Here is a 113,517-nt window from a genome sequence, read left to right as displayed (position 1 = left end):
CCGCGTCGAAGACGGCCCGTGCCTCGCCCGGCCGTCCTTCGGCGAGCAGCAGTTCGGCCTCGAGCAGCCGGAACCGGCCGCGGCGGCGGACGGCGGGCAGCAGCCGGTTCCAGACGGTGCGGGCGTCCGCCGTCCGCCGCACCCGCAGCAGCGCCTGCAGTGTTTCCCGGCCGAGCGCGGCGACGGCGGCCGTCCATGCCTCGCCGTCGTCTCGCCGCTCACGGCACAGGTCGTCGAAGGCGTCGGCGTAGCGTTCGGCGGCCCGCTCGTGGTGGCCGGACTCCTGGTCGGCGACGGCCAGACAGCGCAGCAACGGCCACAGGGACGGGGCGAGCGGGAGGGCGCGTTCCCAGCTGCGGACGGCCTGGGCGCGGTCGCCGGCGTGCCACTGGGCGACCCCGAGGTGGTACTCGGTGTGCGGGGTGGCGGGCGCGGCCTCCAGCATGTCCCGCCAGTGCGGGGCGACGAGGGTCCCGCCGGGCGGCCGTACCCGGCGCGGCTCGGGCAGCCGGCCGGTGCGCAGCAGTTCCCGCCAGGGCGCCTGGTCCTCGCCGAGGGTGGACTCGGGGAACGGGGTACCGGCCAGTTTCCAGTCGGCGCGCAGGACTTCGAGGGCGCCCCAGCCGGATCCGCGGGCGAGCGTCTCGCCGGGTTCGGTGTCGGCGTACGGCTTCCAGGCCGCGTAGGCCTGGTCGACGCGGGCCCGGGGCAGAACCGACTCCAGCCGCTCCTCGGCCCGTTGGACGACCTGTGTCCACTCGCCGTCGGGGGAGGCGTCGAGCGGGCCGTACGCCTCCAGCCAGGAAATCTCGCTCTCGGCCTCCAGCCGGACGTGCTCCAGCTGGGTGCGGGCGAGGCCGGCCTGGATCTCGCAGTAGCCGCCGGTGCCGGGTTCGGTCAGCCACTCCTGCCAGCGCCGGCCGCCGGGCCGGTTGCCCCACACGAAGAGCTTGCGGCCGCGCAGCACGTCGGTGGAGGTCTGGACGATCCCGTGCCCCTCGGCGTCCGGCGCGGCGATCCAGCGGCGGCGGCCGTCGGGCACCTCGTAGAAGTAGTCGGCGGCGTAGGGGCTGTTGAGGGGGCGGGTGCGGTCGATGCCGTCGTGCACCGGGACGGGGACCCTGCGCAGGCGGCGCTCGTAGCCGAAGTGGAAGGCCTCGTCGGCGGGGGCGAGGACCCGGACCTCCTCCGGCACCGCGATGTTGGACCACCAGTAGGCCGGCACCGGCCGCTCGTGGGGGTTGCGGATGCGGACGCCGGCGTAGAGGAAGTCGGATCCGTCGGGCAGCCACAGGTCGACCTGGAAGGGGAGGTCGCGCAGCCGCTCCCACTCCCACAGGCGCAGCATCTCTCCCCCGTCGGGGGCGGGGACGCGGGCGGCGTGCAGGGGGGCGCAGGAGAGGGTGGTGTGCCCGGTGGCGCCGATGTTCCATTCGATGCCGCCGGAGTACCAGGCGCCGTTGAGCGCGAAGCCGGCGGGCTGGAACACCGGGTTGCGGTAGAGGAGTTCACGGCCGGTCGGCAGGTGCAGCAGGGAGACGATGCGGCCGCCCAGGCCGGGCAGGACGGTGGCGCGCAGCCGGTCGTTCTCGATCACCAGGGCATCGAGGGCGCGGGGCTCGCGGGCTCTGTCGTAGCCGTCGCGGACGCGGACCGGGAGCAGGCTGCGCAGCGGCTCCCGGCCCAGCTGACGGGCCGTGTCCCCGGGCATGCCGTCCCGGTCGCGGTCGTCGATGCGGTGGACCTCGTCGAGGGGGCGCAGCGGGGGCAGGGGGTTGTCCGGGCCCAACTGCGCGGCGGGCAGCGTCAGTACCTCACGTCGGATCCTCGTCACGATGACCATGGAACCCGGGGGCGCGGCACTCGACCAGGGGACCTGCTGGTCAGGATTGCGCAAAGGCGCCCGCGGCGCTCAGCGGGCGGGCCGCATCTCGGCGGTGAGCGCCCAGCGTTCGTGGTCGCGCCAGGCGCCGTCGATGTAGATCATGTTCGGTGAGAAACCCTCCTTGCGGAACCCGGCACCCCGGGCGAGCGCGATCGAGGCGGTGTTCTCGGGCTGCGCGTTGATCTCCAGCCGGTGCAGCCCCAGCGGGCCGAAGGCGTACCCGATGACCAGGTCGAGGCCCTCGCGCATCAGGCCGCGCCCGGCGGCGTGTGCGAAGGCCCCGTAGCCGAGGGCGCCGCACTGGAAGCCGCCGCGCACGATGTTGTTGATGTTGATGTACCCGGCCATGTCCCCGCTGTCCCTCTCGCACACCAGGAAGCCGGCCTTGCTCGGGTCGTCGAGCAGCCGGCCGGCGTAGGCGGCGTAGGCCTCGTCGGTGTCCGGCGGGAACAGCCAGGGCCGGTGCAGGTCCTTGCTCTCCCGGGTCCGTGCGGTGAACTCGGGCCCGTCCTCGGGGGTGAAGTGACGGATGGCCACGCGGGGACCCTCGGCCAGGTAGTGGGGTGCGGTGTGCGGCATCCGGCCAGCGTACGGCGTCCCGGCCCGCACGTGCACCGGAACTGCCGCCGGGGCGACTCAGCCGCCGACGACCGGCAGCCGCAGCACCCCGGTGTCCCCGGGCGCGCTGACCACGGTCACCGGCTTGATCCCCCGGTAGCCGAAGTAGGCGTCGTCGCTCGCCGCGATGACGAACCGCAGCCGGTGGCCGGGCGCGTAGCGGTGCACGATGCCCGGCAGGGTGACGGTGAAGCTCTTGGTCACGTCGGGGACCCGGACCGGTGCGACCAGCCGGTGGACCAGCGTCTGGGTGCCGTCGGGCGCGACGTCGTAGAGCTTGGCGAACAGCACCAGCCGGTCGGCGGCGTCGCCGGAGTTCTGGGTGCGTTCGGCTGTCGGGGAGACGACCCGGAGGGTGGCCTGCGGGGCGCCGGCGAGATCGAGGTTCCTGGTGAGGGGAGCGCCGGTCCAGGCGAGGTAGGTGCCCTGGGTGTCGTACGGTGCCGGGTCGGGCAGGCCGACGGATCCGGTCAGGGAGCTTTCCGAATGGCTCGTGGGGACGACCGAGTTGGTGTAGCTGCGGCTTCCGCGGGCGACCTCGGCGCGGTCGTCGACGAGTGTGCCGTCCCCGGAGAGGTAGAGGGTTCGGCTGGGGGCGGGGACCTGGTCGGCGGTGGCGTAGGTGTGGGCCGGGTCGGTGATCCAGTCCCGGTAGTAGGCGAAGGCGGGGCCGGTGGCGGTGGTCCGGTCCTGCTTCAGGTAGTGGTCGAACCAGGCGAGGATGCGCCGGCCGACGTAGCTGGCCTCCAGGGTGCCCTGGGCCATGTTGAGTTCGCCGGGCGCGGGGTCGGTCATGCCGCCGCTGTGGCCCCAGGACTGCCAGATCAGCGCGGCCGGGGTGCCCTGGGCCCTGAGCGTGCGGTAGCTGGCCGTCGCCTCGTTGAGGTTGAACAGGCTGTCGGCCTGGCCCTGGACGAGCAGGGTGGGGGCGTGGACGCGGGGGAGGTAGGTGGTCGGCGAGACGCTGCGGGCGTAGGCGAGCAGCCGGGCGGTGCGGTCGGCCGGGTAGCTGCCGGAGTTGAGGGTGCGGACGGTGTCGCACACGTCGGAGACGAAGTGCAGGCAGGCCAGCGAGTTGATCCGGGACGGATCGAGGTTCGGGACGGTCAGCGGCTGGCTCTCGCCGGCCAGGTAGAAGCCGTTGGTCCACTGCCACTTGAAGGCGCCGGGCACCTGGGGGGCGCCGACGGCGTTGTTCGGGTCCAGGGAGTAGACGAGGTCGTTCCAGGTGATGAGCGGGACGAGGGCGTCGACGCGGTGGTCGACGGAGGCGGTGGCCAGCTGGATCGCGCCGCCGTAGGAGCCGCCGATCATGCCGACGCGGGGGTCGCCGGGGGCGTCGAGGGTGACGAAGTCGGCGCGGGTGCCGTTGTCGGCGGTGCGCCTGCCGCTGAGGAAGTCGACCAGCTGGGAGGCGGCCCTGCCGTCGATGCGGGGGTCGTCGAGGGAGATCAGGCAGCCGGTGTGGCCGAAGCCGAGGCCGGAGTAGACGAGGGCGACGTAACCGCGCTCGGCGAAGTCCTTGCCGATGGCGTCGGTGGAGCCGTCCGACTTGCTGCCGCCGAAGCCGTTGGTGCCGAGGACGGCGGGCGCGGGGTGGGCGTGGTCGGCGCCGGCGGGCCGGTACAGGTCCGCGTCGACCGTACAACTGCGGTCGCCGGCCCGGACGGTGAAGGTCAGCGGGGTGACGGTGTACCGGCCGCTCGCGCGGGCCGGGCCACCGGTGAGCGCGAGGGACGCGGTGAGGGCCGCGCCGAGGAACGCGGCCAGGGCCCTGCGTCCGGATCCGGCCGGCTGCGGGCGGCGGGTCCTGCCGGCCGCGTCGAGCGGGATCCGGTGCGTGCGGCCGCCGGGCGGAGGAGGGAGTCGATGCGACGGGGGTGCCCCCGCGCGGCTGAAGCCGGGCCCGGGCGAGTCGCCGGGTGACGACGACGCGGCGGAGGCGCGTGCCAGGGCCCGCGGCACCGGCACGATCCGGAAGAGGGGTCCAAGGGCGGCACGGGAGCGGGACGCGCGGCGGCGCGCAGGTCGGGGCACACGTCGGGGCACGGGGTCCTCCACACTGAGGCACACGGATACCGACCAGTAGGTCTGGCCGAGGAGCATGCTGTGACACGTGTCAGGCGCGGGTCAATCCGCGCGCAGGGGGTTTCTTGACGGAGATTCAGTGGACGCGGTCAGCGCAGTGCGGGCTCGTCGAGCGTCAACGTGGCTGCCTCCGCGTCGAGTTCGGCCGCGACGCCGAAGGGTATCGTCAGCGCGCCCGCGCAGTGGCCGAAGCCGAACTCCTCCACCACCGGTACGCCGAGCGCGCCCAGCCGGTCGGCCAGCAGCGGCCGTATCCCGGCGTACCCGGAGCAGGCCTCCCAGGAGCCGAGCAGCACCCCGCGCACCTCTTCCAGCCAGCCCGCGCGCAGGAGCTGGGTGAGATACCGGTCCAGCCGGTACGTCTCCTCCCCCACGTCCTCCAGGCACAGCAGCCCGCCCGCCGCCGAGGCCCGCGCGTGCGGCGTGCCGAGTTCCGCGGCGAGCAGGCACAGACAGCCACCGAGGGTGACCCCGCGGGCCCGGCCGGGCACCAGGGCCGTACCGCCGGAGGCGATGGTACGGACGGTCTCGGGGGCGAACAGCGTGGCCCGCAGGTGCTCCTGCGCCCGGGCGTTCTTGACGAAGTCGACGCCGGCCGCCATCGGGCCGTGGAGCGTGGCGAGTCCGAGGCGGGTGGCGAAGGCCTCGTGCAGGACGGTGACGTCGCTGAAGCCGACGAAGACCTTCGGCCCGGCGGCCCGCAGGGCGTCCCAGTCCAGCAGGTCGATCATGCGCTGCGCCCCGTACCCGCCGCGGGCGCACAGCACCGCGTCCACCGCCGGGTCGCACCAGGCGTTCTGCAGGTCGGCGGCGCGGTCGGCGTCGGTGCCGGCCAGATAGCCGAACTCGGGGTGCCGGTCGAGGACATGGGGTGCGACCACCGGGTCGAGATCCCAGCCGCGCAGCACGTCGAGCCCTGCCTGGAGCCGCTCTTCGGGCACCGGCCCGCTGGTGGCGACGACGGCCACCCGGGCGCCCGGGGCCAGTCGTCTCGGCCGCGTCAGTTCCTTCACGTGTGCAGCTCCAGTCTCGGGACACCGGGCACGTCCAGCCCGAACACCTGGGCGTACAGGGAGATTTCGGCCTCCAGGGCGCGGATCATCGTATCGGCCCGCCGGAACCCGTGTCCTTCCCCCTCGAAGGTGATATAGGCGTGCGGCAGGCCACGGCCCGCGATCCGGGCGAGGAAGCGTTCACACTGGACGGGCGGGCAGATCACGTCGTCCAGGCCCTGGAGCAGCAGGAACGGCACGGTGATCCGGTCGGCGTGCGCGGTCGGCGAGCGCTCGGCGTACCGGGCCGGCACCTCGGCGAGCGGGCCGACCAGCGACTCCAGGTAGCGGGACTCGAAGTCGTGGGTCTCCCCCGGGCCCCAGGTGGAGAGGTCGAGGACCGGGTAGACGATGGTGCCGCAGGCGTAGATGTCGGTCGTGGCCAGGGAGGCGGCCGAGGTCCAGCCTCCCGCGCTGCCGCCGCGGATCGCGAGCCGGTCCGGGTCGGCGGTGCCCTCCGCGGCGAGGGCGCGGGCGACGGCCGCGCAGTCCTCGACGTCGACCACACCCCACTGCTCGCGCAGCCGCTCGCGGTAGGCCCGGCCGTATCCGGTGGAACCGCCGTAGTTCACCTCCGCGACGCCGATGCCCCGGGAGGTGAAGTAGGCGATGGTGAGGTCCAGGACGAGCGGCACCCTGCTGGTCGGTCCGCCGTGCGCCCAGATGACGTACGGCGGCGCCGCGCCGTCGGGGGCGGTCCGGCCGGGGTGGTGCGGCGGGTGGACGTGGGCGTGCACCTCGCGGCCGTCCGGGCCGGTGAAGGTGCGGATCCGCGGCTCGGGGTAGTAGGCGGGGTCGACGGCGTCCCGGTGCCGGGCGCCGATGGCGCGGGCCCGGCCGGTCGCGGTGTCCAGCTCGACCACTTCGTAGGCGGTGCGCGGGCTGGCGCCGACGCCGACGACACGACCGCCGTGGACGGCGAGGGTGGCGCCGAACTCGGTCCACGGTCCGGCGGCGTCGACGATCTCCCCGGATTCCGGATCCAGTATCCCGAGTACGGTCGACCCCCGACCGTGGACGACCGCGACCAGCCCGGTGTCCAGCGGCGCGAACCAGCGCAGGCCCGGCTTCCACAGCGGGCCGGCGAACTCCTCCTCGCGCGGGCACAGCGGGATGCCGTCCCGGTACAGGTTCCACCAGCCGCTGCGGTCGCTCGCATACAGAAGACGGTTGTCCGCCGACCATTCGGCCTGCGCGATCGCCTCCTGCGGCCCACCCGCGACCGTGTCGACCGCATACAGTGTGCCGTCGGCGCGGATCTCGGCGACGAGCAGTTCTGTTCCCTCCCACGGCATGCGCGGATGGTCCCAGGCGAGCCAGGCCGCCCGGCGGCCGTCGGGCGAGACGCGCGGGCCGGTGACGAACCGGTGCCGGCCGTCGGTGAGTTCACGCACGGCGGACCGGTCCCCGGCGGCGGAACCGTCCAGGGGTACGGCCGCCAGGACCCGCCGTACGTCCGAGGGGCCGTCCCCGGTGAACTCCTCCAGCACGCACCACACCTCGCCGCGCGCGAGGTCCAGGTGGGGGTCCGCCCAGCGCAGTCCCGCGCCGACCGGGGAGAGCGGGGTCAGCGGGCGCGGTTCGCCGCCGGGCTCGTACCGGTACAGCCGCTGGTCGGCGAAGTGCGTGAACACGACGAGCGGTCCGTCGCCGCCCGCCGCCCCGGTCCAGGGCCGGCCGCCGTACTCGACCACCCGGTTGCGCACGTTCCACGGGGCGGGCAGCACGGTCTCCTCCGTGCCCTCGGCCGTGCGCCGCACCAGCGCCCTGCGGCCGCCCTCGGCCGGCCGGGGCTCGGTCCACCACACCTCGTCCCCGGCGAAGCCCACCCATTCCGGCTGCCCGTCGTGCGCGGCGGCCAGCGCCGCGTCGACGGGCGACGGCCACGATCCGTACGGCGAGGTCCGCACCGTCTCCCCCATCCCCTAGGCGGTCCGCAGGAAGCGGTCGAGCACCCGGACGCCGAACTGCAGCGCCTCGACGGGCACCCGCTCGTCCACGCCGTGGAACAGCGCCTGGTAGTCGAGGTCCTCGGGCAGCTTCAGCGGGGTGAAACCGTAGCCGGTGATCCCGAGGCGGGAGAACTGCTTGGCGTCCGTGCCGCCCGAGATGCAGTACGGCACCACGTGCCCGTCCGGCGCGAACTCCGCAACGGCGGCCCGCATCCCGGCGAAGGTCGGCGAGTCCACCGGCGCCTGCAGGGCCACCTCCCGGTGTGCGAACTCCCAGTGGACGTCCGGCCCGGTCAGGCGGTCGAGGGTGGCGGTGAACTCCTCCTCCGTGCCGGCCAGATAGCGTCCGTCGACGTAGGCCACCGCCTCGCCCGGGATGACGTTCAGCTTGTAACCGGCGTTCAGCATGGTGGGGTTGGCGCTGTTGCGGACGGTCGCCGCCACCAGCTCGGCGGACGGGCCCAGCTTCTCCAGCAGCCGGTCCACGTCCGTGAAGTCGGGCTCGATGCCGTTCAGGGCGGCGAGTGAGGCGAGCGCGGCCCGCACGGTCGGGGTCAGCCTCAGCGGCCACTCGTACTCACCGATCCGGGTGACGGCGGCGGCGAGCCGGGTGACCGCGTTGTCCTTGTTCACCTTCGAGCCGTGCCCGGCCCGGCCGCGCGCGGTGAGCTTCAGCCAGCCGGTGCCCCGCTCCCCCGCCGCGATCGGGTAGATCTGCCGGCCGGCGCCGTCGTGGAAAGTGAACGCTCCCGACTCGCTGATGCCCTCGGTGCAGCCCTCGAACAGCTCGGGATGCTCGTCGGCGAGGAAGCCGGATCCGTCCTCGGCGCTGGCCTCCTCGTCGGCGGTGAACGCGACGACGATGTCCCGGCGGGGCCGCACGCCCTGCCGGGCCCAGCCGCGGACGACCGCGAGGATCATCGCGTCCATGTTCTTCATGTCGACGGCGCCCCGCCCCCACACCACCCCGTCGCGGATCTCGCCGGAGAACGGGTGCACGCTCCAGTCGGCGGCCTCGGCGGGCACCACGTCGAGGTGACCGTGGAGCAGCAGCGCGTCGGCGGACGGGTCGGTGCCCTCGATCCGGGCGACGACGTTGGTACGGCCCGGCGTCCGCTCCAGCAGCAGCGGCTCCACGCCCGCACCGGCCAGCCGCTCGGCCGCGTACTCGGCGGCGGGCCGCTCCCGGCAGTCCCCGCCGCCCCGGTTGGCGGTGTCGATGCGGATCAGGCCGGAGGTGAACTCCACCACCTCGTCCAGGGCCTGCCGGTCGGCCTGCTGGTCACCCATACTGCTCCTCCACGGCGGCAGAGACGATCGTGGTGACCGCCTTGAACGTCCTGATGCCCTCGTACATCGTGGCGCTGGTGTACGCCACCTTCCGCTCCCCGATCCGGGCGACCCCGGGCACGACGGTGGCGGCCATCGCCAGGTGCTCGGCGTCGAACTCCACGGCGACCGTGAACGGCCCGTCCTGTGCGGGTGCGTGACGGACCGCCAGCTGCGCGGCCTCCTTGGCGGCGGCCCGGATGTCGGCGGCGGTCCGCGCCGGGGTGCGGCACACCGCCGCGTACCGCGACACATGGTCCTTGACGGCGACCTTCAGCGCCTCGGGCGCGTAGCCGAGCGCGTCCTCGCAGGCCACGTCGTCACCGGTGACGAGGACGACGGGGACGCCGTACTCGGCGACGACGTGCGCGTTGAGCAGGCCCTCGCTGGCGCGGACGTCGTTCAGCCACACACCGGTGATCTGGTTCGCGAGGTAGGTGTGGGCGAGGACGCCCTCCATCCCCGCGCCCGCGTGGTAGCCGACGAACGCGACGCCGTCCACGTCGCCGTGCTGCACGCCCTCCACCATGGACAGCGCCTTGTGCCGTCCGGTGAGCATCTCGACCCGCTCGTCGAGCCGCTCGAGGAGCAGATTGCGCATGCTCCAGTGGGCCTCGTTGACGAGCACCTGGCCGGCGCCGCCGTCGAAGAAGCCCTCCACGGCGGCGTTCACGTCCGAGGTGAACATCGACCGGCACCGCTCCCACTGCGGCGTCCCCGGCAGCACGTCGGCCGGCCAGGTGACGCCCGTGGCCCCCTCCATGTCGGCACTGATGAGGATCTTCATGCTGCGTCACGTTACGCGTCGAGGCGCGGCCAGGCTACGACCCCGGCGAACCCGTTCCGGGCAGCGCAGCGGGGTGTGCGGGCGGCGGGCCGCACATCCCGCGGGGCCTACGCCCGAGCCAGGACGAACCAGCGGGCCGGCAGGTCGATGCGGGTGCCGTCGGACAGGTTCTCGGTCTGCGGCAGGACCGTCTCGCCGTCGGCGAGGACCTTCAGGCCGGCCTCGCCGAGCAGCCGCGGGATCTCCTCGTCGTCGGCGTCGGCGGGCTTGAGCCCGTGGTGGAAGACCCGCCGGAGCTTGGGCCCCGGGCCGTCCGGTCCGGACGCCGCGCGCTTGAGGACGTGCCGGGAGCCGGAGGTGAGTTCGGCGACGAACGCGCGGCCCTCGCTGCCGAGGAGCTCGGCGACGGCGGCCGCGACCGCGGGCCGCGCCTCGGGTTCGCTCTGGTGGATGACGGCCCGCATGTAGACGTTGACGTCGCCAAGCCGCTCGTGCAGGGCGCGCACGGCATCGCCGTCGGTGAGGTCGAGCTGCTGGAACTCCACGGAGTCGCCCGGTGTGGCGCGGCGGGCGTGCTCGACGGCGGCGTGCGAGAGGTCGACGCCGACGGCTTGCGCGAACCGGGTGGCGAGGTACCGGGTCTGGGTGCCGTTGCCGCAGCCGAGGTCGACGATGGTGCGCGCCGGGTCCGCGTGGGGCAGCAGCAGCGCGCTGTGCGGTTCGGCGGACAGGGCGGGATCGCAGTCCCAGATCGCCTCGCCCGCCTCGTCGGAGGTCTCGCTCCAGTAACTCTCCCAGTTGCTGCGGTACTTGTCCGAGACGTTCATGCGATCTCCCACGGTTCGGTTCCGTGATCGGGATATCGCGGGGACCCACGGCGGGGCAAGGGGCGCGCGGCCACCTTCACCGGATGTACGGACGCCGGACCACGCCGGGGGCGCACAGCGGTAAGCTGCACGCCCCTTCTGGTCATCTTCCGGTGATGGTCTGTTCGAACCACACGGTCTTACGGTGCCCGGTGGCGCTGGCGCCCCACTCCCGGGCCAGCCGGCTCACCACGCGCAGGCCGCGGCCCGACTCGTCGCCGGGGCCGGCGCTCACCATGGCGGGCAGGCCCGGTTCGTCGTCGGTGACCTCGAACAGCAACGCGTCGGTGCGGACCACGCGCAGCCCGACCGGCTCGCTCTGGGCATGCCGGACGGCGTTGGTGACGACCTCGCTGACCAGCAGCTCAGCGGTCTCCACAGCGTGCGGCAGCCCCCAGGCGAGGAGCTGTCCGCGGACCTCGCGGCGGGCCCGGGAGACCTCGCGCGGGTCGGCGTCGAGCCGCCATTCGGCGACGTGGTCGTGGGGGATGCCGTTGAGGCGGGCCATGAGGAGGGCGACGTCGTCCTTGCGGCCGCCGCGGGTGTTCAGGGCGCGGATGATGGTGTCGCAGGCGTCGTCCATGGAGGCGGCGGGGTGCGCGGCGGACTCGCAGAGCGCGGCGAGGCCCTCGCCGATGTCGGAGCCCCGCACCTCGACCAGTCCGTCGGTGCACAGCACCAGCCGGTCGCCGGGCCTGACCGTGATCCGGGTGGCCTCGAAGGGGACGCCGCCGACGCCGATGGGGGCGCCGGTGGGCAGCTCGAGGAGTGCACTGCTGCCGTCCTCGGCGTGGACCAGCACGGGTGGGATGTGGCCGGCGTTGGCGAGGTGCAGTTCGCCGCGGATCGGGTCGTACACGGCGTACAGACACGTGGCGAGGTAGTTGTCGCCGAGCCTGCGGGCCAGGTCGTCGAGGTTGCGCAGCAGCTGGGCGGGCGGCGTCTCCATGGTGGCCATGGTCTGCACGGCCGTGCGCAACTGTCCCATCATCGCGGCCGAGTTGAGCCCGTGCCCCATCACGTCGCCGACGACGAGGGCGGTGCGCGAGCCGGGCAGTTTGATGGTGTCGAACCAGTCGCCGCCGATCCGGCCGAGCCGGGTGCCGGGCAGATAGCGGGTGGCGACGTCACAGCCGGCCATCCGGGGGCTGACCTGCGGGAGCATGCTGTCCTGCAGGGTGTCGGCGACGTTCTCCTGGTAGGTGTACATGCGGGCGTTGTCGAGCACGAGGCCCGCCCGGGCGGCGAGTTCGGCACCGGTGGTGCGGTCGATGTCGTCGAAGGCCTGGCGGTCCGGGCGGCGCATCAGCACCATGAAGCCGAGGACGACGTTACGGGCCTTGAGCGGGACGATCAGCAGGGAGCGCCCGCCGATGAGCGGCCTGAGGTCCCGCTTCTCGAACTCCCCGGAGATGCGCTCGCTCAGCTCCTCGGTGACGCGTGGGATGAGCACCGGTTCGCCGGTGACCATGCACTTGTAGAACGGGGTGTGTTCGGGGAAGGCGAAGGCCTCGCCCACGGGCACGGTGTCGTCCCAGCGGCCCGGTTCGTCGTTGTGCTCGACCCACACGCGGAACATCACCGTGTGCGCGTCCGGCGGACCGTCCGGGAAGCCCTCGCCGGCAAGGACGGCCGCGCGCAGATGGGTGCCCGCGAAGTCCGCGAACCGGGGTACGGCGGCGCTGGTGACCTCGCGGATGGTCGCGCCGAGGTCCAGGGAGGAACCGATCGCGGAGCTGACCTCGTTGAGGAACTCCAGCCGCTCGCGCACGGCGGTGTACTCCAGGTCCTGTTCGGCGCCGTGCGGGACCACGGTGACCGCCGTGCGCCGCTGCTGCTGCGGTACGGCGGGCTCGGTGCGGGTGCGTCCGGGGCGGCGGGGCACGCCCCAGTACGGCGTGACGGGCACCCGGTCGAACTGGCTGAACTCCAGGACGGGATAACCCAGTTCGAGCACCTGGGAGACGATGCGGCCGCTCGGTCCCGGACCCATGTTGGGCAGGATCTCGGGCAGCCGCCGCTCCAGTTCCTCGAAGGCGGGCAGCTCGGTGTGGCGGGCGAAGCCGGGCGAGATGCGTTCGGCGGTCTCGTCGTCGTATCCGCGCTCGTCGCGCAGCCGGGTGGCGTCGGCGGCGAGCACGAGCAGCCGGGACGGTCCGGGGCCGATCAGCGGGTAGGCCCACCACAGCACGTCGAGCCGCTCGCCGGACGGTTCGTGCGGGTGCGGGAAGAGACGGGCGCGGCCGGCGGTGGCGTAGGCGGTCTGCCCGTCGAGGGATGCCTCCAGGTCGGGGCCGACCGCGCCGTACTCCTCGTACGCGTCCGGCATCGCGTCGCCGCGCAGGTCCTCGGGGAGGGCGCCGGAGACGGGCAGCAGGTCGGCCGCGGCACGCCCGACGGCGTCCTCCCTGTCCACGCCGAACAGGCGCCGCGCGCCGCTGCTCCAGTGGGACACCAGGCCCTCGCGGTCGACGACGACCACGGCCAACGGAATCCGGCCCGCCGCGCTGCCGACGCCGCGCCCGGGAGGTGTGTCCCGCTCGCTGCCACGGTCCATGGCCCAGGCCCTCTCTCCCCACGGCTGTACGCAAACGATCTGTGCCGCCCGCCACTACGGTACGGCGGCGTCCGGTCGCGATGTGTGGCAATCCCGGAATTGGTTTCACCGGATCGCACCGGCGCGCAGCTCAGCGCCCTGCGCGCGCCCCCGCTCAGTCCTCGTGGCCCAGTTGGAGGTCCCGTTCGGTACGGCCCCCGCCCGCGACCTGGAGCACGGTGGCGACCGGCGGGTAACCGGCGGCGATGACGGTGTACTCGCCGGACGAGAGGTCGACGAACCGGAATGTTCCGTCCGCTGGGGTGGTGAGGGTGTCGACGACGTTCCCGGCGGCGTCGAGCAGCGTCACGCGCGCGTCCTGCACGGGCCGTCCGCCGCTCGCCCGGACGGTGCCCTTCAGCACGGCGCCGCCCGCGAGTTCGACGTCCTGCCGGGTCTCCCGGGATGCCTGCACGGTGACCGGGAGGGCGGCCGGGCGGAAGGCGGGGGCGCTGGCGGCGAGCGTGTACTCGCCGGCGACCAGCTCGGTGATGACGTAACCGCCCTCACGGCCGCTGCGGGTCGTGGCGACGACCTCGCCGTGCACGTTGGTGAGGGTGACGGTGGCGTCGCGCACCGGGCTGCCGTCGGCGGTGAGCACGCTGCCGGCGAGGCGCCCGGCGCCGCCGAGGACGACGTCGAGTTCGACGGGCCGTTCGCCGACGGTGACGGAGACGGCCTGCGGCTGGTGGCCGCCGGCGGCGGCGATGAGCACGTACGACCCCGAGCCGGGCGTGCTGAGCGCGTACCGCCCGTCCTCGCCGCTCGCACCCCGGCCGATCTGCGCTCCGGCGACGTCGATGAGGGTGAGCGCCGCGCGGGGCACCACGGTGCCGTCGGGGTGCTGCACTGTGCCGCAGACGGGGATGCCGGCGGCGTGCGGGGAACGCGCCTGGGGGATCGGCGTGTTGGGGGGCGCTGTGCCGGGCTCGGTTTCGGTGGTGTGGTGGGACACCAGTGGTTTCTCCTTGAGGAAGAAGGCGATGAGCGTGCCGAGGACGAGCACCGGGACGAGGTAGAGGAAGATCCGGGGCATCGCGTCGGCGTAGGCGCGGACGTAGGCGTCGCGCAGGGCCGGCGGCAGCGCGTGGACGAGCTGCGGGGTGATGGACTCGGCGTCGGGCAGCCGGGAGCCGGTGCGCGGCGGCAGTTGTCTGCGCAGGGCGCCGGTGAGCCGGTTCGCGAAGAGGGTGCCGAAGACCGCGGCGCCGACACTGCCGCCGATCTGCCGGAAGTAGTTGTTGGCGCTGGTGGCGGTGCCGAGGTCGGCGGGCCGCACGGAGTTCTGCACGGCGAGGACGAGGACCGGCATCACCATGCCGATGCCGGCGCCGAGGACGGCCATCCAGATGCTGTAGTGCAGCCGGGGCGTGTCCACTTCGAGGCGGGACAGCAGCCACATGCCCGCGGCGGAGACGGCGCCGCCGAGCACCGGGTAGATCTTGTAGCGGCCGGTGTGGCTGATGAGCTGCCCGCCGATGACGGAGGCGCCGACGATCCCGGCCATCATGGGCAGCATCAGGAGCCCGGACTCGGTGGCGCTGGCCCCGTCGACCATCTGCAGGAAGGTCGGCAGGTAGCTGGCGGCGCCGAACAGGGCGACGCCGATCACGAGGCCCACCAGGCCGGAGACGGTGAAGACGGAGTCGCGGAACAGCCGCAGCGGGATGAGCGGTTCGGCGGCGAAGCGCTCGGCGGCGAGGAAGAGGACGACGGCGGCGAACGCGCCGGCGCCGAGCCCGGTGATCTGCCGGGAGCCCCAGGCGTACTCGGTGCCGCCCCAACTGGTCAGCAGGACCAGGCAGGTGGAGGCGACGGCCAGCAGCAGCGCGCCGAGGACGTCGAGGCGGCCACGGCTGAGCGGCTTGGGGAGCTTCAGGACGAGGGTGACGACGGCCAGGGTGACCAGGCCGAAGGGGACGTTGACGTAGAAGCACCAGCGCCAGGAGAGGTGATCGGTGAAGTAGCCGCCGAGCAGGGGTCCGGCGACGGAGGCGAGACCGAAGGCGGCGCCGATCAGGCCCATGTAGCGGCCGCGCTGCCGGGGCGGCACGATGTCGGCGATGATCGCCTGCACGCCGATCATGAGTCCGCCCGCGCCGACCCCTTGGAGTGCGCGGAAGGCGACCAGCTGGTCCATGGTCTGCGCCCGGCCGGCGAGTGCGGAGCCGACGACGAAGACCGCGATGGCGAACTGGAAGACGCCCTTGCGCCCGAACAGGTCGCCGAGCTTGCCGTACAGGGGCAGGCCGATGGTGGAGGTGAGCAGATAGGCGGTGATCGCCCAGGACATCCGGTCCAGGCCGTGCAGTTCGCCGACGATCTTCGGCAGCGCGGTCGCGACGATCATCTGGTCGAGCGCCGCGAGCAGCAGGGCGAGCATCAGCCCGAAGAACACCAACCGCACGCGGGGCGCACCGAGTTCTCCGGCCCCGGCCGGTGGGTCCGCGGGTGCGCCCGGCGGCGCCGTGAGCGGCTCGTCCCGCATCAGAGTCGTCCCGCTCACGTACCGCTCCCCTCGCCGCACCTGTCACATTTCCCGCGTAAGGCGACAACTGCGAACAACTTCGGCGAGTTACGGCACGGTTCGGGACGAGCGGGAGGTCCACTCGAACCGGTGAAGGGGGCGCGCCCGGGGCTCAACCCCCCTTCACGGTCCCGGGGTTCGGGTCTACTTCTCGACCTCGGCGGCCAGCCTGGCGAGCACGGCGTCGTAGATGCGGCCGAGGCCCTTGGGGGCGAAGGTCTTCTCGAAGAAGCCGCCGATGCCGCCGGCACCCTTCCAGGTGGTGGTGACGACGACCCGGGACTTCCCCTCCCCGGCGGGGGTGACGCGCCAGGTGGTGACCATGGAGGAGTTGCGGTCCTTCTCGACCAGCTCACCGTCGGTGGGCTCGCTGACCTCCAGGAGGCAGTCGCGCACGCGCTTGCTGGTGGCCTGGAGCTTCCAGTGGACGAGGGTGCCCTCGCCGTCGCCGCCTTCGCGGACCTCGTACTCGCTGAAGTGCTCGGGCAGCAGCTTCTGCCGTGTGCCGCGGTAGTCGGCGAGGGCGTCGAACACCTTCTCCGCGTCCGCCGCGACGACCCGCTCCGTAGTGGCCTCGACCTGCGCCATTGCGTTCCTCCAGGACCTGGTTTCTCGGGGTTGGGGCAAGCCAACCACCCCGGTGCCCGGCCACCCAAATCGGGGGGCGCGTCAGGGGCCGACGGCCCAGGTCGCACGATCATGGGAACAGATGTTCTATTGTGTGGCGCAGTGCTACCGAGGAGGCGTCATGCGCTGGGAGAACCTCACAGGGGAGAGCGAACACGGCCGGGCCGGGACCGCACTGTTCGGCGCGGACGCCGTCGTCAGCCGCACCTTCGACACGCCCGAGTTCCGCGGGATCACCTTCCACGAGGTCCGGGCGCGCTCGGTGCTGAACCGGGTGCCGGGCGCCTCGCGCATGCCGTTCGAGTGGACCGTCAATCCCTACCGGGGCTGCACGCACGCGTGCGTCTACTGCTTCGCCAGGAAGACGCACAGCTATCTGGACCTCGACACCGGCATCGGCTTCGACACCCAGATCGTGGTCAAGGTGAACGCGCCCGAGGTGCTGCGCCGCCAGCTCGCCTCCCGCCGCTGGCAGGGCGACCACGTGGCGATGGGCACGAACGTCGACTGCTACCAGCGCGCCGAGGGCCGCTACCGGCTGATGCCGGGCATCATCGGCGCCCTGACCGAGCACGCCAACCCGTTCTCGATCCTCACCAAGGGCACCCTGATCCTGCGCGACCTGGACCTGCTGGTGCGGGCGGCCGAGGTGACGGACGTGGGCATCTCGGTCTCCGTCGGCTTCCTCGACACGGAGCTGTGGCGCACGGTGGAGCCGGGCACCCCCGCACCGGAACGGCGGCTGGACGTCGTGCGCACCCTGGGCGAGCACGGCATCGGCTGCGGGGTGCTGATGGCGCCGGTGATCCCGTTCCTGAGCGACCATCCGGCCCAACTGCGCGCCACGGTGCAGGCGATAGCGGCGGCCGGGGCCACCTCGGTGACCCCGCTGACGCTGCACCTGCGCCCCGGCGCGCGGGAGTGGTTCATGGCCTGGCTCGGCAGGCACCATCCGCACCTGGTGCGCCGCTACGAGCGGCTGTACGCGGAGGGCGCCTACGCGCCCAAGTGGTACCAGCGCCGGATCACCCGTCAGGTGCACGAGCTGGCGCAGGAGTACGGCATCGGACCCACGCGCGCGGCTCTGGCCCGCCGGATCCGCCCGGCGGAACCCGCCGACGCGTCGGAGCCGACCCAGCTCACACTCCTGTAACCGATCCCGGCCGACGCTCCCGCAGACACATGGACCGTCCCCGGAGTGCGGGCGTTCGAGGGCTTCGGGCAACCCAAACGGGTCAACTATGCCTATAAGGCGTTCTTCAGAGTCCTGATACCGGGACGATGCGGCGAGAGGGGTGACCCTCGCGGTCCGCCGACACCTCCGTCCCGGGAGGACGCATGAGAACACGCGCAGCCGTGCTGTGCGCAGCCGCCGCCGTGCTGGCGGGCTCGGTCACGGGTCTGCCGGCGCAAGCCGCCCCGGCCGCCCCCGGCGCGCGGCTCACCTGGCAGAAGTGCGGCACCGACGACTATCCGACCCTCCAGTGCGCCTCCCTGAGAGTGCCGCTGGACCACGCGGACCCGTCGGGCCGGCAGATCACGCTCGCGCTCTCCCGCGTCCCGCACACCGCGCAGACCTCCCAGGGCCCGTTGCTGGTCAACCCCGGCGGACCCGGCGGCAGCGGCCTGGACCTCGCCGGACTCGTCGCCTCGTCACTCCCCCGGGACGTCGCGGCGCAGTACGACGTCATCGGCTTCGACCCGCGCGGGGTCGGCGCGAGCAGCCCGGCCCTCGACTGCGCGCCCGGGCACTTCAAGGCGGTGCGCCCGGACACCGTGCCCGCCACGGCCGCGCTGGAGCGGACGAACCTCGACCGCGCGCGGTCCTTCGCCGCCGCCTGCGGCCGCAAGTACGCCGACGTGCTGCCGTACATCGACACGGTCAGCACCGTGCGCGACATGGACCTGATCCGCACGGCGCTCGGCGCGCCACGGATCAGCTACTTCGGCTACTCCTACGGCACCTACCTCGGCGCGGTGTACGCGAAGCTGTACCCGGAGCGGGTCCGCCGCCTGGTGCTGGACTCGATCGTCGACCCGACCGGTGTCTGGTACCAGGACAACCTCGGCCAGGACCACGCCTTCGACGACCGCCACCGTGCGCTGATGGCCTGGATCGCCCGGTACGACTCGGCGTACCACCTCGGCAAGGACCCCCAGAAGGTCGAGGCCGCGTGGTACGCGATGCGGGCGGCGCTGGCGAAGCAGCCGGCCGGCGGCAAGGTGGGCGCCTCGGAACTGGAGGACACCTTCATCCCGGGCGGCTACTACGACGGCTACTGGCCCGACCTCGCCGAGGCGTTCGCGGCGTACGCGCGCGACAAGAGGACCGGGCCGCTGGTGGAGGCGTACGAGAACCTCGGTGCCGTGCACGGCTCGGGCGACAACGGCTACAGCGTCTACTCGGCGGTGCAGTGCCGGGACACCTCCTGGCCCGGGGACTGGCAGCAGTGGCGCGCGGACGCCTGGGCGGTGTACACCAAGGCGCCCTTCATGGCCTGGAACAACCTCTGGTACAACGCGCCGTGCGCGTTCTGGCCGACCGCGAAACGCAAGCCGGTGGACATCACCAACGCCAAGCTGCCGCCGGTGCTGCTGTTCCAGGCGACGAACGACGCGGCCACGCCGTACACCGGCGGTGTCACCGTCCACCGGCTGCTCGCCGGCTCCAGCCTGGTGGTCGAGGAGGGCGGCGGCAACCACGGCGTCACGCTGAGCGGCAACGCCTGCCTGGACCGTTATCTGGCCGCCTATCTGACGGACGGCCGGGTCCCGCGGGGCACGGGGATCACCGACGCGGTCTGCGCGAAGGCCCCCGACCCGAAGCCCCCGGCCACGGCGAAGGTGACGTCGGCCGCTGCGCGGGGCGCGGCCCTGCACCGCTTGCTGGGTTTCCGCCGCTAGGGCCTCCGGGCCGCACCGGAGCCCGGCCGCGGCCCGCGCGCTCCGTCACTTCGCCTTCTCCTTCTGCTCCGGGATCCGTGCCAGCGCGTGCACCGCCGCCTCGGCCAGGGCCGGGTGGGCCAGGGCCTCGGTCAGGACCCGGCGGGCGCGGGGGTCGCCCAGGGTGCCGAGGCCCTCCACGCAGGCGAGGGCGACCCGGCGGTACGGGTCGTGCGGGCGCAGCCGGCGTTCCAGGGTGGTGATCAGGGCGGGCACGGACTCGGGGGCGTGCAGCTCGGTCAGCAGGCGGACCGGGTGCAGGGCGTAGGCGACGCGGAGTTCGTTGGTGGCGAGGGCGGCGGCCGCGCGGGCCGTGCGGGGGTCGCCCAGGCGGGCGAGGGCGTAGGCAGCGGAGGCGCAGCGCGGGGGGTCGCGGTGATTGAGGAGGAGCACCAGGGACTCGAAGGCGCGCCGGTCGCCCGCGAGGCCGAGCCGGAACGCGGCCAGTTCCCTGGCCCACAGCGGCTGTCCGGGCGCGGTGAGCACCTCCGCGAGTTCGTCGTGGTCCTCGGTCGCCAGCAGCCGGTCGTACGCCGCCGAGCCGCGCGACTCCTGCCGTGAGCGCTCCGTGAGTGATCGCAACTCTTCGTCCACGAACTCCAGCGTAGGGGCGTCGCGGGGGACGAGGGAGCCACATCACAAAGTCCGGCCGGACTCAGGGCTGGCGCGCTCGTTACTGGCCGGTTAAGCTCAGACGAGCGAGTTACCCACTCGCACTTCCGCTGGCGACGGTTTGGTGACGCAGCCGTCGTGAGCGTTGTCGGTTCGGTACGTCGTGTACCGCAGTACGACCCGGCTCCGGGACAGGGCCGGTCGGATTCCCTGCCGTTTGCCGCTCGTGGGCGTGTGCATCGCCCGTGGCACCGGCAGCACCGGGCGTGTGCGCTCGTAGCCCGGCAACACCCGCACTCCTTTCCGCTCCGCGGTGCGCCCCTCAGGTGCACCCGGCGCGCTCCTCGTCGTCACCCTCATTCCTGGAGTCCCGCGATGGCCACTCCCCTGTCCCCCCAGTCCACGCTCAAGACGATCGCCGTCGTCGGCCTCGGCACCATGGGCACCGGCATCACCGAGGTCCTCGTGAAGGCCGGCCGCGAGGTGATCGGCATCGACATCAGCGAGGCCCAGGCCGCGAAGTCGCTCGCCGCCCTGGAGGCCTCCACCGCCCGCTGTGTCGAGCGCGGCCGGCTCACCGAGCAGGAGCGCACCGCGGCGCTGGCCCGGGTCCGCACCGCAACCGACCTCACCGCGGCGGCCGACGCCGACCTCGTCATCGAGGTGGCCCCGGAGTCGTACGAGATCAAGCACCAGATCTTCCGCGAACTGGACCGTGTCGTCCGCCCCGAGACGATCCTGGCCACCGGCACCAACGCCCTGTCGGTCACCCGCCTCGCCGCCGACTCCGCCCGCCCCGAACGGGTGCTGGGCCTGCACTTCTTCAACCCGGCGCCGGCGATGAAGCTGGTCGAGGTGGTCTCCTCGGTGCTGACCGCGCCGCAGGCCGTCGCCGCCGTCACGGACCTCGCGATCGAGCTGGGCAAGGAGCCGGTCGCGGTCGGCGACCGCCCGGGCTTCGTCGCGGACGGTCTGCTCTTCGGTTACCTCAACCAGGCCGCCGCGATGTACGAGGCGCGCTACGCCTCCCGCGAGGACATCGACGCGGCGATGCGGCTCGGCTGCGGTCTGCCGATGGGCCCGCTGGCGCTGCTGGACCTGATCGGCATCGACACGGCTCGTACGGTCCTCGAGGCCATGTACGCCGAGTCCCGCGACCGGCTGCACGCCCCGGCCCCGATCCTGAAGCAGCTCAGCGAGGCGGGCCTGACCGGACGCAAGTCCGGGCGCGGCTTCTACACCTACGCGGCGCCGGGCAGTGCCACGGTGGTGCCGGACGCGCTCACCCCGGACGCGAACGGAGCGACGGCTCAGGGCCGCGAAGTCCACTCGGTGGGCGTCGCCGGCTCGGGCACCATGGCGTCCGGCATCGCCGAGGTGTTCGCCAAGGCGGGCTACGACGTCGTGCTGGCCGCCCGCAGCGCGGAGAAGGCCCAGACCGCCAAGGCCCGTATCGGCAAGTCGCTTTCACGCTCTGTCGACAAGGGCCGGCTGACCGCCGAGGCCGCCGCACAGATCCTGGACCGGATCACGCCGGCGGGCTCGTACGACGCCTTCGCCGAGGTCGACCTGGCCGTCGAGGCGATCGCCGAGGACCTGGAGATCAAGCGGCAGCTGTTCGCCACGCTGGACAAGGTCTGCAAGCCCGGCGCGGTCCTCGCCACCACCACCTCCTCGCTGCCCGTCGTCGCCTGCGCCCGCGCCACCTCGCGGCCGCAGGACGTGATCGGCATGCACTTCTTCAACCCGGCGCCGGCGATGAAGCTGGTCGAGGTCGTGCGGACGGTGCTGACAGCGGACGAGGTCCACGCGACCGTCCGCGAGGTCTGCGGGAAGATCAAGAAGCACGCGGTGGACTGCGGCGACCGGGCCGGCTTCATCGTGAACGCGCTGCTGTTCCCGTACCTCAACAACGCGATCAAGATGGTCCAGGAGCACTACGCGTCCCTGGACGACATCGACGCGGCGATGAAGCTCGGCGGCGGCTACCCGATGGGCCCCTTCGAGCTGCTGGACGTGGTCGGCCTGGACGTCTCGCTGGCCATCGAGAAGGTCCTGCACCGGGAGTTCCGCGACCCCGGCCTCGCCCCGGCGCCGCTGCTGGAGCACCTGGTGGCCGCGGGCTGCCTCGGCCGCAAGACCGGCCGTGGCTTCCGCGAGTATGCCCGCCGCTGACGGCGCCGGCGACTGGTCCCACGCGGAGACGGACTGGGGCGGACTGCTCGGCCCCTCGGACGCTCCCCCGCCCTGCTGGGGCGGGGGCGGCTCCGGGGGCGGGGGAAACCCCTCACCCGCGCACCGAACTGCGCACATGCAGTACGTTCGGGTCATGTCCCAGCCCGCCAAGTCCTCACGTACACCAGCTACGCCCGACGCGCCGGAAAGTGCCGCAGGCAGTCGCGCCGCCGCCCAGCGGCTCAAGATGCGCCGAGAACTGGCGGCCGCAGCCATGGAGCTGTTCGCGACCAAGGGGTACGAGGCGACCACCGTCGACGAGATCGCGGCCGCCGCCGGGGTCGCCCGCCGCACCTTCTTCCGCCACTTCCGCTCCAAGGAAGAGGCGATCTTCCCCGACCACGACGACACGCTGATCCGCGCCGAGGCGGTCCTCAACGCCGCCCCCGCGCACGAGCACCCGCTCGACACCGTGTGCCGCGGCATCAAGGAAGTCATGAAGATGTACGCGGCGCGCCCGGAGATCTCCGTCGCCCGCTACAAGCTCACCCGCGAGGTGCCGACCCTGCGGGAGGCCGAGATCGCCTCGGTGGCCCGCTACGAGCGCCTGTTCACCCGCTATCTGCTCGGCCACTTCGACGAGCACGCCCACGCCGACGACGCCAACGACGACCCGTTGCTGGCCGAAGTGGCCGCCTCCGCCGTCGTCACCGCCCACAACCACGTGCTGCGGCGCTGGCTGCGGGCGGGCGGCCAGGGCGATGTGGAGGCGCAGCTCGACCACGCCTTCGCGATCGTGCGGAAGACGTTCGGCACCGGCATCGGCGCGGGACGGAGTTCGGCCCCCAGGCCGGCCGCCACCGCCCCGGCGACGGCCTCGGCGCACGGTGAGGTGCTCGTCACGGTCGCCCGCACCGACGCTCCGCTGGACGAGGTCATGCGGACCATCGAGGAGGCACTGAAGGAGCGCTGAGGCGCACCCGTTCGTTGTGATCACGGCCACCCTTCGGGGTGGCCGTTTTGCCATGTCAGGGCCCGTTTTCGAGCGGATTTCAGGCCCCGTTCGATCGATCATCGCTCATTTGTTACGTAAAGATTTCATCTGAGGCCAAGTTCTGGCACTCAGTGCCTTGTCACCTGACACGCGGTGTCATACGTTGAAGGTGTCCGGGCGGCCGGCGAGCAGAGACCGTTCGCTCGCCGGCTGTCCCCGCAAGCCGATGCGCTTGCGCGCCCGGACGCCTGCGTCACAGGCAACCTCCCGCGCCACAAAGCGCTGCCGAAGCACCACAGAGCCGAACCGACGGCATCCCCGAAAACCCTCAGCAGCACTCTCAGCAGCAGCACCGACGATCCCCCAGCGCCCCTCCCTCAGGGCGCTCACCGCCGGAGGCAACACCGTGACCGTGAAGGACATCCTGGACGCGATCCAGTCGAAGGACGCCACGTCCGCCGACTTCGCCGCCCTGCCGCTCCCCGACTCGTACCGCGCGATCACCGTGCACAAGGACGAGACGGAGATGTTCGCGGGCCTCGAGACCCGCGACAAGGACCCGCGCAAGTCGATCCACCTCGACGAGGTGCCCGTGCCGGAACTCGGCCCGGGCGAGGCCCTGGTGGCCGTCATGGCCTCCTCGGTCAACTACAACTCGGTGTGGACCTCGATCTTCGAGCCGCTGTCCACGTTCGGGTTCCTTGAGCGCTACGGCAAGGTCAGCGAGCTCACCAAGCGGCACGACCTGCCGTACCACATCATCGGATCCGACCTCGCGGGCGTCGTCCTGCGCACCGGCCCGGGTGTCAACGCCTGGAAGCCCGGTGACGAGGTCGTCGCGCACTGCCTGTCCGTCGAGCTGGAGTCGAGCGACGGCCACAACGACACGATGCTCGACCCCGAGCAGCGCATCTGGGGCTTCGAGACCAACTTCGGCGGCCTCGCCGAGATCGCGCTCGTCAAGTCCAACCAGCTGATGCCGAAGCCGGCCCACCTCAGCTGGGAGGAGGCCGCCGCCCCCGGCCTGGTGAACTCCACCGCCTACCGCCAGCTGGTCTCCCGCAACGGCGCGGCGATGAAGCAGGGCGACAACGTGCTGATCTGGGGCGCGAGCGGCGGCCTCGGCTCGTACGCCACGCAGTTCGCGCTGGCCGGCGGCGCCAACCCGATCTGCGTCGTCTCCAGCGACCAGAAGGCGGACATCTGCCGGTCCATGGGCGCCGAGGCGATCATCGACCGCAACGCCGAGGGCTACAAGTTCTGGAAGGACGAGCAGACCCAGGACCCCAAGGAGTGGAAGCGCTTCGGCAAGCGCATCCGCGAGCTCACCGGCGGCGAGGACATCGACATCGTCTTCGAGCACCCCGGCCGCGAGACCTTCGGCGCCTCGGTCTTCGTCACCCGCAAGGGCGGCACCATCACCACCTGCGCCTCGACCTCGGGCTACATGCACGAGTACGACAACCGCTACCTGTGGATGTCCCTGAAGCGGATCATCGGCTCGCACTTCGCCAACTACCGCGAGGCCTGGGAGGCCAACCGCCTCATCGCCAAGGGCAAGATCCACCCGACCCTGTCGAAGACGTACGCCCTCGAGGACACCGGCCAGGCCGCCTACGACGTCCACCGCAACCTGCACCAGGGCAAGGTCGGCGTGCTCTGCCTCGCGCCCGAGGAAGGCCTCGGCGTGCGCGACGAGGAGATGCGCGCCAAGCACATCGACGCCATCAACCGCTTCCGGAACGTCTGAGAGCCATAGATGACAGAGCGTCAGAAGGACCGTCCGTGGCTCATGCGGACGTACGCCGGCCACTCGACGGCCGAGGCGTCCAACGAGCTGTACCGGCGCAACCTCGCCAAGGGCCAGACCGGCCTGTCGGTGGCGTTCGACCTGCCGACGCAGACCGGCTACGACCCCGACCACATCCTCGCCCGCGGCGAGGTCGGCCGGGTCGGCGTGCCCGTCTCGCACCTCGGTGACATGCGCCGGCTGTTCCAGGACATCCCCCTGGAGCAGATGAACACCTCGATGACGATCAACGCCACCGCCATGTGGCTGCTGGCGCTCTACCAGGTCGTCGCCGAGGAGCAGGGCGCGGACATCACCAAGCTCCAGGGCACGACGCAGAACGACATCGTCAAGGAGTACCTGTCCCGCGGAACCCATGTGTTCCCGCCGGGGCCGTCGCTCCGCCTGACGACGGACATGATCGCGTACACGGTCTCCCACATCCCGAAGTGGAACCCGATCAACATCTGCAGCTACCACCTGCAGGAGGCCGGGGCCACGCCGGTGCAGGAGATCGCGTACGCGATGTCCACCGCCATCGCCGTGCTCGACGCGGTGCGCGACTCCGGCCAGGTGCCGCAGGAGCGCATGGGTGACGTGGTCGCCCGTATCTCCTTCTTCGTGAACGCGGGCGTCCGCTTCGTCGAGGAGATGTGCAAGATGCGGGCGTTCGGCCGCATCTGGGACAAGGTCACGCGGGAGCGGTACGGCATCGAGAACCCCAAGCAGCGCCGCTTCCGCTACGGCGTCCAGGTCAACTCGCTCGGCCTGACCGAGGCGCAGCCGGAGAACAACGTCCAGCGGATCGTGCTGGAGATGCTGGCGGTCACCCTCTCCAAGGACGCACGCGCGCGTGCCGTACAGCTGCCGGCCTGGAACGAGGCCCTGGGCCTGCCCCGCCCCTGGGACCAGCAGTGGTCGCTGCGCATCCAGCAGGTACTCGCCTACGAGAGCGACCTGCTGGAGTACGAGGACATCTTCGAGGGCTCGAAGGTGATCGAGGCGAAGGTGGAGCAGCTGGTCGCCGACGCCCTCGCGGAGATCGACCGGATCCAGGAGATGGGCGGCGCGATGGCCGCCGTGGAGTCCGGCTACCTGAAGTCCCAGCTGGTCTCCTCGCACGCCGAGCGCCGGGCCCGGATCGAGTCCGGCGAGGAGAAGATCATCGGGGTCAACGCGTTCGAGGGCACCGAGCCGAACCCCCTGACGGCCGACCTGGACACGGCGATCCAGACGGTCGACCCGGCGGTCGAGGCCCGGGTCATCGCCTCGCTGCAGCACTGGCGCGACACCCGCTACCAGCCGCCCTTCAACCACCCGCGCCCCTGCAAGGCGCTGGAGCGGCTGAAGGAGGCCGCCAAGGGCACGGACAACCTGATGGAGGCCACGCTGGAGTGCGCCCGCGCCGGGGTCACGACCGGCGAGTGGGCGGCGGCCCTGCGCGAGGTGTTCGGCGAGTTCCGGGCGCCCACCGGGGTGTCCTCCGCGCCGGTCGCGGTCGCCGCCGAGCCGGGCTCGGCGCTCGCCGGGGTCCGGGCCAAGGTGGACGCCACCGCCCGCGACCTCGGCGTCGGCAAGCTGCGCTTCCTGGTCGGCAAGCCCGGCCTGGACGGGCACTCCAACGGCGCCGAGCAGATCGCCGTCCGCGCGCGCGACGCCGGCTTCGAGGTGGTCTACCAGGGCATTCGCCTGACGCCCGAGCAGATCGTGGACGCCGCCCTCGCCGAGGACGTGCACGCGGTCGGCCTGTCGATCCTGTCCGGCTCGCACGCCCAGCTGGTGCCGGACGTGCTCCAGCGGCTGCGTGTGGCCGGTGCCACAGATATACCGGTGATCGCAGGTGGCATCATCCCGAACGGTGACGCCGAGCAGCTCAGGGCCGCCGGAGTGGCCGCCGTCTTCACCCCGAAGGACTTCGACATCACCGGAATCATCGGCGCGATCGTCGACGAGATCCGGAAAGCGAACAAGCTCGACCCCCTGGAGGTCCCCGCATGACCACCCCCGTCAACCGCCTTCGCCCGCGGCGCTCCTGCCTGGCCGTACCGGGCAGCAACCCGCGCTTCCTGGAGAAGGCGCAGGGTCTCCCGGCGGACCAGGTCTTCCTGGACCTGGAGGACGCGTGCGCGCCGCTCGCCAAGCCCGAGGCGCGGCACACCATCGTCAAGTTCCTCAACGAGGGCGACTGGACCGGCAAGACGCGGGTCGTGCGGGTCAACGACTGGACGACCGAGTGGACGTACCGCGACGTCGTCACGGTCGTCGAGGGCGCCGGCCAGAACCTCGACTGCATCATGCTGCCGAAGGTGCAGACGGCCGAGCAGGTCGTCGCGCTCGACCTCCTGCTCACCCAGATCGAGAAGACCATGGGCTTCGAGGTCGGCAAGATCGGCATCGAGGCCCAGATCGAGAACGCGCAGGGCCTGAACAACGTCAACGCGATCGCGCAGGCCTCCCCGCGCGTCGAGACCATCATCTTCGGCCCGGCCGACTTCATGGCGTCCATCAACATGAAGTCCCTGGTCGTGGGCGAGCAGCCGCCCGGCTACCCGGCGGACGCCTACCACTACATCCTGATGAAGATCCTGATGGCCGCCCGCGCCAACAACCTCCAGGCGATCGACGGGCCCTACCTGCAGATCCGCAACATCGACGGCTACCGCGAGGTCGCCCGGCGCGCCGCGGCCCTCGGTTTCGACGGCAAGTGGGTGCTGCACCCGGGCCAGGTCGAGGCGTCCAACGAGATCTTCTCGCCCTCCCAGGAGGACTACGACCACGCCGAGCTGATCCTGGACGCGTACGACTACTACACGTCCGAGGCGGGCGGCAAGAAGGGCTCCGCGATGCTCGGCGACGAGATGATCGACGAGGCCAGCCGCAAGATGGCCCTGGTCATCTCCGGCAAGGGCCGCGCCGCCGGCATGCAGCGCACGTCGAAGTTCGAGATCCCCGCCAGCTGAGGAGCCCTGAGCACGATGCAGTTCGGACGCACCTACGAGGAGTTCGAGGTCGGGGCGACGTACAAGCACTGGCCGGGCAAGACGGTCACGGAGTACGACGACCACCTGTTCTGTCTCCTCACCATGAACCACCACCCGCTCCACATGGACACGAACTATGCGGAGAAGACGACGGACTTCGGCAAGAACGTCGTCGTCGGGAACTACATCTACTCGCTGCTGCTCGGCATGTCCGTCCCGGACATCTCCGGCAAGGCGATCGCCAACCTGGAGATCGAGTCGCTCAAGCACGTGGCGCCGACCTTCCACGGCGACACCATCTACGGCGAGACGACCGTGCTCGACAAGTGGCCGTCGAAGTCGAAGAACGACCGCGGCATCGTCTACGTCGAGACCAAGGGCTACAAGCAGGACGGCACGCTCGTGTGCGTCTTCCGCCGCAAGGTCATGGTGCCGACCGAGACGTACATCAAGGAGCGCGGCGGCGAGCAGCCCGGTCGCCCGGAACTCAAGCAGCAGGAGAAGTAGGCCATGGCCCGTCTCGCCCAGACCGCCGGTCTGACCGACGTCCAGCAGGAGATCCTCTCGACGGTCCGTGACTTTGTCGACAAGGAGATCATCCCGGTCGCGACCGGGCTGGAGCACCGCGACGAGTACCCGCAGCAGATCGTCGACGGGCTCAAGGAGCTCGGCCTGTTCGGTCTGATGATCCCCGAGGAGTACGGGGGCCTGGGCGAGTCGCTGCTCACCTACGCACTGTGCGTGGAGGAGATCGCCCGGGGCTGGATGTCGGTGTCCGGCATCATCAACACCCACTTCATCGTCGCGTACATGCTCAAGCAGCACGGCACGCAGGAGCAGAAGGACCACTTCCTGCCCCGCATGGCGGCCGGCGACATCCGGGGCGCCTTCTCGATGTCGGAGCCGGGCCTGGGCTCCGATGTGTCGGCGATCACCTCGAAGGCGGTCAAGGACGGCGACGAGTACGTCCTGAACGGCCAGAAGATGTGGCTGACCAACGGTGGCACCTCCTCGCTCGTGGCCGTCCTCGTGCGCAGTGACGAAGGCCACCCCGAGGGCACGGCGCCCCACAAGTCCATGACGACCTTCCTGATCGAGAAGGAGCCGGGCTTCGGCGAGGTCCGCCCGGGCCTCACCATCCCCGGCAAGATCGAGAAGATGGGCTACAAGGGCGTCGACACCACCGAGCTGATCATGGACGGCCTGCGCCTTCCGGCCGATCGGGTGCTGGGCGGGGTCACGGGCCGAGGTTTTTACCAAATGATGGACGGCGTCGAGGTCGGCCGGGTCAACGTGGCCGCGCGCGGCTGCGGCGTCGCCCAGCGCGCCTTCGAGCTCGGCGTCCAGTACGCCCAGCAGCGGCACACCTTCGGCAAGCCGATCGCCCAGCACCAGGCCATCCAGTTCAAGCTGGCGGAGATGGCGACCAAGGTCGAGGCCGCGCATGCGATGATGGTCAACGCGGCACGCAAGAAGGACTCCGGCGAGCGGAACGACCTCGAGGCCGGGATGGCGAAGTACCTCGCCTCCGAGTACTGCAAGGAGGTCGTGGAGGACGCCTTCCGGATCCACGGCGGCTACGGCTTCTCGAAGGAGTACGAGATCGAGCGCCTCTACCGCGAGGCCCCGATGCTGCTCATCGGTGAAGGTACCGCCGAGATCCAGAAAATGATCATCGGTCGCAGGCTGCTCGAAGAGTATCGCTTCCAGGGTTGATTGTCCGGATACGGGGTGTTTTCTTCGAGAAGAAGATCACACCCCGTAGGTACTCTTCAGCCGTCGACTCGGCAGGCTGGCTTGCCCAGTTGCAGCCCCCGACCGGTACGATCCCCGGAAAGCCGCCGTCCCCCGTCTTGCGCGGCATCATCCGCTACGAAGGTCATCCATGCCCCACAGCCAAACCTCTGCACCTCGCGACAGCCGAGCCGGCGTACGCCTCGCGCGCGGAGCATCGCCGTGGCTTCTCCCGACCGTCGCCACCGCAGCCCTCAGCCTGGCCCGCGCCCGCCGCTCCGGTGCGGCCCGGGCCGTGGCCGTGCCCGCCACCGCGCTCGCGGCGGGCATGCTGTGGTTCTTCCGCGACCCCGAGCGTGAGATCGCCCAGGGCCGGGTCATCTCGCCCGCCGACGGTGTGGTGCAGAGCATCATGCCGTGGAAGGACGGACGCACCCGCGTCGCGATCTTCATGAGCCCGCTGAACGTCCACGTCAACCGCGCGCCCCTTTCGGGCACGGTGACGTCGGTCGAGCACGTCCCCGGCGGCTTCGTTCCGGCTTTCAACAAGGAGAGCGAGAACAACGAGCGCGTAGTCTGGCATTTCGACACCGAACTCGGCGACATCGAGATGATCCAGATCGCCGGCGCGGTGGCCCGCCGCATCGTCCCCTACATCCCTCAGGGCACGAAGGTCGAGCAGGGCGACCGTATCGGTCTGATCCGCTTCGGCTCGCGTGTCGACCTCTACCTGCCCGAGGGCGTGGAGGTCGCGGTCGAGGTCGGACAGAAGACCGTGGCTGGGGTGACTCGCATTGACCGTGATTGATCCGGAGACCCAGGCGGGCTGGGTGCCCGAGGCCGACGAGGTGGACGACGAGGAGGAGATGCCTCTTTCTCTCCGTCTGTCGATAGCGGACACGCTCACCCTGGGCAACGCCACGTGCGGGTTCATGGCGGTGTACTTCACCACCACCGGCATCCTGATCCCGCACCTGACCGGGAACGACGAGTCCGCGGGCATGGCGCGGCACAGCGCCGCCACCGCCGTCATCCTGATGCTCTGCGCGGCCGTCTTCGACCTGTTCGACGGACTGGTGGCCCGCAAGCTGCGCTCGTCGCCGATGGGCGCGGAGCTGGACAACCTCTCCGACCTGATCAGCTTCGGGCTCGCGCCCGCGTACTTCGTGCTCGTCTACGGCATGGTCGCGGACGACGCGCACCAGAGGATGGCGGCGCTGGGGGCCATCGTGGTGCTCCTCGCGGTCGTCCTCCGACTGGCGCGCTTCTCCTGCGTGACGATGAAGGACGGCATGTTCCAGGGCATGCCGTCGCCGTTCGGAGCGCTGACGGTCGTCTCGATCGTGCTCCTGGAGCTGCCGTTCGTGGCGACGCTGCTGGCGATCCTCGGCACGGCCTGGCTGATGGTGAGCCGGGTGGAGTACCCGAAGCCGAGGGGGCGCCTGGCCGGGGCCATGCTGTCCTGGATCGTGCTGTCCATGGGCCTGCTGGCGGCGTGGGCCTTCGACGCGCCCAGCGGGCAGCTGCTGCTGCAGACGGGTTGTGCGCTGCAGCTGGTCATGGGCGCGGTGATCCCGTTGTTCGCCACGGCTCGGCGGGTGAACAACTTCCGTGACAACCGCCGCGAGGCGCGGGCGGCGCAGCTTCCGTAGCGGTGCGCACGCCTGCGGCGCTTATACCGAGGGGCCCCGGACCAGTGACTGGTCCGGGGCCCCTCGCTTGTGCGGCCCACCTGGGGGCTCCGCCCCAGGGACCTCAGCCCAAGCGGTCCTCAGCGATCCGCACGGCGACCCGCTCAAGAATCGGCCCCGCATCCGCGATGCACTTGGCGACGTCGGGCTCGACCGACGTGAGAGGGTAGGCCCGCTCGATACCGGCCCGCAGCAGCGCCTCCCCGGGCAGAGCGAGCCGCCCGCACACCGCGACCACCGGCTTCCCCGCCGCCCGAGCCGCCGCAGCGACACCCGCCGGCGCCTTCCCGTGCAGCGTCTGCTCGTCCAGCGAACCCTCACCGGTGATGACCAGCGAGGCCCGCTCCAGCGCGGGGGCGAAGCCCAGGACGTCCAGCATGACCTCGATACCGGGGCGGAAACGCGCGCCCAGGAGCAGCGCGCCGTAGCCGATGCCGCCCGCCGCGCCCGCGCCCGGCGACGCCGCGTACTGCGCCGCACGCGGCCCGGCCTCGGCCTCCAGCACCTTGGCGAAGTGCGCGAGCGCCGCGTCCAGGGTGTCCACGTCGTCCGGCGTGGCGCCCTTCTGCGGGCCGTACACCGCCGGCGCGCCCTTGGGCCCCGTCAGCGGATTGTCGACGTCGCTGGCCAGCACCAGTTCCACCGAGGACAGGCGCGGGTCCAGGCCGGACAGGTCGGCGCGCGCCAGGTCGGCGAGCCCCCCGCCGCCCGGGGACACCGGTTCCCCGTCCTCGTTCAGGAACCGGGCGCCCAGCGCGGACAGCATGCCCGCGCCGCCGTCCGTCGTGGCGCTGCCGCCGACGCCGAACACGATCGTCCGCGCGCCCGCGTCGAGCGCGGCCCGCAGCATCTCGCCGGAGCCGTACGTCGAGGCCGTCAGGGGCGCGAAGACGCCGGCCGGGAGGCGCTGCAGACCGCTGGCCTCGGCCATCTCCACGACCGCGGTGTCGCCGCGCAGCGCGAACGCGGCCGTGACCTCCTGCCCGAGCGGCCCTGCGACCCGTACCTCCCGCCGCTCGAAACCGGCCGCGACCGCCGCGTCCACGGTCCCGTCGCCGCCGTCGGCCACGGGCAGCGCCTCGACCGGAACGTCCGGCGCGACCCGGCGCAGCCCAGCCGTCACCCGCTCGGCGACCTGCACGGCCGTCAGCGAGCCCTTGAACTTGTCCGCGGCGATGAGCACCCGACGGGTCTCGTTCACTGCAGCGTCCGCCACCTTGCTTTCCCCTTGCTCTCCGGGCCCCGCGCATGTCAGGGCCAGTCGCGCCGCTGCGACCATAACCGGAGGACACCCTCGCCGTCATGCCCCGACCGAAGGCTGGGAAGCAGCTGGGACCACGCCGCGGAAAACGGGTAGACCCCAGCCATGACCAGCCAGCGCCCCGGACCCGCCGCCCTCGCCGACCGCGTCCACGGCGGCTGGGTCGGCCGGATCGCGGGCAACATGCTCGGCAAGCCGGTCGAACAGGGCGAGGTGTGGACCCGTGAACGCATCGACCGCTACCTGCGCAAGGCGGCGGCCCTGCCGCTCACCGACTACCTGCCCGAACCCGCCGACCCGGCCGAGACCGCCGTACTGCGCCCGGAGTGGCGTGAGTGCGTGCGCGGCCGGATCCACGGCAGCTGCCGCGACGACGACGTCGACTACGCGATCCTCGGCCTGCACCTGCTGGAGACGCACGGCTTCGGCTTCAGCACCGAGCAGGTCGGTGACCTGTGGCTGCTCAGGCTGCCGTACCTGCAGACCTTCACCGCGGAACGGGCGGCGTACCGCAACCTCGCGAACGGGCTGAAGCCGCCGCTGACGGCGACGTACGACAACCCCTGCCAGGAGTGGATCGGCGCCCTGATCCGCGCCGACGTCCACGGCTGGACCCGCCCCGGCGACCCGGCGGGCGCCGCCTCTCTGGCCCGCCGGGACGCGGTGCTCTCGCACACCGGCAACGGCGTCTACGGCGCCATGTGGGCGGCCGCGCTGATCGCGGCGGCGTTCACCGCGCCGACCGTGCGGGACGCGCTGGAGAGCGCGCTCGGCGTGATCCCGGCGAGCTGCCGGCTCGCCCGTACCGTACGGCGGGTCATGTCCCTGCACGAGGCGCGGCTGCCCTGGGAGGAGACCCTGGCGACGCTGTCCGCGCAGACCGCCGGGCTCGGCTGGATCCACACGGTCCCGAACGCCGCCGTGCTCACCGCCGGGCTGCTGTACGGCGACGGCGACTTCACCCGGACCATCACGCTGACCGTGCGCGGCGGGCTGGACACCGACTCCAACGGGGCGACGGCCGGCTCGGTGGCCGGGGTCCTCACCGGCGCGGAGGCGATCCCCGCCCAGTGGAAGGACCCGCTTCAGGACACGGTACGGAGCGCGGTGTTCGGCTTCGACGGCGTACGGATCAGTGCGCTGGCGGAACGCACCCTGCGCCTGGTGACCGCCGCCCCGTAACCGTACGGCGGCTGGTTACCCTTCCTGAATGACCACGACTCCTGACTTCGCCACGTACATCGCCGGCCTGCCCCGTGTCCTCGCCGGTGCCGCCGCGCTCTTCCGGGACGCCGAGGGGCGGGTGCTGCTGGTCGAGCCCAACTACCGCGAGGGCTGGGCGCTTCCGGGCGGCACGATCGAGTCGGACGACGGGGAGACCCCGCGCGAGGGCGCCCGCCGGGAGACGCTGGAGGAGATCGGGCTCGACCGGCGGCTCGGCCGGCTGCTGACCGTGGACTGGGTGCACATCCAGGGCGCACCGCCGCTGGTGGCGTACCTGTACGACGGCGGTGTCCTCACCGACGGCGACCTCAAGGCCATCCGCCTCCAGGAGGAGGAGCTGCTGTCCTGGCGCCTGGTCCCCCGCGAGGAGATCACCACCCACCTGCCCGACGCCCTCGGCCACCGCGTCCTGACCGCCCTGGACGTCCTCAGGGACGGCACCGGCACGGCGGAACTGGAGAACGGCCGGCGGGTGGCCTGACCTGCCATTTCCAGCGGCGCGGGTAAGGCGCCGCGACACTCCCCTTGACAAAGAGATGGTCCGGCTTCCGTAAAGCACTCCCCAATGGCATGATCGGCTGGCTGTTCGAAACAGTGCTTGCAGCAGCCAGGAGGGGGAGCGGGTTGTCGTTCGACGAGGAGTGGGCCCAGTTGAAGGCCGACGCCCTGGCGCGCCGGTCGACGGGCATGCAGATCGATCAGGTACCGGCGGACGGCGGCGGAGACATCGCGCCCGCCGCAAGCCTGGTGGCAAAGGCCGACTCGATCAACGGCAATGCGAACCTGCTGATCGAGATAGCGGGCTTCCTTCAGGAGGGCCGTCCGGATGCCGAGCTCACCACCATGGCCCGGGAGCCACGAGCGCCCGAGGACGTGGCCAAGCAGGTGGAACGGTTCGCGCACTTCGCCGACGACCAGTACCTGGACGCTGTGGCCCTGTTCGCGGCGCTCTCCACCCGTCTGCGAACCGCGGGCAACGACTTCGTGCAGGTCGACGGTGATGCGGCGCAGCGTTTTCTCGACGACGTCCTCCGCTACGGCCAGTACGTAGCCCCGGAGGCCCGATGAGCTCCGGCATCAGCCATCGCAAGGACGTCGAGTTCCTGGACAGTTGCAGCCCTCCCCTCGTGGAACGCAACGCGCAGGAGTTCCGGCGTCTGCATGACATGCTTGTCGCGGTGCTCGCCTCGGCCGAGAAGGCCGAGAAACACACGCAGTGGAAGAGCGCGGGCAGCCAACACTACGAATCCCGGCTCGCCGAGGCGCGCAAGCTGGTCTCAGAGCTGGCGGAGGGCTACGACAAGGCCTCCGGCGCGCTGACCGACTACGCGTTCGCACTGGAGGTCGCCAAGGCGCACTACTCCAACGGCAAGGCCAACGAGCAGGCTCTCGCGAAACTGATCCACACCAAGGGCACGGCGATCACCCGCGAGGCGCAAGAGGCTGAGCCGATGCGCCAGTGGGAGGACATGCGAGCCACCACCGGCGTCATGGACTTCTTCGCCGAGCTGACCATGGACGTCGACGACATACGCGACGACGCGAACCGACTGCACGACGCGGCTGGCGGTGACTTCCATCTGGCCAAGACCACGGAGCACGAGGCACGTGAGATCGGCCTGCATCAACTCAAGCAGGCCTACGACCTGTTGCCGGACTTCCGCATGGGCTTCGTCCACCGCGTCGACATCGTCCCGGCCATCGCCGAGTTGCGGCGGGAGGCAGCCGAAGCAAGTGCCAACCCTCTGACACGGCTGGCCGGCAGCGGCCCGAAGCAGGACTACTACCCCACGGCCGGGAACGACATCGTCTCCCCGACTCTGCGCGACATCCGCCTCCACGTCGCAAACCTTCCCGGCGCGAAGGACAGTTACTGGAACCCGCCCGGCAACGCAGAGGAGCGTACCGACTGGATCGCTGCGAATAAGGACATCATCAAGGCGGCCGCACACAACTCCGGACTTCCGCCGGACATGGTCGCCGGTATCGCCTGGCAGGAGATCGGTGGGCAGCCAGGCATTCTCGACGACATCACCGACACGATCCGTGAACAGGCTGACTCTCCGCTCAGCCCGATCGCCCCTGAAAGCCTGCCATGGCGTCTCGGCGGCGATCCCGACAACACGTCCATGGGCCCCATCGCCATCCAGGTGAGACGGGGTGCCGAGGTCCTGGGCTACGACCCCGACCACCTCACCGACCAACAGCGCAGCATGGTGGAAGAGTCTCTCCAGGATCCCGCGCAGAACATCTTCATCGCCTCCGAGTACCTGGCGCAGCTCAAGGCGGAGAGCGAGTTCGCCAATGTGCCGGCCGAAGAAATGACGTCGGCTCAGTACCAGGAGCTCGCCTCGCGTTACAACGGCGGCCCGTACTGGCAGAGCGACGACGCCCAGGCTTACGGGCGTGGCTTCATGAACAACCTGAACGACGCGAGGAGCGCGCTGCGTTGATGAACGATCCTTCCCGCGTGGACGACGACCGTGGCTGCCTCCTCCTGGTCCTCGCCGTGCCTTTGGCCCTTCTCACCCTCATCGCCGCGTACTTCTGCTGGACAGCCCTCAGCATCCGCCCCTCCGGGCCATGGGACGACGACGCATATGCGGGTATCGTCCTGTCGTGCGTCCTGACCATCGGGGCCGCCGCTGCAGCGGCGGCTGTGTGGGCACTGCCGCCGGTGCGTCGGGTCATGCGCTGGTGGTGGGTGGGGCCGGCTCTGCTGTTCGGAGCGGTCGCCGCAGTGCGCTGGGCGACGGGCGCTTGAACAGGCCACCTCACGCCCGTGCTCCGGCGTCCCGCCGCGGGTGATCACGCAGAACGTGGACGGGCGACCCGGCGTGCCTGGAGTGCGGCAGCGGGTAGACGGCCGGGAGTGGCTGGATTCCGGCGGGTCCCGGTCCACATGATGACCCGTCACTCGGTGCGGTGATCGCCTGGGGCAAGATCTTCCTGCCGGGCGGCCCCGGACCGGGCGACCGCCGACGCCCACGCGTGTGCACCCACAGCGCGACTTCACGGGAGGAACCAGATGCCATTCCGCTGCGCCGTACTCGACGACTTCCAGAACGTGGCGGTCACGTCCGCCGACTGGTCGGTCCTGGGCGACCGTGTGGAAGTGGTCTCCTTCGCCGAGCACTTCGCGAGCGAGGACGAGCTCGCCGGTGCGCTCGCCGGCTTCGACTGTGTGGTCACGCTGCGCGAGCGGGTGCCGTTCCCGGCGAGCCTGCTGAACCGGTTGCCCCGCCTGAAGCTCCTGATCGCCTCCGGCATGCGCAACTCGGTGATCGACCTCGCGGCGGCCGGGGCGGCCGGCGTCACCGTGTGCGGCACCGAGAGCTCCGGGACGCCGCCGGTCGAGCTCACCTGGGCCCTGCTGCTGGGCCTCGCCCGTGGCATCGTCCAGGAGAACAACGCGCTGCGCGAGGGCGGCCCGTGGCAGTCCACCGTCGGTGCCGACCTGCACGGCCGCACGCTCGGACTGCTCGGCCTGGGCAGGATCGGCAGCCGGGTGGCCCGGGTCGGTCTCGCCTTCGGCATGGACGTCGTCGCCTGGAGCCAGAACCTCACCAAGGAGCGCGCCGACGCGGCCGGCGCACGACTGGCGCCCTCCAAGGAGGAACTGCTCGCGAGCAGCGACTTCGTGTCCGTGCACCTCGGCCTCGGCGACCGGACCCGCGGCCTGCTGGGAGCCGCCGAGCTCGCCCTGCTCAAGCCGACCGCCTACCTGATCAACACCTCCCGTGCCGCGATCGTCGACCAGGACGCGCTGCTCGCCGCGCTGCGCGAGGGCCGTATCGCCGGCGCCGGCCTCGACGTCTTCGACGTCGAGCCGCTGCCCGCCGACCACCCGGTGCGCACCGCGCCGCGCCTGCTCGCCACCCCGCACCTGGGCTATGTGTCCCACGCCAACTACGCGCGCTACTACGGCCAGGCCGTGGAGGACATCCGGGCCTACCTCGACGGCGCCCCGGTCCGGCTCCTGGGCTGACGTGCGGTGGTGACGCCCGCCGACGGGGTCAGAAGAGCACCGCTGCGCGCTCGGAATCCAGCAGCCGGCGCTTGCGGTCCAGGCCGCCGCCGTAGCCGGTGAGGCTGCCGCCCGAGCCGATCACGCGGTGGCAGGGGACGATGATCCCCACCGGATTGCGGCCGTTGGCCAGCCCGACCGCGCGGGCGGCCCCGGGGCTGCCGAGGGCGTCGGCGAGTTCGCCGTAGGTGCGGGTCTCCCCGTAGGGGATGCGGGTGAGCTGTTCCCAGACGCTGCGCTGGAACGGCGTTCCGTGCAGGGCGAGTTCGACGGTGAACTCCGTCAGCTCCCCCGCGAAGTAGGCCGCCAGCTGTTCCCCGGCCTCGGCGAAGGCGGCCGGGGCGTCGTCGCGCGGGCCGAAGCTCTCCTCGGCCGGGCGGTGCCGCTGGCCGGTCATGTACAGGCCGCACAGGGCGCCTTCGGCGTCGGCGACGAGGGTGAGCGGTCCGTACGGGCTGTCGATCACGGTGTGGCAGGTCACGGATGTCACGGGAACCTTCTTACACGGGGAGGAAGTTGACGGGGTGGCTGTCGGTCGCCCACAGGTACTGCACCGCGTACGCCCGCCAGGGCCGCCATGCCCCGGCGCGGGCGGTGAGGGCGGCCGGGGTGGACGGCAGGCCCAGCTCCCCCGCCGCACGCCGGATACCGAGGTCGGTGGGGAGGAAGGCGTCCGGGTCACCGAGGGCACGCATGGCGATGACATCGACCGTCCAGGGCCCGAAGCCGGGCAGGGCGAGCAGCCGGTCCCGGGCCTCGGACCAGTCGCTCTCGACGCCCAGGCGGAGGGTGCCGTCGGCGAGTTCACGGACGAGGGTGGTGAAGGTGGTGCGCCGGGTGTGGGGCATCGCCAGCGTCCCGGGGTCGACCGCGGCCAGTGCCTCGGGGGAAGGGAAGAGGTGGGTGAGGCCGCCCTCGGGGTCGTCCAGGGGCTTGCCGTGTGCCGCGACCAGGCGGGCCGCGTGGGTCCGGGCGGCGGCCGTGGACACCTGCTGTCCGAGTACGGCGCGGACGGCGAACTCGGCCTCGTCGACCGTGCGCGGCACGCGGCGGCCGGGGGCCTTGTCGACCAGGGGAGCGAGGAACGGGTCCGTGCGGAGGTGGTCGTCGACGGCGACGGGGTCGGCGTCCAGGTCGAGCAGGCGGCGGCAGCGGCTGATCGCCACGGTCAGGTCGCGCAGGTCGCTGAGGGTGAGCCGGCACGCGATGTGGTCGGGGCGCGGGGCGAGCGCGACGATCCCGTGGCCGTACGGGAGCCGGAGCGTGCGCCGGTAGGCGCCGTCGCGCCACTCCTCGACGCCGGGTACGGCCGTGGCGGCGAGGTGGCCGAAGAGGTTGGAGGGGTTGAGCGGGGCACGGAACGGCAGCCGCAGGCTGATCCCGCCCGGTGCGCCGGCTCCGGACGTCGGGGTGCGGGCGCGCAGCTCGCTCGGGGTCAGGGCGAAGACCTCGCGGACGGTGTCGTTGAAGGTCCGGATGGAGGAGAAACCGGCCGCGAAGGCGACGTCCGCCATGGGCAGCGGGGTGGTCTCGATGAGCAGCCGGGCGGTCTGGGCGCGCTGGGCGCGGGCGAGCGCGAGGGGGCCCGCGCCCAGCTCGGCGAGCAGCTGCCGTTCCACCTGGCGGGTGCTGTAGCCGAGCCGGGCGGCGAGGCCGGGCACGCCCTCGCGGTCGACGACGCCGTCGGCGACGAGCCGCATGGCACGGGCGACGAGGTCGGCGCGCTGGTTCCACTCCGGGGAGCCGGGGCTGGTGTCCGGGCGGCAGCGCTTGCAGGCCCGGAACCCGGCCTGCTGGCAGGCGGCGGCGCTCGGGTAGAACGTCATGTTCTCCGGCTTGGGCGGGACGACGGGGCAACTGGGCCGGCAGTAGATCCGGGTGGTCAGCACGGCCGTGAAGAACCACCCGTCGAACCGCGCGTCCTTGGACTGCACGGCGCGTACGCAGTGCTCCCGGTCGAGGTGGGTCACTGTCTGCATGTGTCCAGGATCGACCCCCGCGGCCCCCGTCCGCTGGCGAGAATCCGACATGTACCTTGCCTTGGCCAGGGCTTCGGCGGAACCCGCTCAGGGGCAGGCGTAGCTGAAGGTCGCCGTCGCCTCCAGCGGGCGTGGCCGGTGCGCGACGCGCAGGCGCGCGGTGCCGCGGAAGTGGCCGGGGCCGCGGACCGTCCAGCGCAGGTGCACGCGGAGCGTACGCACGCCGCGGCGCGCGGTGCTGACCAGCTCGCCCGTGTCGTGCCCGGTGCCGCGGAGCCAGTGGTAGCTGACGGGGCCGCCGGTGCCGTCCGTGGTGACGACACCGACCAGGTCGGCCGTCTGACCGCAGCGCAGCTCCTCAACGGGGGCGTGGACCCGGACGGCCAGGACCGGCGGGGCGGGCGTGGGACGCAGGTACAGCCAGAGCAGGAGAACCGTGATCACCGCGAGTGCCAGGGCGCCGGCCCGCCCGCGGCGTCTGCGCCGGGTGCGCAGGGAGGAGGCCGCGGGTGCGGTACGCGCCGGGGCGGACGCGGCGTACGTCGCGTCAACGGGCACGCCGGGTCCGAACCGGAGAAGGATCTCCCCGCCGTCCTCCCCGACGGGCCCCGCCGGCCCGCCGCCCCGGTGGCGCAGGCCGAGCACGGTCACCTGTTCGTTCGGGGCCCCATCGGGCCCGGCGGGCCCGGCGGGCCCCAGGACGCGGCGGGCGCGGCGGACGCGGCCGGCCAAGGTGGCCGGTTCGTCCGGGAGGGCCGCACCATCGGCACGATCGGCGACGGGGGGCGGGGCTGCCGGTCCCGCACCGCGATCGGCCTCCGCCGAGCCGCTGGGCGAGGCCGCCGAGCCGCTGGGCGAGGCCGCCGGGCCGGCCGGGCGGGCGGCACCGTCCGCCGATGATCGCGTCGGCTCCGGGGATGCGGGGAGCGGAGGAAAGCCGGGGGTCGTCCTGGTCACCGCCGCGCGCAGCGCCCTGCGGCGGAGGAAGTCGGGTGGGAGGCAGGCGCGGCCGGACACCAGGGTGGCGCGGGCCGCCGCGAGGCCCTCGGTCTCCGCGGCAGCGGCGCAGCGTGCCAGGAGGTCCGCGGCGGGAGTGCCCGCGGCGGCCCAGGCGGTGGCGAGGGTCCGGGCCAGGGCGGCCCAGGCCCGCGTGTCCGCGGCATGGGCGGCGGCCGCCCGCGCGTCGGCCGGCCCGATGTCGGCGGCCGTGGTGTCTCCCAGCACCGTGGCCAGTGCCGCCTCGGCCAGCAGGGCGACACCGTCCGGGGCTAGGACCACGGTGCGGGGGCCGAGGGAACCGTGGGCGAAGCCCGCCGCGTGCAGGGCCAGCAGGGTCTGCGCGGTCTCGTTGAGCACGCTCGCGGCGCTGCCCGCGTCCTGGCCGGGGCCGTCGGCGCGCAGCACGTCGGCGAGTACCGGCGCCGGCGGCCGGGCGGTGATCAGCCAGACCTCGCCCGCCTCGGCGACGAGGTCGACCGTGCCGAGCAGCCCGGGCAGCCGGAGTTTCGCGGTGGCCAGCACCGCGCCGGCCAGACGCTCCCGCGCTCCCTGGGGTGTGAGCAGGGCACGGTCGACGCGCAGCGCGCCGTGCACCGGTCCGCCGGACCGTGCCGGGAGCAGGGCGTGCCAGGTGCCGTGGCGCGCGTCCCGGGTCCAGCCGGAGAGGGGCCGGCCGGCCACCGTGGTGGCTGTCGTCGTCATGTCCGTCCGTTCGGGGTTCAGCACGGCGGTGCGTCCAGGGACGCCGTCCGGGGGCCGTTCGCGGCCGGCGGGTCGCTGGTGAGGGTGACCTCCCAGCTCCCCCGGCACGGGTGGTTGGAGAAGTCGGCCTCGAACGTCACGGCGTACCGCGTGCTGCCGGACAGGGGCTGCGTCTGCGAGCCGTAGGGGTCGGCGGGCGTGTCGACGTAGTAGTTCGCCGTGACGGTCAGCGGCCCGGTGCCCGTGGTCTCTACCATCACCGCGGCGATCAGCGTGCCCGGCCGCTGCCCGCGCTGCCAGGACCCGATGGTGATCGTGACGGTGCCCGCGCCGGCCGGAGGGGCCGGGGCGGTGCTCGGTGTCACGGCCGGTGCGGTCGTGCCCGTGGACGGGGTGGGCGACGGGGACGAGGGTGAGGGCGACGGCGAGGACGAGCTGTCCGAGGCTGCCGCGGTGGGCGTCGCGCCGGTCGCCGGCGGGGCGGGGGCCGGCGACGCGGATGCCCAAGTACCCGGTGAGGTAGGTGTGTTGAGGACCGACGGGGTGGAACGGGCCACGGTCACCGCCGTCTCGTGCGGGCGGCCCTTCGCGTACGTCGCCCCGCCCGCGACGATCACGAGCGCGGCCGTCGCACCGGTGGCGACCCTCCAGCCACCGCGCCTGAGCCGGCCCAGGAGGGTCAGGGCCCGGGCCGAGCCGTCCAGGGCCGCTGTCGTGGTCAGCGGGAACAACAGGGCGAGCAGCGCGGCCAGTTCGGCCAGCCGCCGTCGGCCCCGCTCCTCCCAGCCCGCGCCGTACCCCTCGGTGGCCAAGCGTTCGAGGTCGGCGAGGAGGGCCTCGACGCCCGGCCGGTCCGCCGGGTCCTTCGCCAGGCCGGCACGCAGCAGGGCGCGCACCGGCCCGGGGACGTCGTCCAGCGGGACGGGGGCGCGCAGGTGCTGGAGGCGCAGCGCGGTGAGGTCGCCGCCGGGGAAGGGCAGCCGTCCGGTGAGGCACTCGAAGAACACCACGGACGCCGCGTACACGTCGGCGGCCGGGCCGCCGGCTCCGCCCTGCCACTGCTCGGGCGCCATGTAGGCGGGCGTGCCGGCGGAGTCGGTCTCGCGTCCGCTGCGCACGGCGATGCCGAAGTCGGCGAGCGTGCTGCTGCCGTCGGCGCGGACCAGCACGTTCTCCGGCTTGTAGTCGCGGTGCACGACTCCGGCGGCGTGCGCCGCGCCGAGCCCCAGCAGGGAGCCCTTGAGCAGGGCGAGCGCGGCCTCGGGGCCGGTCGTGCCGTGCCGGCGCAACAGTGCGCGCAGACTGAACCCGTCCACCGCCTCCATCACGATGGCGGCACCGGCGCGTGCCTCGACGTACTCGTACAGCCGGACCACGCAGGGGTGCCGCAGCTCGCCGAGCAGCCGGCCCTCGGCGCGGAAGCGGGCGAGGAACTCCCGGTCCGCGAACAGGCGCCCGCTGAGGTACTTGATGGCGACGGGCACACCGGTCGCGAGGTGCCGGGCCAGGACGACCCGGCCGCCGGACCCCTCGCCGAGGGTGCGGATCGGCTCGTAGCCGGGTACGGTCCAGCCGGTCCCGTCCGGTGGCTGTGTCATGCCGTCCCCTCCACCGGAGCGCCGGATGCGGTGGAGGGCACCGCCGTGCGCGCCGCCGCCCGGCGGCGGATCAGGCGGGCCAGCGTGCGCACGGGCGCGGACCACACCGGAAAGGCCACCAGCGCGACCACGGCGGCCTCGATCACGGTGGTCCACGGTGCGGCCAGCCTGTCGCCCAGCAGGTCGCCGATCCGGGAGCGCCAGGCCAGCACGGCCAGGGCGAGGAAGCCGTAGGTGCCGGCGACGACGGCCAGGCCGTAGGCGGCCATGCCCGCCTGACGCGGGCCCGGCCGGTTGCCCGCGCGCAGGTCCCGCCACAGGCCGGTACGGAAGTACGCACTCGCTTCCTCACGCAGCCGGGGCACGCGCAGCACGTCGGTCAGCGCCTGGTAACCGTCCAGCGGCATCAGGGGGTTGAAGTTGTACAGGGTGTTCAGGTAGAGGCCGAAGGCCAGGTGGTAGAGGACGGCGGAGGCCGGTCCGGCGGGCAGCAGGGCCGCACCCGTGGCGCACCAGCCGGCCAGGGCCGCCGTGGACAGCGGCCCGGACAGGGCCACCACGACCCGGGACCAGCGGGAGCCGAGCCACATGTCGCTGGTGTCCACGAACGCGAACGGCATGCCCATCATCAGCAGGAACCCGCCACGCCGGACCGTGCGGCCGTACGACTTCACGGCGAGCGCGTGGGTCAGTTCGTGGACGAGCAGCGCCGTCACGTACCCGGCGATGAGCAGCACGGGACCCCATGCGCCCGCTCCGCCGAAGTCCAGCAGGCGGTGGCGTCCCTGGGCGGTGAGGAAGGCGACGAGGCCGCCCACGACGGACAGCCACGCCAGCGTCACGCCGGTGCGGGTGAACAGCCGCCAGCCGAAGGACTGGTAGAGGCGGGTCACCAGCCGGTCGAGGCCGGGGACGGACACCTCCAGTTTCAACAGGGCCCGGTGGACGGCGCGCGCCGCCCGGCGCCAGCCCCGGGGCCGTTCCTCCTCCGGCCTGCCCGGCAGACCGCGCAGCAGCCCGGCGTCCGCGAACGCGGCGAGCGCGGACTCGATGCGGGGCAGGGCGAGTTCGCCGTAGCGCTCGGCGTACGCGAACAGCAGGTCCCGTACGGTGCTCTCACCGTCGACCGCCTGCCACAGGAAGACCTGGCGTTCGTCGAGCTCCAGATACCGCCCGGTGCGGGTGCTGCTGAGCACCCAGCGGGGCTCGGCGCGATCGCCGGGCACCTGCTTGAGGGCCCAGCCGGAGCGGCGGCGGGGGCGAGCGGTGAGCGGGCCGGTCGCCTCCGGGGCCTCCTCCTGTGCGGGGGTGGGGAGTTGGGTCAGCTGGGTGCCCACGACCATCGTGCGCGAGCCGATCCTCGCATCGCGCGGCTGCTCGAACACGAAGCGTACGTCGCCCACGGACAGCTCGGTGCCGTCGGCGAGGCCGGCCACGCCTCCGTGCAGTTCGGCGCCGGCGACCGCCGTGCCGTTGAAGGAGTCCAGGTCCTCGATCCGGAAGCCGTCATCCGTACGGACGATTCGGGCATGGCGGCGCGAGACGCTGCCGTCGGCGAGGACGACGTCGTTGTCCGCGCCCCGGCCCAGCGTGGTGACCGGGCCGGTCAGCGGGACGAGCAGGGTGGGGTCGTCGAGACCGCGCAGCTGGGGCGCGGCGTACCTCGTCGGTGCCGCACCGCGCCGGAGGGTGCCGCAGCGCAGGCAGTACGGGAAGTCGCGCCGCGTGCGGACGCGGCAGACATGGCAGAGCATGCGGTGGCTCAGCCTCCGCCGGAACCGCTGAGGAAGGTTCCGCCGTTGAAGCCGCCGTCCGCCTCGGGCGCGGCGGGCGACAGACGAGTGGCCGCGTCGCCGGTGCCGGGCAGGCCGATGCCGCCACGGACGGTGGTCCCGGCGTGGCCGAGGGCGCCTTCGCGGCCACCGCCGCCGGGCTCACCACCGCCACCGCCACCGCCGAAGCGCCGGCCGTTCTCCGAACCCCCTACGCCGTCGCCGGAACCGCCGCCTTCGCCGCCGCCGGGTTCACCGCCACCACTGGGACGACGGCCGTTCTCCATGGGATCCGAGCCACCACCGTCACCACCCTCACCGCCACCACCGCCGCCGGGTTCACCGCCACCGCTCGGACGACGGCCGTTCTCCATGGGATCCGAGCCACCACCGTCACCACCCTCACCGCCACCGGGCTCACCACCACCGCTCGGACGACGCCCGTTCTCCGGATCGCCGGCCCCCTCACCGCCGCCCTCGCCACCGCCGCCGCCCTCGCCACCGCCGCCGCTGTCGCCACCACCGTCGCCTTCGCCACGGTCATAGATGCCGCCGTGCCCGGAGTGACGGGCGTCGCCACCGTCTTCGCCACCGGCCCCACCGAAGCCACCGTGGCCGCCGAAGCCACCGTGGCCGCCGAAATCTCCGTGGCCGCCGAAGTCCCCGGATCCGAAGCCATCGGCGCCGCCGCCGAAACCGCCGTCACTGAAAGCACCGTCGCTGAAACCACCGTCAGCACCGCCGAAGCCACCGTCGGTGCCGCCGAAGCCGCCGCCCTCGCCGAAGCCCCCGCCACCGAACTCTCCGAAGCCCCCCTCAGCGCCCCCCGCATGGCCTCCGAGGCCGCCGAGGTCCGTGCCGTCCGCCTCGTTCCCGAAACCGCCGAGACCGCCGAGACCGCCGAACTCACCGGACTCGCCGAATCCGCCGAATCCGCCGAACTCGCCCGCGTTGCCGCCCGCCTCGCCCGGGGCTCCCTCGAACAGCTCTCCGCCCAGCAGACTGTGGGCGCCCGGCGAGGAGGCGTCGACACCGCCGGGGCCCTCCTGCACGTCGGTGTGCACGGGAATGTCGGTGTGCGCCGGAACGTCGTGGTGGGCCAGCGCATGCGCCGCGCTTCCGAAGAACAGGGAGGACTTGGACAGGCGCGGATCCAGTGCGGTCGGCCCCCCGTCGGCCCCTGACTCGACGCGCAGGGAGCGGAGTGCGTCGACCTGCGCAGGGGTCAGGCCGAGTCTTCGGGCCACCTCCGCGCTGTCGCCGTGCAGTACGGCTCTGAAGGTGGGGTCGGCGGCCAGCCGGATCATGGCAGCACGGTAGGCGTCGTCGGTCATGGCTGAGGTCTCCGTCGGTCTGCGGGCACTGATGCCGATCGCGGCGGAGCCGAGGATCCCCCTGGTCGGCGGGCAACTGCCATTTCCGGCCATCCCCGCCGATACCTGCTGGAGACGTTATAGAGGTCGTGGCATGAGCAGCGCAAGAGCTTCGACCTCGACATTCGGGCCGGTATCACACACGACCCGGTGGTGCGGTGGCTGCGAGGCGGCTCATGCCCACCGATCACATACGGCCATCGCAGACGGCCATGGCGTCAGCCGCCCCGGCGGTCGTCCGAGCCCTGCGTGTTCCCCTGCCGGAACGCGGTGGCCCACTCCGCCGTGGTCCGCAACCCGCCGAACGTGTAGAAGTGCACCTTCACCGCGCCGTGCCGCTCGGGGTCGTAGCGTTGGGCGAGGGTGTGCAGGAAACGGTCCGGGCCGGCCGTACCCATGAGGTTGGTCAGTGAGAAGCCGTACTTGCGGGCGACGGAGGCGCTGGTCGCGACGCCGAAGCGGGTGGCGTAGCCGAGCAGCCGGCGAACGCCCGCCGGCCCGGGAACGCCGATCCGGACGGGCAGGTGCACGCCCCGGGCGCGGGCGGCCTCCAGCCAGGTGAGGACCGGGTCTGCGTCGAAGCCGAACTGGGTGATGACGTCGCCGCCGAAGCGGTGCGCCCCGATGGCCGCCGCCTTGTCGGTGAGCGCCGACCACAGCGCGCGGTCGGCTATCGCGGGGTGGCCCTCCGGGTAACCGCAGATGCCGATGTGGCGGACGCCGTGGCGCTGCAGCAGTCCGGTGCGCAGGACGGCGAGGGCGTCCTCGTAGGGGCCCTCGGGGCGGGCGGGGTCACCGCCGACGACGAAGACGTTCTCGGCGGTGCCGTCCGCGGCCAGCCCGGCCAGGAACTCCTCCAGGGCCGCGCGGGAGGGCAGGCGGCGCGCGGAGAGGTGCGGTACGGGGACGAAGCCGAGGCGCTTGACGGCGCGGGCGGCCGCCAGCCGCATGCCGAGGTCCTCACCGGCGAGGAAGGTGATGTTGATCCGGGTGCCCCGCGGGATGCTGCCCTGCGCCTCCTCCAGCCGGGGCACGTCCTTGCCGGTCATCTCCAGGGAGAAGTCGTCCAGCAGAGCGGCACCGACGGCCGTGGGGACGGTGAGAGCGGGTTTCATCGTGCTCCTCGTACGACGGCGTTCCTGACCCCGGCCGATGATGCCACGGGGGCGATGGGGCGGGGGCACGGGGGCGAGGCACGGTTTCACCACCCGCTCCAGCCAGCTCCACGAGGGCCTCGGCCTGCTGCTGTACAGCCGGCTGCACGTGCCCCCCGTACGCCGGGCAGGCAGCCGCAGCGATCGCCTGACCCTGCCGCTGCTGGCGCTCGTCGTGCTCGCCGGTCTGAGCGCCACCGCCTCCTCGATGACCAACCCCTACGCGCCGCTCGTCCGCCAGTGCCACGCCCTGCTCGCCCCGGCCCCGTTCGCGCTGTGGCCGTTCGGCCGCCTGGTGCACGCGTTCGCCGTCCCGTTCGGTTACGTCGTCCGCCCGTACGTCGTCCACCGCTCCCGGGGTGGCGGCACGGGTGCCCGCGGCGCGGTTGTGGACCGGTGATCCGCACCCACTTTGGCCCTGGTGACCGGACCACGGCCCCGGCAGGGTGGTACTCCCGAACCCGAGGAGCCAACCCGAGGAGACCCTCACCATGCGATTCCGGCACGCGGACACCATCTGGGCGGCGTTCCCCGAACTGGCCTCCGGCGCGCTGTACGCCACCGGCATCGGCGCCGGTACGGACACCGGCCCGCGCGCCGCCGCGTACACCGCCCGCGCCCTGGCCCGGCTGTCCGGCACGACCGAGGGCGAGTTTCCCGAAGTGCTGGCCTGGCGGCGGACGTTCACCCGGCTCGGAGTGAAGCCGACGCAGTACCGCTGTGCCTCGGAGTCGTTGCTGCGGCGGCTGCGCAAGGAGGGAACGCTGCCGCGCATCCATCCGCTGGTCGACCTGTGCAACGCACTGTCGGTGGCGTACGCGGTCCCGGTTGCGGTCCTCGACGTCGACCGGGTCGCCGGGCCGCTCCTGGAGGTGCGGCCGGCGGCCGGCGACGAGACGTACACGGCGTTCGGCGGGGGCGTCGAGCGGCCCGCGCCCGGCGAGGTGACCTTCGTCGACTCCGCGGGGCGGGCGCACGCCCGGCGCTGGACCCACCGGCAGAGCGGTCATTCTGCGGTCGGTGAGCACACCCGCCGGGTGCTGGTGGTGGCGGAGGCCATGCACGACGGCGGTGCGGAGCTCGTGCCCGAGCTGCTGAAGACGCTGCAGGAGGAGGTGGCGGCGCACTGGGGGGCGGTCACGGAGACGGCCGTGCTCACCCGGACCGCACCGGACTTCCTCCTCGGCGACTGAGCCGGGCGGCATGACAGCATCGGCGGGATGGACGAGGAGACGGATGTGCCCGCGGCGAGCGAACTGCCGGGCCACGGCTCCGACTTCCTGCAGTTGGCGGCCGGTGACGTGCCCGCCGGCGGGAAGGCGGAGTGGCTGGCGGACCGGCTGCGGCAGGCGATAGCGGACGGCCGGGTGGCGCTGGGCGGCAGACTGCCGCCGACCCGGGTGCTGGCCGCCGAACTCCACCTCTCCCGCGGGGTGGTCACCGAGGCGTACCGCCGGCTCGCCGAGGACGGCCACCTGGAGGGCCGCCGCCGCGGGGGCACGGTGGTCGTCGCTGTCCCGTTCACTCCGGCTCGGGACGCGTCCGGGGGCGGGGACCTGGGGAGGGAGGAGGCGCCGGGACAGCCCCCGCATGCCGCGCACGGCGGTACTCCTCCCGGCGGGTCCGCGGCGCCGGGCACCACCGTGCGCGGCGCCGTGCCGTCGGACGCACCGCAGCCACCGCCCGCACACGTCCCCGCCGCACCGCTCTCCGTCACCCCCGGAGCCCTGCCCTCACCGACACCCGGCCCCCCGGCCCCCGACACACCGGGCGCCCTGTCCCCGCACGCACCCAACGCCCCGACCCCCAACACACCCGGAGCCCTGCCCCCGCGCACACCCCGCGCCCCGGCCCCGAGCACACCCGGTCCCCCGTCCGGGCAGACGCCCCGCCCCCTGGCCCGCACCCACCCGGGTGCGCCCTCCCCCACCCCGCCGCCCTCGCCGTTCTCCCGCGCCCCCGGCGCCGATGTCTTCGACGCGCTGCGGGACGCCCCGGCCGTGGTCGACTTCACTCCCGGGCGGCCGGACCTTGCCACCTTTCCCCGTACCGCCTGGCTGCGGGCCGAGCGGGCCGTGCTTGCGGGGCTGTCCGCCGAGCACCTCGGCTACGGCGACCCCCGTGGCGCGCCCGCGCTGCGGCGGGCCGTCGCCGACTGGCTCGCGCGGATGCGGGGCGTGCGGGTGGAGCCGGACGAGGTGCTGATCGTCGCCGGCACCGCCCAGGCGCTCACGCTGCTGCACCAGGTGCTGCGGGCGGACGGCATCGACACCGTGGCCGTGGAGGACCCCGGCTCGCTCGGGGGCCGCCAGCATCTGCGCAACGGCGGTCTCGACACCCCGCCGGTGCCGGTGGACGCGGACGGGATCCGGGTCGACGCGCTGCGCGCGACCGGCGCCCCCGCGGTGCTGCTCACACCGGCCCACCAGTTCCCCACCGGGGTGGTGACCAGTGGCGAACGCCGGCGTGAGCTGCTGGGCTGGGCGCGGGACGGCGGGCTGATCCTGGAGGACGACTACGACGCCGAGCACCGCTACGACCGTCCCCCGGTCCCCGCGTTGCGGGCGCTGCTGGCCGACCGGGTGTACTACATGGGCAGCGTGTCCAAGCTGCTCGCTCCGGCGTTGCGCATCGGCTGGCTGGTGGCTCCGCCCCGCCATCGCGCGGCCCTGGTCGACGCCAAGCGGTTCAACGACCTGGGCAACCCTGTGCTGCCGCAACTGGTGCTTGCCCGGCTGATGGAATCCGGGGAACTGGAGCGCCGGCTCCGGCTGTTGCGGCGCCGGCACCGTCGGCGCCGCGACGCGATGATCGCCGCCCTCGCCGAACACCTGCCCGGCGCCACCGTGCACGGCGCCGCCGCCGGCCTGCATCTGACGGTCACGTACGAGGCGGACGTACCCGACACCGAGGTGGCCGCCGCCGCGCTGACCCGGGGCGTGAAGTGCCAACCGCTCTCCTGGCACCGGCAGTTGCCCGGCCCGCCCGGACTCGTCCTCGGTTACGCCGCGACCGCGCCGGGAGCCATCACCGAGGGTGTGGCCCTGCTCGGCGGGACCCTGCGCGCACTGGCGCCCTGACCGCAGGGCCGGCGCCGCCCCTTGCCGTCGGCGCGCCAACGGCTCCGCGGATCAGCCCACTTGACGGGCGAACACGTCGTAGGCGTGCTCGCCGAAGAGGACGAAGCGCACCTCCTCGACCGCCGTCGCCGTGTTCCGCACCGTCTGAACGGCGATCCGTGCCGCGTCCTCCATCGGCCACCGGTACACACCCGTGGAGACGGCCGGGAACGCGACCGTACGGGCGCCGAGTGCGTCGGCGACCTTCAGGGACTCGCGGTAGCAGGAGGCGAGCAGGTCGGAGCGGTCCTCGCTCTGGCTGTACACCGGGCCCACCGTGTGGATGACCCAGCGGGCGTCGAGTGCCCCCGCCGTCGTGGCGACCGCCTGGCCGGTGGGCAGGCCCTTGCCGTACCGGGAGGCTCGCAGGGCGCGGCACTCCTCCAGGATGGCGGGGCCGCCGCGCCGGTGGATCGCGCCGTCCACACCTCCGCCGCCAAGGAGGGAGGAGTTGGCGGCGTTGACGATCGCGTCGGCGCTCTGCAGGGTGATGTCGCCCTGGACGAGGGTGATGGTGGTCATGTCTGCCTCAGTCTTCGCCATACGGCCTTGGCCGCGTTGTGCCCCGACATGCCGTGCACGCCGGGTCCCGGCGGGGTGGCCGAGGAGCAGATGAAGACGGCCGGATGCGGGGTGTGGTACGGGAACAGGGACAGTCTGGGACGCAGCAGCAGCTGGAGGCCGGACGCCGCGCCGCAGGCGATGTCGCCGCCGACGTAGTTGGCGTTGTGGGCGGCCAGCTCGGCGGGGCCGGCGAAGGCGCGGGCGAGCACGCGGTCGCGGAAACCGGGGGCGAAGCGCTCCAGTTGGCGTTCCATGGCGTCGGTGAGGTCGCCGGACCAGCCGTTCGGGACATGGCCGTACGCCCAGAAGACGTGCTTGCCCTCGGGAGCGCGCGTCGGGTCGACGATGCTGGGCTGCACGGTGATCATGAACGGTCGGCCGGGGGCCCGGCCCTCGCGGGAGGCGGCGCGCAGGGCGGTGGAGATCTCGGTCTGGTTGGCGCCGATCTGGACGGTCGTGGCGGCGCGGGGCTCGGGCGCGGTCCAGGGCACCGGGCCGTCCAGCGCGTAGTCGATCTTGAAGACGCCGGGGCCGTAGCGGTAGTTCCGGTAGTGGTCGCCGAAGCCGGCGATGCGGGCGAGCGCGGTGGGCGAGGTGTCGAAGACGTACGCCCGCGCGGGCGGCAGGTCGTCCAGGCGCTTGACCTCGTAGTCCGTGTGCACGGCGCCGCCGAGGTCCTTGAGGTGGGCGGCGAGGGCGTCGGAGATCGCCTGGGAGCCGCCGCGGGGCACCGGCCAGCCGCGGGCGTGGGCCGCCAGCGCGAAGGTCAGGCCGACGGCGCCGGTGGCCAGGCCGTTCAGCGGCGCGATCACATGCGCGACCAGCCCGGCGAACAGGGCCTTGGCCCGCTCGTCCTTGAAGCGGCGCAGCAGCCAGGTGGACGGCGGCAGCCCGGCCAGGCCGAAGCGGGCCAGGGTGACCGGGTCGCGTGGGAGCGCGGTGAGCGGCAGGGACATGAAGTCGCGGACGAGGGTGTCCCAGTGGGGGAGGAACGGCTCGACCAGTCTGCGGTACGCGCCCGCGTCGCGCGGTCCGAAGGAGGCGGCCGTCTCGGCGACCGAGCGGGACAACACGGCCGCCGTGCCGTCGAGGAAGGGGTGGGCCATCGGCAGCTCGGAGTGCAGCCACTCGAGGCCGTAGCGGTCGAGGGGCAGGGCGCGGAACGCGGGTGAGTTGACGCCGAGGGGGTGGGCGGCCGAGCACGGGTCGTGCCGGAAGCCGGGCAGGGTCAGTTCCTCGGTCCGGGCGCCACCGCCCACGGTGGACTTCGCCTCGAACAGCGCGACGGAGAAGCCGCGGCGGGCCAGCTCCACGGCAGCGGTCAGTCCGTTCGGTCCCGCACCCACCACGACCGCATCGAGCATCGACGGCACCTTCGGACCCCTTCGTCAGCCGATGGTCACTCGGGGTCAGGATATGCCGCAGGACCGACATTCCCTCGGGCCGGGTGGCCCGGCGCCGGGTGACCGGGGGGCGGCGCCGGGTGGTCTTGCAGGCCGACGCCGGGGCGCGGGGGGGGGCGGAGTGGGGTGAGCCGACGTCCCTGGCCGCCCGGGGCGACCGGGGCGACCGGGCGCGCCGTCGAGTGCGGTGCCGGGCCGACGGCGCCGCGCGCTGCGGGCCGTGCTTCCGGATGGGGGCCCGTTGTGGCTTGTCGGCATGCGGGCCCGGTGCGGCTGACGGCGTGCGGGTCCCTTGTGGCTTGTCGGCATGCGGGTCCGTTGTGGCTTCCCGGTCCCGCCCGCACAGCGGAGCCGCATGTCGCGACGGCCCCGCGCCCCTGGGGAGTGGCGGCCACCGCGCCCGCAGGGCGTGCGCAGCCGCCGCCGTGCCGGGCGTGTCCCCGTGGGAGTCAGGCCGTCGTACCCAGCAGCGCTGCCACCCGGCGGGCGGTCGCGGTGTCGCGGGCCGCGGTGAACGGCAGGGCGTTGCCGCCGGTCACGCGGAACGGCTCGCCGGCGCGGGTGAGATGCGTGCCGCCGGCCTCCTCGACCAGGAGCAGGCCTGCCGCATGGTCCCAGGCCGCCTCCCAGGAGAACGCGACGGCGTCCAACTCGCCCCGGGCGACGGCGAGATACTCGAGTCCGGCCGAACCGCAGGGGCGGGGGGCGAGGCCGTCGGTCCACAGGGCGCGCAGTGCGCGCTTCTGCTCGTCGGTGGTGTAGTCCGGGTGGGACGTGGCGACGACGAGGTCGCGGCCGGGCGCGGGCGGGCCCGCGAACAGCCGCTCGCCGTCGAGGAAGGCACCCCCGCCGCGGACCGCGATGGCGAGCTGGTCGCGCGCCGCGGCGTAGGTCCAGGAGGCGAGGACGACGCCCCGGTGGGCGAGTGCGACCAGGGTGCAGAACCCGTCGTCGCCGTGCACGAACTGGCGGGTGCCGTCGACCGGGTCGACGATCCAGACCGGTGCGTCGCCCTGGAGCGCCGCGTACGTCGCAGGGTCGGCGTGCACCGCCTCCTCGCCGACCACGACCGAGCCGGGCAGCAGGGCGCCGAGGTCCTCGGTGAGCCTGAGCTCGGCGAGCCGGTCGGCGTCCGTCACCAGGTCGTGGGGGCCGCTCTTCTGGTCCACCTCGTGCTCGGCGAGGCGGCGGAAGCGGGGCAGGATCTCGGCCGCGGCCGCCTTGCGGACCGCTTCCTCCACGTCGGCCGAGCAACGGTCGAGAAACTCGTCGATGGTTTCCGTCTGTTCGATCATGCCTCCATGAGAGCACGCCCCGCTGACAATCCCCGCCCGCCCGGTGCACAGCGGATGGAATCGGGATGAAGAACAGGTGCCTGATGATCGCTCAACGGCCCACCGCGTACCCCTGCATCCCGCGGGGGTTGGCCGCCGCCGACAGCACACCGCTCCGCGGGTCCCGGGCCACCGCGCACAGGCGTCCCTCGGACCAGGCGGGGCCGATGGTGACGTCGTGGCCGCGCCGCCGCAGCTCCTCGATGACGTCCGGGTCCGTGCGGGACTCCAGGGTGACGCTGCCGGGGCGGCGGCCGCGCGGGTGGAAGGAGCTGGGGAAGCTGTCGTTGTGCCAGTTCGGGGCGTCGATCGCGCCCTGCAGGTCGAGGCCGCCGCGGACCGGGGCACGCAGGGCGGCGGCGAGGAAGAAGTGCAGCTGCCACTGGTCCTGCTGGTCACCGCCGGGCGTGCCGAAGGCCAGGACGGGCACGCCGTCCCGCAGCGCGAGGGACGGGGTCAGGGTGGTGCGCGGGCGGCGGCCGGGGGTGAGGGAGTTCGGCAGTCCCTCCTCCAGCCAGGTCATCTGCAGCCGGGTGCCGAGCGGGAAGCCCAGCTCGGGCACGACAGGGTTGGACTGCAGCCAGCCGCCGCTGGGGGTGGCCGCGATCATGTTGCCCCAGCGGTCGACGACGTCCAGGTGGCAGGTGTCGCCACGGGTCGTGCCGTCGACGGCCACGTGCGGCTCGCCGGGGATCTCCGCGACGGTCGGCTCACCGGCGCCCATCGGGTCATAGCCGCGCTCGTCGCCGCTCTCCACGCGCGCGTAGGACGGCAGCCGCGGGGTGCGTCCGCCGGGGCTGCCCGGCCGCAGCTCCCAGGAGGCCTTGGCGCCGACCAGGGCCCGCCGGCCGGCGTTGTAACGGTCCGAGAGCAGGTCGGCGAGCGGCACCTCGGCGGCGTCCCCGTACCAGGCCTCACGGTCGGCCATGGCGAGCTTGCAGCCCTCGATCAGCAGGTGGACGTACTCGGCGGAGCCGTGGGCGGGCAGCTCGGGCGGGAGCAGGGCGAGCTGCTGCAGGAGCGCGGGGCCCTGGCTCCAGGGACCGGCCTTGCACACGGTCCAGCCGTGCCAGTCGTAGGTCACAGGCGTCTCGTAGGTCGCCGACCACCCGGCGAGGTCGGCCTCGGTGAGCGTGCCGGTGTGCCGGGTCCCACTGGTGTCCGTCGTGGGCCGCCGGGACTGCCGCACCAGCGCCTCGGCGATGAACCCGCAGCGCCACACCTCGCGCGCGGCGTCGATCCGGGCCTCCCGGCCCCCTCTGCCCGCGGTCTCGGCCAGCAGCCGCTTCCAGGTGGCGGCGAGGGCGGGATTGCGGAAGAGCTCACCGGGCCGGGGCGCCCGCCCGCCGGGCAGGTACACATCGGCCGACGAGGTCCACTCGGTCTCGAACAGCTCCCGCACGGTCTCCACGGTCCCGCCGACCTTCTCCACGGGCGCGTGCCCGTTCTCGGCGTATCCGACGGCGTACTTCAGCACGTCCTCCAGGGACTTCGTGCCGTGGTCGCGCAGGAGCAGCAGCCAGGCGTCGAAGGCGCCGGGCACGGCGGCCGCGAGCGGCCCGGTACCGGGTACGAGGTCCAGCCCGAGCCCCCGGTAGTGGGCGACGGTGGCACCGGCCGGGGCCACGCCCTGCCCGCACAGCACGCGCACCGCACCGCCCGCCGGGGCGAGGAGAATCGGTACCTCTCCGGCCGGCCCGTTCAGGTGCGGCTCCACCACGTGCAGCACGAAGGCCCCGGCCACGGCGGCGTCGAAGGCGTTCCCGCCGTCCTCCAGCACCGCCATCGCCGACTGGGAGGCAAGCCAGTGGGTGGAGGACACCATCCCGAAGGTGCCCTGCAGGGTCGGCCGGGTGGTGAACACGGACGCCTCCTCGGCTCGGGTACGTCTTGCGGGTGATCGTACGAGCGTGATCGCCGTCCGGGGAACACCGCGACCAGCCACGACGTTGATCTCGTGCGGCAGGAAGGAGGGCCCAGGCGGTGCACGGTGAGTACAAGGTGCCCGGCGGCAAGCTCGTCGTCGTGGACGTGGAGGCCGAGGACGGCGTGCTGCGGCACGTGCGCGTGGCGGGCGACTTCTTCCTGGAGCCCGACGAGGCGCTGGACGCGGTCAACGGCGCGCTGGAGGGCGCTCCCGCGGACACGGACGCGGCGGGCCTGGCCGCCCGGATCGAGGCCGCCCTGCCCGTGGGGACGGTGATGTACGGCCTGACCTCGGAGGGCGTCGGGATCGCGGTGCGCCGGGCCCTCGCGCGCGCCACGGACTGGACCGACTACGACTGGCAGCTGATCCACGAGGGCCCGCAGCCGCCCGCCCTGCACATGGCGCTGGACGAGGTGCTGACCGCGGAGGTCGCCGCGGGCCGGCGCCCGCCGACCCTCAGGGTGTGGGAGTGGGCCGCCCCGGCGGTGATCATCGGCAGCTTCCAGTCCCTGCGCAACGAGGTGGACCCCGCGGGCGCCGCACGGCACGGCATCGAGGTGGTGCGGCGGATCTCCGGCGGCGGCGCGATGTTCGTGGAGCCGGGCAACACGATCACCTACTCCCTGTCGCTGCCCGAGTCCCTCGTCCGGGGCCTGTCCTTCCAGGACAGCTATGCGTATGTGGACGACTGGGTGCTGGGCGCCCTCGGCGACATGGGCATCCGGGCCTGGTACCAGCCGCTGAACGACATCGCGACCGACCAGGGCAAGATCGCGGGCGCGGCGCAGAAGCGGATCGTCGGACCCGGCGGGGGCCCGGGGGCCGTGCTGCACCACGTGACCATGGCGTACGACATCGACGCCGACAAGATGACCGAAGTGCTGCGCATCGGGCGGGAGAAGCTGTCCGACAAGGGGACGCGGAGCGCGAAGAAGCGGGTCGATCCGCTGCGGCGGCAGACGGGGCTGCCACGTGAGACGGTCATCGACCGGATGATCGAGTCGTTCCGCGCGCGGTACGGCCTGACGCCCGGCAAGATCACGGACGGGGAGCTGGCGCGGGCGGAGGAACTGGCGCGCAGCAAGTTCACGTCGAAGGAGTGGACGGCGAGAGTGCCGTAGCCGCCGGCCCGCCAAAAACTTCGGGTCTCGGCGCTGGAGGACGACATCGCGGCGGCCGACCATGGCGGCACGAAGTTGCCCTACGACCGCACGCTGAACGTCAAGATGGCCGACGCCGCGCATGCGTTGCGGTTCGGAGAGGGCATCGCGAAACTCCCGGACTTCTTGAAGGACGTGCCTGTCCTCGATGTCGCCGCGGCGGCCGCCTGCGGTCTCGTCGAGGCGAAGGACCACCACGACAGGGGCTGGTCCTGGCAGCACTCCATCGCCGTGGACGGCGGCGCCGCGCTCGGAGGCCTGGGCGTCGGTCTCGCCGTCACGGCCGCACTGCCCGTCGAGAGCGTCGTCGACGCCTGCGTGTGGGTATGGTGCTGGTCATCGGTGCGACCGGAGCGAGGACATCCACGACCATGGTGTGGTCGGCGGTCTCCTGCACGGCACCGGCAACGTCCTTTCGAAGACCGGGGACGACTTCGTACCGTCCCTTCCGGGGCTGGGCACCTCCTGGTACGAGCGCGGAGCGCGATACCGGCTGCGCCGGGTTTTCACGGGAGCCCTCTGGATCCTCGTGCTGGCCTTCCTCGGCTCCATCGTGTGGCGACTGTACGAGTCGTTCCGACCCGACCTGCCGACCGCTCTGCGGCCGGTGTGGGACCGGGCGCAGGCGGCCGCGGCCTGTGCAGCTCTCGTCTGGGGGTGGCTGGCAGCGCGCCGACGACAGGAAAAGGCGCTCCAGACCCCCCGCCCCGACCGAGGCCCGTGCGGCACGACGCGCCAGGGCCGGCCGCGACGTGGGACTGGCCCTGGCCGGTCGCTTCCTCTGGCTGGTCGTCATGCCCGGCTTGTTCGGGTATGCCGTCGGAGAGTTCCGGGTCGTTCTGACCGTTCGTGAATCCGCTGCCAAAGTCGGGGCCCGCCGCTGGCTGGAGGCGCGCCCCCCGGGGAGATGAGCCTCCCTGTGGCCGGTCGCGGCACCTGTCCTCCCGGCCTTGGCAGACTGGGCCGTCGGACGGTCCCTCGTGCCCTTCACCGTCCGCGCCTGCCCCGGCGAACCCGGGCGCCCGTCGCCGGGTCGAAGCCCAAATCGGGCAGATCGGTACGTCGTGAACCTGGCGCCGTAACCGCCCGCGCACGCTGCGAGTTTTCGCTTCCGCCGCACAGGGAGTCATGTGACACTGGCGTCCCCGTACCACCCTGCGGACCCCTTCCGTACCCCCTCCCCCACGAGAAGTGCGCCTTGCGTTCTCTTCCTCTGCCGCTCGCCCTCACCGCGCGGATCTCGCCGGTCGCGGTCCTCGCCTGTGCCGGCTGGGCGCTGACCTCCGGCCCGGTCGCGCCGGCGGCGGCCGGCGGGCACCAGGCAGCCCAGAAGACGTCCGCCCAGTCCGCCTCCGCCGGTTCCTCCGACGCCTCCGGTCCGGCCGGCTCGTCGGCCGGCGCGGGCGCGAAGGCGTACTCCACCGCGCCGTCCCCCTGCACCAGCGTGCCCGTGGCGACCCTCAAGTCCCTGGTGCCCGGGGCGAATACGGCCGGCAAGGAGATCCCGTCGACGGACACCAAGCTGCGCCGCACCTGCTCCTGGAACGCGCTGCAGGGCTACGACTACCGCTGGCTCGACGTGTCGTTCGAGATCAGCGAGTCGGAGAAGGAGGCGGAGCAGGAGTACCAGCAGCGGGTGGGCGAGAAGAGCGGCGGCGGGACCGTACCGGGGCTCGGGGACAGCGCCTACTCCGTGGTGAACCTGACCACCGAGGACAAGCAGCAGACCCGGGAGGGGGTGGTGATGGTGCGGGTGTCCAACGCCCTCGTCGTCGTCACCTACAACGGGAGTGACTTCGAGACGAAGAAGGCGCCGGATACGGACGTCATCAACAAGGGGGCCATCCAGGCGGCGCGGGCCGCCGTCGGCGCGCTCGGGGGCGGGCAGTCGCAGTCCGGGTGAGCGCCCGCCCCCGTCCGGCGCTACGCCGTGGGCTGCCTGCGGCCCGTCATCAGCGTGAGCGCCAGGTACAGCACCAGGGACGTGCCCAGGCCCACCGCCCAGCCGTAGTCCGCGAGGGGTGACAGGGCCGGGACGGGGCGGCCGTCGATCAGGGGCTTGAAGCTGGCGCCGCCGATGGCGAGGACGCCGCCCGCCAGGAAGGCGACGACCGCGCGCCAGTTCCAGCCGGCCGCGTACCAGTAGCGGCCACCCGTGCGGTAGAGGTCGGCGAGGTCCAGGCGGGTGCGGCGGAGCAGCCAGTAGTCGGCCACCAGGATGCCCGCGACCGTGCCGAGCAGACCGCCCACGAGGCCGAGCCAGGTGAAGATGTAGCCCTGCGGGTCGGAGTACAGCTTCCAGGGGAAGATCAGGACCGCGAGGACCGCCGTGATCAGGGCTCCGGTGCGGAAACTCACCCTTCTCGGCGCCACGTTGGAGAAGTCGAAGGCCGGGGAGACCAGGTTGGCCGCGATGTTCACCGAGAGGGTGGCCACCAGCACCGTGACGAGGGCGTACAGCAGGCCCACCACGTTGTCCGTCTTCGCCGCCAGCTGCACCGGGTCCCAGACGGGCTTGCCGTACACCGCCTGGGAGCCGGACGTGACCAGCACGGACAGGAACGCGAACAGGGTCATCGTGGTCGGCAGGCCCAGCGCCTGGCCCCAGGTCTGGGCCCGCTGGCTCCTGCCGTAGCGGGTGAAGTCCGGGATGTTCAGCGACAGGGTCGACCAGAAGCCGATCATGCCCATCAGCGACGGCCAGAACAGCTTCCAGAAGTGGCCGCCCCAGCCGAGCGTCGACGGCTGGTCGAACAGCGGGCCGACGCCGCCGGCCTTGCTGCTCATCCACCACAGCATCACGAACGCGCCGACGAGCACGAAGGGCGCGGCCCAGTTCTCGAAGCGGCGGATGGTGTCCATGCCCCGGTGGATGATGGCGACCTGGATCACCCAGAAGATCGCGAACGACAGCCACATGGTCCAGGCGTAGCCGCCGACGTGCGCCGCGTTCGACCAGCTGTCGCCGATCAGCTTCCCGGCGAGGAAGTAGATGGCCTCGCCGCCGATCCAGGTCTGGATGCCGAACCAGCCGCAGGCCACCAACGCCCTTACGACCGCGGGCAGGTTGGCGCCGCGCACGCCGAAGGAGGCGCGGGCGAAGACCGGGAAGGGGATGCCGTACTTGGGGCCGGCGTGGCCGGTCAGCAGCATCGGTACCAGCACGATCAGGTTGGCGAGGGCGATGGTGAACACCGCCTGCTTCCAGTCCATGCCGACGGCGATCAGGCCGGAGGCCAGGGTCCAGGAGGCGGTGTTGTGGGCCATCCCGACCCAGAGCGCGGAGAAGTTGTACGTGGTCCAGGTGCGCTTCTCGGCCGGGACCGGCAGCAGATCCGCGTTGGCGTAGGGGCCGCTGGGCTGCGGCGAACCGGGGGCGAGTGTCACCCGGCCGTCGGGAAGGGTGACTTGGGCGGACGGTGGTATGGCCGTGGGAGCGGTGTCGGTCATGGGCAGGCCAATCAAGCGAGGTGGGACGGGAGAGGCCGTGCGGGCACCAGCCCCTCCCCGGGCGGCGGGGAGGGGTGACCAGGAGGTGGGGGGTTGGAAAGGGTCAGGAGTTGACGGCGGGGATCACCGTCGTGCCGTAGGCGTCGATGGTGGCCTCCTGCGCGTCGTGCATGTCGTACACCGCGAACTGGTCGACGCCCAGCGCGCGGAGGGCGTGGAGCTTCTCGATGTGCCTGTCGGGCGGCCCGATGACGCAGAACCGGTCGACGATCTCGTCCGGCACGAACTGGGTGTCCGGGTTGCCGCTGCGCCCGTGGTGGGCGTAGTCGTAGCCCTGCCGTGCCTTGATGTAGTCGGTGAGTTCCTCGGGGACCTGGGAGGAGTGCTCGCCGTACTTGGCGACCAGGTCGGCGACGTGGTTGCCGACCATGCCGCCGAACCACCGGCACTGGTCGCGGGCGTGGGCGAGGGCCTCGGGCGAGTCGTCCTCGGTGACGTACGCGGGGGCCGCCACGCAGATGGTGACCTCGGACGGGTCACGGCCGGCGGCCACGGCGGCGTCCTTGACGGCCTTCACCATGTACTCGGTCAGGTACAGGTCGGACAGCTGGAGGATGAACCCGTCGGCCTCCTCGCCGGTCATCCTCAGCGCCTTGGGGCCGTACGCGGCCATCCAGACCGGGAGTTCGGCGCCCGGCTTGATCCAGGGGAACCTGACGACCGTGCCGCCGCCGAGGTCGGCCGACTCGCCGCGCCCAAGTGCCCGGATGACCTTCATCGCCTCGCTGATGCGGGCGAGGGTGTTGGGTTTGCGGCCCGCCACCCGCATCGCCGAGTCACCGCGGCCTATGCCGCAGACGGTGCGGTTGCCGAACATGTCGTTGAGCGTGGCGAAGGTGGAGGCGGTGACCTCCCAGGTGCGGGTGCCCGGGTTGGTGACCATCGGGCCCACCTTCAGCTTCGTGGTGTTGGCCAGGATCTGGCTGTAGATCACGAACGGCTCCTGCCAGAGCACGGCGGAGTCGAACGTCCAGCCGTAGCTGAAACCGTTGCGCTCGGCCCGTTTCATCAGGCTGATGACGCGGGAGACCGGCGGGTCGGTCTGCAGGACGAGTCCGAAGTCCATGGGCGCCACTCCTAGTTGAGGTACTGACAGGTGGAGCGCGGGGTGAAGACGCCGTGGCCGGCGTGTCCGGTGTACTCCCGCTGGTCGATGACGGGCACGCCACGCGAGAGCACGGTCTCGACCCGGCCGGTGGTCCGCTTGCCCTCGTACGCCGAGTAGTCGACGTTCATGTGGTGCGTCTGCGCCGACATGACCTGTTGGGCGTGCGGGTCGTAGATCACGATGTCGGCGTCGGCGCCCGGGGCGATGGTGCCCTTCTTCGGGTACAGGCCGAACATGCGGGCCGGGGTGGCGCAGGCGATCTCGATCCAGCGGCGGCGGGAGATGTGGCCGTCGACGACGGCCTGGTGGAGCAGGTCCATCCGGTTCTCCACGCCCGGCAGGCCGTTGGGGATCCTGGAGAAGTCGCCGCGGCCCAGTTCCTTCTGGCCGGTGAAGCAGAAGGGGCAGTGGTCGGTGGAGACGACCTGGAGGTCGTTGGTGCGCAGTCCCCTCCAGAGCGCGGCCTGGTGCTCCTTCGGCCTCAACGGTGTGCTGCACACGTACTTGGCGCCCTCGAAGTCCGGTTCGGCGAGGTTGTCGGTGGACAGGAACAGATACTGCGGGCAGGTCTCGCCGAAGACGTTCAGCCCCTCGTCGCGGGCCCGGGCCAGCTCGGCCACCGCCTCCATGGCCGAGACGTGCACGACGTACAGCGGGGCGCCGGCCACCTGCGCGAGCCGGATGGCACGGTGGGTGGCCTCGGCCTCCAGCAGGGCCTTGCGGACCTCGCCGTGGTGGCGCGGGTCGGTCTCGCCCCGGGCGAGGGCCTGCTCGACCAGGACGTCGATGGCGATGCCGTTCTCGGCGTGCATCATGATCAGCCCGCCGTTCTCGGCGGAGCGCTGCATGGCGCGCAGGATCTGGCCGTCGTCCGAGTAGAAGACGCCCGGGTAGGCCATGAACTGCTTGAAGCTCGTCACCCCCTCCTCGACCAGGAGGTCCATCTCCTTCAGCGTCTCCTGGTTCACATCGGAGACGATCATGTGGAAGGCGTAGTCGATCGCGCAGTTGCCCTCGGCCTTGGCGTGCCAGGTGTCCAGGCCCTCGCGCAGGGTGTGGCCGACGCTCTGCACCGCGAAGTCGACGATCGTCGTCGTACCGCCCCAGGCGGCGGCGCGGGTGCCGGTCTCGAAGGTGTCGGAGGCGAAGGTGCCGCCGAACGGCAGCTCCATGTGGGTGTGCGCGTCGACGCCGCCCGGGATGACGTACTTCCCGGTAGCGTCGATGACCCGGTCGGCGGTGAACGCCTCGGCGGCGGGGGTGCCGGAGGAGGCGAGGGCGGCGATGCGGGAGTCTTCGACGAGGACGTCTGCATGGATCTCGTCCGAGGCGGTGATGACTAGTCCACCGCGGATGACGGTACGGCGGGTCATGGGGCCCTCTCCTTCGTGGTCAACTGCGGGTCGTCCGTGGCTTGTCGCGCAGTTCCCCGCGCCCCCCACGGGGCGCTGTCACGGCGCGGTCAGCGGTGTGTACGCGCCCGGCGCCCGGTCCCGGTAGAACTGCCAGCGGTCGCGGACCTCGCGGAGCTTCGCCAGGTCCAGGTCGCGTACGACCAGTTCGGTCTCCTTGTCGCTCGCCGGCTCGCCGACGAACTGGGCCTCGGGGTCCACGAAGTAGGTCGTGCCGTAGAAGTCGTTGTCGCCCAGGTCCTCCACGCCGACCCGGTTGATCGCTCCGACGAAGTACTCGTTGGCGACGGCCGCCGCCGGCTGCTCCAGCTGCCACAGGTAGCGGGACAGGCCGCGCGAGGTGGCCGAGGGGTTGAAGACGATCTCGGCGCCGGCGAGACCCAGTGCCCGCCAGCCCTCCGGGAAGTGGCGGTCGTAGCAGATGTAGACGCCGATCCGCCCGGCGGCGGTGTCGAAGACGGGCCAGCCGCTGTTGCCCGGGCGGAAGTAGAACTTCTCCCAGAAGCCCCGCACTTGGGGGATGTGGGTCTTGCGGTACTTGCCGAGGTAGGAGCCGTCCGCGTCGATCACGGCCGCGGTGTTGTAGAGGACTCCCGGCTGTTCCTCCTCGTACATCGGCAGCACCAGGACGATGCCCAGCTCGCGGGCGAGGGACTGGAAGCGCTGGACGGTCGGGCCCTCGGGGATCCGCTCGGCGTACTCGTAGAAGGCCTTGTCCTGGACCTGGCAGAAGTAGGGGCCGTAGAACAGCTCCTGGAAGCACAGGACTTGGGCGCCCTGCGCTGCCGCGTCGCGGACCGCCTGCTCGTGGACCTGGATCATGGATTCCTTGTCGCCGGTCCACGCGGTCTGGAACAGGGCGGCACGGATCACTCGGCTCATCGGGACCTCCGGTAGCTCGGTGTGCCGTGAGCCTAGAAAGCCGCCGAGGGACGTTCGACGGGCAGCGTGTCACGTCTGCGGGCGTGTGGCGTGCCACCGTGTCACGCGTTCGCGATCCCATGTTTCACCGCCGTTTTCCCAGGTCGTCGTTGGTTTCCCCGCTGTTGCGCATCGTGCGCGAGGAGCGCGATGTGAACGGAGGCCGCCTGTTCGAAGTCGTCCAGGTCGACGCCGAGGCGGCCCTGTATCGCCTCCAGGCGGCGGTAGAGGGCGGGCCGGGAGACATGGTGGAGCTGGGCGGTGCGGGACTTGTTGCGGCCGGTGGCCAGATACGTCCGCAGGACGTTCAGCAGCTCCGGCTCGGCCTCGTACAGCAGGCCGTCCAGCTCCCGCTCGGCGAAGGACTGCACCTGCGGGTCGTCGCGCAGCAGCCGGATCAGTCCGCGCAGATGGACGTCCTTGAGGCGGACGACGGGCGGGAGGTCGAGGGCGGCACGGGAGTCGGCGACGGCGTCGGCGACATGCCGGGCCTCGCGCAGCCCGGCGGGCACGTCGTCCCAGGCGGTACGCGGGTCGGCGGCTGTGACCACGGCCCGTCCCCCGGCGCGCAGCCGGGCCGCGAAGTGGGCGGTGAGGATCTCGGCGTCCTGGTCGCGGGCGAGGCTGAGCAGCACGGCGGCCGCGCCGTCGAAGAGTTCGGCGACCAGCCCCGGCAGGCCCAGCAGCCGCAGCACCCGGTCGAGTTCGTCCGCGGGGCGGTCCAGGACGACGAGCGGGACGAAGGTGCGCCGGTTGACGGGCAGCCCGGCCGCGCGGGCCCTGGGCAGCAGCCGGCCGGCCGGTACGGCACCGGAGACCAGGTCGGTGAGCAGGCTCTGCGCGGACTCCTCCTCCCAGGAGTGCGCGGAGCCCCCGCCGAGCATGCGGTGCAGGACCAGCGCCTCGGCGGCCCGGTCGGCGAGCAGCCGCCCGGTGGCGGCATCGCCCCGGTAGCCGCACAGCAGCAGCCGGCCCCAGCGCTCCCCGCGGCCCCCGAGTTCGGCGCTGATCCAGCCGCCGTCCGCGCGGGCGGAGGCCTGCCGGGCGATCCGCTCCCAGTCGCGCAGCACGTCGTCCACCGCGGACCGCTCCCCCGCCGTGGCGAGGACGCGGTGGGCGAGGTTGGTGACCACGACCGGGCAGCCGCTGTGCCGGGCGACCTCGTCCAGCAGGCGTTGCAGGGGGGCACCGGCCGTGATCAGGGCGGTGAGTTCGGTCCGTACGGTCTCCGAGAGGCTGACGGCGGCGAACTTCCGCCGCACCAGCCGCGACTGGACCTCTTCGGTGAGCTCGGCGAACGGGAAGGGCCGGTGCAGGACGACCATCGGCAGTCCGCACCGCTCGGCGGCCCGGCGCATCACTTCGGGCGGGGCCGGGAAGGCCCGCCCGAGGCCGAGCACGACGGCGGAGGCCTCCGCCCGGTGCAGGGACTGGATGTACTCGGCCTGCTTGGCGTCGTCGCCGGCCAGGAGCACGCCGGTGGTGAGCACCATCTCGCCGCCGGTGAGCATCACGCCGACGTCGGCGGCCTCGGCGACGTGCACCCAGCGCACCGGCCGGTCGAGCTGCCCGGCCCCGGCGACCACCTCGGGCTCCCCGGCGAGCACCCGCTCCAGGGTGAGCACCTGGCGGACGGAGAGGGCGGGTTCCCAGCCGTGCCGGGACTCCAGGGTGGTGGTCATGGCCGTACACCCGTTCTCTAGTGCGTGGTTCGGTGGCAGGTCTTCTCTAATGGGCGCTCCTCAGAGCCCGTTCCAGGATCGCCGCGCCCTCCTCGGCCTCGGCGACCGTGAGCGACAGCGGCGGGGCGACGCGCAGGGCGCTGGTGTTGTGGCCGCCGCCCTTGCCGATGAGCAGGCCGCCCTCGCGGGCCGCCTCCAGCACGGCGGCGGCCGCCTGCGGGTCGGCCTCGTCGGTGCCGGGCCTGACCAGTTCGATGCCGATCATCAGGCCGCGCCCGCGCACCTCGCGCACACCGGGCAGCTGGGCGGCGACGGCGCGCAGCCGCTCGATGAGCAGGCCGCCGACGCGGCGGGCGTTGCCCTGCAGGTCGTGCTCCAGCAGATACGTCAGGTTGGCGAGCCCTGCGGCCATGGTGAGCTGGGTGCCGCCGAAGGTGGAGATGCTGTTGGCGTCCAGGCAGTTCATGATCTCGGCGCGGGCGACGACTCCGCCGATGGACATGCCGTTGCCGATGCCCTTGGCGAAGGTGACGATGTCCGGCGGGCCGCTGCGGGCGTGCGCCTGCCAGCCCCAGAAGTGCTCGCCGGTGCGGCCCCAGCCGGTCTGCACCTCGTCGGCGATCCACAGGATGTCCTGCTCCTTCAGGACCTCGCGGAAGGCGGCGTAGAGCCCGTCGGGCGGGGAGGTGAAGCCGCCGACGCCCTGGATCGGTTCGGCGATCAGTGCGGCGGGGGGCCGGGTGTGCCCCAGGATGTCCTTCAGGTCGGCGACGCACGCGTCGATGAACGCCCGGTCGTCCAGCTCGGCGAACGGGCCGCGGGTGCGGACCCCGCCGTGGACGTACAGGGTCTGCAGCGGGGACAGCGAGGTCGGCGACCAGCCGCGGTTCCCGGTGATGCCGACCGTGCTGAAGGAGCGGCCGTGGTAGCTGTTGCGCATCGCCAGGACCGTGTTGCTGCGCCGGTGGGTGGTGGCGAGCAGCAGGGCGGTGTCGTTGGCCTCGGTGCCGGAGGTGGTGAAGAACACCCGGGCGTCCGGGATGCCGCTCACCTGGGCGATGCGCTCGGCGAGCTCGACCATCGGCCGGTTGAGGTAGAGGGTCGAGGAGTGGATGATCCGGCCGGCCTGCTCGCTGACCGCCTTGGTCACCTCGGGCAGCGCGTGCGCGGTCATCGTCGTCAGGATGCCGCCGAAGAAGTCCAGGTACTTGTTGCCGGCGGAGTCCCACACGTGGCGGCCCTCGCCGTGGGTGATCTCGATCGGCTCGTCGTAGTAGAGGGCGAGCCAGTCGGGGAGGACCTGGCGGTGGCGGGAGTAGAGGTCGTTCACGGCTGCACCAGTCCTTCGTAGGCGTCGGGGCGGCGGTCGCGGTAGAAGGCCCACTGCTGCCGCACTTCCTCGATGAGGTCGAAGTCGAGGTCACGGACGAGGAGTTCCTCGGACTTGTCGCTCGCGACCTCGCCGACGAACTGCCCGCGCGGATCGACGAAGTAACTGGTCCCGTAGAAGTCGTTGTCGCCGTACTCCTCCTGGCCGACCCGGTTGATGGCGGCGATGAAGTACGCGTTGGCCACGGCCGCCGCGGGCTGCTCCAGCTGCCACAGATGGGCGGACAGACCCCGGTGGGTGGCGGACGGGTTGTAAACCAACTGGGCGCCGTTCAGGCCGAGTTGACGCCATCCCTCCGGGAAGTGGCGGTCGTAGCAGATGTAGACGCCGACCTTCCCGACGGCGGTGTCGAAGACGGGCCAGCCCAGGTTGCCGGGCTTGAAGTAGTACTTCTCCCAGAAGCCCTTGACCTGCGGGATGTGGTGCTTGCGGTACTTGCCGAGGTAGGTGCCGTCGGCGTCGATCACGGCGGCGGTGTTGTAGTAGAAGCCGGACTGCTCGACCTCGAAGACCGGTACGACGATCACCATGCCGGTCTCGCGGGCAAGGTCCTGCATCCGGCGGACGGTCGGCCCGTCGGGGACCGGCTCGGCCCAGCGGTAGTGCTCCGGCTCCTGGACCTGGCAGAAGTACGGGGAGTTGAAGACCTCCTGGAACCCGATGACGCCGACGCCCCGCCGGGCGGCCTCGCGGGCGTGCTCCTCGTGTTTCGCCACCATGGACTCGGTGTCGCCGGTCCAGGTGGCCTGGACCAGTGCGGCTCGTAGGACGTTGGTCATGAGCTGCCCCTTCGACGCGACCGTCAGAGCCTCTACGCCCGTAGAGCAGGTCGTAGAGGGACGAAAGTAAGCCTCCCGGAGGTCCTTGCCAAGACCATCGTCGTCAACCCGCGGAGTCGATCATGTTTCACACTCCTGTGGGTGAGCGAAGCAGGACAGACCGGGACGACAACCCCAGGTCCGGTCACGGTGTGTGCCCGGCCACCCGCAGCGCGTGGACGATGTCCCAGTGGCGCTCGTCGGACACGGCCTGGGCCGCGCGGAGCATCAGCGGTACGAGCCGGCGCGGATCGGGTGCGGCGCTGCGGGCGACCTCCTCGGCGGTACGGACCCGCACGCACGCGTCCAGTAAGGCTTCCGCATCCCGCCGGCGCCCCTCCTCCTCCAGCCGCAGCACGGCCGCGCCGATCTGCTCCGGCGGGCGGGCCACGCCCTGGCGCAGCAACTGCCGCCCGTCGGCGTCCCGTCCGGCAGTGGCCAGCGCGTCGGCGGCGGCGACCAGCCGCTCCGCGGGCAGCGAGGCGGCCTCCCACAGCAGCGTCGCCCGGTCGGCGGCGAGCCCGGCGCGGTCCAGCGCCTCCGCGAGCGGCGGGAACCGGCCGGCGGGCCACTGGGCGACCTCGGCGAGCAGCACATGGGCCTCGCCGCTGCGCCCTTCGGCCCGCAGCTGCGCCAGCCGCCGCACGACCCCGGCGACCGCCGCGGCCGCCTCGACGTCCACCGGTGCGTCCCCGACGGGCTCCGCAGCACCGGCCTCCACGACCCCGGCGAAGCGGGCCCCGCGCGGCACCCGGCGCGCGGGTGCCTCCGGCATGACGGGCAGCGGCGCCCGCTCGACGGCGTCCGGGGCACCACCCCCGTCGTCCGCCATCCCGGCGAACCGGGCGCTCCCCCGGCGGCGCTTACGGGGCTTGGCGGGATCAGGGGAAGCGGCTGCCCCGGAAGCACCCGCCCCGGGAACCGCCGGGGGCGGGGCGGGAGCGTACGGGGCCGGACCGGAACCGGCGGCATACGGCGCCCGGGCCGAGCTGCCGACGCCCGGGGAGGGCTGGCCCGGGAGGAGGGGAGGACTCACGGGGGCGGCGGAATCGTCCGCAGACGGGGCCTCGCGCGAGCCGCGGGCACGCGGGGCAGGACCGCCGGCATCCGCGTCCCGGGAGCCTTGGTCCGGGACGGAGGGACCCGCCGGGAAGCCGGCACCCGGGGCAGGGCCGGAGGCCTCCGCACGCGGGGAACCCTGGCCCGGGACGGCAGGACCCGCCGGGAAGCCGGCACCCGGGGCAGGGCCGGAGGCCTCCGCAGGCAGGGAACCCTGGTCCGGGACGGTGTGACTCGCCGCAGGGCCGGCGGGGCGGGGCCGCTCACCGCCGACGGACGCTGCGCCGCTCGGAGCGGTGCCGGAGCCGGGACCGGCGGGACGGAGCCCGGAACCGTGCGGGGCGGTGTGGACGGCAGCGGGCCCGGCTGGGCGCCTCTGCTCGCTGTCGTCGGCGTGTGTCATGCCCCGGCGGTCCAACTCGGACAAGCGGGCGTGGAGTTCCGTGCACCTCGCGGTGGCGCGGGCGTGGTCGTCCCGGGCCCAGGCGAGGTCGAGGCGCAGGGAGGCGGCCTCTTCGGCGGAGGCCGGGGCGGACAGCAGGCGGGTCAGTTCGGTCTGGCGCTCGGCGGCGTAACGCTGTTCGCGGAGCATGACGTCGAGGCGGTCGAGCAGGCTGTCACGCGCGCCCGGGTGGGCGTCGTACGCCGTCAGCGCGGCCCCGTGCAGGGCGCGGGCGCGCTCCCGCTCGGCCGCGGCGGCCGCGGGGCCGTACGCCTCGGCGAAGTCATCCAGCAGCGCCTCCACCACGTCCCACGGCGGCACCTCGCTCCCGTCCAGGCAGGCCCGCATGCCGTCGGGGTCGCGCTGCCAGAAGACCCCGCTCCAGCCCCCGCCCTGGTCCAGGCGCGCCAGCAGGCCGTCCAGGTAGCTCGCGAACTCCCGTACCCCACTGGGGAGTCGATCCACGACCATCGCTCAGCTCCCGCCCGACCGCCGGCACTTTCGGTGGGTAGGCAACACGAGTCGTGTTACGGCACTGCTACGCAGAGTTTTCCGGCAGTGCGCGGACACCTCATCGCGGGCTCGGAGCCGTTGCGCGGACCCGGCGCCTCACGCGGCCACGAGCGCGCACCGCGTGACCAGCTCGTCCATCGACAGCCCGAGGACCCGGGCGAGGGCGGCCACGGTGAAGAAGGCGGGCGTGGGCGCCCGCCCCGTCTCGATCTTGCGGAGCGTCTCCGCGGACACGCCCGCCTGCGCGGCGACCTCGGCCATGCTCCGGCCGCCCCGCGCCTCGCGCAGCAACTGCCCGAGCCGCTCGCCGCGTTCGCGCTCTTCGGGGGTGAGAGGGGTGCGCACCATGCACCCATTCTAATACCGAGTCCCACCATCCCGCCCATTAAAATACCGGTATAGTAATTGGCATGGTGGAGCTGAAGACGGACACATCGATCGACGCCATGCACGCGGCCGGCCAGGTCGTCGCGCGAGCCCTCACGGCCGTACGGCGCGCCGCGGACGTGGGCGTCAGCCTGCTGGAGCTGGACGAGGTGGCGCGGGAGGTGCTGGGCGAGGCGGGGGCGTCCTCGCCGTTCCTCGGCTACCGCCCCTCCTTCGCCCCGACCCCCTTCCCGGCGGTGATCTGCGCCTCGGTCAACGACGCGATCGTGCACGGCATCCCCACCCGGTACCGGCTCCGCGACGGCGACCTGGTCTCCGTCGACTGCGGTGCCGAGCTGGACGGCTGGGTCGGCGACTCCGCGCTCAGCTTCACGGTGGGCCGCCCGCGCCCGGCGGACCTGCGGCTGATCGAGACGGCCGAGCGCGCCCTGGCGGCGGGCATCGAGGCCGCCGTCGCCGGCAACCGCATCGGCGACATCGCGCACGCCGTCGGCCGCGTCTGCCGCACGGCCGGCTACGGCATCCCGCACGGCTTCGGCGGGCACGGCGTGGGCCGCCGCATGCACGAGGACCCCGACGTCCCCAACGAGGGCCGCCCGGGGCGAGGGCTGCCGTTGCGCCCGGGCATGGTCCTCGCCATCGAGCCGATGCTCGTCGAGAGCGGCAAGGACGGCTACTACGAGGCACCCGACGGCTGGACCCTGCGCACGGCCGACGGCTCCCGCGCCGCACACACGGAGCACACGGTGGCGATCACGGACAGCGGACCGAGGGTGCTGACCGAGCGGCGTCAGGGCAGCTGAGGCGGGGACGCCGGGCCGTGCCGACGGGCGGCTCCGCCGCGTGGGCGGGAGCGACCACGTCGCAGCCGCGGCCGCCGGCCGGCGGAAGGCCCCCTGGGCGAACATGCCCACCCCCACAGATCGTGTCATCGTGGGCATGAACGACCCCGACCCGGTTACCCGGCGCAGCCAGTCGTCAGCGAAGGAAGCGCAACGCCATGACCAACGGCTACCCTCCTGACCCCTTCGGCGAATTCATGGCCCGCTTTTTCGGCGGCCCCCCGAGCGGAGCGCAAGGGCCACGCCACATCGACATCGGCCGCCTGCTCAGCCAGCCGGCCCGTGAGCTGGTCAGAGGGGCCGCCGTGTACGCCGTCGAGCACGGCAGCCGGGACCTGGACACCCAGCACCTGCTGCGGGCGGCCGTGGCCACCGAGCCCACCCGGAGCCTGCTGAGCCGGGCGGGCGCGGATCCCGACTCGCTCGCGACCGAGATCGACGACCGGGCGGGCCCGGCCCAGCACCCGCCGGGCGAGGCACCGCCGCCGACCTCGCTGTCGCTGACCCCGGCCGTGAAGCGGGCCCTGCTGGACGCGCACGACATGGCACGGTCGAGCGGCGCCGGGTACATCGGCCCGGAGCACGTGCTCAGCGCGCTCGCCTCGAACCCGGACTCGGCGGCCGGGCACATCCTGCACGCGGCGCGCTTCTCGGCGGGCGCCGTGCCGCCCGAGGCACCGGAGACCGTCCAGGTCCGTCCGGAGCGCCAGCGGCCGCGGCCCACCGGCACGCCGACCCTGGACAAGTACGGCCGCGACCTGACGGACCTGGCCCGGCAGGGCCGGGTCGACCCGGTGATCGGCCGGGACACGGAGATCGAGCAGACCATCGAGGTGCTGTCCCGGCGCGGGAAGAACAACCCGGTGCTCATCGGGGACGCGGGGGTCGGCAAGACCGCCATCGTGGAGGGCCTGGCCCAGCGGATCACCGACGGGGACGTGCCGGACGTGCTGGCGGACCGCCGCGTCGTCGCCCTGGACCTGACCGGGGTCGTGGCGGGCACCCGCTACCGGGGCGACTTCGAGGAGCGCCTGAACAACATCGTGGAGGAGATCCGCTCCCACTCCGACCGGCTGATCGTGTTCATCGACGAGCTGCACACCGTCGTGGGCGCGGGCTCCGGCGGCGAGGGCGGCGCGATGGACGCCGGCAACATCCTCAAGCCCGCCCTGGCCCGCGGTGAGCTGCACATCGTGGGCGCGACCACGCTGGAGGAGTTCCGCCGGATCGAGAAGGACGCGGCGCTGGCCCGCCGGTTCCAGCCGATCCTGGTGCCCGAGCCGACGGTCGAGGACACCGTCGAGATCCTGCGCGGGCTGCGCGACCGGTACGAGGCCCACCACCAGATCCGCTACACCGACGAGGCGCTGGTGGCCGCCGTGGAGCTGTCGGACCGGTATCTGACCGACCGGCGGCTGCCGGACAAGGCCATCGACCTGATCGACCAGGCGGGCGCCCGGGTACGGCTCGGCGCGCGGACCAAGGGCACCGACGTGCGGGCCATGGAGCGCGAGGTGGAGCAGCTGGTCCGGGACAAGGACCAGGCGGTCGCCGACGAGGACTACGAGCAGGCCAAGCAACTGCGCGACCGGATCGGCGAGCTCAAGCAGCGGATCGCGGAGGCGAGCGGCGACGAGAAGGCCGACGAGGGGCTGGACCTGGAGGTGACGGCGGAGGCCATCGCCGAGGTGGTGTCCCGGCAGACCGGTATCCCGGTCAGCCGTCTGACCCAGGAGGAGAAGGAACGGCTGCTCGGCCTGGAGGAGCACCTGCACCAGCGGGTCGTCGGGCAGGAGAGGGCCGTCGGCGTGGTGGCCGAGGCCGTGCTGCGCTCCCGCGCCGGGCTCGCGAGTCCCCACCGGCCGATCGGCAGCTTCCTCTTCCTCGGCCCGACCGGCGTCGGCAAGACCGAGCTGGCCCGGGCGCTCGCGGAGGCGCTGTTCGGCAGCGAGGACCGCATGGTGCGCCTCGACATGAGCGAGTACCAGGAGCGGCACACCGTCTCCCGGCTGGTCGGCGCGCCGCCCGGGTACGTCGGGCACGAGGAGGCCGGTCAGCTCACCGAGGTGGTGCGCCGGCATCCGTACTCGCTGCTCCTCCTCGACGAGGTGGAGAAGGCGCACCCCGACGTCTTCAACATCCTGCTCCAGGTCCTGGACGACGGCCGGCTGACCGACTCCCAGGGCCGGACGGTGGACTTCACCAACACGGTCATCGTGATGACCAGCAACCTCGGCTCCGAGGCGATCACCCGGCGCGGTGCCGGGATCGGGTTCGGGCCGGGTGGCGCGGAAGCGGACGAGGAGGCGCGGCGCGAGCAGATCCTGCGGCCGCTGCGCGAGCACTTCCGGCCGGAGTTCCTCAACCGCATCGACGAGATCGTGGTCTTCCGCCAGCTGACGAGTGAGCAACTGCGGCAGATCACCAACCTGTTGCTGGAGGGCACCCGACGGCTGCTGGACGGCCAGGGCGTCACGGTCGAGTTCACGCCCTCGGCCGTCGACTGGCTCGCCGAGCGCGGCTATCAGCCGGAGTACGGCGCCCGGCCGCTGCGCCGCACCATCCAGCGGGAGGTGGACAACCAGCTGTCCCGGCTGCTGCTGAACGGCACGATCTCCGAGGGCAGCCGGGTCACGGTGGACACCCGGGACGGACGGCTGGACTTCCGCACCGAGGAAGGCCGGCCGCCCGCACCCGAGTTGTGACGGCCTACGGCGCCGGATCCACCACCATCGCCGAGCCGCCGCCGCGTCGCACCTTCTCGGCGGCGGCCAGCCACTTCCCGTCCGGCAGCCGCTGCACGCCGGTGGCCGCGCCGATCTCGGGGTTGAGCGAGAAGGAGTGCCCGATGGCCTCCAGCCGCCCTCTCAGGTCGCTGTTGTAGAGGGCCGGTTCGAGTTCCGTCCTGGCCGCGTTGCGCTGGCTGGCGCGCGGTGCCGCGATGGCGTCGACCAGCGGCAGATGCCGGTCGAGGAACTCCGTGAGGGTCTGCAGCACGGTGGTGATGCTGGTGGCGCCACCGGGTGAACCGAGCGCCACCACGGGCCTGCCCTGACGGTCCAGGACGATCGTCGGGGAGATCGACGAACGGGGCCGCTTGCCCGGCCCGGGCAGGTTCGGGTCGTGCACGGCCGGGTTGGCCGGGGTGAAGGAGAAGTCGGTCAGCTCGTTGTTGAGCAGGAAACCCCGGCCGGGCACGGTGATGCCGCTGCCGCCGGTCTGCTCGATGGTGAGCGTGTAGGCGACGACGTTGCCCCACCTGTCGGCCACGGTCAGATGCGTGGTGTTCTGGCCCTCGTACGTCGTCGGGGCCGCCGTACCGCCCTTTCCACAGGCCGCGGGGCGGCGCGGGTCGCCGGGGGCCAGCGGGCTGGTGAGGACCGCGTCGTCCTTGATCAGGCAGGCGCGCGAGTCGGCGTACTTCTGCGACAGCAGCTGCCTGGTCGGCACGTCCTCGTAGGCGGGGTCGCCGACCCAGCGTCCGCGGTCGGCGAAGGCGATCCGGCTGGCCTCGATGTAGTGGTGCAGGTACTGCGCCTCGCTCGCCTTCGAAAGGTCGGTGTTCTCCAGGATGTTGAGGGCCTCACCGACCGTCGTACCGCCTGAGGAGGAGGGCGCGATGGAGTACACGTCCAGACCGCGGTACGACGTCCTGGTGGGCGCCTGGAGCCTGGCGCGGTAGACGGCGAGGTCCTTCTCGGCGAGCTTGCCGGGGCGGGCGTTCCAGCCGGAGGCGGGGTCCACGGGCGGGTGTTCGACCGTCTTGACGATGTCGTCGCCGATGTCTCCGCGGTAGACGGCCCCGACGCCCTCACGGCCCAGCTCCTCGTAGGTGCGGGCGAGTTCGGGGTTCTTCAGGGTGGAGCCGACGACAGGGAGCTTTCCGTCCGGCAGGAACAGCTTCGCGGTGTCGGGGAAGTAGCGGAACCGGGTCTCGTTGGACGCGGTCTGCGAGCGGAAGGTGTCGTCCACCGTGAAGCCGTCCCGGGCGATCCGCTCGGCCGGCCTCAGGACGGTGGCGAGCTTTTCGCTGCCCCACTCGTCCAGCGCCTTCTGCCAGGTGGCCGGCGTGCCCGGGGTGCCGACGCTCAGGCCGCTGCTGACGGCGTCGGCGAACGCGAGCGGCTTGCCGTTCTCGACGAAGAGGTCGGAGTCAGCGCTCTGCGGCGCCGTCTCACGGCCGTCGATGGTGTGCACCGTGCGGGTTCTGGCGTCGTAGTAGACGAAGTAGCCGCCTCCGCCGACGCCGGCCGAGTAGGGCTCGGTGACGCCGAGCGCGGCGGCGGTGGCGACGGCCGCGTCGACCGCGTTGCCGCCGCGTCTGAGCACCTCTATGCCGGCGGCGGACGCGTCCGCGTCCACGCTCGAGACGGCGCCGCCGTAGCCGACCGCCACGGGAACCTTGCCGGCCGTCCGGCTCGTTGCGGGGGCTGGTGGCGCCGTCGCCCCCACCGACACCACGGCGGCCGAGACCGCCAGAACCGCCAGTTTCCGCGTACCTGGGCGACCCATGCGTACCTCCCGTAGGGACAGTCCGCGCAGCGTAACCAGATCGGTCCAGTACCGACAGTACGCCTCGGTGCCCTGCCACACGAACGTCACACGTCGAACACCGGTACGTAGCCGCCGCCCGGGGACCGCTACCATGCGCGGCCATGAACGACGACGTGCGCAACATCGTCCTGGGCCTGGTGGCGACCGGGATCTCGGCCTCGCTGGGCTGGCTCGCCCGTACGTACCTGTGGCGGCGCAAGCTGCGCCGCAAGCAGGCGTTCTTCGGGATGCCGGACCACTCGGAGTCGCTGCTCGTGGTCAACCGCGCGGCGGGCGGACCGGAGCTTTCGGTGAAGCGGTACGACGTGTTCGCCCTGCTGGAACTCTCCGCCCTCGTCAAGGACTGCAACGCGCACGTCCAGGTCGTGGCGCACGACGCCATCCAGGAGGGCTTCGGCGAGCGCACGGAGTTCTGCGTCGGCGGGCCCTACTCGAACCGCCGGATGGGCGCCCACCTCTCCTCCCTGCTGCCGGGTGTGCGGATGAACGTGGAGACCGACGCCGGTCCGGAGCAGGGCGCCCTGCGGATCGGCGGGGAGGACCACCTCATGGAGCGCGGCCGCAGCGAGTACGTCCTGCTCGCCCGGCTCACCGCGGACGGCCGGGAGGACTCCCGCCCGGTGTTCCTCTTCTGCGGCCAGCGCGCCGTCACCAACCAGGCGGCGACCCGCTATCTCGCCCGCCACCACGAGCGTTTGCACCGCAAGTACGGCACCGGTTCCTTCGTGCTGCTGCTGAAGGTGGTCAACTCCCAGGCGTACGGCCCGGATGTGGTCGAGCTCGTGGCGGACGTGACGCGGGCGGCGCGGACGCCTCTGCCGGAACCCGCTGCCGCCGCCGGTGGGTAACACGTCAACAAACTTTACTGGCACGTAACTTACTGACGGGTTACTTACGGTACGGGCGGACGGTTACCGTCGGGTCACTTTGCTCTGTTGACAAGTGAAGGAGTGACCCATGGGACACGGTCGCACCACGCTGCGCAGCGCCGCCGCCGGAGCCGTCTCGGCAGCGCTGATCGCCGGTACCGTCGTCGGTCTGGCGCCCGCCGCCGAGGCCACCGCCCCGTCCGTCCGTTTCGTGGACATCACGGGCGACGGCGGCACCGTGCTGAAGGGAAACGTCGTCACCCCCGCCGGCGCCGACGGCGCACACCGCTACCCGCTCCTCGTGCTGCCCACGAGCTGGTCCTTCCCGCAGGTGGAGTACCTCGCCCAGGCGCAGCGGCTCGCCGACGCCGGCTATGTGGTGCTCACCTACAACGTGCGCGGATTCTGGCAGTCCGGCGGTCAGATAGAAGTGGCCGGTCCGCCGGACGTGGCGGACGCCTCCAAGGTCATCGACTGGGCCCTCGCGAACACGCCGGCCGACCCGCAGCACGTGGGCATGGCCGGGGTGTCGTACGGCGCCGGGATCAGCCTGCTCGCCGCCGCGCACGACAAGCGCATCAAGGCCGTTGCCTCGCTCAGCGGCTGGGCGGACCTGATCGACTCCATCTACTCGGGCCGCACCCAGCACGTGCAGGCGGCCGCCGTACTCGACGGCACGGCCACGCTGACCGGCCGCGAGAGCCCGGAAGTGAGGGAGATCTTCGACAACCTGTACTCCTCGAACCTGTCGAAGGAGCAGGAGATGATCGACTGGGGGCGCAAGCGTTCCGCCGCGACCTACGTCGACCAGCTGAACAGGAACGGCGCGGCCGTGATGCTCGCCAACGCCTGGGGCGACACGGTCTTCCCGGTGAACCAGTACGCCCGCTTCTACGAGAAGCTGACCGTGCCCAAGCGGCTCGAGCTGCGGCCCGGCGACCACGCGACCGCCGAACTGCCCGGCCTGTTCGGGCTGCCCAACGACGTCTGGAAGGACACCTGGCGCTGGTTCGACCACTACCTCAAGGGAGTTGACAACGGCATCGACCGTGAGCAGCCGGTCCAGCTGAAGTCCCGTAGCGCGGGGGGATACGAGGGCTACCCGGACTGGAAGTCGGTCGAGGCCACGCGGCGGAAGTTCGCGCTTCCCGGCTCCAGCACCATCCACGCGAACGTCGACTCCGGCGCGGACGGCGGGATCGTCTTCCTCTCCAGCATCCTCGACCAGGTCGCCCAACTGCCGCCGATGGCCGCGATACCGCTGCTGCCGCGCCGCTGGGCGGCCGTGTGGCAGTCGGAGCGCTACGGCAGCGCCCAGCAGATACGCGGCACGGCCGCCCTGCACACCACGCTGACCCCGACCGCGGAGAGCGGCACCCTCATCGCCTACCTGTACGACGTCGGTCCGCTCGGGATCGGCAAGCTGGTCACGAACGCGCCGTACACCTGGCACGGGCGGACGCCCGGCGAGCCGTTCGGCGTCGACCTGGACCTGTTCTCCACGGCCTACGACGTGCCCGCCGGGCACCACCTCGCGCTGGTCGTCGACACGGTCGACCCGCTCTACGCCGAGCACAACCCGTCCGGCGCGCAGCTGACCTTCTCCTCGCCCTCGGACGACCCGTCGTACGTGTCCGTCCCGCTCGGCGAGCAGTGATCTCCGGCTGCCGCCGGACGAGCCTGGCCCGTTGAACCGCCGCCCCTACGGTTTCGGGGCCATGGGGGGCTCCCCACCCGGCAGCGGCAGCAGCATGCACATCCCGACGCGGATCGGCGAGATCACCATCACCACGGGGATGAACGGCAAATCGTAGTCGAGGTTGGAGGCGATGAGCTTCCCGGCATGGACGAACTCCTCGTGGGTGAGGGGACAACCGAGGGAGGTGTCCTTCAGGACGACGGCCAACTGGCTGATGACGCCGGCCGGCACGGAGGGCGGGCGTGCCCGCGATCGCGAAGGTCGTACCGGGGCTGCGGGCCGCCTCGCCCTGCCCCGTGGGCACGGTGGTGATGCCGGAACGCAGCCCCGGGCGGCTTCGGCGCGTTCGCCGCGCGGGCTGGTCGCTCTCAGCCGTGTCGTGGTTGCCGCAAACTATCCGGCGGCAGCACAGTTGAGGGACGACACGCACTTTTCGGGCATTAGCCGTATTTACGTGGACCTTACGCTCACCGAGGCGCATGCTCAGGTCTCGGCGATCTCCGCGTACAGCTGGGACAGCTCGGGGACACCGCTCGCGGCCCAGTCCTGCCCCGCGCCCGCGACCTCCACCTCACGGCCGGAGGCCAGCCGTACGACGGGCTCGCCGTCGGGGCGGATCCGCCAGACGGCACCGGGCACGGTACGCACCACGACCGTGCCCAGGTACAGCCCCGCGTCGTTGCCCAGCCAGGGCAGGGTCTCGGCGTCGTCGCGCCAGCGCGGGACGAGCTGGTCCAACGCCTCCAGGGAGGCCGGGGTGTCGTCGAGGCGGACGCCCGCCCGGGCCGCCTGCGAGCGGAGCAGTTCGCACTCGGAGAGCAGCGCGGCGACCGCCTCGGGGTCGGCGGGAGGTGCCGCGTCACCGTTCTTCTTGTGCCGGTGGCCCAGGAACGGAAGGTTCATGGACCCAGCGTGGCATCAGACGTCGAGGTCGACCACCACCGGGGCGTGATCGGAGGCACCCTTGCCCTTGCGCTCCTCGCGGTCGACGTAGGCGTCCTTGACGGCCCCCGCGAACGGTCCGTTGCCGTACACCAGGTCGATGCGCATGCCGCGGTTCTTCGGGAAGCAGAGCTGGCGGTAGTCCCAGTACGTGAACGGGTGGTCGTACTTCAGGGGGCGGGGCACCACGTCCTTGAGGCCCGCCTCGCGCAGGGAGGCGAGGGCGGCGCGCTCGGCGGGGGTGACGTGGGTGAGGCCCTCGAAGGCGGCCACGTCGTAGACGTCGTCGTCGGTCGGCGCCACGTTGTAGTCACCCATGACCGCGAAGGGCCGGCTGCCCTGTGCGTCGCCGTACACGGCTGCCTTGAGGGCCTCGAACCACTGGAGCTTGTACGCGTAGTGGGGGTGCTCCACCTCGCGGCCGTTGGGGACGTACACCGACCAGACGCGGACCGGGCCGCAGGTCGCCGAGATCGCGCGCGGCTCTTCCACGCCGTCGAAGCCCGGGTCGCCGGGCAGGCCCTTGACCACGTCCTCGATGCCCACGCGGGAGAGCACCGCCACGCCGTTCCACCGGCCGGTCGCGTGGACCGCCGACTCGTAGCCCAGCTCGCGCAGCTGGTCGGACGGGAACTGGTCCTCGGCGACCTTGGCCTCCTGCAGGCAGAGCACATCGGTGCCGCTGCTCTCCAGCCAGGCCAGCAGTCTCGGAAGGCGGGCGGTGATCGAGTTCACGTTCCAGGTAGCGATGCGCATGCCTCACAACCTACCCGGCGCCTCTGACAACGGACTCAGATCTCGGTCGAGCCCCCCGGTGCCAGCCGCTGGTGGTCCGTGCCGCCGAGGGCGCCGATCTGGCGGTCGTAGATCGGGCGGGCGAGATCGGTGAGCAGGGCGTCGTGGACGTCGTAGGAACGCTGCGGCCGCACCTCGCGGACGTAGTCGATCACCTCGGAGATCTTGTTCCACGGGGCCATCACGGGGAGCATCAGCGTCTCCACCGGCGTGCCGGGCACGGTGAGGGCGTCGCCGGGGTGGAAGACCCTGCCGCCGTCGATCAGGTAACCGACGTTGGTGATGCGCGGGAGGTCCGGGTGGATCACCGCGTGCAGCTCGCCGTGGACCCGTACGTCGAAGCCGGCCGCGGTGAAGGTGTCACCGTGGCCGACGGTGTGCACCCGGCCCGGGAACGCCGCCGAGATCTGGTCGGCGACGGACTTCAGTGTCCAGATCTGGGCGGCCGGGTTGTTCTCCATGGCGGCGCGCAGCCGGAACTCGTCGAAGTGGTCCGGGTGCTCGTGCGTGATCAGGACGGCGTCCGCGCCGAGCGCCGCGTCCTCCTCGCTGAAGCCTCCCGGATCGATGACGAGCGTCTGTCCGTCCTTCTCGAGACGGACGCAGGCGTGGGACTTCTTCGTGAGCCTCATGGGTCACCATCCTGCCGAACCCGGCGGCCGGCCGGGCCCGGCGGCGCGCGGCTCACTCGGCGGGCGTGGTCTCCTCCTGGATGACCTGCCGGGCCACCCGGAACGCACGGCCCGCGGCCGGCACCCCGCAGTACACGGCCGTCTGCATCAGCACTTCCTTTATCTCGTCCGGGGTGAGCCCGTTGCGCAGGGCCGCCCGGGTGTGGGAGGCCAGTTCCTCCGGATGACCGCCCGCGGCCAGCGCGGCCAGCGAGACGCAGCTGCGGGTGCGGCGGTCCAGGCCGGGCCGGTCCCAGATCTCGCCCCAGGCGTAGCGGGTGACGAAGTCCTCGAAGTCCCCGGAGAACCCGTCGGCCTGCGCCAGCGCCCGGTCCACGTGCGCGTCGCCCAGCACCTCCCGGCGGATCTTGAGCCCGGTCTCGTAGCGGTCGGGCCGCGGGGCCGGCTGGGCGGGTGCGGCGGCCGGCGCTATCTCGGCGACCGGCACGGCCGCCGGCGCCGCCGCCGGGGCCGGGAGGGCCGACGGCGTCGGCAGGAGCGTCTGGCCGGTCTCGTAGGGCTGCTGCCAGGCGGTGGAGAAGTGGTGCACCAGCAGGTCGGTGACGGCCGCCGGCTGCTCGACCGGGACCAGGTGGGAGGCGCCGGGGACGACCGCGAGCCGGGCGTCCGGGATGCCGGCGACCAGCGTTCGGGCCTCGGCGGGCCCGGTGACCTGGTCGTCGGAGCCGACGAGCACGAGCGTCGGCACGCCGACCCGGCCCAGTTCGGCCCGTATGTCGAAGGCGGCGAGCGCCTCGCAGGCGGCTATGTAGCAGCCCGGGTCGGTGGTGCGGACCATCTGGACGGCCCATTCGGTGATCGCGGGCTGGGCCGCGGCGAACCCGCCGGTGAACCAGCGGTCGGGCGCGGTCCGCGCGATCGGGTCCAGCCCGTTCGTCCGTACGACGACCCCGCGCTGGCGGAACTCGTCGGCGGTCCCGAACCGCGGTGAGGCCGCGACCAGCGCCAGCGAGGCGAGCCGTTCGGGATGGCGCAGGGCCAGCTCGATGCCGATCGCGCCGCTCAGCGCGCAGCCCGCGTAGCCGAACCGCTGCACGCCGAGCGAGTCCAGCGTGGCCAGCAGCCGGGTGGTCAGCTGGGCGACGGAACCGGCCGGGTGGGCGGGGGCCCCGCCGTGCCCGGGCAGGTCGAACCGCAGGATCCGCCACTGCTCGGTCAACTCCGGCACCTGGCGGTCCCACATGTGCCATGTGGTACCCAGTGAGGGACCCAAGATCAGGACCGGAGCGTCTTCTGGCCCGTCAAAGCGGTATTGCAGGGTGTTCGGGGGTGTCTCACTCACGCCCCAGACCCTCTCACGTCTCACGACTGCCCCTATAACGGAGGTTGCGACTGCACTGGTCTGACCAGGTGGAAGACCTCCCTGGCCGCGTAGCGCTTGAGGGTTCGGACTATCTCGCGCCGCGTCTTGCCCTCCTTGCTGCGGCGTTCGTAGTAGTCCTGGGTGCGCGGGTCGACGCGCAGGCGAGTCTGCACGATCCGGTGCAGGGCAGCGTTCGCTTGCCGGTCACCGCCGCGGTTGAGGCGACGGTACTGCCGACTGCCCGAGGAACGCTCGACGGGGCTGACACCGCACAGCGCCGCGAAGGACGCCTCACTGCCCAGACGTTCCGGGTTGTCCCCGATCGTGATCAGCAAAGTGACGGCCGTGTCCGGACCGATGCCCACCACCTCGAGCAGCTGCGGAGCGTGGCGCTCCACCAGCCGGGTCAGGCGGCCTTCCAGGTCCTGGACCTCTTCGCTGAGCTGCCTGATGCGCCGGGCCAGCAGACACAGGGTGATGTGGGTGGCGTGGAGCACCGCCCCCTCGTCGGCCTCGTGGTTCAGGCTGTCGTCGACGAGCCCTGCGCAGGTGCGGAAGAGCTCTGCGTTGCCCAGCCCGGCCAGTTCCTCTCTCAGTTGCGGATCGGCACGGATGAGGACGGCCTTGAGCTGGTTGATCGCCTGGGTGCGGGCCTTGACCGCCGAGTCCTTGGCCAGTTTGTACATCCGGGCGATCTCCACCGGTCCGTCGCCTGTCTTGGCCTGGGCGCGCGCCCGCCCGCTCAGCACGGCCCGGGCTGCGTTTTCGGCATCGAGGGGGTCGGACTTGCCGCGTCGACGGCGGTCGGCCCGGTCGAATCGATTGACATCGAAGACGTCCACGCCCTGGGCCAGCAGGTAGCGGGACAGGGCGGCCCCGAAGGAACCGGTGCCCTCCACTCCGGCCCGGCGCACCGTACCCGACGCCCTGGCCCACCCCAGCAGGTCTCGGTATCCAGCCGCGGTGGCCGGGAACTCCGCGGTGCCGATCACGTCCCCCACCAGGGAAAGCACAGCGGCCACATGGGCATCCCGGTGCGTGTCCACTCCCAGGACCACCTCCCTCGCCGGTCGGCGCCGGCGAGGACGCGAAGCGGTGGACGGGCCGGTCATGCTCGTTCCCTTTCAGGCCGACGGCTTATCGCGATGCTGGCACCGGGCCGTGCGGACGGTCAGAATCGTGATGACGCCTGTCCGGCAGGCCCCTATCGAGACACGCCCGCTCAGTCCGAGACCAGCAACGCACTGTCCCCGGCTGGTAGTCGACACAGTGTGATCAGGACACCTCGGTCAGAGATCTCAGGAGTCAGACCCCCGCCGCAGAACAGCACCTGCCTACTGTTCTCCGTCTAACCGGCTTCCAGCCACGTCGGCCCGCTCGTTCGAGCGAATTGACTTGAACCGCCCGTCGCCGAGACGAACAGAACTGGCACCATGCCGCCGTCGTACGTCACTTCGAGTCGAAGGCGGGCCGTTGGAACGGCGGGTCAATGAGCGGCAGCTCTCGGTGTTGCAGTGGGTGGGAGCCGGGTGCCCTGCAGGCGTATGGAACACAAGCTCCTACAAGACCACCTGCCAGGCACTGCACAACCGGGGCCTGGTGACGGTCTCCCGGAAGGCCGGGCAGTGGAGCGTCGCCCTGACGAGCGCCGGCCGGCACTACCTGGCACACGGCACGTACCCTCCCCGCGGATCACATCAGCGGAAGACTCAGGCCGCCGCTCCACGACCCCGGTCCACCCGAGCGCAGGCGACTCCGGCCGCAGGGCGGAAGCCAGCCCCTCCCTCACAGCCTCGTGTGACGTTCACGGAGCAACTGTTGCAGGAGCTCGCGGAGGCCGGCGGCAGGATCGTCAAGAGCGGCAGCGGTCCCGACTTGGAGAAGTGGCCGTCCCGCGTCGCCGCCGCACGCAGGTCCGGAAGGGTTCCGGAGACGAAGGAGCTGTACGGAAACTGGTGCCGCGACGGGTACGAGATCAAGCTCGTCGACATCCCTGCCTGGCGCCTTGCCGTCCTCGACACCGTCCCCGTGCCCTCGCGGCTCACTCGGCCGCACACCGTGGTGCGGGCCATGCAGAACGAACGCCAGCCGCTGGGCCTGACCAAGCCCGTCCAAGAACGCGCTCTCCGGCTCATCCAAGCACTGATCACCGCCGCCGAGGCCGAAGGACACACCTGCTCGGCCGGGCAGACCGGCTTCGCACCCCCACCTCATCGCCGCCGCAGGGCACATCCCCACTTCACCATCCCCGCACAGGGCCAGACAGTGGGGTTTGTCGTCCTCCAGGAGCAGGGCCGGGCCGAGCACGTCGCCACCGAGAAGGAACTCGCCGACGCCAAGAAGCACTCCTGGGTCAGAATTCCCCGCTTTGATTACACCCCGGCCGAACGCCTCCGCTTCATCATCAGCGGCGGCCAGCCACACCGGGCCAGCGAATGGGCCGACACACCCGGCCGTCCCCTTGAAGAGCAGCTCGCCGAGATCGCACAGGAAGTCACCCTCCGCGGCGAAGCCGCCGAACGCAGACGCCAGGACGAGGCCGAAGCGGCACGCCAGAAGCGCATCCGCTGGGAAGCCGCCATGGAACAGGCCCGCATCCGGTACGCGGAGGCGTACCGCCTGAGGCACCTAGAAACCCAGGAAACGGCATGGCGCCACGCCACCCGACTGACCGAGTACGTGAGCGCGGTACGCACACGAGTCGAGGCCATGTCACCGGGGCAGACCAGAACCGAAGCCGAAGCATGGATCAGCTGGGCAGCAGCCACCGTGGAGCGCCTCGACCCACTGAACACACCGCCCCGGCTGCCCGACATTCCCAACCCACGGGCCGACGACCTGAAACCCTTCCTCGGGCACTGGAGCCCCTACGGCCCCACCTACTGAACGCCCGCTCCACAAAAGCATCCGGCCCGCCGGAGTACGGGGCTAGCGCGACAGCCGCCGCCATCAGCGGCGCCGGAACCCCGCTGCTTCTCCTTCAGCTCCCGCAAGGACAGCCTGCGGGGGTCATGACCTGCGCGCCAGCCAGGTGATGTCCAGTCAGAAGCGGCCGCACCAGCGACGACGCGACGCTCATCGCTGGTGTACGGAATACTCATGGCAATCACCAGGTACTCCTCGTCGGGGCCCGGCGGACCGATGCGGAGCTATGGGTTGAACGGGAGCACGAAGAAGCGACGGTTCGCGGGCCTGTGCCCGCGCCGCCGCTCATGCCACGTCGTGCCAGGCGGCAATACCGGTCACCGTGACCGCGACGGTGACCGGCTCCGCGGCAGCGTGGGTGACGAGGTGGGTGATGAGGGCGTCTGTCACCCGGTCGTGGACGTGTCGGGCGATGTCCAGCGCCCGCCGACCCTCCGTCAGGACGCAGCGCACCTCGATGTGCCATCCCGAACCGTCCGGCGCCCGGTCGGCGCGTACGCCGGCCTCCGGCGGCGTGGTGTCCGCCCGGGTGGGCGCGGCGGCTGCCGCGAGGCGCCGGGCGAGGCGGGGTTGCAGGGCGGCCACGCCAGGAACCGCGAGGGCTGCCTCGGCCGCGACGCCGAGGAGCGCGGTGGGGCCGGTGGCGGTCATCATGCGCCACCGCCCGTCGGGAGGCGGGGACCCGTGGTCGGCCCCGGTTCCAGTACGTCGGCCACGGTGATGTCGACGGCTGTCACCGTGAGCCCCAGGTCCTGTCCAGCCGAGTGGAGGACCGCTCGGCGTACCTGGTGGACCCGGTCGGGCAGCGGGCGGTCGAGGGCGGCGGCCAGGGTCATGGTCACCCGCACGTCGGTGCCGTTGCCCTCGGGTATGAGCCGGCAGGTCGCGGCCCTGGAACCGGGGACCGTGTCCGCGCCCTGCCTCAGCACCTTCGCCGCGGCGCTCTCGGCGATGCGTAGGTCCCGGTCGGGGTCGGCCAGGGGCAGCAGCCGCCCGAACCGGGCCTCTGCCCTGACGACGTCCATGACTCGGTCCGCGAGTGCGTGCAGGCCCGGAGGGTCCTCGTTGCGCAGCGCCCGGGCGGCCGCGTTCACCATGGCCAGTCCCTCGACTGCCTCTCGGCAGTGAGGACAGGACACCGGGTGCAGGTCGGCGGCCGGCGGTGCGTCCCGCGCCTGTTCCCAGACCCGGCTGAGCAGGCGGCCGCAGGGCAGTACCGCATCGCCTGCGAACGGGGGCACGTCGGCGGCGGCTGAGCCGTTGCGGGGCCCCTCGGCTCCGGGCGGTTCGGGAGGCCGCGTGTGCGGGTCGTCTAGCGCCATGGGCCCATCGCCTCCTGCAGGGATCGGCGTGCCCTGAACAGTCTGCCGCGTACCGTCTGCTCGCCGGTACGCGTCACGTGGGCTATCTCTTTGTAGGGCAGGCCCTGCACCTCCCTCAGGATCCAGCAGACCCGCTGTCCGGCGTCCAGCTCGGCGAGTGCGCGGGACAGGGCGGCCGTGGCCGCGTCCTGCTCGGCGGTCCGGGCGGGCTGGCTCCATGCGTCGCCCGCCGCGGGTTCGGCGACGGCGTCCAGGGGAAGAGGCGGCGGTCGGCGATGGCACATGGTCTGACAGCGGTTGACGGTGATCCGGTACATCCAGGTGCGGAACTCCGCCCTGTGGCGGTATTCCGGCAGGTGACGCCAGGCGCTGACGAAGGCGTCCTGAACGGCCTCTTCGGCGTCCTGGAGGTTGCCCAGCATGCAGCGGGCCAGGGTCAGGAGGGACCGGCTGTGCCGCTGGACGAGAACGGCGAAGGAGTCCTCGTCCCCCTCGGCCGCCCGTACGGCCAGCAGGCGGTCGGGCAGGTCGCATCCCAGTCGTGGGGAAGCAGTGTGTTCGATCATGGCGCTCCCCCGCAGGCTCGGAACGACCGTGTACCCCTGAACCGAGCTGTGATGCATGTCACACATCGGGCATGTGAGGAACACGCCGCCCGGTATGTCCAACCTTTGACGGGCACCATTCCGGTGTCCGGCCCACCGATCGAGGCGACCGCCATGACGGACAACATCACCAGCGTCGGCGGGGGCAGCCGGCCCGAAGCGGACGTGAACGCGCTCAAGGGCCGCACCGGGGCCGGGGCTCCGGCCGAGACACGGGGCAGGACCACCATCGCGGACGGTGTGGTGGCCAAGATCGCGGGCATGGCCGCCCGCGAGGTACCGGGCATCCACAGCCTGGGCGCGGGGATGGCCCGCGCCTTCGGAGCCATGCGGGAGCGCGTCCCCGGCGCAGGCGGAGGCGGAGCGGTCACCCGCGGCGTCAAGGTCGAGGTCGGGGAACGGCAGGCCGCGGTGGACCTGGACGTCGTCGTCGAGTACGGCGTCTCCATCGTCGACGTCGCGGGCGGCGTACGCACCAATGTCATCAGCGCCGTGGAGCGGATGACGGGCCTGGAGGTCGTCGAGGTGAACATCGCCGTCGACGACGTCCACCTGCCCGACGACGACGAGGAACAGACCGAACCGAACGAGGGACGCGTGAGATGACCGCTGCCGGGAGCACCGCCGTGTCCTCGGGCCCGAGCGGATGATCACGGCGAGAGAGACGCTCGCGAGACGGGTGAGTGCGAGATGAACACAGCAACGACGGGACTCGCGGCCGGCATGGCCCTCGGCTTCGCCGGCTACTTCGGCGGCTTCTGGGCCTTTCTCCTGGTGCTGGTCCTCGGTGCGGCGGGGCTGATCGTCGGCCTCGTCGTACAGGGCGACCTGGACCTCCGGACACGGAGGCAGCGGTGAAGACCCGGCCCGGTTCCCCCGGCGAGGGGTCGGGCCCGCCGGCGCCGGCCGCCGGGCTGCCGCCCCCGGCCGAGCGGGGCGCCACCGTCATCCCCGACAGGGTGGTCGCCCGTATCGCCGCCCAGGCCGCACGCACGGCCCAGTCCCGGCGCGCCGCCGTACCACCCGACCGCGGCGGACCGGCGGCACCCCACGCCTCCGCCGCCGTCCGTACCGGATCGGTGCGCCTGCATCTGACCATGGACCTGCCCTACCCCATCGACATCCCCCGTGTCTGCGAGCGGATCCAGCGGGACGTCGCTGAACGGGTCGCCCAGCTGACCGGGCTGCGAGTGGGAGAGGTCCTCCTCACCGTCCGGCGGCTGGTGACCGCCGCCGACTCGAGCCGGGGGCGGGTCCGGTGAGCGGCCGGGCGGCCCGGGTCACCGGGCACGCCGTGCAGGAAGGGCGATCGCGATGACATCCGGTCCACGTCCCCCGGGCCGCGGCTCCGAGTCGACCACGCACCCTGCCGCGGTGCCCCTGGCGAAGGAGCCCGACCCTCCCGAACGCGACGTGTCCACCTCCGACCTCACAGCCGGTGAGCGCGAAGGAGGGCACCGAACCCGTCGCAAGTGGTCCGCGCGCCGCATCACGGCGGCGCTGGTCGCCGCGGTGATCCTCGTGGCCGCGGTCGCGACGCTCGTCGACGTCATCGCCGTACGGGCGGGACGTCCGGCGGCGGCCTGGCGACGACACCTGGCCGACGAACTGGCCACCCGCCCGGTGGACGACGTGTGGATGCTGACGGGAGCCGCCGTGGCCGCCGCCGTCGGCGTCTGGCTGATCGTCCTGGCCCTCACCCCCGGTCAGCGCCGCTGGCTGCCCCTGCGCTCCCCCGCCGGCTGCCCGCGATTGCGGGCCTTCGTGGACCGCGACGGCGCCGCCGTCCTGCTGCGCGACGCCGCCATGCGGGTCCCCGGAGTCGGCGCGGCGCACGTCCTGGCGGGCCGCCACCGCATCAAAGCCCGCGCGGAGGTCCGCTTCCGCGAGCCCCGACAGGTGAAGGACGACCTCACCGCCGTCCTCGCCGAGGAGCGCGACCGGCTCGCCCTCGCCCGTCCTCCCCGCATCGCCGTACGGACGCGGCGACGCACCCGCTGACACAAACCCGGAGCACCGGAGCCCGCCATGACGCCGCGATCCGCCCTCAACCGCACCCTGCTGGCCCTCGCCGGACTGGTTTTCCTCGGCGGCGGACTGCTCATCCTCTTCGCCGGGCTCGACCTCTACCGGCGGCACGATCTGGCCCCACCCGCCGGCTGGCCCCTGACCACCCCGGCCGACGTCCTGCTCGGCTCCGCCGACCGGGCACGCTGGAGCAGCCAGGGCTGGTGGTGGTGGCCCGCGGTCATCGCCGCCCTCGTCCTCACCGCCTTGCTCGCCCTGTGGTGGCTGCTCGCCCAGCTGAGCCGACACCGCCCCGGCTCACTGCCCGTCGGCGGCACACCCCCGCAGGAAGGCGTCGAACTGCGCGACCGCGCACTCAGCGAAGCGATCGCGAACGAAGCCGGTGCCCTGCCAGGGGTAGGCCATGCGGCCGTAGTCATCACCGGCCGACCGGCCCGCCACCGCACCCGCATCGACCTCACCCTCACCCCCGAGGGCACGCCCGGCGCCACTCTCGGTGCCCTGTGCGAAGGCCCGATCGGCACCGCGCGTCGGTCCACCGGCCTCATCGACATGCCCGCCGAGGTCCGCCTACAGGTCAGCCGCCACGGACCACACCGTGTGGAGTAAGGAGGAGATCGGCCGTTCCCGCCGACGCCCTTGCGGCCCATAGCAGTTCGCGGGCGCGCCAGCACCACCCCCCCGAAGGAGACATCATGATCATCCTGGGCGTCATTCTGCTCGTCGTCGGCTTCCTCACCGGCCTGTCCATCCTGTGGACCATCGGGATCATCCTGCTGGTCGTCGGAGCCATCCTGTGGATCCTCGGCGCGATGGGACACGCCGTCGCCGGCCGACGCCACTACTGGTAGGCGGGATCACTGCCCTGCAGGGCAGTGATCCATGCTGCGGGCAGGCCGGCAGACGGCGCGGACCCCACCAAGATGTTCGCGGCGGCGGACGACGACGGCGAAGAGGTCGATCCGCCTGAGGCCGCCGCCGGTGCCGGCCAGCCGCCGCGGCTCGGACGCGGGGCGCCCGGTGGCCGTTGTGCCGGTCCTCGCCGCACGAGCGCACGGCCGACTCGTTGGGGAGTCGGTGGATCGGCCCCCACGGTCCGGGCGGAAGTTCCCCACCGCGTCGGCCGGTGAGTCTCCGTCGGGAGTTCGTATGCACAGCACCTTCGTGAGGATCCGCCCGAACGTCCCCCGGGGCCACGGCGATGACGGGCGGTGAGCGGCAAGGACCCGCGGAAGGCTCCACCCGGTCGGAGCACTTCGGGGAGGAGTTTCTGGGAGTCCTGCTGGACCAGGGGCACGAGTTGCCGCCGCACCAGCTCGGTCCGCTCGTCGCACGGCAGATCGGCAGGCTCGACGGCCGCGAGACCTCTATCTTCCTGCAGGACTACGGCCAGGTGTGGCTCGTCCCCCTGCCGGGCGACGGGCTGGCGGCCGGGGAACCGCAGCCGATCGACGGCTCCGACGCCGGACGCGCCTTCCGGGAAGCGCGTCCCGTCGAGGTTTCGCAGGCCGATGGTGTGCGGGTCTACCTTCCCCTGCTGGACGGTGGAGACCAGGTGGGAGTGATGGCCGTCACCCTGGACCACCTCCAGGACGACGAGCGACGGCTGCTGCGCAGGCTCGCCTCACTCGTGGCCGACATGCTGGTGACCAAGCACGGTTACACCGATCTGTTCTTCCGGCTGCGGCGCAGAGAACCGATGAGTGTGGCGGCGGAGATCCAGTGGTCGCTGCTGCCACCGCTGGCGATGTCCACGCCCCGGGTCGAGCTGGCCGGGATGCTGGAACCCGCCTACGACGTGGCCGGCGACAGCTTCGACTACGCCCTCAACGGCGATGTCCTGCATGTGGCCATGGTCGACGCGATGGGCCACGGACTGGACGCCGCCACGATGGCCACGGTGGTCATCGGAGCCTACCGGCATGCCCGGCGCATCAGCGTCGGCCTGTCGGAGATCTATACGTTCATGGACCGGGCCGTCGCCGATCAGTTCGGCCCCGACCACTTCGTGACCGCTCAGATGATGCGGCTCAACACGGCAACGGGCAGGCTTCAGTGGGTCAACGCCGGACATCCCGCTCCTCTGTTGATCCGTGGACACCGTGTCGTACGACGGCTGCAGGGCCCGACGACGCTGCCCGTCGGCTTCGGCGGTCACGAGCCCCGGATCAGTGAAGTGGCTCTCATCCCCGGCGACCGGATCCTGTGCTTCACCGACGGACTGATAGAGGAGCGCGATGTCGGCGGTGAGGAATTCAGTGTGGAGCAGCTCATCGGGTGGGTGAACCGCCTTGAGCCCACGGCCCAACAGATCCGGACGGTGGCGCGCTCCCTCTCCCACACGCTGCAACGGGCGCGGGGCGGGATCACGACGGACGATGCGACGCTCCTGCTGATCGAATGGCGCGGGAGCGCCACCGACGACCTCGCCCTCCCGGAGTGAGCCGGCCTCCCACCCCCAGGGAAAGGCCGACGGCACGCAGCCTTTCCCCCACCGCCGATCTCTCACACTCCTGCTGCCGCGGTGGGCACGTGACGGGTGACCGGTCCGTCAGGAGTGCGTGAGGCGGGGTGGGGGGCGTCGTGTCCGCCTTCGGAGTCCCAGACCGCCTCCCGGAGCGAGTCCGAGTCGGCCGCTGCCTCTGCCGCGGCCCGGAAACGTTCGGCCTCATGGATCAGGCCGGTCGCCGTGAGGCTCCGCGACGGGTCGGTGGCCGTGGCCATGAGCCGGGCTGCGGTGGCCGGGGCTGTCTCCGGTGGGATCACCAGCAGGTCCCAGCGGCCGAAGGTGTGGGACAGCAGCAACAGCTTGTGCGGGTCCTGCCCGGCGTTGGACCAGCCGACGCGCACCATGTGGCCGTGCGCGGGCACTTCACCCGGGATGACCGGCCACAACGTGCGGCTCACCGCTATCCGGGTGATCCGCCCCCACAGCGGGTCGAGACATTCGACGAGCGCCGGGAGCTCCTCCGTCAGGTTGCGCGAACGGGGCCACCAGGCACCGTCGATCAGGGCCGGAGGGGCGCCGGCCCGCGCCAGCGTGAGTCGGAGCGGTGACGAAGAAGGGGCCCGGTCTCCGACTGCGGGTGTGAACGGAATGGTCGCGGTCATGACGCGGACCCAACCCCGGGCCGGTCACGGCCGACCCGGTTGCCATGAATCGCCGAGAACGACCCGGCGTGGAAGCCGGTGTACGAGATGCTCTCGGTAATCACCAGGATACTCCTCGCCGAGGCCCGGCGGACTGGCGGGGAGTGACGGGCTGAACGGAACAACACACGTCACAGAGCCAGAGGAGTGCTGGGCCGAGGCATGCGGGCCGTCGGGCGTGAGACCGGTCCGGGAGCCGGCATACGAAGGGCCCCGGCGCCCTCGGCCCACTGCCGCCGGTATCGACAGCCGCTTCACCGAATGCGGCGGCGTCTCCACAACCGCCCCGGCGTGTGCGGAGTACCGTGGACAGCACCGAGGGCATTTCGCACACCGGCTTCCACGCCGAGTCGTTCTCGGCGAGAGACGAAACCCGGGGCGCCGCCAAGGCGGCCCGGAGACGGGTCCGCATCATGTCGGCGACCTTGCACCAACTCCTGCCACACCACGAGCCCGTCGCAGCCCCGGCCGTGCGTCTCGCGCTGAAGACCGACGGCCCGTCGCGCGGCCTCCTGGACGGTGCCTGGTGGCCCCGCTCCCGAGACCTGCTGAGCGAGCTGCCCGCACTGACCGATGTGCTGGACCCTCTGTGGGGCCGCATCACCCGCATCGCCGTCAACCCGAAGTACTGGCCGGTCATCCCGCACGAGATCCCCGTGGGCGGTCATGTCGTCAAGGTCGGATGGTTCACCCCGGAGATCGACCCGCACAAGCTGCTGCTGCTCTCCTACGGCACCGGCCGCTGGGACCTGCTGGTCATCCCGCCCGAGACCGAGACGGAGTCGGCGGCCCGCCTGATGGCGGCCGCGTCCGACTACGACGGCCCACCGCTGACCGCAAGCGCTCTCATCGCCGCGGACGAGACCCGGCACGCCGTCTCCGCCGCCGACCGGCCACTCGAACCGGACGAGGCAGGGAAGCACGAGGAGGACGGCCCCGCCTCAGCGGCCGTTCCGGCACGGACGGATCGCGCCAGTCGCCTGGTCATCGGCATGTGAGACGGCCGCCACGACCGGTGCCTTCACGGGTTTCGGACCTGCCTCACGAGCCGGCGCAGGCACATGCAGGGGTCTCGACCGGCGAGTCTCCGCCCCACGTGGTCCTCGTCCCGAGGAGCAGTACATGCAAGCCCTGATCGTTCTCATCGTCGTGATCGGTCTTCTGGCCCTCCTGGCCCTCGCCCTGTCCGTGAAGGTCGTCAAGCAGTACGAGAAGGGAGTGCTGTTCCGCTTCGGCCGACTCGTCGGAACACGCTCCCCGGGACTGCGGTTCATCATCCCGTTCGTCGACGCCCTGCACCGGGTGTCGCTGCGGGTCGTCACCATGCCGATCCAGTCCCAGGGCATCATCACCCGGGACAACGTGAGCGTGGACGTGTCGGCGGTCGCCTACTTCCGGGTCGTCGACGCCGTGAAGTCGGTCGTCGCCGTGGAGAACGTCAACGCGGCGATCAACCAGATCGCCCAGACCACCCTGCGGAAGGTCGTCGGCCGGCACACGCTCGACGAGACGCTGTCGGAGACGGACCGTATCAACCTGGACATCCGCCAGATCCTGGACGTCACCACCGTCGACTGGGGTGTGCAGGTCACCCTGGTCGAGCTCAAGGACATCCAGCTGCCCGACACCATGAAGCGTGCCATGGCCCGCCAGGCCGAGGCCGAGCGGGAGAAGCGAGCGAAGATCATCAACGCGGAGGGCGAGTCCCTGGCCGCAGCCGCGCTCGGCGACGCCTCGGACACCATGATGGCCCACCCCCTGGCGCTTCAACTGCGCAATCTCCAGAGCCTGGTGGAGATCGGTGTCGACCAGAACACCACCGTCGTCTTCCCGGCCCCCCTCATGAGCACGATCGGCGAGCTCGGCTCCTTCCTCGCCCGGGAAACCGCTGCCGCCGCACCCGCCGCGGCAGCGCCACCGGCCGGCACCGGCCGCACCGACACGTCTCTCAGCCCGGCAGGCAGCGCGCCCGGCACCGCGGCGTGAAGCCGACTACGGCCCGAGCGATCCGTGGCACCAGGGAGGATTCGTGACCGTCGCCTGTCGCGCGCATCCTCCGGGCACCGGCTGATGATGGGGGTACGGCCGAACACGCGGAGCTGATCATGACGAGTTGGCGGGTCAGGGACTACACCCAGGACGATCTCGAAGCGGTGATCCGTGTCGACATGCAGAGCGGCACGACCGAGGAGCCGCCGCTCTTCCCACTCTCGGACGCCGTGACGGCCCTCCAGACCCGCCACCCGGCCGTGGTGGCCACGGCCGACGACGTGCTGATCGGCGCCGCGGTAAGCAGGGTGGAGGGCGAACGGGCATGGATTCTGCGCATTTGCATGGCGCCCGGCTGGCGGCAGCGCGGGCTGGGGAGTGCCCTGATCACCGCCCTTGAGCAACGCGTCTTCGCCGCCGGCGTCCGCGCGGTGCACGCCGCCCTGCCCGAGGGCGAGACCGGTGCCACCGCCCTGCGCAATTGCGACTTCGGCGCCCGCCCCGGGCTGGTCTTCTTCGAGAAACGCGGACCGGTGACCCCGCAGTCGGCCGGCACGCTGTCCTCGCTCGGAGCGGAGCTGCCGCCAGGGGGGCTCTGGCAGAAGGTCGCGGGCATGCAACGGGAGAAGCAGCTCATCGAGCGGCGCCTGGTCCTGCCGCTGGCCCATCCCGAACTGGCCGCCCAGCACGGAGTGGAACCGCCACGGGCGGTGATGCTGTTCGGCCCGCCCGGGACCGGCAAGAGCACGTTCGCGCACGCGATCGCCAGCCGCCTGGGATGGCCCTTCCTCGAACTGTTCCCCGCCCGTCTGGCCGCCGAGTACGGCCTGGCGACCGGGCTGAACCGGCGCTTCGACGAGATCGCCCGGCTCGACCACGTCCTCGTCTTCATCGACGAGGTCGAGGAGGTCGCCGGCGAACGCGGCGGCGCGGACGCGACCGCTGTCGGCGTCGTCAACGAACTGCTCAAGGCGATCGTCCGGTTCCGAAGCCAGGACGGACGGCTGCTCGTCTGCGCCACGAACAACGTGACCACGCTCGACTCCGCGTTCCTGCGGCACGGCCGCTTCGACTACGTGCTGCCGATCGGCCCTCCCGACCACACCGCCAGGACCGCACTGTGGGAGAGCTACCTGGCCCGAGCGGGCGCGCGGGCCGACAGCGCGGTACTCGCGTCCGCCAGCGAGGGGTTCACCCCCGCCGACATCGCCCACGCGGCGCGTACCGTCTCCCAGGCCCAGTTCGAGCGCACCTTCGACACCGGAACCCGGACCACCCCCACCACCGACGACTACCTGGACACGATCTGCGACACCAAGCCCACGGTCAGCGCTGCCATGGCCCGGGAATTCGCCCAGCAGACGGAGGAGTTCGCCCGCATCTAGCGTCCAGGCCGGGTGGGGAGTCGATCTGCGACGGACGTGTCAGGCCGGCGTAGGTGGCGTGTCGCTGCCCGTTTCGATGAGGATCTGCCTGGCCGCGGTGACGTTTTCGGCCCGTACGGCCCTGGCCATCGCGGCGCGTGCCGCGTCGGGCGACGTGTCCGGAGGGACCAGCAACAGAGAGAAAAGGTCCCCTTCGCCTCGGGTGATGAGGACGGTGTCGTCACCGACCGGGAAGGAGTCGATGTGCACGACCCGGTCGTCGACCATCACCCGGGTCGGCAGTTCGTCCCAGGCGCTGCCGTCCAGACCGACCCGGGTGACAGGCCCGAGATGCTCGGTCAACGCGGAGATCAGCGAGGGAAGCTCGGCACCGATGTCCCGGGACCGCGGCCACCATGCGCCGTCCAGGATTCCCTCGCGTGCGTGGGTGGTCTCCAGTCGCAGCAGGGCCGTTCCGGGTTTCACCGACCGGTGCACGGCGTCCGGCAGGAGCCTGGGGAAGTCGGGGGTGTCTGAGCCTGCCATGGTGTCCGCCCGTCCGCAGAGAGCAGTGCGACCGCACGGCGTGCGACCACGATACGACCCTGCTACCTCACGGTACTCCGCACGACGCTCCCGCGAGAGCTTCGCCGCAGGCGCGGTTGCGGAAACAGGCAACGGCTCCGGCGTATACCCGCCGGAGCCGCCCTTCCGGGTCATTGCACGTGAGCGTGCGCCGACCCGCTTTCCAGGTTACGTCAAAGGGACTAATCCGCCATAAGCAATCCTTGCGAGGGTTCACTTCGGTCCGAGAAGCCGACGCGGCGGTTCAGCCACGCCCTTCCTCTTCCGTCTCCATCTGCCGGATCCCCTGGTGCGTCAGCGTGATCATCCCGGGCGTGTTGCCCCTCTCCCAGTCCACGACGACCCAGCCTTCACCTGCCAGGTACATACAGGCAGCGGCCATGTCCTGCTCAGGGATACCCAGGTCCGTGCGGAGCTTCGCCCCATCGACACCCAGGAGGCGATTGCCCTCGGCGGCCTGGTACAGAGCCTGCATGATCCTCTCGCGGTACGTCTTCCGGTCCCGCAACATCGCCATGACGCGCCTTCCTCTACTGCCCACGGTCGGGCCGAAGCCGATGTCATCCGCGGTCGCCGTCGCGGTGGGGCGCGTCGGAACGGTCGCGTCCACCGACCGACGGTGTCTCCGGGGCCGACGCCCGATCCCCGGCAGAACATCGCTGTAGTGGAAGGCAGCGATCCGTTCGGCGTGCTGGCCGTTGAGCCGGTGGATCAGAACGACTCCGACGGCGATCAGGACGAGCAGCACGGCCACGGCGATGACGAGCATGGGATCTCACCTCCGCCGACCGGCGGGCGAAGGCCCTGCCGAGCCGATGGGCCGGGGCAGGGACGACGGTCGACCTGCTCCGCCGTCGGCCTCCCAGGCTTCTTCCCTGTTTCGTGCATCGATCCTGTCTGCTGCTTGCTCCCGGGCCGAGGCATCGACGCCGTCGCCGACCATCAACTGCGCGGCGGCATCCGCACCGGTTTCCGGCGGAATCACCAGCACGTCCCGGCGGCCGTCAGCGGAGAAAAGAGTGAGTCTGTGGGGATCCTGCTCCTCGGTGGACCAGCCCACCTGCACGGTGCGCCCGGCGTAGGACACCCAGTGCGGCAGGACGGGCCAGTAGGCCGGGTGCACGGTGACACCCGTGATACGACCCCAGAGATCGCCCAATGCGGCCGTCAACGACGGCAGCTCACGGGTGAAGGCACGGGAGCGAGGCCACCACATACCGTCCAGCCCGCCCGGCGCGGGCGTCAGGGACAGCCGGGCCGGCTGCGGCGGCGCACATCTGATCGATGTCGTACGGTCAATGGTCACAGCCATGGCGCGGACCTGTCCCCGGGCTCGTGGGTGCGGCCCGGCGCTGTCGATCACCGGGAACGGCACCCGCGTCGGAGCCGGTGCGCGAAGAACTCCCGGTGTCTTCAACACTACTCCGCTCACCGGTCCGAAAAGCCCGGGATGACCAGGCAGTTTCCTACCTTCAGGACCTGGTCGCCGGTGCCGATGCCGGTCAGAGCCAGTCCTTGCGCTTGAACGTCAGATACAGCAATGCGGACAGGAGCACGATGACTGCGGCGGAGGTGATGAATCCCGACTCGCGGCCGAAACCGGGATAGGGGAGGTTCTGGCCGTAGTAGCCGGTGATCGCGGTGGGTACGGCGATGATCGCGGCCCAGCTCGTCACCTTCTTCATGATCAGGTTCATGCGATTGGCCTGGACCGAGAGGTTCGTCTCCATGACCGAGGCCACCAGGTCCCGCAGCGATTCCGTCCACTCGGTGGCACGCAGCACGTGGTCGTAGACGTCCTGGTAGTACGGGGCGAGAGGGTCGTTGATCAGGTGCAGGCCGGGGCGCATGAGGGTGTTGACCACCTCACGCATCGGGAGCACGACGCGGCGCAACTGGACGAGCGACTTACGCAGTGCGAAAACGCGGCGCTGCACGGCTTCGATCTCACGGCGCCCGGCCGCGAAGAGCAGACCCTCCAGGTCCTCGATGCTGTCGTCCAACTGCTGGACCGCGGCGAAGTGTCCGTCCACGAGATGGTCGAGCAGACCGTGCAGCAGGAATCCGACGCCATGGCCGGCCAGGTCCGGGCTCTCGTCCCAGCGGGCGACGACGTCCTCGATGTCGAGGCCGTCGTCCTTGCGGACTGTGATCATGGCCTGGCCGGTGAGGAATACGGCGATCTCGCTGTACGTCAGTTGCGCACCGTCCGGGCTGACGGTCACGGCGTAGGCGCTGAGGAACTCGTGGGTGCGATAGCGGTCGAGTTTCGGCCGCTGTCCATGGTGAGCGGCATCCTCCAGAGCCAGTTCGTGGATGCCGAACTCCTGACCGAGCATGGTGAGTTCAGCGGCTCCGGGCCGGTGCAGGTCCAGCCACAGGACCGACGCCGGATCAGCGAGATGCGCAGAGACGTCACTGGCGGGAAAGCCCTCCAGGACCAGAGTGCCGTCGTGATACAGCCGGGTACGCGTCACCATGGCCCGAGGCTAGTGTCTTATACCCCTGTCATGCCGCTTCGCCCCGATTGCCAGCGCGGCAGGTTCATCGACAGCAGCCACCCTCCGTGGGGGCCTTACGTCAAAGCCCGCGACATCCGGAGCTCCGACCGACGAGCATCGGGTGCCGGTCCGAAGGCAGGGATGTGGGTACCCGGCTGCCGCATCGCATCCGGCGTACACCGCACGACCGGATGCGGCCCGTCAGCCGGGAAGGACACTCCGAGACCATGACCACGCATACCCCGCGCCGTCGCCCGCCTCCCCCCGCAGGTGGCAGTGATTTCGCCCGCCTGTCGAAGAAGATCGCCGAGGCCGGCCTGATGAACCGGCGCCCCGGCTACTACACCGTCCGGTCCATCGTCGTGGCCGTCGCCTACGCCGGGGGCTGGAGCGCGTTCGTCGTCATCGGCGCCGGGTGGTGGACCCTGGCGCTCGCCGCGTTCCTCGCCGTGATGTTCGGGCAGGTGGCTCTGCTCGCCCACGACGTCGCGCACCGCCAGGTCTTCCGCCGGCGCCGGCCCAGCGAGACGGCCGGCCGCATCGCCGGGGCCGCGATCGGGATGGGCTACGGATGGTGGCAGGACAAACACACCCGCCACCACGCCAACCCCAACCACGAGGACCTCGACCCCGACATCGCCCCGGACCTGCTGGTGTGGTCCCAGGACCAGGCCCGCGCCGCGACCGGACTGCCGAGGATCATCGGCCGTCGGCAGGCGTTCCTCTTCTTTCCCCTGCTCCTGCTCGAAGGGGTCAACCTTCATGTCTCCAGCGCGCGAGCACTGGGCAACCGCACCCTGAAGAACCGCGCCCTGGACAGCACGCTGCTCTACGGGCACACCGCCGCCTACCTGACCGCACTGTTCCTCGTCCTCCCACCCGGCATGGCGATCGCGTTCCTGGCCGTCAACCAGGGCCTGTTCGGCCTCTACCTCGGCTGCCTCTTCGCCCCCAACCACAAGGGCATGCCGACCCTGACCGGCAACGACCGCCCCGACTTCCTGCGCCGGCAGGTCCTCACCGCACGCAACGTACGCGGCAGCTGGTTCACCGACCTCGCCCTGGGCGGCCTGAACCACCAGATCGAACACCACCTGTTCCCCAGCATGCCCAGCCCCCACCTGCGCAGGGCCCGGCCCATCGTCCGCCACTACTGCCAGGACTTGGGAGTCGACTATCTGGAAACCGGACTGATCGCCTCCTACCGGCAAGCACTCGCCAGTCTCCACCGAGCAGGAGCGCCACTGCGGCGAGCCCGTATCAGCAGCGCCCGAGCATGACGCACCGGCGCCGACGGTAGATGATCTCGCCGCCCTGTCTGAACCAGGAGGCAATCCCGTCGAACCGCTTGCATGAGTCGGCAGCTGTAACGCATCCAGATGCCCTTGCCGTACTCCAGCGCCTTTTCCCGGTGCCCGGCTGAAGTGATCCGGTGAGACCCAGCGGCTGGAACAGCCCCGTCGGCTTCCCGGCGCGGCTGCGTCGTCTTACGGCTCCCCTCCCAGATGGGCGCAATCGCAAATCCAGCGTCCCGCGAGCATCGCAGGAGCGCGCACTGTGTGCGGAGCCGAACGCGGTCATGCGCGCAAGCACAGTCGAGATCACGGCGAAGCCCCGCCGGAGCGCTCCGGCGGGGCTTCGTCCCAGGGCTCCGAGCAGAAGCCCCGTCGGGGGCTGGTTCCCGGATGGGCCTCACTGCTTCGCCCTCTCTCACATCGCTGTCACGAACTGAGCGGACACCCGCGAACCATAGGGATCTGACCTGCAATTTTGTGCGCGCCCCGGAGCGGCTGGACACCCATGGACGATCGTTACGACCTGTGCCATGTGGTACCCAGTGAGGGACCCAAGAGCAGGACCGGAGCGTCTTCCGGCCCGTCAAAGCGGTATTGCAGGGTGTTCGGGGGTGTCTCACTCACGCCCCAGACCCTCTCACGTCTCATGGACGCCCCTATAACAGGGGGACGCTGGATACCGTCCTGACCAGGTTGAAGACCTCTCGGGCGGCATACCGCTCGAGGCATCGGATGATTTCGCGTCGGGTCTTGCCCTCCTGGGTGCGGCGTTCGTAGTACGCCTGGGTACGAGGGTCGTGGCGCAGCCGGGTGAACACGATGCGGTGCAGGGCGGCGTTCGCCTGACGGTCGCCGCCGTAGTTGAGTCGACGCGTTCCCCGACGGCCAGAGGAGTACTCGATGGGGCTGACTCCGCAAAGGGCAGCAAAGGATGCCTCGGAGTTCAGCCTCTCGGGATTGTCCCCCATGGTGATCAGGAGAGTGACGGCGCTGTCCGGACCGATGCCCACCGGTTCGAGCAGCTGTGGGGCGTGGCGTTCGACGAGCTGGGTCAGGCGCTGGTTCAGCTCATCGATCTGCCCGCTGAGCTGTTCGATGCGCTCGGCGAGCATACGCAACGTCATGTGGGTGGCCTGGGCCACCATGTCCTCGTCTCCCCCGTCATCGGGTGGGCCGAGGCGCGCGCAGGTGCGGAACAGCTCGGCATTACCCAAGCTCGACAAGCGCTCCCGCAGGGCAGGGTCGGCGATGACCAGGACGGCCTTGAGCTGGTTGATCGCCTGGGTGCGGGCCTTGACCGCGGAGTCCTTGGCGAGCTTGTACATCCGGGCGCTGTGCACCGGACCTTCGCCGGACTTGGCCTGGGCCCGGGCGCGGCCACTGAGCACGGCTCGCGCGGCGGCCCGAGCGTCGAGCGGGTCCGACTTCCCCAACTGCCGGCGGGCCGACCGGTCGGGCCGATTCACTTCGAACACCTGGATCTGCTGGGCCAGCAGGTAGCGAGACAGGCCCGCGCCAAAGGTGCCGGTGCCCTCCACGCCGGCCCGGCGCACCGTACCCCGCTTGCGGGCCCAGACAAGAAGCTGCCGATAGCCGACTGTCGTTGCCGGAAAGGACTCGGTTCCCAAGATCTTCCCGAGCGGGGAGATCACGGCGGCGACATGCACCTCGCCGTGCGTGTCCACGCCCAGGACGACCTCGCGCCGAACGGGCGGATCCGTGCTCGATGAGGTGCTGCGCTGTCGGGTCGTCATGATGGTGCGCCTCCCACATGCTGACGTGCTGGCTAGGGTGAATGGCACCGGCCTGCTCGGGCGGTCTGAACCGTGATGGCGCCTGAAACTCGGCAAGGCCCCTATAGGGACACGCCCTGTGGCTCGGTGGCAGGCAGCATCCCGCAACGGCAGTCGACAGGTCCGTGACTGGACACATCGGTCATAGATCTCACGAGTCAGACCCCGTCCGGGATGACACTGCACAACCGTCCCATCGATCGCGGTACAGCGGCATGACTCGATCACTGCCGGATGACTTCGGCCGAACCGATGCTCAACCTGACTGAGCGGGCTGACAAGGCGTTGACTCTCGTCCACCCCTGACCGGCATTGACAGGGAGACGTCACGCAAGGAGGTGGTGCTCACCGGCTGCAGCAGCTGCGGCTCCTCCCACGTAGAGTGTGAGCGGGACACTCTGGTCAGGCATCTCAGGAGTCAGACCCCGCCGCAGGACAGCACCCACCTACCGTTCTCCTTCTATCCGGCTTGCAGCCACGTGAGCTCGCTCGTTCGGACGAATCGAGTCGAAGCACCGGTCGCCTAGCAACGGAACTGGCACCATGCCGCCGTCGTGCGTCACTTCGAGTCGAAGGCGGACCATTGGAACGGCGGGTCAATGACCGGCAGCTGTCGGTGTTGCATTGGGTGGGAGCCGGGTGCCCTGCCGACGTATGGGAGACCAGCTCCTACAAGACCACCTGCCAGGCACTGCACAACCGGGGCCTGGTCACGGTCTCCCGGAAGAGCGGGCAGTGGAGCGTCGCCCTGACGAGCGCCGGCCAGCACTACCTGGCACACGGTACGTACCCTCCCCGCGGATCACGCCCGCGGAAGACCCAGGCCGCCGGTCCACGACCTAAGTCCACCCGAGCGCAGGAAAATCCGGCCACCGAGCGGAAGCCAAGCCCTCCCTCACATCCTCGTGTGACGCTCACGGAGCAGCTGTTACAGGAGCTCGCGAAGGCCGACGGCAGGATCGTCAAGAGCGGCAGCGGTCCCGACTTGGAGAAGTGGCCATCCCGCGTCGCCGCAGCACGCAGATCCGGAAGGATTCCGAAGACGAAGGAGCTGTACGGAAACTGGTGCCGTGACGGGTACGAGATCAAGCTCGTCGACATCCCCGCCTGGCGCCTTGCCGTCCTCGACCCCGTCCCTGTGCCCTCGCGGCTCACTCGGCCGCACACTGTTATCCGGGCCATGCAGAACGAGCGCCAGCCGCTCGGCCTGACCAAGCCCGTCCAAGGACGCGCTCTCCGGCTCATCCAGGCACTGATCACGGCCGCCGAGGACGAAGGACACACCTGCTCGGCGGGGCAAACCGGCTTCGCACCTCCACCTCATCGCCGTCGCAGGGCACATCCCCACTTCACCATCACCGCACAGGGCCAGACAGTGGGGTTTGTCGTCCTCCAGGAGCAGGACCGGGCCGAGCACGTCGCCACCGAGAAGGAACTCGCCGACGCCAAGAGGCACTCCTGGGTCAGGATCCCCCGCTTCGACTACACCCCGGCCGAACGCCTCCGCTTTGTCATCAGCGGCGGCCAGCCACACCGGGCGAGCGAATGGGCCGACGCTCCCGGCCGTCCCCTTGAAGAGCAGCTCGCCGAGATCGCACAGGAGGTCACGCTTCGCGGCGAAGCCGCCGAACGCGGACGCCAGGACGAGGCCGAAGCGGCACGCCAGAAGCGCATCCGCTGGGAAGCCGCCATGGAACAAGCCCGCATCCGGTACGCGGAGGCGTACCGCGTCAGGCACCTAGAAGCTCAGGAAGCGGCATGGCGCCACGCCACCCGACTGACCCAATACGTGAGCACCGTACGCACGCGAGTCGAGGCCATGCCTCCGGGCCAGGCCAGAACCGACGCCGAGGAATGGATCAGCTGGGCAGCGGCCACCGTTGAGCGCCTCGACCCATTGAACACACCGCCCCGGCTGCCCGACATTCCCAAGCCACAAGCCGACGACCTGAAACCCTTCCTCGGGCACTGGAGCCCTTACGGTCCCACCTACTGAACGCCCGCACCGCACATTGTGCGCCCACAACCGCAGTTCAGGAGGATCTTCGGAAAACCCGAGGTCAGATCCCATTTCCCGGCCCGTCGCCATGCATGTGGGTGCCCAGGGAGTCAAACGGGCGTCACGGCCGACAGTCCGCCCTTTCAACCCGGTCGCTCCAGCCTTCGCCAACACCGTGCTCGACGCGACCGGCGTCCTCCTCGGTCAACTCCCGCTCAGTCGCGACCGGGTGTGGCTGGTCGTGCGAGATGCGGGCCTGACGGGTCGGCAGGTGGGCGACTCGTGGTGGAACGCTCCCTGTCAGCCGACCTGCTGCACCTGGATCGCGTCGCTCACCCGAATCGTCCCGGCTGCAAGGACGTCCAGGTAGGCACCGAGCACGATGCCGGGATCCGCCGGGCGGTCGTGGACGGTCGAAGTACGCGTCAACTGGCCCGAAGACCGACCGCCAGCGTCAGTTCAAGGACCCGGTGTGGCGATGCGAGATCCGGAAACAGCTCCCGCAGCTGCGACATCCGGTACCGGACTGTCTGGGGATGGACGAACAACGCCGCCGCCACCTCGTCCCGCCTGCCCTGGTGCAGCAGCCACGCCCGCAACGTCTCCTCCAGCCGCCGTGCGGTCGAGACAGGCAAGGTGCGCAACGGTGCGAGGGCTCTGGCACGCAGGTCTGCGAACGCGTCCGCGTCGGCGCTCAGCACCAGCTCGGGCAGGTGGTCCTCGGTGTCGCGGATGTCGGAGGAGAGGGAGCGCGCGCGTGCGGCTCGTGCGTACGAGGCGGACGCACGAGTCCATGGCCGGGCCGGGCCGACCACGCCGGTGCGGTCGGTCAGCTGCCGCAAGAGATGTGATCGGTCGGCATCGGGGACGAGCAGCACACCGGTGGCGTCCGGCAGATCGTCGAGGACGAGGGTGCTCGGGTCGAGCGCCCGGTAGGCAGGCCGGGCCTGGGCGGCGGGCAGCAGGACCGCCGTCAGCGTAACCGGAGGCTGCCACCCGGCCCGTTGAGCAGAGGCCAGCAACACGTCCGGGCTCGCGCCGGCGAGGAGGTCGCGGGCCAGGTGTTCCAGGTGGCGCTCGTGGGCCCTGCCCCGGGCGGCCAGTTCGTCGGCGTGGCCCGCGGCGCTCGCGGCGGAGAGCTCGTCGATGTAGGCGAAGGTCAGCTCGGCGAACTTGGCGACCTCGGCGGCGGGCAGACCTGCGGACACGGCGCCCGCTGCCAGGCATCGCCAGGCCACGCGGGCGCCGACGCGGTAGGCGCTGAGGAGGGCGTCCATCGAACGGCCGTCGCGCACCTCGCCGCGGCCCAGCTCGTACGCCGCGTCACCGCCGTCGCCGCCCGTGGCGTTCCCGCTCGCGAGGTCCAGGTAGTGCCCGAGGGCGGTGCGAACGGCTCGGCGGATGGTGCCGCCCATGCTGCCCGAAAGGGCGCCTGCGTAGGGAGGGACCTCGTCGATGATCGCCTGGACGACCTCGTCGGCGGTGGTCTTCAGCGCGGCCCGAAGTGCGGTGACCGTCGTCTCATCCAGGGCCAGTTCGCTGGCCCTCTGGGTTACACGACTCACGTTTTTATTCCCTGCGAACAATTCCACCCACCAGATTCACGTCCTACGGTCAGGACTTTACGCCCTGAGACGCAGCAAGCTGGAGTCATGACGAGTGCAGCCCTTCGCAGCAGGGCATGGAAACTGCTGGAGATGGTCACGACGCCGCTGCTGCCGTCGGACTACCTCGACCTGGTCAGCCCACTGCGTGCGGGCGCTGACCTGCGGGGGCGCATCGAGGCCGTGCACCCCGAGACGGATGACGCCGCGACCATCGTGATCAGGCCGGGACGGGGCTGGCGCGGCCACACGGCCGGTCAGTACGTGCGGATCGGGGTCGACGTCGACGGGGTGCGCCTGTGGCGTGCCTACTCCCTCACCTCGCCGACGAACCGTCAGGACGGCCGCGTCACGATCACCGTGAAGGCGATCCCGGACGGCAAGGTGAGCAACCACCTGGTCCGCAGGGCGAAACCGGGCACGCTGATCCAGCTCGACCAGGCGACCGGTGACTTCGTGCTGCCGCAGGCCACGCCCGCCAAGGTGCTCTACCTGACGGCCGGCAGCGGCATCACGCCCGTGATGGGCATGCTGCGCGACATCGAGTTCGGCGACGTCGTCATGGTCCACTGCGCGCCACGGCCGCAGGACGTGATCTTCCGCAACGAACTGCACGACCTGGTCGCGGACAAGAAGCTGCGGCTCATCGAGGTGCACACCGACACAGACGGCATGCTCGACATCGCCCGTCTCGACGAACTCGTGCCCGACTGGGCTGAGCGCGAGACCTGGGCCTGCGGGCCCGCGGGCCTGCTGGATGCCGCCGAAGAGCACTGGAGCGAACACGGCGTACCGGAGCGCCTGCACACCGAACGCTTCCGCCCCGGCATCGTCGTCGCCGGCGATGGTGGCGAGGTCACGTTCAGCGCCACCGGCAAGACCGTCGACGCGGACGGCGCCACGCCGTTGCTGGACGTCGGCGAGGAGGCCGGCGTACTCATGCCGTCCGGGTGCCGCATGGGCATCTGCTTCGGCTGTGTCACGCCGCTCAAGGCGGGCGCCGTCCGCGACCTGCGCACCGGCGAGATCACCGAGGCCGAGCCGGGCGTCCTCATCCAGACCTGTGTGTCCGCCGCGGCGGGCCCCTGTGACATCGAACGGTAGGAGCACCTTGACCGCCATCGACCCCACCGCCCACCTGACGGCGGAGCAGATCGAGGAGCTCGGCCGCGAGCTGGACGCGATCCGTGACGAGGTGATCGCCGGCCGCGGCGAGAAGGACGCCGCCTACATCCGCAAGGTCATCTCGGCGCAGCGCAAACTCGAGCTGGCCAGCAGGGGCGTGCTGCTGTTCTCGATGTTCCCGCCCGCGTGGCTGCTCGGCACCGCCGGGCTGTCCGTGGCGAAGATCATGGACAACATGGAGATCGGCCACAACGTCCTGCACGGCCAGTGGGACTGGATGCGGGACCCGAAGATCCACTCCACGACCTGGGAGTGGGACCACGTCTCGCCGGCCGACCAGTGGAAGCACTCGCACAACGAGCTGCACCACACCTACACCAACGTGATCGGCAAGGACAACGACCTCGGCTACGGCATCATGCGCGTCGACGAGGACCAGAAGTGGCACCCGTTCCACCTCGGCCAGCCGCTGTGGAACTTCATCAACGCCTGCTTCTTCGAGTACGGCATCGCAGCGTACGACCTGGAGCTCGGCAAGAACCTGCACAAGCGCCGCCGCAACAACCCGGAGTTCCGCGCCCGGGCCAAGGCCGTGGGCCGCAAGATCCGCAAGCAGGTGCTCAAGGACTACGTGATCCACCCACTGCTGTCGGGTCCGTCGTTCCTCACCACGCTCGCCGCCACGTTCACCGCGAACCTGGTCCGCAACATCTGGTCCCATTCCGTGATCATGTGCGGGCACTTCCCCGAAGGCGTACAGGTCTTCGAGCGCCGGTCGATCAACGGCGAGACGCGCGGCCAGTGGTACCTGCGCCAGATGATGGGCTCGGCGAACATCAGCGGCAGCAGGGCCATGCACTTCATGACCGGCAACCTGTCGCACCAGATCGAGCACCACCTGTTCCCGGACCTGCCGAGCAACCGGTACGCCGAGGTCGCGGTGAAGGTGCGCGCGCTGTTCGAGAAGTACGAGCTGGAGTACGTCACCGGACCGCTGCCCAAACAGGTGTTCTCCGCGTGGCGCAAGGTCTTCCGGCTCTCGCTGCCGAACAAGAAGCCCGAGGTCAAGACGCCGGACCGCGAGCAGGAGCTCGTCGCCGCCTGATTGTTACCAGCGCCTGGCTCACGAACCCGAGGTCAGGTGCCCTTGTCCGTAGGCTCCAGAATCCCCACGCACTCCACGTAATGCGTCATCGAAAACATGTCGTATCACGCGGGAGATGGAAAATCACCAGGTCAGGCGGTGTTTTGCGGGTATTTGCAAGGGTCGACGGGGCCTCGGAGCGTCAAACGAGCGTCACAAACAGGAAGCGACCCGGCAGCCCCGATGGGCCAGGTAACGCCCCGCAGACTTGGGCGCCATCGGCACGGCGCCCCCTCCACCCGTTCCTGGGTGCGCACCCCAGGACAGCCTGTTCGATGGCTGCCCCTCCCTTTGGGTGCCCGGGCGGGTCGGTCGGCGAGAGAGGGAAGACCGGCCCGCCCGGGAGATCAGGGGCTGCGAGTCGGCTACAGGCCCACGTCACGTCTGTGGATGTCTGCCAGGGATTCCCGTCGGACCAGGAGGCGGGCGAGGCCGTCGCGTACGGCGGCCACCGGCGGGCGGCCGACCAGGTTGTAGCCGGAGGCCATGGACAGGTGGTAGGCGCCGGACACCGGTACGGCGAGCAGATCACCGGGGCGGACGTCAGCGGGAAGTGCTACATGTGCGGCCAGCACGTCGCCCGCCTCGCAGTGCTGGCCGACCACGGTGACCGGGGCAGTGGCCGCGGCGCTGTGCCGGCCCACCAGTCTCGGCGCGTATCGGACGCCGTACAGGGCCGGGCGTGGGTTGTCGCTCATGCCGCCATCGACGGCTACGAAGACGTGGTCGCCCGTGTGCTTCACGGACAGGACGCGGTACAGGGCGACCCCTGCTGGGCCCGCGATTGCCCGGCCCGGTTCGATGATCAGGCGCGGTACCGGAAGTCCTGCGGTGGCGCAGGCGTCGGCGAGTTCCGCGCGGACCTTGCGGGCCAGTGCCGTCAGGTCCAGGGCCTCCTCGCCGGGGCGGTAAGCGATGCCGTGGCCGCCGCCGAGGTCGAGTTCCGGCAGGACCAGGCCGCGCTGCTCGTGCAGACGGGCCATCAGGCCCACCATGCGGCGTACGGCGACCAGGTACGGCTTGACGCTGGTGATCTGGGAGCCCAAATGGCAGTGCAGGCCAGTGAGTTCAAGCTGCGGCTGGTCGAGGATGCGGATGACGGCGTGCTGGGCGTAGCCGTCGGAGATGGACAGGCCGAACTTCTGGTCGTCCGTGCCGGTGCGGATCTTCTCGTGACCGCCCGCGCTGATACCGGGCACCACCCGGACCATCACCTTCTGGTGCCCGTGAGGGCCGACGGCGGCGGCCAGCCGCGCGATCTCCGAGGGGCTGTCGATGACGATCCGGCCGACGCCCAGGCGCAGGGCGGTGTCCAGGTCGCGCGGTGACTTGGCGTTGCCGTGCAGCACGATCCGCTCGGGCGGGAAGCCGGTGGTGACGGCGAGTTCGAGTTCACCGGCGGAGCAGACGTCGAGGCCGAGGCCCTCCTCATCCATCCAGCGGGCCATGGCCCGGCACAGGAACGCCTTGGCCGCGTAGAGGACTTCGGCGTCGGGGAACGCGTCCTGGTAGGTGCGACAGCGGTCGCGGACCTCGGCCTCGTCCAGGACGTAGACGGGCGTACCGAAGCGGTCGGCCAGTTCGGCGAGCGGTACGCCGCCGACGGTGAGGTCGCCGTGGGCGGACTCGGTGGTCGAGGCGGGCCACACCGACAGATCGGTGAACCTGCTGGTCGCGGTGGGTTCGTGAACCGTGGTCATCGTGGCTTTCCCTCTCAGGCGATCCTTGCGATCCGCAGCGCGGGAATCTCGTGGGCGACCGGCGTGGGGGCCGGGGCGGTGAACTGCGGGTCCACCGTGACGGTCGTGACACCGAGTGGGACGGTCAGGGCACGGAGGGCGGGCTCTGCGAGCCGGATCCACGCCTGATCGGGGCCGAGAGTGGCGGTCAGCTGGCACTCGGAGGTGAAGCCGACAGCGGTCCGCTCGCCGAGTGGGGTTCGGAAGAGCCGGGCAGCACATCCGCTGAGACCCGGCCGGACCGGGACGTACAGGGGCCCGGCCGGGAAGCGATCGGAGGGCTCGGGGTCTTCGCCGTACAGAAGTTGTGCCATGGGGTGCCTCCCGAAAGGCAGGGAGTGAGGGGTGTGATTGCCGCGGACGCGGGGGGGCGGACCGGGGCTCGCCTTCGACGTTATGCCCGGTGCCCGCGGGTCCTGGGCATGCCCTGACGGGACGCTGACGACGATCGGTGCGACCTTGACGCAATGCTGATGCCCCAGGTCAGAGGGTGCGGAAAGGGTCGTCAGAAGGGCGTCAGGAGCTGGCGTACGGACTGTTCGAATCGCCGGTGCCAGGGTGAGATGGAAGCGGTTCGAAGGAGGATCGCCGGCCGTGAGACCTTCCGTCGGCGTGTGGAGAACGGTGAGAGAGATGTCCGAGTACCGCCCGTCCTCAGCCGCCCGCGTCGTGGTGGGAGTGAGCGGCTCGCTGGGCAGTCTCACCGCGCTGAGCCGGGCGGCCGGGGAGGCCCGGCGCCGAGGGGCCGAGCTGTGGCCGGTGCTGGCGTGGGAGCCGCCGGGCGGGGACCCGGCCACCCGCAGGTCACCGGCCGCGACCGCCATGGTTCCGGAATGGGAACGGCTGGCGCGGGAGAGGGTCGTGGGGGCGCTGCGTGAGGTGTTCGGCGGCGTGGACACCGGTCTGCCCGGTCAGGCGCTCGTCGCGCGGGGCGCCCCGGGGCCGGTGCTCGTGCGGATCGCCGACCGGGAGGACGACCTCCTGGTGGTCGTCCTCCCGGTCGGCGGGGTCGGCTGCACCGGGCGCTGTGGCCGTCGGTCGGCCGCTACTGCCTGGCCCGCGCCGCCTGTCCTGTCCTGGCGGTGCCGCCGTCCCCGCTGCAGGCCGCGCTGGCGGCCGTGCACCGCCGCAACATCTGGCGGCTGCGGCTGGACACCAGGGACATGCGCAGGGAGTTCGAGACGGTGCCGCCCGACGCCTGATCCCCTCAATGGGCAGCGGTGGCCGGCAGGTCTGGCTGTTCCGGTCGTGGCTCCGTTGCCGTCGGTAGGACGAGCACCATGGTGAGGCCGCCGCCGGGTGTGTCCTCGGCGTGCAGCGTGCCGCCGAGGGCTTCGGTGAAGCCGCGGGCGACCGCGAGACCGAGGCCGACGCCGACCCCGCGGGGCGCGTCGCCGTACCGCTGGAAGGGTTCGAAGATGCGGTCCTTGGCCTCGTCCGGGACACCGGGGCCGCGGTCGACGACCCGTACCTCGACCCGGTCGGCGAGGGCGCTCGCGGAGATCAGGACCCGCTCGTCCGGTGGGCTGTACTTGACGGCGTTCTCGACGACGTTGGCGACGGCCCGCTCCAGCAGTCCCCGGTCGACGTGGACCATGGGCAGGGTCTCGGGGATGTCCAGTTCCACGCACTCCTCCGGGTTGGGGACCCCGCCGAGCGCCATGGGTACTACCTCGTCGAGGTCGGTCTCGCGGATGATCGGAGTGACCGTGCCGGTCTGCAGACGGGACATGTCGAGCAGGTTGCCGACCAGGTGGTCGAGACGGTCGGCGCCCTCCTCGATGGCCTCCAGCAGTTCCGCCCGGTCCTGTTCGGACCATTCGACGTCGTCGGACCTGAGCGAGGTCACCGCGGCCTTGATGCCGGCGAGCGGCGTACGCAGGTCGTGGCTGACGGCGGCGAGCAGGGCCGTGCGGATGCGGTTGCCCTCGGCGAGCTCCTTGGCCCGGTCGGCCTCGCTCTGCAGGCGCTGGCGGTCCAGGACCACGGCGGCCTGCGCGGCGAACGCGGCGAGCACCCTGCGGTCAGCGGCGGGCAGCACCCGGCCGCGCAGGGACAGCGCCATGTGGTCGCCCACGGGGACATCGACGTCCGCGTCCTCCGGGACCTCGGCCGGCCTCGGTCCCACGCTGCCCGCGCAGGTCCAGGGAGCGGTCTCGCCGGAGCGCTCCAGCAGGGCCACCGACTCCATGCCGAAGGTCTCGCGGACCCTTTCCAGCAGCGCCTCCAGAGTGGTCTCGCCAGCGCAGGACGTTGCCCGCGAGGAAGGAGAGGATCTCCGACTCGGCGCGCAGCCGGGATGCCTGGTGGGTGCGCCGGGCGGCAAGGTCCACCACCGAGGCCACGGACACCGCGACCCCGACGAAGATTGCAATGGCGACGATGTTCTTCGGGTCGGCGATCGTGAGGGTGTGGACGGGCGGAGTGAAGTACCAGTTGAGCAGCAGGGAGCCGACCACCGCGGAGGCCAGCGCGGGGAAGAGGCCGCCCAGCAGGGCCGCTGCCACCGTCAGGGTCAGGAACAGCAGCATGTCGTTGGCGAGGCCGACGTCAGGGGTGGCGCTGGTAAGCAGCCAAGTGAGCAAGGCTGGGCCGAGCACGCCGACAGCCCAGCCCCAGATGACTCGGGAGCGTCCGAGCCGGGCGCCGCGCGCCACCGGCAGTCCCCGTCCCTTGCCCGCCTCGTCATGGGTGATGAGGTGGACGTCGAGGTCGGGGCCGGAGTCCCGGGCGACGGTGGCGCCGACGCCGGGTCCGAAGATGTACTGCCAGCTGCGGCGGCGGGAGACGCCGAGGACGATCTGGGTGGCGTTGACGCCGCGCGCGAAGTCCAGCAACGCGACAGGTATGTCGTCGCCGACGACGTGGTGGAAGGTGCCGCCGAGGTCCTCGACGAGGGTGCGCTGGTCGGCGAGTTCCTTCGGTGAGGCTGCGGTGAGGCCGTCGCTGCGGGAGATGTAGACAGCGAGGACTTCTCCGCCGGCGCCCTTCTCCGCCAGGCGGGCCGCACGCCGTATCAGGGTGCGCCCCTCGGGGCCGCCAGTCAGCCCGACCACGATCCGCTCGCGCGAACCCCAGATGGTCGAGACGCGGTGCTCACGGCGGTACTCGTTCAGATACTCGTCAACCCGGTCGGCCACCCAGAGCAGGGCCAGCTCCCGCAGCGCCGTCAGATTGCCGGGCCGGAAGTAGTTGGACAGGGCTGCGTCGACCTTGTCCGACTTGTAGATGTTTCCGTGCGCCATGCGGCGGCGCAGGGCCTGCGGGGACATGTCGACCAGTTCGATCTGGTCGGCGCGCCGTACGACTTCGTCCGGAACGGTCTCCTGCTGGCGGATGCCGGTGATCGACTCGACCACGTCGCCCAGTGACTCCAGGTGCTGGATGTTGACCGTGGAGATGACGTCGATGCCGGCGGCGAGCAGTTCCTCGATGTCCTGCCAGCGCTTGGCGTTGCGCGAGCCGGGGATGTTGGTGTGCGCCAGTTCGTCCACGAGGACGACGGCTGGGGCGCGCCGCAGTACGGCGTCGACGTCCATCTCGGTGAAGACGGCGTCCCGGTACTCGATCTCCTTGCGCGGCACCTGTTCCAGGCCGTGGAGCATCACCTCGGTGCGCGGCCGGTGATGGTGTTCGACGAAGGCCACGACACAGTCGGTGCCCCGCTCGATACGGCGGTGTGCCTCCGACAGCATCGCGTAGGTCTTGCCGACGCCGGGTGCCGCGCCGAGGTAGATCCGGAGCTTGCCGCGTGCCATGTCATCCTTCGAAGCGATAGCCCATGCCGGGCTCGGTGATCAGATAGCGGGGGTGGGAGGGGTCCGTCTCCAATTTGCGGCGGAGTTGGGCCATGTAGACGCGCAGGTAGTTGGTCTTGTTGCTCTGCGAGACACCCCAGACCTCCTGGAGCAGCTGCTTCTGCGTGATCAGGCGGCCGGGGTTGGTCACCAGGATCTCCAGCAGGTGCCATTCGGTCGGGGTCAGCCGGATGTCCTTCCCGTCCCGCAGGACCTTCTTGGCGAGCAGGTCGATGCTGAAGTGCTCCGTCTCGACCAGCGTCGTCTCGGGGACGAGCGGGGTGTCCTCGGTACGGCGGACGGCGGCGCGCAGCCGGGCGAGCAACTCGTCCATGCTGAACGGCTTGGTGACGTAGTCGTCGGCGCCGGCGTCGAGCGCGGCGACCTTCTCGTCGGACGCCTGGCGGGCGGACAGGACCATGATCGGTACGCGACTCCAGCCGCGCAGCGCCTTGATGATGTCGACGCCGTCCATGTCGGGCAGGCCGAGGTCGAGCAGGACGACATCGGGCTGGCGCGCGGCGGCGAGCCGGAGGGCCGTGGCACCGTCGGGGGCGGCGTCCACGCCGTAGTGGCGTGCCTGCAAGTTGATGACGAGGGCCCGCACGAGCTGCGGGTCGTCCTCCACCACGAGCACCCTGGTCATGGGTGTGTGCCTCTCCTGTCATGCGTCGGGCCGTGGGCGCGGGAAGCGGGGCGGCCGACTTCACGGCTGCGGGAGCCGGCGGTCCCGGGATACCTCCCGGACCGCCGACTCCCGTGTGGATCGCGT

The 113,517-nt window shown here is 71.7% G+C and carries 94 protein-coding genes and 4 pseudogenes (1 of these 98 running past the window's edge); 43 read left to right on the top strand and 55 right to left on the bottom strand.

The features are described from left to right. The 11 genes from ACZ7HQ_RS09865 to ACZ7HQ_RS09815 form a co-directional block, all read right to left on the bottom strand. Nucleotides 1-1,843: the 5' portion of a DUF5107 domain-containing protein gene (locus ACZ7HQ_RS09865; RefSeq protein WP_470986882.1), read on the bottom strand. Its footprint begins 119 nt before the window's first position; only the first 1,843 of its 1,962 coding nucleotides appear in the window; it begins with the start codon at nucleotides 1,841-1,843; the stop codon falls past the left edge of the window. Between the two features lie 69 nt (nucleotides 1,844-1,912). Further along, on the bottom strand, nucleotides 1,913-2,464 hold the full coding sequence (locus ACZ7HQ_RS09860; protein WP_470986880.1) for a GNAT family N-acetyltransferase: 552 nt from the start codon (nucleotides 2,462-2,464) through the stop codon (nucleotides 1,913-1,915). Between the two features lie 57 nt (nucleotides 2,465-2,521). Further along, complete coding sequence (locus ACZ7HQ_RS09855; RefSeq protein WP_470987141.1) at nucleotides 2,522-4,273, bottom strand: CocE/NonD family hydrolase; 1,752 nt, start codon at nucleotides 4,271-4,273, stop codon at nucleotides 2,522-2,524. A gap of 407 nt (nucleotides 4,274-4,680) precedes the next feature. Continuing rightward, nucleotides 4,681-5,604, bottom strand: coding sequence for a S66 peptidase family protein (locus ACZ7HQ_RS09850; protein WP_470986878.1), 924 nt, complete (start codon nucleotides 5,602-5,604; stop codon nucleotides 4,681-4,683). Further along, nucleotides 5,601-7,565, bottom strand: a complete 1,965-nt coding sequence (locus ACZ7HQ_RS09845; protein WP_470986876.1) for a prolyl oligopeptidase family serine peptidase — start codon at nucleotides 7,563-7,565, stop codon at nucleotides 5,601-5,603. The genes ACZ7HQ_RS09850 and ACZ7HQ_RS09845 overlap by 4 nt, the downstream gene beginning before the upstream one ends. A gap of 3 nt (nucleotides 7,566-7,568) precedes the next feature. Continuing rightward, nucleotides 7,569-8,885 carry a M20/M25/M40 family metallo-hydrolase gene (locus ACZ7HQ_RS09840; protein ID WP_470986874.1) on the bottom strand — a complete coding sequence of 439 codons (1,317 nt, stop codon included), beginning with the start codon at nucleotides 8,883-8,885 and terminating at the stop codon, nucleotides 7,569-7,571. Then, nucleotides 8,878-9,711, bottom strand: coding sequence for a M55 family metallopeptidase (locus tag ACZ7HQ_RS09835; RefSeq protein ID WP_470986872.1), 834 nt, complete (start codon nucleotides 9,709-9,711; stop codon nucleotides 8,878-8,880). The genes ACZ7HQ_RS09840 and ACZ7HQ_RS09835 overlap by 8 nt, the downstream gene beginning before the upstream one ends. Nucleotides 9,712-9,818: 107 nt before the next feature. Next, nucleotides 9,819-10,538, bottom strand: coding sequence for a class I SAM-dependent methyltransferase (locus ACZ7HQ_RS09830; RefSeq protein ID WP_470986870.1), 720 nt, complete (start codon nucleotides 10,536-10,538; stop codon nucleotides 9,819-9,821). 142 nt (nucleotides 10,539-10,680) lie between these two features. Next, nucleotides 10,681-13,134, bottom strand: coding sequence for an ATP-binding SpoIIE family protein phosphatase (locus ACZ7HQ_RS09825; RefSeq protein WP_470986868.1), 2,454 nt, complete (start codon nucleotides 13,132-13,134; stop codon nucleotides 10,681-10,683). Nucleotides 13,135-13,288: 154 nt separating this feature from the next. After that, a complete protein-coding gene (locus tag ACZ7HQ_RS09820; RefSeq protein WP_470986866.1) occupies nucleotides 13,289-15,679 on the bottom strand; it encodes an MFS transporter in 2,391 nt (796 codons plus the stop codon). A 165-nt stretch (nucleotides 15,680-15,844) separates the two neighbouring features. Next, entirely contained in the window at nucleotides 15,845-16,288 is a 444-nt protein-coding gene (locus ACZ7HQ_RS09815; RefSeq protein ID WP_153545860.1) for an SRPBCC family protein, read from the bottom strand. 160 nt (nucleotides 16,289-16,448) lie between these two features. Here ACZ7HQ_RS09815 and ACZ7HQ_RS09810 point away from each other — a divergent pair, with 160 nt between their 5' ends. Together ACZ7HQ_RS09810 and ACZ7HQ_RS09805 are read left to right on the top strand one after the other, a co-directional pair. After that, entirely contained in the window at nucleotides 16,449-17,480 is a 1,032-nt protein-coding gene (locus ACZ7HQ_RS09810; protein WP_470986864.1) for an Rv2578c family radical SAM protein, read from the top strand. A gap of 185 nt (nucleotides 17,481-17,665) precedes the next feature. Then, nucleotides 17,666-19,231 (top strand): alpha/beta hydrolase, encoded by a 1,566-nt coding sequence (locus ACZ7HQ_RS09805; RefSeq protein ID WP_470986862.1) that lies wholly within the window; start codon nucleotides 17,666-17,668, stop codon nucleotides 19,229-19,231. Nucleotides 19,232-19,276: 45 nt separating this feature from the next. On the opposite strand, the gene ACZ7HQ_RS09800 is transcribed toward ACZ7HQ_RS09805, so the two are convergent. Then, complete coding sequence (locus ACZ7HQ_RS09800) at nucleotides 19,277-19,864, bottom strand: adenylosuccinate lyase (RefSeq protein WP_470986860.1); 588 nt, start codon at nucleotides 19,862-19,864, stop codon at nucleotides 19,277-19,279. 393 nt (nucleotides 19,865-20,257) lie between these two features. Between ACZ7HQ_RS09800 and ACZ7HQ_RS09795 the strand changes: the two genes are divergently transcribed. The 9 genes from ACZ7HQ_RS09795 (at nucleotide 20,258) to pssA (ending at nucleotide 31,207) form a co-directional block, all read left to right on the top strand. Further along, nucleotides 20,258-22,057, top strand: coding sequence for a 3-hydroxyacyl-CoA dehydrogenase family protein (locus ACZ7HQ_RS09795; protein ID WP_470986858.1), 1,800 nt, complete (start codon nucleotides 20,258-20,260; stop codon nucleotides 22,055-22,057). A 154-nt stretch (nucleotides 22,058-22,211) separates the two neighbouring features. Further along, nucleotides 22,212-23,030, top strand: coding sequence for a TetR family transcriptional regulator (locus tag ACZ7HQ_RS09790; protein WP_470986856.1), 819 nt, complete (start codon nucleotides 22,212-22,214; stop codon nucleotides 23,028-23,030). Nucleotides 23,031-23,463: 433 nt separating this feature from the next. Continuing rightward, the gene (gene ccrA, locus ACZ7HQ_RS09785) at nucleotides 23,464-24,801 is read left to right on the top strand and encodes a crotonyl-CoA carboxylase/reductase (RefSeq protein ID WP_470987140.1); all 1,338 of its coding nucleotides are present in this window, start codon (nucleotides 23,464-23,466) and stop codon (nucleotides 24,799-24,801) included. Nucleotides 24,802-24,810: 9 nt separating this feature from the next. Continuing rightward, the gene (locus ACZ7HQ_RS09780) at nucleotides 24,811-26,838 is read left to right on the top strand and encodes a protein meaA (RefSeq protein ID WP_470986854.1); all 2,028 of its coding nucleotides are present in this window, start codon (nucleotides 24,811-24,813) and stop codon (nucleotides 26,836-26,838) included. Next, nucleotides 26,835-27,800, top strand: a complete 966-nt coding sequence (locus ACZ7HQ_RS09775) for an HpcH/HpaI aldolase/citrate lyase family protein (protein ID WP_470986852.1) — start codon at nucleotides 26,835-26,837, stop codon at nucleotides 27,798-27,800. The genes ACZ7HQ_RS09780 and ACZ7HQ_RS09775 overlap by 4 nt, the downstream gene beginning before the upstream one ends. 15 nt (nucleotides 27,801-27,815) lie before the next feature. Next, a complete protein-coding gene (locus ACZ7HQ_RS09770; protein ID WP_019757884.1) occupies nucleotides 27,816-28,328 on the top strand; it encodes a MaoC family dehydratase in 513 nt (170 codons plus the stop codon). Nucleotides 28,329-28,331: 3 nt separating this feature from the next. Beyond that, the gene (locus ACZ7HQ_RS09765; protein WP_191872324.1) at nucleotides 28,332-29,537 is read left to right on the top strand and encodes an acyl-CoA dehydrogenase family protein; all 1,206 of its coding nucleotides are present in this window, start codon (nucleotides 28,332-28,334) and stop codon (nucleotides 29,535-29,537) included. 169 nt (nucleotides 29,538-29,706) lie between these two features. After that, a complete protein-coding gene (locus tag ACZ7HQ_RS09760) occupies nucleotides 29,707-30,363 on the top strand; it encodes a phosphatidylserine decarboxylase (protein ID WP_470986850.1) in 657 nt (218 codons plus the stop codon). Between the two features lie 22 nt (nucleotides 30,364-30,385). Next, nucleotides 30,386-31,207: a CDP-diacylglycerol--serine O-phosphatidyltransferase gene (gene pssA / locus ACZ7HQ_RS09755; RefSeq protein WP_031224460.1), complete on the top strand. Its 822-nt coding sequence runs from the start codon at nucleotides 30,386-30,388 to the stop codon at nucleotides 31,205-31,207. A 103-nt stretch (nucleotides 31,208-31,310) separates the two neighbouring features. Here the strand turns inward: pssA and ACZ7HQ_RS09750 are convergent, their stop codons facing one another. Then, nucleotides 31,311-32,447 (bottom strand): glycerate kinase, encoded by a 1,137-nt coding sequence (locus ACZ7HQ_RS09750; protein WP_470986849.1) that lies wholly within the window; start codon nucleotides 32,445-32,447, stop codon nucleotides 31,311-31,313. A 165-nt stretch (nucleotides 32,448-32,612) separates the two neighbouring features. Between ACZ7HQ_RS09750 and ACZ7HQ_RS09745 the strand changes: the two genes are divergently transcribed. The 6 genes from ACZ7HQ_RS09745 to ACZ7HQ_RS09720 all read left to right on the top strand — a co-directional run bounded on the left by ACZ7HQ_RS09745 (nucleotide 32,613) and on the right by ACZ7HQ_RS09720 (nucleotide 37,719). Beyond that, entirely contained in the window at nucleotides 32,613-33,689 is a 1,077-nt protein-coding gene (locus ACZ7HQ_RS09745; protein ID WP_470986847.1) for an ADP-ribosylglycohydrolase family protein, read from the top strand. Nucleotides 33,690-33,717: 28 nt separating this feature from the next. Continuing rightward, entirely contained in the window at nucleotides 33,718-34,212 is a 495-nt protein-coding gene (locus tag ACZ7HQ_RS09740; protein WP_470986845.1) for an NUDIX domain-containing protein, read from the top strand. A gap of 89 nt (nucleotides 34,213-34,301) precedes the next feature. After that, nucleotides 34,302-34,799, top strand: a complete 498-nt coding sequence (locus ACZ7HQ_RS09735) for a hypothetical protein (protein ID WP_470986843.1) — start codon at nucleotides 34,302-34,304, stop codon at nucleotides 34,797-34,799. Continuing rightward, the gene (locus tag ACZ7HQ_RS09730; RefSeq protein ID WP_470986841.1) at nucleotides 34,796-36,184 is read left to right on the top strand and encodes a hypothetical protein; all 1,389 of its coding nucleotides are present in this window, start codon (nucleotides 34,796-34,798) and stop codon (nucleotides 36,182-36,184) included. The genes ACZ7HQ_RS09735 and ACZ7HQ_RS09730 overlap by 4 nt, the downstream gene beginning before the upstream one ends. Further along, entirely contained in the window at nucleotides 36,184-36,495 is a 312-nt protein-coding gene (locus ACZ7HQ_RS09725) for a hypothetical protein (protein ID WP_470986840.1), read from the top strand. Before ACZ7HQ_RS09730 ends, ACZ7HQ_RS09725 begins: the two co-directional genes overlap by 1 nt. A 264-nt stretch (nucleotides 36,496-36,759) precedes the next feature. Then, nucleotides 36,760-37,719: a D-2-hydroxyacid dehydrogenase family protein gene (locus tag ACZ7HQ_RS09720; RefSeq protein WP_470986839.1), complete on the top strand. Its 960-nt coding sequence runs from the start codon at nucleotides 36,760-36,762 to the stop codon at nucleotides 37,717-37,719. Between the two features lie 28 nt (nucleotides 37,720-37,747). On the opposite strand, the gene ACZ7HQ_RS09715 is transcribed toward ACZ7HQ_RS09720, so the two are convergent. The 5 genes from ACZ7HQ_RS09715 to ACZ7HQ_RS09695 form a co-directional block, all read right to left on the bottom strand. Beyond that, nucleotides 37,748-38,239 (bottom strand): methylated-DNA--[protein]-cysteine S-methyltransferase, encoded by a 492-nt coding sequence (locus ACZ7HQ_RS09715; RefSeq protein ID WP_470987138.1) that lies wholly within the window; start codon nucleotides 38,237-38,239, stop codon nucleotides 37,748-37,750. Between the two features lie 19 nt (nucleotides 38,240-38,258). Next, nucleotides 38,259-39,737, bottom strand: a complete 1,479-nt coding sequence (locus tag ACZ7HQ_RS09710) for an AlkA N-terminal domain-containing protein (protein ID WP_470986837.1) — start codon at nucleotides 39,735-39,737, stop codon at nucleotides 38,259-38,261. An 87-nt stretch (nucleotides 39,738-39,824) separates the two neighbouring features. Continuing rightward, the gene (locus tag ACZ7HQ_RS09705) at nucleotides 39,825-41,438 is read right to left on the bottom strand and encodes a hypothetical protein (RefSeq protein ID WP_470986835.1); all 1,614 of its coding nucleotides are present in this window, start codon (nucleotides 41,436-41,438) and stop codon (nucleotides 39,825-39,827) included. 17 nt (nucleotides 41,439-41,455) lie between these two features. Further along, nucleotides 41,456-43,036: a serine/threonine-protein kinase gene (locus ACZ7HQ_RS09700; protein WP_470986834.1), complete on the bottom strand. Its 1,581-nt coding sequence runs from the start codon at nucleotides 43,034-43,036 to the stop codon at nucleotides 41,456-41,458. Further along, entirely contained in the window at nucleotides 43,033-44,790 is a 1,758-nt protein-coding gene (locus ACZ7HQ_RS09695) for a PqqD family peptide modification chaperone (RefSeq protein WP_470986833.1), read from the bottom strand. The genes ACZ7HQ_RS09700 and ACZ7HQ_RS09695 overlap by 4 nt, the downstream gene beginning before the upstream one ends. A 143-nt stretch (nucleotides 44,791-44,933) precedes the next feature. Here ACZ7HQ_RS09695 and ACZ7HQ_RS09690 point away from each other — a divergent pair, with 143 nt between their 5' ends. Continuing rightward, on the top strand, nucleotides 44,934-45,992 hold the full coding sequence (locus tag ACZ7HQ_RS09690; protein ID WP_470986831.1) for a hypothetical protein: 1,059 nt from the start codon (nucleotides 44,934-44,936) through the stop codon (nucleotides 45,990-45,992). Nucleotides 45,993-46,399: 407 nt separating this feature from the next. Here ACZ7HQ_RS09690 and ACZ7HQ_RS09685 read toward each other — a convergent pair whose 3' ends face one another. Beyond that, nucleotides 46,400-47,296, bottom strand: coding sequence for a methylenetetrahydrofolate reductase (locus tag ACZ7HQ_RS09685; protein WP_470986829.1), 897 nt, complete (start codon nucleotides 47,294-47,296; stop codon nucleotides 46,400-46,402). A gap of 40 nt (nucleotides 47,297-47,336) precedes the next feature. Between ACZ7HQ_RS09685 and ACZ7HQ_RS09680 the strand changes: the two genes are divergently transcribed. The 3 genes from ACZ7HQ_RS09680 (at nucleotide 47,337) to ACZ7HQ_RS09670 (ending at nucleotide 50,415) form a co-directional block, all read left to right on the top strand. Next, entirely contained in the window at nucleotides 47,337-47,735 is a 399-nt protein-coding gene (locus ACZ7HQ_RS09680; protein WP_470986827.1) for a respiratory nitrate reductase subunit gamma, read from the top strand. A 91-nt stretch (nucleotides 47,736-47,826) separates the two neighbouring features. Continuing rightward, nucleotides 47,827-48,528, top strand: a complete 702-nt coding sequence (locus ACZ7HQ_RS09675) for a B3/B4 domain-containing protein (protein WP_470986825.1) — start codon at nucleotides 47,827-47,829, stop codon at nucleotides 48,526-48,528. 27 nt (nucleotides 48,529-48,555) lie between these two features. Then, on the top strand, nucleotides 48,556-50,415 hold the full coding sequence (locus ACZ7HQ_RS09670) for an aminotransferase-like domain-containing protein (RefSeq protein WP_470986823.1): 1,860 nt from the start codon (nucleotides 48,556-48,558) through the stop codon (nucleotides 50,413-50,415). A 51-nt stretch (nucleotides 50,416-50,466) separates the two neighbouring features. Here the strand turns inward: ACZ7HQ_RS09670 and ACZ7HQ_RS09665 are convergent, their stop codons facing one another. The 4 genes from ACZ7HQ_RS09665 to ACZ7HQ_RS09650 all read right to left on the bottom strand — a co-directional run bounded on the left by ACZ7HQ_RS09665 (nucleotide 50,467) and on the right by ACZ7HQ_RS09650 (nucleotide 55,619). Then, a complete protein-coding gene (locus ACZ7HQ_RS09665; RefSeq protein WP_470986822.1) occupies nucleotides 50,467-50,976 on the bottom strand; it encodes an O-acetyl-ADP-ribose deacetylase in 510 nt (169 codons plus the stop codon). Next, complete coding sequence (locus ACZ7HQ_RS09660) at nucleotides 50,973-52,391, bottom strand: phytoene desaturase family protein (RefSeq protein ID WP_470986820.1); 1,419 nt, start codon at nucleotides 52,389-52,391, stop codon at nucleotides 50,973-50,975. The genes ACZ7HQ_RS09665 and ACZ7HQ_RS09660 overlap by 4 nt, the downstream gene beginning before the upstream one ends. Nucleotides 52,392-52,870: 479 nt before the next feature. Further along, nucleotides 52,871-53,716: an inositol monophosphatase family protein gene (locus tag ACZ7HQ_RS09655; protein ID WP_470986818.1), complete on the bottom strand. Its 846-nt coding sequence runs from the start codon at nucleotides 53,714-53,716 to the stop codon at nucleotides 52,871-52,873. Between the two features lie 91 nt (nucleotides 53,717-53,807). Then, nucleotides 53,808-55,619, bottom strand: a complete 1,812-nt coding sequence (locus tag ACZ7HQ_RS09650; RefSeq protein WP_470986817.1) for a gamma-glutamyltransferase family protein — start codon at nucleotides 55,617-55,619, stop codon at nucleotides 53,808-53,810. Between the two features lie 119 nt (nucleotides 55,620-55,738). Between ACZ7HQ_RS09650 and ACZ7HQ_RS09645 the strand changes: the two genes are divergently transcribed. Both ACZ7HQ_RS09645 and ACZ7HQ_RS09640 read left to right on the top strand, forming a co-directional pair. Continuing rightward, complete coding sequence (locus ACZ7HQ_RS09645; RefSeq protein WP_470986816.1) at nucleotides 55,739-56,803, top strand: lipoate--protein ligase family protein; 1,065 nt, start codon at nucleotides 55,739-55,741, stop codon at nucleotides 56,801-56,803. Nucleotides 56,804-58,040: 1,237 nt separating this feature from the next. After that, a complete protein-coding gene (locus tag ACZ7HQ_RS09640) occupies nucleotides 58,041-58,745 on the top strand; it encodes a hypothetical protein (protein WP_470986814.1) in 705 nt (234 codons plus the stop codon). Between the two features lie 20 nt (nucleotides 58,746-58,765). On the opposite strand, the gene ACZ7HQ_RS09635 is transcribed toward ACZ7HQ_RS09640, so the two are convergent. The 9 genes from ACZ7HQ_RS09635 to ACZ7HQ_RS09595 form a co-directional block, all read right to left on the bottom strand. Further along, nucleotides 58,766-60,292: an NCS1 family nucleobase:cation symporter-1 gene (locus ACZ7HQ_RS09635; protein WP_470986812.1), complete on the bottom strand. Its 1,527-nt coding sequence runs from the start codon at nucleotides 60,290-60,292 to the stop codon at nucleotides 58,766-58,768. Nucleotides 60,293-60,395: 103 nt separating this feature from the next. Beyond that, nucleotides 60,396-61,418, bottom strand: coding sequence for a TIGR03842 family LLM class F420-dependent oxidoreductase (locus ACZ7HQ_RS09630; RefSeq protein ID WP_470986810.1), 1,023 nt, complete (start codon nucleotides 61,416-61,418; stop codon nucleotides 60,396-60,398). Between the two features lie 11 nt (nucleotides 61,419-61,429). After that, a complete protein-coding gene (gene hydA, locus ACZ7HQ_RS09625; RefSeq protein ID WP_470986808.1) occupies nucleotides 61,430-62,833 on the bottom strand; it encodes a dihydropyrimidinase in 1,404 nt (467 codons plus the stop codon). Between the two features lie 78 nt (nucleotides 62,834-62,911). Further along, on the bottom strand, nucleotides 62,912-63,754 hold the full coding sequence (locus ACZ7HQ_RS09620) for a nitrilase-related carbon-nitrogen hydrolase (RefSeq protein ID WP_470986807.1): 843 nt from the start codon (nucleotides 63,752-63,754) through the stop codon (nucleotides 62,912-62,914). A 101-nt stretch (nucleotides 63,755-63,855) separates the two neighbouring features. Then, nucleotides 63,856-65,475, bottom strand: a complete 1,620-nt coding sequence (locus ACZ7HQ_RS09615; RefSeq protein WP_470986806.1) for a PucR family transcriptional regulator — start codon at nucleotides 65,473-65,475, stop codon at nucleotides 63,856-63,858. Nucleotides 65,476-65,521: 46 nt separating this feature from the next. Further along, nucleotides 65,522-66,805 (bottom strand): aspartate aminotransferase family protein, encoded by a 1,284-nt coding sequence (locus ACZ7HQ_RS09610; RefSeq protein WP_470986804.1) that lies wholly within the window; start codon nucleotides 66,803-66,805, stop codon nucleotides 65,522-65,524. Continuing rightward, nucleotides 66,802-67,644, bottom strand: coding sequence for a nitrilase-related carbon-nitrogen hydrolase (locus ACZ7HQ_RS09605; RefSeq protein WP_470986802.1), 843 nt, complete (start codon nucleotides 67,642-67,644; stop codon nucleotides 66,802-66,804). Before ACZ7HQ_RS09605 ends, ACZ7HQ_RS09610 begins: the two co-directional genes overlap by 4 nt. A 184-nt stretch (nucleotides 67,645-67,828) precedes the next feature. After that, on the bottom strand, nucleotides 67,829-69,655 hold the full coding sequence (locus ACZ7HQ_RS09600) for a hypothetical protein (RefSeq protein WP_470986800.1): 1,827 nt from the start codon (nucleotides 69,653-69,655) through the stop codon (nucleotides 67,829-67,831). A 138-nt stretch (nucleotides 69,656-69,793) separates the two neighbouring features. Continuing rightward, nucleotides 69,794-70,045, bottom strand: a complete 252-nt coding sequence (locus ACZ7HQ_RS09595) for a helix-turn-helix domain-containing protein (protein WP_470986798.1) — start codon at nucleotides 70,043-70,045, stop codon at nucleotides 69,794-69,796. 62 nt (nucleotides 70,046-70,107) lie between these two features. On the opposite strand from ACZ7HQ_RS09595, the gene map reads away from it, so the two are divergent. Further along, on the top strand, nucleotides 70,108-70,887 hold the full coding sequence (map, locus tag ACZ7HQ_RS09590; RefSeq protein ID WP_470986796.1) for a type I methionyl aminopeptidase: 780 nt from the start codon (nucleotides 70,108-70,110) through the stop codon (nucleotides 70,885-70,887). 197 nt (nucleotides 70,888-71,084) lie between these two features. Continuing rightward, on the top strand, nucleotides 71,085-73,631 hold the full coding sequence (locus ACZ7HQ_RS09585) for an ATP-dependent Clp protease ATP-binding subunit (RefSeq protein WP_470986794.1): 2,547 nt from the start codon (nucleotides 71,085-71,087) through the stop codon (nucleotides 73,629-73,631). Between the two features lie 4 nt (nucleotides 73,632-73,635). On the opposite strand, the gene ggt is transcribed toward ACZ7HQ_RS09585, so the two are convergent. Beyond that, the gene (gene ggt / locus ACZ7HQ_RS09580; RefSeq protein WP_470986792.1) at nucleotides 73,636-75,438 is read right to left on the bottom strand and encodes a gamma-glutamyltransferase; all 1,803 of its coding nucleotides are present in this window, start codon (nucleotides 75,436-75,438) and stop codon (nucleotides 73,636-73,638) included. Between the two features lie 143 nt (nucleotides 75,439-75,581). On the opposite strand from ggt, the gene ACZ7HQ_RS09575 reads away from it, so the two are divergent. Together ACZ7HQ_RS09575 and ACZ7HQ_RS09570 are read left to right on the top strand one after the other, a co-directional pair. Further along, the gene (locus ACZ7HQ_RS09575; protein WP_470986790.1) at nucleotides 75,582-76,328 is read left to right on the top strand and encodes a hypothetical protein; all 747 of its coding nucleotides are present in this window, start codon (nucleotides 75,582-75,584) and stop codon (nucleotides 76,326-76,328) included. Nucleotides 76,329-76,437: 109 nt separating this feature from the next. Then, nucleotides 76,438-78,006, top strand: coding sequence for an alpha/beta fold hydrolase (locus tag ACZ7HQ_RS09570; RefSeq protein ID WP_470986788.1), 1,569 nt, complete (start codon nucleotides 76,438-76,440; stop codon nucleotides 78,004-78,006). A 45-nt stretch (nucleotides 78,007-78,051) separates the two neighbouring features. On the opposite strand, the pseudogene ACZ7HQ_RS09565 reads toward ACZ7HQ_RS09570, so the two are convergent. The 7 genes and pseudogenes from ACZ7HQ_RS09565 to ACZ7HQ_RS09535 all read right to left on the bottom strand — a co-directional run. Then, nucleotides 78,052-78,267, bottom strand: a pseudogene (locus ACZ7HQ_RS09565) (amino acid ABC transporter permease); the annotation flags it as partial. 37 nt (nucleotides 78,268-78,304) lie between these two features. Next, a pseudogene (locus ACZ7HQ_RS09560) lies at nucleotides 78,305-78,373 on the bottom strand (amino acid ABC transporter permease); the annotation flags it as partial. 158 nt (nucleotides 78,374-78,531) lie between these two features. After that, nucleotides 78,532-78,951, bottom strand: a complete 420-nt coding sequence (locus ACZ7HQ_RS09555; RefSeq protein WP_470986786.1) for a DUF6278 family protein — start codon at nucleotides 78,949-78,951, stop codon at nucleotides 78,532-78,534. A gap of 15 nt (nucleotides 78,952-78,966) precedes the next feature. After that, nucleotides 78,967-79,746 carry an exodeoxyribonuclease III gene (locus ACZ7HQ_RS09550; protein WP_470986784.1) on the bottom strand — a complete coding sequence of 260 codons (780 nt, stop codon included), beginning with the start codon at nucleotides 79,744-79,746 and terminating at the stop codon, nucleotides 78,967-78,969. A 35-nt stretch (nucleotides 79,747-79,781) separates the two neighbouring features. Then, the gene (locus ACZ7HQ_RS09545) at nucleotides 79,782-80,417 is read right to left on the bottom strand and encodes an MBL fold metallo-hydrolase (protein WP_470986782.1); all 636 of its coding nucleotides are present in this window, start codon (nucleotides 80,415-80,417) and stop codon (nucleotides 79,782-79,784) included. A 52-nt stretch (nucleotides 80,418-80,469) separates the two neighbouring features. Next, the gene (gene pcaDC / locus ACZ7HQ_RS09540; protein ID WP_470986780.1) at nucleotides 80,470-81,759 is read right to left on the bottom strand and encodes a bifunctional 3-oxoadipate enol-lactonase/4-carboxymuconolactone decarboxylase PcaDC; all 1,290 of its coding nucleotides are present in this window, start codon (nucleotides 81,757-81,759) and stop codon (nucleotides 80,470-80,472) included. A 32-nt stretch (nucleotides 81,760-81,791) separates the two neighbouring features. After that, nucleotides 81,792-82,892 carry an IS110 family RNA-guided transposase gene (locus tag ACZ7HQ_RS09535; RefSeq protein WP_470986778.1) on the bottom strand — a complete coding sequence of 367 codons (1,101 nt, stop codon included), beginning with the start codon at nucleotides 82,890-82,892 and terminating at the stop codon, nucleotides 81,792-81,794. A gap of 706 nt (nucleotides 82,893-83,598) precedes the next feature. On the opposite strand from ACZ7HQ_RS09535, the gene ACZ7HQ_RS09530 reads away from it, so the two are divergent. After that, complete coding sequence (locus ACZ7HQ_RS09530; RefSeq protein WP_470986776.1) at nucleotides 83,599-84,666, top strand: hypothetical protein; 1,068 nt, start codon at nucleotides 83,599-83,601, stop codon at nucleotides 84,664-84,666. A gap of 324 nt (nucleotides 84,667-84,990) precedes the next feature. Here the strand turns inward: ACZ7HQ_RS09530 and ACZ7HQ_RS09525 are convergent, their stop codons facing one another. The 3 genes from ACZ7HQ_RS09525 to ACZ7HQ_RS09515 are packed head-to-tail and all read right to left on the bottom strand — an operon-like array spanning nucleotide 84,991 to nucleotide 86,593. Further along, nucleotides 84,991-85,359, bottom strand: coding sequence for a hypothetical protein (locus ACZ7HQ_RS09525; RefSeq protein ID WP_470986774.1), 369 nt, complete (start codon nucleotides 85,357-85,359; stop codon nucleotides 84,991-84,993). Then, the gene (locus ACZ7HQ_RS09520; protein WP_470986772.1) at nucleotides 85,356-86,027 is read right to left on the bottom strand and encodes a hypothetical protein; all 672 of its coding nucleotides are present in this window, start codon (nucleotides 86,025-86,027) and stop codon (nucleotides 85,356-85,358) included. The genes ACZ7HQ_RS09525 and ACZ7HQ_RS09520 overlap by 4 nt, the downstream gene beginning before the upstream one ends. Further along, nucleotides 86,018-86,593: an RNA polymerase sigma factor gene (locus ACZ7HQ_RS09515; protein ID WP_470986770.1), complete on the bottom strand. Its 576-nt coding sequence runs from the start codon at nucleotides 86,591-86,593 to the stop codon at nucleotides 86,018-86,020. Before ACZ7HQ_RS09515 ends, ACZ7HQ_RS09520 begins: the two co-directional genes overlap by 10 nt. A 153-nt stretch (nucleotides 86,594-86,746) precedes the next feature. Between ACZ7HQ_RS09515 and ACZ7HQ_RS09510 the strand changes: the two genes are divergently transcribed. The 7 genes from ACZ7HQ_RS09510 (at nucleotide 86,747) to ACZ7HQ_RS09480 (ending at nucleotide 91,103) form a co-directional block, all read left to right on the top strand. Continuing rightward, nucleotides 86,747-87,238, top strand: a complete 492-nt coding sequence (locus ACZ7HQ_RS09510; RefSeq protein WP_470986768.1) for an Asp23/Gls24 family envelope stress response protein — start codon at nucleotides 86,747-86,749, stop codon at nucleotides 87,236-87,238. A gap of 84 nt (nucleotides 87,239-87,322) precedes the next feature. Further along, nucleotides 87,323-87,490, top strand: coding sequence for a hypothetical protein (locus ACZ7HQ_RS09505; protein ID WP_030645371.1), 168 nt, complete (start codon nucleotides 87,323-87,325; stop codon nucleotides 87,488-87,490). Beyond that, nucleotides 87,487-87,894: an Asp23/Gls24 family envelope stress response protein gene (locus tag ACZ7HQ_RS09500; RefSeq protein WP_470986766.1), complete on the top strand. Its 408-nt coding sequence runs from the start codon at nucleotides 87,487-87,489 to the stop codon at nucleotides 87,892-87,894. Before ACZ7HQ_RS09505 ends, ACZ7HQ_RS09500 begins: the two co-directional genes overlap by 4 nt. 112 nt (nucleotides 87,895-88,006) lie before the next feature. Next, a complete protein-coding gene (locus ACZ7HQ_RS09495; RefSeq protein ID WP_470986764.1) occupies nucleotides 88,007-88,633 on the top strand; it encodes a DUF6286 domain-containing protein in 627 nt (208 codons plus the stop codon). A 27-nt stretch (nucleotides 88,634-88,660) separates the two neighbouring features. Next, complete coding sequence (locus tag ACZ7HQ_RS09490) at nucleotides 88,661-89,269, top strand: hypothetical protein (RefSeq protein WP_067246277.1); 609 nt, start codon at nucleotides 88,661-88,663, stop codon at nucleotides 89,267-89,269. 86 nt (nucleotides 89,270-89,355) lie between these two features. Then, nucleotides 89,356-89,511: a DUF6131 family protein gene (locus tag ACZ7HQ_RS09485; protein WP_099054839.1), complete on the top strand. Its 156-nt coding sequence runs from the start codon at nucleotides 89,356-89,358 to the stop codon at nucleotides 89,509-89,511. 350 nt (nucleotides 89,512-89,861) lie between these two features. Next, on the top strand, nucleotides 89,862-91,103 hold the full coding sequence (locus ACZ7HQ_RS09480; protein ID WP_470986762.1) for a PP2C family protein-serine/threonine phosphatase: 1,242 nt from the start codon (nucleotides 89,862-89,864) through the stop codon (nucleotides 91,101-91,103). A 62-nt stretch (nucleotides 91,104-91,165) separates the two neighbouring features. Here ACZ7HQ_RS09480 and ACZ7HQ_RS09475 read toward each other — a convergent pair whose 3' ends face one another. Next, nucleotides 91,166-91,771 (bottom strand): DUF5994 family protein, encoded by a 606-nt coding sequence (locus ACZ7HQ_RS09475; protein ID WP_055707165.1) that lies wholly within the window; start codon nucleotides 91,769-91,771, stop codon nucleotides 91,166-91,168. Between the two features lie 344 nt (nucleotides 91,772-92,115). Between ACZ7HQ_RS09475 and ACZ7HQ_RS09470 the strand changes: the two genes are divergently transcribed. The 3 genes from ACZ7HQ_RS09470 to ACZ7HQ_RS09460 all read left to right on the top strand — a co-directional run bounded on the left by ACZ7HQ_RS09470 (nucleotide 92,116) and on the right by ACZ7HQ_RS09460 (nucleotide 95,184). Continuing rightward, a complete protein-coding gene (locus ACZ7HQ_RS09470) occupies nucleotides 92,116-92,808 on the top strand; it encodes a DUF5994 family protein (protein ID WP_470986760.1) in 693 nt (230 codons plus the stop codon). 124 nt (nucleotides 92,809-92,932) lie between these two features. Further along, a complete protein-coding gene (locus tag ACZ7HQ_RS09465; RefSeq protein ID WP_470986758.1) occupies nucleotides 92,933-93,796 on the top strand; it encodes a slipin family protein in 864 nt (287 codons plus the stop codon). A 119-nt stretch (nucleotides 93,797-93,915) separates the two neighbouring features. Continuing rightward, nucleotides 93,916-95,184: an ATP-binding protein gene (locus ACZ7HQ_RS09460; RefSeq protein ID WP_470986756.1), complete on the top strand. Its 1,269-nt coding sequence runs from the start codon at nucleotides 93,916-93,918 to the stop codon at nucleotides 95,182-95,184. 39 nt (nucleotides 95,185-95,223) lie between these two features. Here the strand turns inward: ACZ7HQ_RS09460 and ACZ7HQ_RS09455 are convergent, their stop codons facing one another. From ACZ7HQ_RS09455 to ACZ7HQ_RS09440, 4 genes are all read right to left on the bottom strand, one after another. Beyond that, complete coding sequence (locus ACZ7HQ_RS09455) at nucleotides 95,224-95,709, bottom strand: DUF5994 family protein (RefSeq protein WP_470986754.1); 486 nt, start codon at nucleotides 95,707-95,709, stop codon at nucleotides 95,224-95,226. Between the two features lie 283 nt (nucleotides 95,710-95,992). Further along, entirely contained in the window at nucleotides 95,993-96,517 is a 525-nt protein-coding gene (locus ACZ7HQ_RS09450; protein ID WP_373304000.1) for a hypothetical protein, read from the bottom strand. A 6-nt stretch (nucleotides 96,518-96,523) separates the two neighbouring features. Further along, nucleotides 96,524-97,111, bottom strand: coding sequence for a DUF5994 family protein (locus tag ACZ7HQ_RS09445; protein WP_335755317.1), 588 nt, complete (start codon nucleotides 97,109-97,111; stop codon nucleotides 96,524-96,526). Between the two features lie 139 nt (nucleotides 97,112-97,250). Continuing rightward, nucleotides 97,251-98,228: a magnesium transporter CorA family protein gene (locus ACZ7HQ_RS09440; protein WP_470986752.1), complete on the bottom strand. Its 978-nt coding sequence runs from the start codon at nucleotides 98,226-98,228 to the stop codon at nucleotides 97,251-97,253. A gap of 248 nt (nucleotides 98,229-98,476) precedes the next feature. Here ACZ7HQ_RS09440 and ACZ7HQ_RS09435 point away from each other — a divergent pair, with 248 nt between their 5' ends. Further along, a complete protein-coding gene (locus ACZ7HQ_RS09435; protein WP_470986750.1) occupies nucleotides 98,477-99,529 on the top strand; it encodes a fatty acid desaturase family protein in 1,053 nt (350 codons plus the stop codon). Between the two features lie 671 nt (nucleotides 99,530-100,200). On the opposite strand, the gene ACZ7HQ_RS09430 is transcribed toward ACZ7HQ_RS09435, so the two are convergent. After that, on the bottom strand, nucleotides 100,201-101,298 hold the full coding sequence (locus ACZ7HQ_RS09430; RefSeq protein WP_470986748.1) for an IS110 family RNA-guided transposase: 1,098 nt from the start codon (nucleotides 101,296-101,298) through the stop codon (nucleotides 100,201-100,203). A 946-nt stretch (nucleotides 101,299-102,244) separates the two neighbouring features. Between ACZ7HQ_RS09430 and ACZ7HQ_RS09425 the strand changes: the two genes are divergently transcribed. Then, a complete protein-coding gene (locus tag ACZ7HQ_RS09425) occupies nucleotides 102,245-103,333 on the top strand; it encodes a hypothetical protein (protein ID WP_470986746.1) in 1,089 nt (362 codons plus the stop codon). Nucleotides 103,334-103,636: 303 nt separating this feature from the next. On the opposite strand, the gene ACZ7HQ_RS09420 is transcribed toward ACZ7HQ_RS09425, so the two are convergent. After that, on the bottom strand, nucleotides 103,637-103,765 hold the full coding sequence (locus tag ACZ7HQ_RS09420) for a hypothetical protein (protein ID WP_470986744.1): 129 nt from the start codon (nucleotides 103,763-103,765) through the stop codon (nucleotides 103,637-103,639). Further along, on the bottom strand, nucleotides 103,762-104,901 hold the full coding sequence (locus ACZ7HQ_RS09415) for a PucR-like N-terminal domain-containing protein (RefSeq protein ID WP_470986742.1): 1,140 nt from the start codon (nucleotides 104,899-104,901) through the stop codon (nucleotides 103,762-103,764). The genes ACZ7HQ_RS09420 and ACZ7HQ_RS09415 overlap by 4 nt, the downstream gene beginning before the upstream one ends. A gap of 87 nt (nucleotides 104,902-104,988) precedes the next feature. On the opposite strand from ACZ7HQ_RS09415, the gene ACZ7HQ_RS09410 reads away from it, so the two are divergent. Together ACZ7HQ_RS09410 and ACZ7HQ_RS09405 are read left to right on the top strand one after the other, a co-directional pair. Then, complete coding sequence (locus ACZ7HQ_RS09410; protein WP_470986740.1) at nucleotides 104,989-106,044, top strand: ferredoxin reductase; 1,056 nt, start codon at nucleotides 104,989-104,991, stop codon at nucleotides 106,042-106,044. 7 nt (nucleotides 106,045-106,051) lie between these two features. Next, entirely contained in the window at nucleotides 106,052-107,170 is a 1,119-nt protein-coding gene (locus tag ACZ7HQ_RS09405; RefSeq protein WP_470986738.1) for a fatty acid desaturase family protein, read from the top strand. Nucleotides 107,171-107,574: 404 nt separating this feature from the next. Here ACZ7HQ_RS09405 and lysA read toward each other — a convergent pair whose 3' ends face one another. Both lysA and ACZ7HQ_RS09395 read right to left on the bottom strand, forming a co-directional pair. Next, complete coding sequence (gene lysA / locus ACZ7HQ_RS09400) at nucleotides 107,575-108,909, bottom strand: diaminopimelate decarboxylase (RefSeq protein ID WP_470986736.1); 1,335 nt, start codon at nucleotides 108,907-108,909, stop codon at nucleotides 107,575-107,577. Nucleotides 108,910-108,923: 14 nt separating this feature from the next. Next, nucleotides 108,924-109,262 carry an SAV_915 family protein gene (locus tag ACZ7HQ_RS09395; RefSeq protein ID WP_470986734.1) on the bottom strand — a complete coding sequence of 113 codons (339 nt, stop codon included), beginning with the start codon at nucleotides 109,260-109,262 and terminating at the stop codon, nucleotides 108,924-108,926. A 319-nt stretch (nucleotides 109,263-109,581) separates the two neighbouring features. Here ACZ7HQ_RS09395 and ACZ7HQ_RS09390 point away from each other — a divergent pair. After that, nucleotides 109,582-110,150: pseudogene (locus tag ACZ7HQ_RS09390) on the top strand (universal stress protein). Between the two features lie 5 nt (nucleotides 110,151-110,155). On the opposite strand, the pseudogene ACZ7HQ_RS09385 reads toward ACZ7HQ_RS09390, so the two are convergent. Together ACZ7HQ_RS09385 and ACZ7HQ_RS09380 are read right to left on the bottom strand one after the other, a co-directional pair. Continuing rightward, nucleotides 110,156-112,706 (bottom strand): annotated as a pseudogene (locus tag ACZ7HQ_RS09385) (DUF4118 domain-containing protein). A gap of 1 nt (nucleotide 112,707) precedes the next feature. Continuing rightward, nucleotides 112,708-113,391: a response regulator gene (locus tag ACZ7HQ_RS09380; protein ID WP_470986732.1), complete on the bottom strand. Its 684-nt coding sequence runs from the start codon at nucleotides 113,389-113,391 to the stop codon at nucleotides 112,708-112,710. Nucleotides 113,392-113,517: the final 126 nt, after the last annotated feature.

It is taken from the genome of Streptomyces sp. NPDC037290, assembly GCF_055603245.1.
This window is presented reverse-complemented; position numbering and strand designations above follow the sequence as displayed.

Excerpts from the sequence above, each read along its gene's own strand:
- ACZ7HQ_RS09535 (WP_470986778.1), bottom strand. The coding sequence starts at position 82,892 with ATGACCGGCCCGTCCACCGCTTCGCGTCCTCGCCGGCGCCGACCGGCG.
- ACZ7HQ_RS09655 (WP_470986818.1), bottom strand. The coding sequence starts at position 53,716 with ATGATCGAACAGACGGAAACCATCGACGAGTTTCTCGACCGTTGCTCG.
- ACZ7HQ_RS09525 (WP_470986774.1), bottom strand. The coding sequence starts at position 85,359 with ATGATGACCGCCACCGGCCCCACCGCGCTCCTCGGCGTCGCGGCCGAG.
- ACZ7HQ_RS09450 (WP_373304000.1), bottom strand. The coding sequence starts at position 96,517 with ATGCTCGTCATCGCCGTGGCCGTGCTGCTCGTCCTGATCGCCGTCGGA.
- ACZ7HQ_RS09840 (WP_470986874.1), bottom strand. The coding sequence starts at position 8,885 with ATGGGTGACCAGCAGGCCGACCGGCAGGCCCTGGACGAGGTGGTGGAG.
- ACZ7HQ_RS09630 (WP_470986810.1), bottom strand. The coding sequence starts at position 61,418 with ATGGACTTCGGACTCGTCCTGCAGACCGACCCGCCGGTCTCCCGCGTC.
- ACZ7HQ_RS09780 (WP_470986854.1), top strand. The coding sequence starts at position 24,811 with ATGACAGAGCGTCAGAAGGACCGTCCGTGGCTCATGCGGACGTACGCC.
- ACZ7HQ_RS09465 (WP_470986758.1), top strand. The coding sequence starts at position 92,933 with ATGCAAGCCCTGATCGTTCTCATCGTCGTGATCGGTCTTCTGGCCCTC.
- ACZ7HQ_RS09665 (WP_470986822.1), bottom strand. The coding sequence starts at position 50,976 with ATGACCACCATCACCCTCGTCCAGGGCGACATCACCCTGCAGAGCGCC.
- ACZ7HQ_RS09435 (WP_470986750.1), top strand. The coding sequence starts at position 98,477 with ATGACCACGCATACCCCGCGCCGTCGCCCGCCTCCCCCCGCAGGTGGC.
- ACZ7HQ_RS09430 (WP_470986748.1), bottom strand. The coding sequence starts at position 101,298 with ATGACGACCCGACAGCGCAGCACCTCATCGAGCACGGATCCGCCCGTT.
- ACZ7HQ_RS09515 (WP_470986770.1), bottom strand. The coding sequence starts at position 86,593 with ATGATCGAACACACTGCTTCCCCACGACTGGGATGCGACCTGCCCGAC.
- ACZ7HQ_RS09735 (WP_470986843.1), top strand. The coding sequence starts at position 34,302 with ATGATCGGCTGGCTGTTCGAAACAGTGCTTGCAGCAGCCAGGAGGGGG.
- map (WP_470986796.1), top strand. The coding sequence starts at position 70,108 with ATGGTGGAGCTGAAGACGGACACATCGATCGACGCCATGCACGCGGCC.
- ACZ7HQ_RS09520 (WP_470986772.1), bottom strand. The coding sequence starts at position 86,027 with ATGGCGCTAGACGACCCGCACACGCGGCCTCCCGAACCGCCCGGAGCC.
- ACZ7HQ_RS09705 (WP_470986835.1), bottom strand. The coding sequence starts at position 41,438 with ATGACGACGACAGCCACCACGGTGGCCGGCCGGCCCCTCTCCGGCTGG.
- ACZ7HQ_RS09795 (WP_470986858.1), top strand. The coding sequence starts at position 20,258 with ATGGCCACTCCCCTGTCCCCCCAGTCCACGCTCAAGACGATCGCCGTC.
- ACZ7HQ_RS09480 (WP_470986762.1), top strand. The coding sequence starts at position 89,862 with ATGACGGGCGGTGAGCGGCAAGGACCCGCGGAAGGCTCCACCCGGTCG.
- ggt (WP_470986792.1), bottom strand. The coding sequence starts at position 75,438 with ATGGGTCGCCCAGGTACGCGGAAACTGGCGGTTCTGGCGGTCTCGGCC.
- ACZ7HQ_RS09620 (WP_470986807.1), bottom strand. The coding sequence starts at position 63,754 with ATGAGCCGAGTGATCCGTGCCGCCCTGTTCCAGACCGCGTGGACCGGC.
- ACZ7HQ_RS09440 (WP_470986752.1), bottom strand. The coding sequence starts at position 98,228 with ATGGTGACGCGTACCCGGCTGTATCACGACGGCACTCTGGTCCTGGAG.
- ACZ7HQ_RS09545 (WP_470986782.1), bottom strand. The coding sequence starts at position 80,417 with ATGAGGCTCACGAAGAAGTCCCACGCCTGCGTCCGTCTCGAGAAGGAC.
- ACZ7HQ_RS09490 (WP_067246277.1), top strand. The coding sequence starts at position 88,661 with ATGACGCCGCGATCCGCCCTCAACCGCACCCTGCTGGCCCTCGCCGGA.
- hydA (WP_470986808.1), bottom strand. The coding sequence starts at position 62,833 with ATGACCCGCCGTACCGTCATCCGCGGTGGACTAGTCATCACCGCCTCG.
- ACZ7HQ_RS09460 (WP_470986756.1), top strand. The coding sequence starts at position 93,916 with ATGACGAGTTGGCGGGTCAGGGACTACACCCAGGACGATCTCGAAGCG.
- ACZ7HQ_RS09670 (WP_470986823.1), top strand. The coding sequence starts at position 48,556 with ATGGACGAGGAGACGGATGTGCCCGCGGCGAGCGAACTGCCGGGCCAC.
- ACZ7HQ_RS09555 (WP_470986786.1), bottom strand. The coding sequence starts at position 78,951 with ATGAACCTTCCGTTCCTGGGCCACCGGCACAAGAAGAACGGTGACGCG.
- ACZ7HQ_RS09570 (WP_470986788.1), top strand. The coding sequence starts at position 76,438 with ATGGGACACGGTCGCACCACGCTGCGCAGCGCCGCCGCCGGAGCCGTC.
- ACZ7HQ_RS09725 (WP_470986840.1), top strand. The coding sequence starts at position 36,184 with ATGAACGATCCTTCCCGCGTGGACGACGACCGTGGCTGCCTCCTCCTG.
- ACZ7HQ_RS09730 (WP_470986841.1), top strand. The coding sequence starts at position 34,796 with ATGAGCTCCGGCATCAGCCATCGCAAGGACGTCGAGTTCCTGGACAGT.
- ACZ7HQ_RS09770 (WP_019757884.1), top strand. The coding sequence starts at position 27,816 with ATGCAGTTCGGACGCACCTACGAGGAGTTCGAGGTCGGGGCGACGTAC.
- ACZ7HQ_RS09475 (WP_055707165.1), bottom strand. The coding sequence starts at position 91,771 with ATGACCGCGACCATTCCGTTCACACCCGCAGTCGGAGACCGGGCCCCT.
- ACZ7HQ_RS09775 (WP_470986852.1), top strand. The coding sequence starts at position 26,835 with ATGACCACCCCCGTCAACCGCCTTCGCCCGCGGCGCTCCTGCCTGGCC.
- ACZ7HQ_RS09845 (WP_470986876.1), bottom strand. The coding sequence starts at position 7,565 with ATGGGGGAGACGGTGCGGACCTCGCCGTACGGATCGTGGCCGTCGCCC.
- ACZ7HQ_RS09830 (WP_470986870.1), bottom strand. The coding sequence starts at position 10,538 with ATGAACGTCTCGGACAAGTACCGCAGCAACTGGGAGAGTTACTGGAGC.
- ACZ7HQ_RS09635 (WP_470986812.1), bottom strand. The coding sequence starts at position 60,292 with ATGACCGACACCGCTCCCACGGCCATACCACCGTCCGCCCAAGTCACC.
- ACZ7HQ_RS09505 (WP_030645371.1), top strand. The coding sequence starts at position 87,323 with ATGAACACAGCAACGACGGGACTCGCGGCCGGCATGGCCCTCGGCTTC.
- ACZ7HQ_RS09680 (WP_470986827.1), top strand. The coding sequence starts at position 47,337 with ATGCCACGGGGGCGATGGGGCGGGGGCACGGGGGCGAGGCACGGTTTC.
- ACZ7HQ_RS09605 (WP_470986802.1), bottom strand. The coding sequence starts at position 67,644 with ATGACCAACGTCCTACGAGCCGCACTGGTCCAGGCCACCTGGACCGGC.
- ACZ7HQ_RS09595 (WP_470986798.1), bottom strand. The coding sequence starts at position 70,045 with ATGGTGCGCACCCCTCTCACCCCCGAAGAGCGCGAACGCGGCGAGCGG.
- ACZ7HQ_RS09815 (WP_153545860.1), bottom strand. The coding sequence starts at position 16,288 with ATGGCGCAGGTCGAGGCCACTACGGAGCGGGTCGTCGCGGCGGACGCG.
- ACZ7HQ_RS09695 (WP_470986833.1), bottom strand. The coding sequence starts at position 44,790 with ATGCTCTGCCATGTCTGCCGCGTCCGCACGCGGCGCGACTTCCCGTAC.
- ACZ7HQ_RS09765 (WP_191872324.1), top strand. The coding sequence starts at position 28,332 with ATGGCCCGTCTCGCCCAGACCGCCGGTCTGACCGACGTCCAGCAGGAG.
- ACZ7HQ_RS09810 (WP_470986864.1), top strand. The coding sequence starts at position 16,449 with ATGCGCTGGGAGAACCTCACAGGGGAGAGCGAACACGGCCGGGCCGGG.
- ACZ7HQ_RS09395 (WP_470986734.1), bottom strand. The coding sequence starts at position 109,262 with ATGGCACAACTTCTGTACGGCGAAGACCCCGAGCCCTCCGATCGCTTC.
- ACZ7HQ_RS09760 (WP_470986850.1), top strand. The coding sequence starts at position 29,707 with ATGCCCCACAGCCAAACCTCTGCACCTCGCGACAGCCGAGCCGGCGTA.
- lysA (WP_470986736.1), bottom strand. The coding sequence starts at position 108,909 with ATGACCACGGTTCACGAACCCACCGCGACCAGCAGGTTCACCGATCTG.
- ACZ7HQ_RS09600 (WP_470986800.1), bottom strand. The coding sequence starts at position 69,655 with ATGGTCGTGGATCGACTCCCCAGTGGGGTACGGGAGTTCGCGAGCTAC.
- ACZ7HQ_RS09485 (WP_099054839.1), top strand. The coding sequence starts at position 89,356 with ATGATCATCCTGGGCGTCATTCTGCTCGTCGTCGGCTTCCTCACCGGC.
- ACZ7HQ_RS09710 (WP_470986837.1), bottom strand. The coding sequence starts at position 39,737 with ATGCAGACAGTGACCCACCTCGACCGGGAGCACTGCGTACGCGCCGTG.
- ACZ7HQ_RS09585 (WP_470986794.1), top strand. The coding sequence starts at position 71,085 with ATGACCAACGGCTACCCTCCTGACCCCTTCGGCGAATTCATGGCCCGC.
- ACZ7HQ_RS09805 (WP_470986862.1), top strand. The coding sequence starts at position 17,666 with ATGAGAACACGCGCAGCCGTGCTGTGCGCAGCCGCCGCCGTGCTGGCG.
- ACZ7HQ_RS09510 (WP_470986768.1), top strand. The coding sequence starts at position 86,747 with ATGACGGACAACATCACCAGCGTCGGCGGGGGCAGCCGGCCCGAAGCG.
- ACZ7HQ_RS09740 (WP_470986845.1), top strand. The coding sequence starts at position 33,718 with ATGACCACGACTCCTGACTTCGCCACGTACATCGCCGGCCTGCCCCGT.
- ACZ7HQ_RS09790 (WP_470986856.1), top strand. The coding sequence starts at position 22,212 with ATGTCCCAGCCCGCCAAGTCCTCACGTACACCAGCTACGCCCGACGCG.
- ACZ7HQ_RS09380 (WP_470986732.1), bottom strand. The coding sequence starts at position 113,391 with ATGACCAGGGTGCTCGTGGTGGAGGACGACCCGCAGCTCGTGCGGGCC.
- ACZ7HQ_RS09410 (WP_470986740.1), top strand. The coding sequence starts at position 104,989 with ATGACGAGTGCAGCCCTTCGCAGCAGGGCATGGAAACTGCTGGAGATG.
- ACZ7HQ_RS09860 (WP_470986880.1), bottom strand. The coding sequence starts at position 2,464 with ATGCCGCACACCGCACCCCACTACCTGGCCGAGGGTCCCCGCGTGGCC.
- ACZ7HQ_RS09745 (WP_470986847.1), top strand. The coding sequence starts at position 32,613 with ATGACCAGCCAGCGCCCCGGACCCGCCGCCCTCGCCGACCGCGTCCAC.
- ACZ7HQ_RS09615 (WP_470986806.1), bottom strand. The coding sequence starts at position 65,475 with ATGACCACCACCCTGGAGTCCCGGCACGGCTGGGAACCCGCCCTCTCC.
- ACZ7HQ_RS09835 (WP_470986872.1), bottom strand. The coding sequence starts at position 9,711 with ATGAAGATCCTCATCAGTGCCGACATGGAGGGGGCCACGGGCGTCACC.
- ACZ7HQ_RS09825 (WP_470986868.1), bottom strand. The coding sequence starts at position 13,134 with ATGGACCGTGGCAGCGAGCGGGACACACCTCCCGGGCGCGGCGTCGGC.
- ACZ7HQ_RS09720 (WP_470986839.1), top strand. The coding sequence starts at position 36,760 with ATGCCATTCCGCTGCGCCGTACTCGACGACTTCCAGAACGTGGCGGTC.
- ACZ7HQ_RS09455 (WP_470986754.1), bottom strand. The coding sequence starts at position 95,709 with ATGGCAGGCTCAGACACCCCCGACTTCCCCAGGCTCCTGCCGGACGCC.
- ACZ7HQ_RS09575 (WP_470986790.1), top strand. The coding sequence starts at position 75,582 with ATGAACGACGACGTGCGCAACATCGTCCTGGGCCTGGTGGCGACCGGG.
- ACZ7HQ_RS09550 (WP_470986784.1), bottom strand. The coding sequence starts at position 79,746 with ATGCGCATCGCTACCTGGAACGTGAACTCGATCACCGCCCGCCTTCCG.
- ACZ7HQ_RS09700 (WP_470986834.1), bottom strand. The coding sequence starts at position 43,036 with ATGACACAGCCACCGGACGGGACCGGCTGGACCGTACCCGGCTACGAG.
- ACZ7HQ_RS09675 (WP_470986825.1), top strand. The coding sequence starts at position 47,827 with ATGCGATTCCGGCACGCGGACACCATCTGGGCGGCGTTCCCCGAACTG.
- ACZ7HQ_RS09685 (WP_470986829.1), bottom strand. The coding sequence starts at position 47,296 with ATGAAACCCGCTCTCACCGTCCCCACGGCCGTCGGTGCCGCTCTGCTG.